104 protein-coding genes and 3 tRNA genes (1 of these 107 running past the window's edge) are annotated in these 115,343 nt (G+C 55.7%); 71 read left to right on the top strand and 36 right to left on the bottom strand.

Annotated features, from left to right (window positions below; all coding sequences use genetic code 11):
* The 3 genes from FCL49_RS22770 to FCL49_RS22760 all read left to right on the top strand — a co-directional run.
* Nucleotides 1-287, top strand: partial view of a multidrug ABC transporter permease/ATP-binding protein gene (locus FCL49_RS22770; protein ID WP_174355240.1) — the final stretch only. The gene continues 1,366 nt to the left of window position 1, outside the view; only the last 287 of its 1,653 coding nucleotides appear in the window; its start codon lies beyond the left edge, outside the window; its stop codon occupies nucleotides 285-287.
* Between the two features lie 402 nt (nucleotides 288-689).
* A complete protein-coding gene (locus tag FCL49_RS24600; RefSeq protein WP_135317795.1) occupies nucleotides 690-803 on the top strand; it encodes a YmiA family putative membrane protein in 114 nt (37 codons plus the stop codon).
* Between the two features lie 11 nt (nucleotides 804-814).
* On the top strand, nucleotides 815-988 hold the full coding sequence (locus tag FCL49_RS22760) for a hypothetical protein (RefSeq protein ID WP_174355239.1): 174 nt from the start codon (nucleotides 815-817) through the stop codon (nucleotides 986-988).
* Here the strand turns inward: FCL49_RS22760 and FCL49_RS22755 are convergent.
* The gene (locus FCL49_RS22755) at nucleotides 978-2,198 is read right to left on the bottom strand and encodes a CynX/NimT family MFS transporter (protein WP_174355238.1); all 1,221 of its coding nucleotides are present in this window, start codon (nucleotides 2,196-2,198) and stop codon (nucleotides 978-980) included. The genes FCL49_RS22760 and FCL49_RS22755 overlap by 11 nt on opposite strands.
* 514 nt (nucleotides 2,199-2,712) lie before the next feature.
* On the opposite strand from FCL49_RS22755, the gene agaR reads away from it, so the two are divergent.
* Genes agaR through agaF form a run of 6 tightly spaced genes read left to right on the top strand, consistent with a single transcriptional unit; the run spans nucleotide 2,713 to nucleotide 7,392 of the window.
* Complete coding sequence (agaR, locus tag FCL49_RS22750; protein ID WP_085118645.1) at nucleotides 2,713-3,486, top strand: transcriptional repressor AgaR; 774 nt, start codon at nucleotides 2,713-2,715, stop codon at nucleotides 3,484-3,486.
* A 23-nt stretch (nucleotides 3,487-3,509) separates the two neighbouring features.
* Nucleotides 3,510-4,793, top strand: coding sequence for a D-tagatose-bisphosphate aldolase, class II, non-catalytic subunit (locus tag FCL49_RS22745; protein ID WP_174355237.1), 1,284 nt, complete (start codon nucleotides 3,510-3,512; stop codon nucleotides 4,791-4,793).
* A gap of 1 nt (nucleotide 4,794) precedes the next feature.
* Entirely contained in the window at nucleotides 4,795-5,271 is a 477-nt protein-coding gene (gene agaV, locus FCL49_RS22740; RefSeq protein ID WP_174355236.1) for a PTS N-acetylgalactosamine transporter subunit IIB, read from the top strand.
* Nucleotides 5,272-5,284: 13 nt separating this feature from the next.
* Nucleotides 5,285-6,064, top strand: coding sequence for a PTS N-acetylgalactosamine transporter subunit IIC (gene agaW / locus FCL49_RS22735; RefSeq protein ID WP_174355235.1), 780 nt, complete (start codon nucleotides 5,285-5,287; stop codon nucleotides 6,062-6,064).
* On the top strand, nucleotides 6,054-6,947 hold the full coding sequence (locus FCL49_RS22730) for a PTS system mannose/fructose/sorbose family transporter subunit IID (RefSeq protein WP_174355234.1): 894 nt from the start codon (nucleotides 6,054-6,056) through the stop codon (nucleotides 6,945-6,947). Before agaW ends, FCL49_RS22730 begins: the two co-directional genes overlap by 11 nt.
* 10 nt (nucleotides 6,948-6,957) lie before the next feature.
* On the top strand, nucleotides 6,958-7,392 hold the full coding sequence (gene agaF / locus FCL49_RS22725; RefSeq protein ID WP_174355233.1) for a PTS galactosamine/N-acetylgalactosamine transporter subunit IIA: 435 nt from the start codon (nucleotides 6,958-6,960) through the stop codon (nucleotides 7,390-7,392).
* Nucleotides 7,393-7,432: 40 nt separating this feature from the next.
* Here agaF and FCL49_RS22720 read toward each other — a convergent pair whose 3' ends face one another.
* Nucleotides 7,433-9,169 carry an ABC transporter ATP-binding protein/permease gene (locus FCL49_RS22720; protein ID WP_174355232.1) on the bottom strand — a complete coding sequence of 579 codons (1,737 nt, stop codon included), beginning with the start codon at nucleotides 9,167-9,169 and terminating at the stop codon, nucleotides 7,433-7,435.
* Nucleotides 9,170-9,359: 190 nt separating this feature from the next.
* Between FCL49_RS22720 and FCL49_RS22715 the strand changes: the two genes are divergently transcribed.
* A complete protein-coding gene (locus FCL49_RS22715; protein ID WP_174355231.1) occupies nucleotides 9,360-10,067 on the top strand; it encodes a tetratricopeptide repeat protein in 708 nt (235 codons plus the stop codon).
* Nucleotides 10,068-10,115: 48 nt separating this feature from the next.
* On the opposite strand, the gene FCL49_RS22710 is transcribed toward FCL49_RS22715, so the two are convergent.
* Together FCL49_RS22710 and FCL49_RS22705 are read right to left on the bottom strand one after the other, a co-directional pair.
* Entirely contained in the window at nucleotides 10,116-10,766 is a 651-nt protein-coding gene (locus FCL49_RS22710; RefSeq protein WP_017893828.1) for a DsbA family protein, read from the bottom strand.
* A 74-nt stretch (nucleotides 10,767-10,840) separates the two neighbouring features.
* Entirely contained in the window at nucleotides 10,841-11,725 is an 885-nt protein-coding gene (locus tag FCL49_RS22705) for an MBL fold metallo-hydrolase (RefSeq protein WP_174355230.1), read from the bottom strand.
* Nucleotides 11,726-11,834: 109 nt separating this feature from the next.
* Between FCL49_RS22705 and FCL49_RS22700 the strand changes: the two genes are divergently transcribed.
* Together FCL49_RS22700 and FCL49_RS22695 are read left to right on the top strand one after the other, a co-directional pair.
* Complete coding sequence (locus tag FCL49_RS22700; protein ID WP_174355229.1) at nucleotides 11,835-12,743, top strand: LysR family transcriptional regulator; 909 nt, start codon at nucleotides 11,835-11,837, stop codon at nucleotides 12,741-12,743.
* A 315-nt stretch (nucleotides 12,744-13,058) separates the two neighbouring features.
* Nucleotides 13,059-14,213 (top strand): MFS transporter, encoded by a 1,155-nt coding sequence (locus tag FCL49_RS22695; protein ID WP_174355228.1) that lies wholly within the window; start codon nucleotides 13,059-13,061, stop codon nucleotides 14,211-14,213.
* Here the strand turns inward: FCL49_RS22695 and FCL49_RS22690 are convergent.
* Nucleotides 14,203-15,126, bottom strand: coding sequence for a LysR family transcriptional regulator (locus FCL49_RS22690; protein WP_135317784.1), 924 nt, complete (start codon nucleotides 15,124-15,126; stop codon nucleotides 14,203-14,205). The two genes, FCL49_RS22695 and FCL49_RS22690, sit on opposite strands and share 11 nt — an antisense overlap.
* Before the next feature lie 256 nt (nucleotides 15,127-15,382).
* Here FCL49_RS22690 and lysA point away from each other — a divergent pair, with 256 nt between their 5' ends.
* On the top strand, nucleotides 15,383-16,645 hold the full coding sequence (lysA, locus tag FCL49_RS22685) for a diaminopimelate decarboxylase (protein WP_174355227.1): 1,263 nt from the start codon (nucleotides 15,383-15,385) through the stop codon (nucleotides 16,643-16,645).
* 32 nt (nucleotides 16,646-16,677) lie between these two features.
* Here the strand turns inward: lysA and FCL49_RS22680 are convergent, their stop codons facing one another.
* The 3 genes from FCL49_RS22680 to FCL49_RS22670 all read right to left on the bottom strand — a co-directional run bounded on the left by FCL49_RS22680 (nucleotide 16,678) and on the right by FCL49_RS22670 (nucleotide 18,480).
* Nucleotides 16,678-16,980 carry a helix-turn-helix domain-containing protein gene (locus FCL49_RS22680; protein WP_135317878.1) on the bottom strand — a complete coding sequence of 101 codons (303 nt, stop codon included), beginning with the start codon at nucleotides 16,978-16,980 and terminating at the stop codon, nucleotides 16,678-16,680.
* A 5-nt stretch (nucleotides 16,981-16,985) separates the two neighbouring features.
* A complete protein-coding gene (locus FCL49_RS22675; RefSeq protein ID WP_174355226.1) occupies nucleotides 16,986-17,330 on the bottom strand; it encodes a type II toxin-antitoxin system RelE/ParE family toxin in 345 nt (114 codons plus the stop codon).
* Between the two features lie 139 nt (nucleotides 17,331-17,469).
* Nucleotides 17,470-18,480, bottom strand: coding sequence for a LacI family DNA-binding transcriptional regulator (locus FCL49_RS22670; RefSeq protein WP_174355225.1), 1,011 nt, complete (start codon nucleotides 18,478-18,480; stop codon nucleotides 17,470-17,472).
* Nucleotides 18,481-18,633: 153 nt separating this feature from the next.
* On the opposite strand from FCL49_RS22670, the gene FCL49_RS22665 reads away from it, so the two are divergent.
* Nucleotides 18,634-19,089 carry a GNAT family N-acetyltransferase gene (locus FCL49_RS22665; RefSeq protein WP_174355224.1) on the top strand — a complete coding sequence of 152 codons (456 nt, stop codon included), beginning with the start codon at nucleotides 18,634-18,636 and terminating at the stop codon, nucleotides 19,087-19,089.
* On the opposite strand, the gene galR is transcribed toward FCL49_RS22665, so the two are convergent.
* Nucleotides 19,086-20,105 (bottom strand): HTH-type transcriptional regulator GalR, encoded by a 1,020-nt coding sequence (gene galR / locus FCL49_RS22660; protein WP_174355223.1) that lies wholly within the window; start codon nucleotides 20,103-20,105, stop codon nucleotides 19,086-19,088. The two genes, FCL49_RS22665 and galR, sit on opposite strands and share 4 nt — an antisense overlap.
* 219 nt (nucleotides 20,106-20,324) lie before the next feature.
* Here galR and FCL49_RS22655 point away from each other — a divergent pair, with 219 nt between their 5' ends.
* From FCL49_RS22655 to lplT, 3 genes are all read left to right on the top strand, one after another.
* On the top strand, nucleotides 20,325-22,583 hold the full coding sequence (locus FCL49_RS22655) for a molybdopterin guanine dinucleotide-containing S/N-oxide reductase (protein WP_174355222.1): 2,259 nt from the start codon (nucleotides 20,325-20,327) through the stop codon (nucleotides 22,581-22,583).
* Nucleotides 22,584-23,277: 694 nt separating this feature from the next.
* Complete coding sequence (gene aas / locus FCL49_RS22650; RefSeq protein ID WP_174355221.1) at nucleotides 23,278-25,431, top strand: bifunctional acyl-ACP--phospholipid O-acyltransferase/long-chain-fatty-acid--ACP ligase; 2,154 nt, start codon at nucleotides 23,278-23,280, stop codon at nucleotides 25,429-25,431.
* Nucleotides 25,431-26,627: a lysophospholipid transporter LplT gene (lplT, locus tag FCL49_RS22645; protein WP_174355220.1), complete on the top strand. Its 1,197-nt coding sequence runs from the start codon at nucleotides 25,431-25,433 to the stop codon at nucleotides 26,625-26,627. Before aas ends, lplT begins: the two co-directional genes overlap by 1 nt.
* A gap of 52 nt (nucleotides 26,628-26,679) precedes the next feature.
* On the opposite strand, the gene FCL49_RS22640 is transcribed toward lplT, so the two are convergent.
* From FCL49_RS22640 to mutH, 4 genes are all read right to left on the bottom strand, one after another.
* On the bottom strand, nucleotides 26,680-27,720 hold the full coding sequence (locus FCL49_RS22640; protein WP_135317777.1) for an NADP(H)-dependent aldo-keto reductase: 1,041 nt from the start codon (nucleotides 27,718-27,720) through the stop codon (nucleotides 26,680-26,682).
* A 198-nt stretch (nucleotides 27,721-27,918) separates the two neighbouring features.
* Nucleotides 27,919-28,137 (bottom strand): YgdI/YgdR family lipoprotein, encoded by a 219-nt coding sequence (locus FCL49_RS22635; protein WP_135317776.1) that lies wholly within the window; start codon nucleotides 28,135-28,137, stop codon nucleotides 27,919-27,921.
* A 170-nt stretch (nucleotides 28,138-28,307) separates the two neighbouring features.
* The gene (locus FCL49_RS22630; protein WP_135317775.1) at nucleotides 28,308-29,024 is read right to left on the bottom strand and encodes a TerC family protein; all 717 of its coding nucleotides are present in this window, start codon (nucleotides 29,022-29,024) and stop codon (nucleotides 28,308-28,310) included.
* A 95-nt stretch (nucleotides 29,025-29,119) separates the two neighbouring features.
* Nucleotides 29,120-29,806 (bottom strand): DNA mismatch repair endonuclease MutH, encoded by a 687-nt coding sequence (gene mutH, locus FCL49_RS22625; RefSeq protein WP_174355219.1) that lies wholly within the window; start codon nucleotides 29,804-29,806, stop codon nucleotides 29,120-29,122.
* Nucleotides 29,807-30,502: 696 nt separating this feature from the next.
* Between mutH and rppH the strand changes: the two genes are divergently transcribed.
* From rppH to recD, 12 genes are all read left to right on the top strand, one after another.
* Nucleotides 30,503-31,030, top strand: coding sequence for an RNA pyrophosphohydrolase (gene rppH / locus FCL49_RS22620; protein WP_012146527.1), 528 nt, complete (start codon nucleotides 30,503-30,505; stop codon nucleotides 31,028-31,030).
* A 12-nt stretch (nucleotides 31,031-31,042) separates the two neighbouring features.
* Entirely contained in the window at nucleotides 31,043-33,289 is a 2,247-nt protein-coding gene (ptsP, locus tag FCL49_RS22615) for a phosphoenolpyruvate--protein phosphotransferase (RefSeq protein ID WP_135317773.1), read from the top strand.
* Nucleotides 33,290-33,482: 193 nt separating this feature from the next.
* The gene (gene lgt, locus FCL49_RS22610; RefSeq protein ID WP_135317772.1) at nucleotides 33,483-34,355 is read left to right on the top strand and encodes a prolipoprotein diacylglyceryl transferase; all 873 of its coding nucleotides are present in this window, start codon (nucleotides 33,483-33,485) and stop codon (nucleotides 34,353-34,355) included.
* Between the two features lie 7 nt (nucleotides 34,356-34,362).
* Nucleotides 34,363-35,157: a thymidylate synthase gene (gene thyA / locus FCL49_RS22605; protein WP_135317771.1), complete on the top strand. Its 795-nt coding sequence runs from the start codon at nucleotides 34,363-34,365 to the stop codon at nucleotides 35,155-35,157.
* 198 nt (nucleotides 35,158-35,355) lie between these two features.
* Nucleotides 35,356-35,862 (top strand): prepilin peptidase-dependent protein, encoded by a 507-nt coding sequence (locus tag FCL49_RS22600; protein ID WP_174355218.1) that lies wholly within the window; start codon nucleotides 35,356-35,358, stop codon nucleotides 35,860-35,862.
* Nucleotides 35,850-36,428 (top strand): prepilin peptidase-dependent protein, encoded by a 579-nt coding sequence (locus tag FCL49_RS22595; protein ID WP_174355217.1) that lies wholly within the window; start codon nucleotides 35,850-35,852, stop codon nucleotides 36,426-36,428. Before FCL49_RS22600 ends, FCL49_RS22595 begins: the two co-directional genes overlap by 13 nt.
* Nucleotides 36,425-36,871 (top strand): YgdB family protein, encoded by a 447-nt coding sequence (locus FCL49_RS22590; RefSeq protein ID WP_174355216.1) that lies wholly within the window; start codon nucleotides 36,425-36,427, stop codon nucleotides 36,869-36,871. The genes FCL49_RS22595 and FCL49_RS22590 overlap by 4 nt, the downstream gene beginning before the upstream one ends.
* Nucleotides 36,861-37,202: a prepilin-type N-terminal cleavage/methylation domain-containing protein gene (locus FCL49_RS22585; protein ID WP_174355215.1), complete on the top strand. Its 342-nt coding sequence runs from the start codon at nucleotides 36,861-36,863 to the stop codon at nucleotides 37,200-37,202. Before FCL49_RS22590 ends, FCL49_RS22585 begins: the two co-directional genes overlap by 11 nt.
* A 33-nt stretch (nucleotides 37,203-37,235) precedes the next feature.
* Entirely contained in the window at nucleotides 37,236-40,607 is a 3,372-nt protein-coding gene (recC, locus tag FCL49_RS22580) for an exodeoxyribonuclease V subunit gamma (protein WP_174355214.1), read from the top strand.
* Nucleotides 40,608-40,786: 179 nt separating this feature from the next.
* Complete coding sequence (gene ptrA / locus FCL49_RS22575; protein WP_174355213.1) at nucleotides 40,787-43,675, top strand: pitrilysin; 2,889 nt, start codon at nucleotides 40,787-40,789, stop codon at nucleotides 43,673-43,675.
* Nucleotides 43,672-47,223: an exodeoxyribonuclease V subunit beta gene (gene recB, locus FCL49_RS22570; RefSeq protein ID WP_174355212.1), complete on the top strand. Its 3,552-nt coding sequence runs from the start codon at nucleotides 43,672-43,674 to the stop codon at nucleotides 47,221-47,223. The genes ptrA and recB overlap by 4 nt, the downstream gene beginning before the upstream one ends.
* Entirely contained in the window at nucleotides 47,220-49,085 is a 1,866-nt protein-coding gene (gene recD, locus FCL49_RS22565) for an exodeoxyribonuclease V subunit alpha (protein WP_174355211.1), read from the top strand. The genes recB and recD overlap by 4 nt, the downstream gene beginning before the upstream one ends.
* A 41-nt stretch (nucleotides 49,086-49,126) precedes the next feature.
* On the opposite strand, the gene argA is transcribed toward recD, so the two are convergent.
* Nucleotides 49,127-50,452 (bottom strand): amino-acid N-acetyltransferase, encoded by a 1,326-nt coding sequence (gene argA / locus FCL49_RS22560; protein WP_135317763.1) that lies wholly within the window; start codon nucleotides 50,450-50,452, stop codon nucleotides 49,127-49,129.
* A gap of 239 nt (nucleotides 50,453-50,691) precedes the next feature.
* Here argA and amiC point away from each other — a divergent pair, with 239 nt between their 5' ends.
* On the top strand, nucleotides 50,692-51,942 hold the full coding sequence (gene amiC / locus FCL49_RS22555; protein ID WP_174355210.1) for an N-acetylmuramoyl-L-alanine amidase AmiC: 1,251 nt from the start codon (nucleotides 50,692-50,694) through the stop codon (nucleotides 51,940-51,942).
* Between the two features lie 341 nt (nucleotides 51,943-52,283).
* Nucleotides 52,284-53,627, top strand: a complete 1,344-nt coding sequence (locus FCL49_RS22550) for an MFS transporter (RefSeq protein ID WP_174355209.1) — start codon at nucleotides 52,284-52,286, stop codon at nucleotides 53,625-53,627.
* A gap of 128 nt (nucleotides 53,628-53,755) precedes the next feature.
* On the opposite strand, the gene FCL49_RS22545 is transcribed toward FCL49_RS22550, so the two are convergent.
* From FCL49_RS22545 to FCL49_RS22535, 3 genes are all read right to left on the bottom strand, one after another.
* A tRNA-Met gene (locus tag FCL49_RS22545) sits at nucleotides 53,756-53,832 on the bottom strand.
* Between the two features lie 64 nt (nucleotides 53,833-53,896).
* Nucleotides 53,897-53,973 (bottom strand) — tRNA-Met (locus FCL49_RS22540).
* Nucleotides 53,974-54,040: 67 nt separating this feature from the next.
* Nucleotides 54,041-54,117 (bottom strand) — tRNA-Met (locus FCL49_RS22535).
* 213 nt (nucleotides 54,118-54,330) lie between these two features.
* Here FCL49_RS22535 and mltA point away from each other — a divergent pair.
* Nucleotides 54,331-55,473, top strand: coding sequence for a murein transglycosylase A (gene mltA, locus FCL49_RS22530; RefSeq protein WP_153859263.1), 1,143 nt, complete (start codon nucleotides 54,331-54,333; stop codon nucleotides 55,471-55,473).
* Between the two features lie 76 nt (nucleotides 55,474-55,549).
* Nucleotides 55,550-56,356 (top strand): tRNA cyclic N6-threonylcarbamoyladenosine(37) synthase TcdA, encoded by an 807-nt coding sequence (tcdA, locus tag FCL49_RS22525; RefSeq protein WP_012146512.1) that lies wholly within the window; start codon nucleotides 55,550-55,552, stop codon nucleotides 56,354-56,356.
* Here the strand turns inward: tcdA and csdE are convergent.
* Together csdE and csdA are read right to left on the bottom strand one after the other, a co-directional pair.
* Nucleotides 56,347-56,781, bottom strand: a complete 435-nt coding sequence (gene csdE / locus FCL49_RS22520) for a cysteine desulfurase sulfur acceptor subunit CsdE (RefSeq protein ID WP_174355208.1) — start codon at nucleotides 56,779-56,781, stop codon at nucleotides 56,347-56,349. The genes tcdA and csdE overlap by 10 nt on opposite strands.
* Before the next feature lie 18 nt (nucleotides 56,782-56,799).
* Nucleotides 56,800-58,005 carry a cysteine desulfurase CsdA gene (gene csdA / locus FCL49_RS22515; RefSeq protein WP_174355308.1) on the bottom strand — a complete coding sequence of 402 codons (1,206 nt, stop codon included), beginning with the start codon at nucleotides 58,003-58,005 and terminating at the stop codon, nucleotides 56,800-56,802.
* A gap of 194 nt (nucleotides 58,006-58,199) precedes the next feature.
* Between csdA and FCL49_RS22510 the strand changes: the two genes are divergently transcribed.
* The 4 genes from FCL49_RS22510 to rlmM all read left to right on the top strand — a co-directional run bounded on the left by FCL49_RS22510 (nucleotide 58,200) and on the right by rlmM (nucleotide 61,268).
* Entirely contained in the window at nucleotides 58,200-58,424 is a 225-nt protein-coding gene (locus tag FCL49_RS22510) for a YgdI/YgdR family lipoprotein (protein WP_174355207.1), read from the top strand.
* A 382-nt stretch (nucleotides 58,425-58,806) separates the two neighbouring features.
* Nucleotides 58,807-59,724 (top strand): transcriptional regulator GcvA, encoded by a 918-nt coding sequence (locus FCL49_RS22505; RefSeq protein WP_012146508.1) that lies wholly within the window; start codon nucleotides 58,807-58,809, stop codon nucleotides 59,722-59,724.
* Nucleotides 59,725-59,776: 52 nt separating this feature from the next.
* The gene (locus FCL49_RS22500) at nucleotides 59,777-60,172 is read left to right on the top strand and encodes a DUF423 domain-containing protein (RefSeq protein WP_135317758.1); all 396 of its coding nucleotides are present in this window, start codon (nucleotides 59,777-59,779) and stop codon (nucleotides 60,170-60,172) included.
* The gene (gene rlmM, locus FCL49_RS22495; protein WP_174355206.1) at nucleotides 60,165-61,268 is read left to right on the top strand and encodes a 23S rRNA (cytidine(2498)-2'-O)-methyltransferase RlmM; all 1,104 of its coding nucleotides are present in this window, start codon (nucleotides 60,165-60,167) and stop codon (nucleotides 61,266-61,268) included. The genes FCL49_RS22500 and rlmM overlap by 8 nt, the downstream gene beginning before the upstream one ends.
* 30 nt (nucleotides 61,269-61,298) lie before the next feature.
* Here rlmM and xni read toward each other — a convergent pair whose 3' ends face one another.
* The 3 genes from xni to queF all read right to left on the bottom strand — a co-directional run bounded on the left by xni (nucleotide 61,299) and on the right by queF (nucleotide 64,520).
* Nucleotides 61,299-62,054 carry a flap endonuclease Xni gene (xni, locus tag FCL49_RS22490; protein ID WP_174355205.1) on the bottom strand — a complete coding sequence of 252 codons (756 nt, stop codon included), beginning with the start codon at nucleotides 62,052-62,054 and terminating at the stop codon, nucleotides 61,299-61,301.
* Nucleotides 62,055-62,110: 56 nt separating this feature from the next.
* Nucleotides 62,111-63,475: a nucleotide 5'-monophosphate nucleosidase PpnN gene (ppnN, locus tag FCL49_RS22485; protein ID WP_174355204.1), complete on the bottom strand. Its 1,365-nt coding sequence runs from the start codon at nucleotides 63,473-63,475 to the stop codon at nucleotides 62,111-62,113.
* Between the two features lie 199 nt (nucleotides 63,476-63,674).
* On the bottom strand, nucleotides 63,675-64,520 hold the full coding sequence (gene queF, locus FCL49_RS22480; protein WP_174355203.1) for an NADPH-dependent 7-cyano-7-deazaguanine reductase QueF: 846 nt from the start codon (nucleotides 64,518-64,520) through the stop codon (nucleotides 63,675-63,677).
* A gap of 63 nt (nucleotides 64,521-64,583) precedes the next feature.
* Here queF and syd point away from each other — a divergent pair, with 63 nt between their 5' ends.
* Nucleotides 64,584-65,135: a SecY-interacting protein gene (gene syd / locus FCL49_RS22475; protein ID WP_153859269.1), complete on the top strand. Its 552-nt coding sequence runs from the start codon at nucleotides 64,584-64,586 to the stop codon at nucleotides 65,133-65,135.
* Nucleotides 65,136-65,753: 618 nt separating this feature from the next.
* Here the strand turns inward: syd and FCL49_RS22470 are convergent.
* Nucleotides 65,754-66,992, bottom strand: a complete 1,239-nt coding sequence (locus FCL49_RS22470; RefSeq protein WP_174355202.1) for an MFS transporter — start codon at nucleotides 66,990-66,992, stop codon at nucleotides 65,754-65,756.
* Between the two features lie 183 nt (nucleotides 66,993-67,175).
* Here FCL49_RS22470 and FCL49_RS22465 point away from each other — a divergent pair, with 183 nt between their 5' ends.
* The 3 genes from FCL49_RS22465 to FCL49_RS22455 are packed head-to-tail and all read left to right on the top strand — an operon-like array spanning nucleotide 67,176 to nucleotide 68,758.
* On the top strand, nucleotides 67,176-67,505 hold the full coding sequence (locus FCL49_RS22465; RefSeq protein ID WP_167796679.1) for a YqcC family protein: 330 nt from the start codon (nucleotides 67,176-67,178) through the stop codon (nucleotides 67,503-67,505).
* On the top strand, nucleotides 67,505-68,275 hold the full coding sequence (gene truC, locus FCL49_RS22460; RefSeq protein WP_174355201.1) for a tRNA pseudouridine(65) synthase TruC: 771 nt from the start codon (nucleotides 67,505-67,507) through the stop codon (nucleotides 68,273-68,275). Before FCL49_RS22465 ends, truC begins: the two co-directional genes overlap by 1 nt.
* Before the next feature lie 33 nt (nucleotides 68,276-68,308).
* Nucleotides 68,309-68,758: a flavodoxin gene (locus FCL49_RS22455; protein ID WP_037418462.1), complete on the top strand. Its 450-nt coding sequence runs from the start codon at nucleotides 68,309-68,311 to the stop codon at nucleotides 68,756-68,758.
* Between the two features lie 98 nt (nucleotides 68,759-68,856).
* Here FCL49_RS22455 and FCL49_RS22450 read toward each other — a convergent pair whose 3' ends face one another.
* From FCL49_RS22450 to map, 4 genes are all read right to left on the bottom strand, one after another.
* On the bottom strand, nucleotides 68,857-69,246 hold the full coding sequence (locus FCL49_RS22450) for a DUF3461 family protein (RefSeq protein WP_006318690.1): 390 nt from the start codon (nucleotides 69,244-69,246) through the stop codon (nucleotides 68,857-68,859).
* 129 nt (nucleotides 69,247-69,375) lie between these two features.
* Nucleotides 69,376-70,200: a 2,3,4,5-tetrahydropyridine-2,6-dicarboxylate N-succinyltransferase gene (dapD, locus tag FCL49_RS22445; RefSeq protein WP_012146497.1), complete on the bottom strand. Its 825-nt coding sequence runs from the start codon at nucleotides 70,198-70,200 to the stop codon at nucleotides 69,376-69,378.
* Between the two features lie 43 nt (nucleotides 70,201-70,243).
* A complete protein-coding gene (gene glnD / locus FCL49_RS22440) occupies nucleotides 70,244-72,922 on the bottom strand; it encodes a bifunctional uridylyltransferase/uridylyl-removing protein GlnD (protein WP_174355200.1) in 2,679 nt (892 codons plus the stop codon).
* A gap of 74 nt (nucleotides 72,923-72,996) precedes the next feature.
* Nucleotides 72,997-73,791: a type I methionyl aminopeptidase gene (map, locus tag FCL49_RS22435; protein WP_174355199.1), complete on the bottom strand. Its 795-nt coding sequence runs from the start codon at nucleotides 73,789-73,791 to the stop codon at nucleotides 72,997-72,999.
* Nucleotides 73,792-74,147: 356 nt separating this feature from the next.
* On the opposite strand from map, the gene rpsB reads away from it, so the two are divergent.
* The 18 genes from rpsB to FCL49_RS22345 all read left to right on the top strand — a co-directional run bounded on the left by rpsB (nucleotide 74,148) and on the right by FCL49_RS22345 (nucleotide 96,138).
* Nucleotides 74,148-74,873: a 30S ribosomal protein S2 gene (gene rpsB, locus FCL49_RS22430; RefSeq protein ID WP_020828365.1), complete on the top strand. Its 726-nt coding sequence runs from the start codon at nucleotides 74,148-74,150 to the stop codon at nucleotides 74,871-74,873.
* A gap of 128 nt (nucleotides 74,874-75,001) precedes the next feature.
* A complete protein-coding gene (tsf, locus tag FCL49_RS22425) occupies nucleotides 75,002-75,853 on the top strand; it encodes a translation elongation factor Ts (protein WP_135317748.1) in 852 nt (283 codons plus the stop codon).
* A 148-nt stretch (nucleotides 75,854-76,001) separates the two neighbouring features.
* Nucleotides 76,002-76,727 carry a UMP kinase gene (pyrH, locus tag FCL49_RS22420; RefSeq protein WP_004952223.1) on the top strand — a complete coding sequence of 242 codons (726 nt, stop codon included), beginning with the start codon at nucleotides 76,002-76,004 and terminating at the stop codon, nucleotides 76,725-76,727.
* Nucleotides 76,728-76,850: 123 nt separating this feature from the next.
* Complete coding sequence (gene frr / locus FCL49_RS22415) at nucleotides 76,851-77,408, top strand: ribosome recycling factor (protein WP_174355198.1); 558 nt, start codon at nucleotides 76,851-76,853, stop codon at nucleotides 77,406-77,408.
* Between the two features lie 157 nt (nucleotides 77,409-77,565).
* Complete coding sequence (ispC, locus tag FCL49_RS22410; protein ID WP_174355197.1) at nucleotides 77,566-78,762, top strand: 1-deoxy-D-xylulose-5-phosphate reductoisomerase; 1,197 nt, start codon at nucleotides 77,566-77,568, stop codon at nucleotides 78,760-78,762.
* Between the two features lie 278 nt (nucleotides 78,763-79,040).
* A complete protein-coding gene (ispU, locus tag FCL49_RS22405; protein ID WP_012146490.1) occupies nucleotides 79,041-79,799 on the top strand; it encodes a (2E,6E)-farnesyl-diphosphate-specific ditrans,polycis-undecaprenyl-diphosphate synthase in 759 nt (252 codons plus the stop codon).
* Between the two features lie 9 nt (nucleotides 79,800-79,808).
* A complete protein-coding gene (gene cdsA, locus FCL49_RS22400) occupies nucleotides 79,809-80,657 on the top strand; it encodes a phosphatidate cytidylyltransferase (protein WP_174355196.1) in 849 nt (282 codons plus the stop codon).
* Between the two features lie 28 nt (nucleotides 80,658-80,685).
* A complete protein-coding gene (gene rseP, locus FCL49_RS22395) occupies nucleotides 80,686-82,041 on the top strand; it encodes a sigma E protease regulator RseP (RefSeq protein WP_174355195.1) in 1,356 nt (451 codons plus the stop codon).
* Between the two features lie 35 nt (nucleotides 82,042-82,076).
* Nucleotides 82,077-84,482, top strand: coding sequence for an outer membrane protein assembly factor BamA (bamA, locus tag FCL49_RS22390; RefSeq protein ID WP_135317744.1), 2,406 nt, complete (start codon nucleotides 82,077-82,079; stop codon nucleotides 84,480-84,482).
* Nucleotides 84,483-84,641: 159 nt separating this feature from the next.
* On the top strand, nucleotides 84,642-85,139 hold the full coding sequence (gene skp, locus FCL49_RS22385) for a molecular chaperone Skp (protein ID WP_112347219.1): 498 nt from the start codon (nucleotides 84,642-84,644) through the stop codon (nucleotides 85,137-85,139).
* Between the two features lie 4 nt (nucleotides 85,140-85,143).
* On the top strand, nucleotides 85,144-86,166 hold the full coding sequence (gene lpxD, locus FCL49_RS22380) for a UDP-3-O-(3-hydroxymyristoyl)glucosamine N-acyltransferase (protein ID WP_174355194.1): 1,023 nt from the start codon (nucleotides 85,144-85,146) through the stop codon (nucleotides 86,164-86,166).
* A gap of 161 nt (nucleotides 86,167-86,327) precedes the next feature.
* Entirely contained in the window at nucleotides 86,328-86,783 is a 456-nt protein-coding gene (gene fabZ, locus FCL49_RS22375; protein WP_017893789.1) for a 3-hydroxyacyl-ACP dehydratase FabZ, read from the top strand.
* Nucleotides 86,784-86,786: 3 nt separating this feature from the next.
* The gene (gene lpxA, locus FCL49_RS22370; RefSeq protein ID WP_012146483.1) at nucleotides 86,787-87,575 is read left to right on the top strand and encodes an acyl-ACP--UDP-N-acetylglucosamine O-acyltransferase; all 789 of its coding nucleotides are present in this window, start codon (nucleotides 86,787-86,789) and stop codon (nucleotides 87,573-87,575) included.
* A 3-nt stretch (nucleotides 87,576-87,578) separates the two neighbouring features.
* A complete protein-coding gene (gene lpxB / locus FCL49_RS22365; protein ID WP_174355193.1) occupies nucleotides 87,579-88,727 on the top strand; it encodes a lipid-A-disaccharide synthase in 1,149 nt (382 codons plus the stop codon).
* Entirely contained in the window at nucleotides 88,724-89,317 is a 594-nt protein-coding gene (rnhB, locus tag FCL49_RS22360; protein ID WP_012146481.1) for a ribonuclease HII, read from the top strand. Before lpxB ends, rnhB begins: the two co-directional genes overlap by 4 nt.
* An 83-nt stretch (nucleotides 89,318-89,400) precedes the next feature.
* Nucleotides 89,401-92,889 (top strand): DNA polymerase III subunit alpha, encoded by a 3,489-nt coding sequence (dnaE, locus tag FCL49_RS22355; RefSeq protein ID WP_153859278.1) that lies wholly within the window; start codon nucleotides 89,401-89,403, stop codon nucleotides 92,887-92,889.
* Between the two features lie 12 nt (nucleotides 92,890-92,901).
* Nucleotides 92,902-93,861 carry an acetyl-CoA carboxylase carboxyl transferase subunit alpha gene (gene accA / locus FCL49_RS22350; RefSeq protein WP_135317738.1) on the top strand — a complete coding sequence of 320 codons (960 nt, stop codon included), beginning with the start codon at nucleotides 92,902-92,904 and terminating at the stop codon, nucleotides 93,859-93,861.
* Between the two features lie 132 nt (nucleotides 93,862-93,993).
* A complete protein-coding gene (locus FCL49_RS22345) occupies nucleotides 93,994-96,138 on the top strand; it encodes a lysine decarboxylase LdcC (protein WP_174355192.1) in 2,145 nt (714 codons plus the stop codon).
* Here FCL49_RS22345 and FCL49_RS22340 read toward each other — a convergent pair.
* Entirely contained in the window at nucleotides 96,135-96,680 is a 546-nt protein-coding gene (locus FCL49_RS22340) for a MarR family winged helix-turn-helix transcriptional regulator (protein WP_174355191.1), read from the bottom strand. The genes FCL49_RS22345 and FCL49_RS22340 overlap by 4 nt on opposite strands.
* Before the next feature lie 148 nt (nucleotides 96,681-96,828).
* Between FCL49_RS22340 and FCL49_RS22335 the strand changes: the two genes are divergently transcribed.
* The 8 genes from FCL49_RS22335 to FCL49_RS22300 all read left to right on the top strand — a co-directional run bounded on the left by FCL49_RS22335 (nucleotide 96,829) and on the right by FCL49_RS22300 (nucleotide 106,378).
* Complete coding sequence (locus FCL49_RS22335) at nucleotides 96,829-97,062, top strand: glutaredoxin family protein (protein ID WP_174355190.1); 234 nt, start codon at nucleotides 96,829-96,831, stop codon at nucleotides 97,060-97,062.
* A gap of 121 nt (nucleotides 97,063-97,183) precedes the next feature.
* A complete protein-coding gene (locus FCL49_RS22330) occupies nucleotides 97,184-97,573 on the top strand; it encodes a VOC family protein (protein ID WP_153859282.1) in 390 nt (129 codons plus the stop codon).
* An 88-nt stretch (nucleotides 97,574-97,661) separates the two neighbouring features.
* On the top strand, nucleotides 97,662-99,218 hold the full coding sequence (gene cadC, locus FCL49_RS22325) for a lysine decarboxylation/transport transcriptional activator CadC (protein WP_174355189.1): 1,557 nt from the start codon (nucleotides 97,662-97,664) through the stop codon (nucleotides 99,216-99,218).
* Between the two features lie 359 nt (nucleotides 99,219-99,577).
* Entirely contained in the window at nucleotides 99,578-100,927 is a 1,350-nt protein-coding gene (gene cadB, locus FCL49_RS22320) for a cadaverine/lysine antiporter (protein WP_174355188.1), read from the top strand.
* A 91-nt stretch (nucleotides 100,928-101,018) separates the two neighbouring features.
* Nucleotides 101,019-103,160, top strand: a complete 2,142-nt coding sequence (gene cadA / locus FCL49_RS22315) for a lysine decarboxylase CadA (RefSeq protein ID WP_174355187.1) — start codon at nucleotides 101,019-101,021, stop codon at nucleotides 103,158-103,160.
* Nucleotides 103,161-103,227: 67 nt separating this feature from the next.
* Nucleotides 103,228-104,676, top strand: a complete 1,449-nt coding sequence (gene dtpD / locus FCL49_RS22310; protein ID WP_174355186.1) for a dipeptide permease DtpD — start codon at nucleotides 103,228-103,230, stop codon at nucleotides 104,674-104,676.
* A gap of 56 nt (nucleotides 104,677-104,732) precedes the next feature.
* Nucleotides 104,733-106,043 carry a tRNA lysidine(34) synthetase TilS gene (gene tilS / locus FCL49_RS22305; protein WP_174355185.1) on the top strand — a complete coding sequence of 437 codons (1,311 nt, stop codon included), beginning with the start codon at nucleotides 104,733-104,735 and terminating at the stop codon, nucleotides 106,041-106,043.
* 17 nt (nucleotides 106,044-106,060) lie between these two features.
* Nucleotides 106,061-106,378 (top strand): c-type cytochrome, encoded by a 318-nt coding sequence (locus FCL49_RS22300; RefSeq protein ID WP_174355184.1) that lies wholly within the window; start codon nucleotides 106,061-106,063, stop codon nucleotides 106,376-106,378.
* 86 nt (nucleotides 106,379-106,464) lie between these two features.
* Here the strand turns inward: FCL49_RS22300 and rof are convergent, their stop codons facing one another.
* Nucleotides 106,465-106,722 (bottom strand): Rho-binding antiterminator, encoded by a 258-nt coding sequence (gene rof, locus FCL49_RS22295; protein ID WP_368040125.1) that lies wholly within the window; start codon nucleotides 106,720-106,722, stop codon nucleotides 106,465-106,467.
* Nucleotides 106,715-106,915, bottom strand: a complete 201-nt coding sequence (locus tag FCL49_RS22290; protein ID WP_012146467.1) for a YaeP family protein — start codon at nucleotides 106,913-106,915, stop codon at nucleotides 106,715-106,717. Before FCL49_RS22290 ends, rof begins: the two co-directional genes overlap by 8 nt.
* A gap of 213 nt (nucleotides 106,916-107,128) precedes the next feature.
* Here FCL49_RS22290 and FCL49_RS22285 point away from each other — a divergent pair, with 213 nt between their 5' ends.
* The 3 genes from FCL49_RS22285 to nlpE are packed head-to-tail and all read left to right on the top strand — an operon-like array spanning nucleotide 107,129 to nucleotide 108,807.
* Nucleotides 107,129-107,677 (top strand): YaeQ family protein, encoded by a 549-nt coding sequence (locus FCL49_RS22285; protein ID WP_174355183.1) that lies wholly within the window; start codon nucleotides 107,129-107,131, stop codon nucleotides 107,675-107,677.
* 3 nt (nucleotides 107,678-107,680) lie between these two features.
* Entirely contained in the window at nucleotides 107,681-108,094 is a 414-nt protein-coding gene (gene arfB / locus FCL49_RS22280) for an alternative ribosome rescue aminoacyl-tRNA hydrolase ArfB (protein WP_012146465.1), read from the top strand.
* A gap of 29 nt (nucleotides 108,095-108,123) precedes the next feature.
* Nucleotides 108,124-108,807 carry an envelope stress response activation lipoprotein NlpE gene (gene nlpE / locus FCL49_RS22275; protein ID WP_174355182.1) on the top strand — a complete coding sequence of 228 codons (684 nt, stop codon included), beginning with the start codon at nucleotides 108,124-108,126 and terminating at the stop codon, nucleotides 108,805-108,807.
* Nucleotides 108,808-108,858: 51 nt separating this feature from the next.
* Here the strand turns inward: nlpE and proS are convergent, their stop codons facing one another.
* The 6 genes from proS to metN all read right to left on the bottom strand — a co-directional run bounded on the left by proS (nucleotide 108,859) and on the right by metN (nucleotide 114,483).
* A complete protein-coding gene (gene proS / locus FCL49_RS22270) occupies nucleotides 108,859-110,577 on the bottom strand; it encodes a proline--tRNA ligase (RefSeq protein ID WP_135317726.1) in 1,719 nt (572 codons plus the stop codon).
* A gap of 123 nt (nucleotides 110,578-110,700) precedes the next feature.
* Nucleotides 110,701-111,408, bottom strand: a complete 708-nt coding sequence (tsaA, locus tag FCL49_RS22265; protein WP_174355181.1) for a tRNA (N6-threonylcarbamoyladenosine(37)-N6)-methyltransferase TrmO — start codon at nucleotides 111,406-111,408, stop codon at nucleotides 110,701-110,703.
* Entirely contained in the window at nucleotides 111,405-111,809 is a 405-nt protein-coding gene (gene rcsF, locus FCL49_RS22260) for an Rcs stress response system protein RcsF (protein ID WP_153859291.1), read from the bottom strand. The genes tsaA and rcsF overlap by 4 nt, the downstream gene beginning before the upstream one ends.
* A gap of 120 nt (nucleotides 111,810-111,929) precedes the next feature.
* Nucleotides 111,930-112,745, bottom strand: coding sequence for a MetQ/NlpA family lipoprotein (locus FCL49_RS22255; RefSeq protein ID WP_004952177.1), 816 nt, complete (start codon nucleotides 112,743-112,745; stop codon nucleotides 111,930-111,932).
* Nucleotides 112,746-112,805: 60 nt separating this feature from the next.
* Nucleotides 112,806-113,459, bottom strand: a complete 654-nt coding sequence (locus FCL49_RS22250; protein WP_012146460.1) for a methionine ABC transporter permease MetI — start codon at nucleotides 113,457-113,459, stop codon at nucleotides 112,806-112,808.
* Nucleotides 113,452-114,483 carry a methionine ABC transporter ATP-binding protein MetN gene (metN, locus tag FCL49_RS22245; RefSeq protein ID WP_174355180.1) on the bottom strand — a complete coding sequence of 344 codons (1,032 nt, stop codon included), beginning with the start codon at nucleotides 114,481-114,483 and terminating at the stop codon, nucleotides 113,452-113,454. Before metN ends, FCL49_RS22250 begins: the two co-directional genes overlap by 8 nt.
* A gap of 187 nt (nucleotides 114,484-114,670) precedes the next feature.
* Here metN and gmhB point away from each other — a divergent pair, with 187 nt between their 5' ends.
* The gene (gene gmhB, locus FCL49_RS22240; RefSeq protein WP_174355179.1) at nucleotides 114,671-115,234 is read left to right on the top strand and encodes a D-glycero-beta-D-manno-heptose 1,7-bisphosphate 7-phosphatase; all 564 of its coding nucleotides are present in this window, start codon (nucleotides 114,671-114,673) and stop codon (nucleotides 115,232-115,234) included.
* Nucleotides 115,235-115,343 lie beyond the last annotated feature (109 nt).

Below are 115,343 nucleotides of genomic sequence, written 5' to 3'. Positions count from 1 at the left end.
GGCAGCGCAAGCGTCTGGCGCTGTTACTGGCGGTGGCGGAACAGCGGGATATTTTGCTATTGGACGAATGGGCGGCGGATCAGGACCCGCAATTTCGCCGTATATTCTATCGTGAGCTGCTACCGCAGTTACGCGCTTTGGGCAAAACGGTATTTGCCATCAGCCATGACGATCATTACTTCGAACATGCCGATCGGCTGCTGCAAATGCGTGACGGGCGACTCAGTGAGTTGACCGGCAGTGAACGTGAACGCGCCAGCAAGGACTCTGTTTCGCAGATTGACTGATATTAATATCACCCGGCCTGTACTAATGGGCTGGGTGATTCATTCTCCTCATATGGCACTATCCGCTAAAATCAGCATATCCCCGCGCTTCAGTGTCACTCCCCAGCCTAAATTGTTGCCAATTTAACTTAAGTAATGTTGATTAATTGTGTTTTGATTTATTGAGTAGTGGTTTAATTTTGATCTATCGGTTTGTGCCACACTGCTGCTTGTTGATTAATCCATCCCAAATCTGGCGCCAATGACCTGACTAATCCTACTGTCTTTCTGCAGTGTACCTGGCTTTAGGTACATGACTAGCAGATATTTTTTAAATATCCATAGGAAGAAACCCCTTTATTGATCGTTTAAATAGATCAATAATTTGTTTTTGATTAGTTTAATCTATTAGATGAGGCGGCTGTGATAAGCAAGGATGACGCGGATATCAAACGTAAAGCTTGGCTGTGCGTATTTATCGGCTGCGGGGTGTTTTGGCTGGCCATCGCCGCCGTGATTTATTGGCTGCTTGTTTAGGAAACAAATTGATGGAAGAAAAGCGCGTAAAGAAGAAAGGGGGCGCCCGGGATGACAGCCCGGTCAAAATCCCCCCTTCATGGCAGTTGACCCAACAACAACGGGATTTTATTAACGATCTCTGGCAGGACGATGCCACGGAACCCGTACCGAAACCGGCTACCCGCCCCGGCGTTAACGAATAACCCGATTGCGCCCGGCCAATATGCCGAACAGCATCTGCAGCAGCGTCAGGCCCAGCAGAATGGTCAGTGGCAACTGCCAGCCCTGAGTCAGGTCATGTAACAGACCGAACAGCGTTGGCCCCAGCGCGGCCAGCAAATAGCCTACCGATTGTGCCATGCCTGACAGTTGGGTGGCCTGGTGATGATGGCTGCTACGCAGGCCAAAGAACGACAGCGCCAGCACCAAAGAACTTCCCGCCCCCAGACCGGCAAAAATCAACCATATCAGAGAATAGGCCGGCAGCAGCAGCAGCCCGGCGACGCCGGTAAAAATCAGCAGTGAACTGCACAGCGCAATAGCTCGCTGATCGCGTGCGCGCGGCAGAATAAACACCATCACAAAGTTGGCGGCGATGGCCACCACCTGATAGATAAACAGCTCAAAACCCGCCTGCTGCGGCGAGGTGCCATGACTGGCGGCGAAGGCGCTAAACCAGCCGATAATGGTATAGAAGGTGATGGACTGTAAGCCCATAAACAGCGCCACCTGCCAACCGAGCGCACTGCCCCAGGGGGAACGGGACGGCGCAGACTGAACTCCGGGGGCATCAGCGCTCGCTGAAGCGGCTGGGCGGCGCAACTGCGGAAGCCAGACCATCAACGCCAGCAATGCAGGCAGGCTCCAGCACAGCAGGGAAAAACGCCAGCCGAGACCATTCAACGCCGCCAGCGGCACTGCCAGACCCGAGGCGGTAGCGGCCACCAGTGACATCACCGCCGCGTAACCGGCAATCATCGCGGCGGCCCGACCTGGAAAGTCGCGTTTCACCAGCGTTGGTAATACCACGTTGGCAAAGGCGATGGCTGCGCCTATCAAGACAGTGCCCAGCCATAACATGCCGGGTTGCGGCAGGGAACGCAGTGCGATACCCATCACCAGCAGTAACAGCGCCATACCCAGCGTGCGTTCAATCCCCATGCGTTTGGCCAGGCCGGGAGTCACCGGCGATAGCACGGCAAACAGGATCAACGGCAGCGAGTTAAGCAGACCGGCCGAGGTGGCGGACAGCAACAACTGCTGCTGGATCTGTTCCAGTAACGGCCCGACGCTGGTTAGCGCGGCGCGCAGGTTGGCCGCGACCAGCATAATGCCGGTGACCAGTAATAATGGATGGCGTAAACGGCTGCGTTTTAGGGGAGCAGACGTTGGGGATAAGGCAGATTGGGGCATCAGTTCCTCGCACCAGGGCAGGCAGTCAATCAATACTGCATGGCATGATGCGTTGATTGACGTTAACGCTTACGTACCGGCAGGGGGCCGATATCTGCGCGCAAGTGTAGGGAAGAACCCCTGACCTGACAAGGGGCAGGTTTTGCGACAAACGCGCCATTTCGGCGTCTGCGACGCAATGCCGGGAGGGGATAATTGCTGTTATGTGATCCCGATCACCTGATGAACTAAAAGTCGGCCAGCCGGCCCGTAAAGTCACCGCTTTCGTTTGCTGCTGCGCTTCGGGGGCCTCATCCCGGCAACCGCGCCCGCCCTGATATTTCACTTTGCCTTTCACTGCCGTTTAATATTTTCACTTCATTTCGATCCGAAAGGTTTTTAGCCGCTTTTTCTGCTAAAACAGCGCTGTAACCCCGATCACAATTTCATTGCTTTCGCTTTGCTGTAATGCCAGCGCAGTAGAGCGAAAGCCATCTTCTCCCCGGCCCGGCCGGAAACCTGAGGACCGCAGCTCATGCCAGTGAATACCGCAAAGCGACGTGAACACATTATCGATCTGTTATGCGAGCACGGCAGCGTGCGCGTGGAGCAGCTCAGCAAACAGTTTGCAGTATCCACGGTGACGATCCGCAACGATCTGCGCTTTCTGGAACGAAAAGGGTGTGCGCTGCGGGCTTATGGCGGCGCGATGCTCAATCAGCAATTCGCCTTCGATCGCCCGTTGCATGACAAAGGGCGGTTAAACCGCGACGTGAAGTCGCAGATCGCAAGCGTAGCGGCCAGCTATGTGCGTGATGGCGATGCGCTGATCCTCGATTCCGGTTCCACCACTACCCAGATAGTGCCGTTCCTCAAAGGGCGACGCGACCTGGTGGTGATGACCAATGCGTTGAACATTGCCTATGAGCTTTCAGGTAACGATGGGGCAGAGGTGATGGTGTTGGGCGGCAGCGTGCGCCGTAACTCCTACTCGCTCTACGGTCCGGCTGCCGAGCAGCAATTGCGCCAGTACCGCTTCGACAAACTGTTTTTGGGTGTCGACGGTTTCGATCTGGTTGCCGGTATCACCACGCCTCACCCCGGTGAGGCCCACCTCAATCGCGTGATGTGCGAGGTGGCGCGCGAGATCATCGCCGTGGCGGATGCCAGCAAGTTTGGTCGCAAGAGCTTTTGCATGATCCGCGAAGCCGGACAAATTCATCGGCTGATTACCGACAGCCTTCTTCCGGACGATTACGAGCGGGCGTTAACCGAGTTGGGCGTGGAGGTTGTCATCGCCGATCGGTAGTACGGCGCCTGCGTGGGGGTTTCATGCAGCAGTTGTTACAGCTTGTTGAGCAGCACAAGGCCGGAAAACCGGTTGGCGTATTTTCCGTTTGTTCCGCTCACCCCTGGGTGCTGAAAGCGGCCCTGCGGCAGGCCAGGGCGCGTGGCACGCCGGTGCTGGTTGAGGCCACCTCGAATCAGGTCAATCAGTTTGGTGGTTACACCGGCCAAACGGCGCAGCAGTTCCGCGATGCGCTCTGGCAACTGGCGGATGAAGTCGGGCTGTCGCGTGACCGTCTGTGGCTGGGGGGCGATCATCTCGGCCCCAATGCCTGGCAGGATCGACCGGCAGAAGAAGCCATGCAGTTGGCGGAAACGCTGATCGACGATTATGTCCGCGCCGGTTTTCGCAAAATTCACCTCGATTGTTCCATGTCCTGCGTGGGCGATCCCTTCCCACTGAATGATGAAACCGTGGCCGTTCGTGCGGCCCGGTTGTGCAGCGTCGCGGAACGAGCCTGGCAGGAAAGCGGCGGTGAGCCACCGGTGTATGTCATAGGTACCGAAGTGCCGGTGCCGGGCGGCGCGCAGGAGGCGCTGGAAGGCATGCAGGTCACCACACCGCAGGCAGTACAGCAAACGCTTGAGGTACATCGCCTGGCCTGGCAGCGAGCGGAACTGGTTGACGCCTGGAGGCGAACCATTGCGCTGGTGGTACAACCGGGCGTGGAGTTTGATCATCACAGCGTAGAACACTACCAACCTCAGCGGGCCCATGAGCTTAGCCGCTTTATCGAACGGCAGCCGGGCATGGTCTACGAGGCACATTCAACGGATTACCAACCCCCGCAGGCCTACCGGCAACTGGTGGGCGACCATTTCGCCATCCTGAAAGTCGGTCCGGCGCTGACTTTTGCCCTGCGTGAGGCGCTGTTCGCCCTGGATCATATTGAACGTGAATGGCTGGGCGAACATCAGTCGGCGCAGCTGTGTGCCACGCTGGAACAGGTGATGCGCGAGCAGCCGCAGCAGTGGAGTCGCTACTACCACGGCAATCCACATCAACAATATCTCGACCGCCATTACAGCCTGAGCGACCGGGTGCGTTACTACTGGCCGCAGCCACAGGTTCAGCAAGCGGTCGAGGGGTTGATCGACAACCTGCGTCGCAATCCGGTGCCGCTGGCGCTGTTAAGCCAATATCTGCCCGATCAGGCCCGGGCGATGAATGCTGGTGAGCTGAGCAACGATCCGCAGGACTGGGTGATGCACAAGGTCACGCAGGTGCTCGATGATTATCACGCTGCCTGTTACCCGGAGGTGCATTGAAATGCCGAATATCCTGATGACCCGCATTGATAACCGACTGGTCCATGGCCAGGTCGGCGTTACCTGGACCAACACCCTGGGAGCCAATCTGGTGGTGGTGGCCAACGATGAAGCGGCGGCCGATCCGGTGCAGCAGAACCTGATGGACATGGTGGTGGCCGAGGGGGTGCAAACGCGCTACTTCACGCTGCAGAAAACCATCGACGTGATCCACAAGGCGGCGGATCGCCAGAAGATCTTTTTGGTGTGCAAAACGCCGCAGGATGTTTTGCGGCTGGTGCAGGGCGGGGTACCGATCCATTTCGTCAACGTCGGCAACATGCATTTCGCCGAGGGCAAGCGGCAGGTGCATAAAACGGTCTCGCTGGATGAGGGTGACGTGGCCGCCTTTCGCGAACTGGCGGCGCTGGGCGTCGAATGTGAGGTGCGCCGGGTGCCGGATGAAGCGGGTGAGCCCGTCGGCAAACTGCTGTTTTGAGTTGGGGGAAATCATGTTGACTGATGCGTTATTGATTGCACTGCTGGCCGGATTGGCGGGGGTCGATCTGTTCGACGGCCTGACCCACTTCCACCGTCCGGTGGTTCTGGGGCCGCTGGTCGGCCTGATCCTGGGGGATGTCTACACCGGCCTGCTGGTCGGCGGTACGCTGGAACTGGTGTGGATGGGCATGGTGCCGCTGGCGGGGGCCCAGCCGCCGAACGTGGTGATCGGCGGGGTGATTGGCACGGCATTCGCCATTCTTACCAAAGCCGATCCCAAGGTGGCGATTGGCGTTGCGGTGCCATTTTCGATTGCGGTGCAGGGGGGTATCACGCTGCTGTTCACCCTGTTTTCACCGATGATGCATCGCTGCGATCGCATGGTGAAAGAACTGAACTGGCGCGGTATTGAACGGGTGAACTATCTCGGTATCAGCATCCTGTTCGCGTTCTATTTTGTGGTGGCGTTTCTGCCGATTTATTTCGGTGCCGACGCGGCCAGTGCCATGGTGCAAAAGGCGCCGGTCTGGCTGTTGGATGGCCTGGCAGTGGCGGGTGGCATGATGCCGGCGATTGGTTTCTCGCTGCTGATGAAAGTGATGATGAAAAAAACCTATGTGGCCTATTTCATCCTCGGCTTTATTTCCGTCACCTTCCTGAAATTGCCGATCCTGGCGGTGGCGCTGGGCGCGCTGGCGATCGCCCTGATCGACTTCTTTAACAGTCAACGGGCCGCTGCCGACCCGCTCAAACAACCTGTCCCCCAGGAGGATGCTGAAGATGGCATTTAACGATACCGACGATCTGCTGGCGCAAAAAGCGGAAAAACGTATGGCGCAGGCGCTGGCCACCAGTCAGGTGGAGCAGGACGACTACGTCGATAACCAGCCCGCCGAGGCTCTGACTCGCGGTGATATCAACCGCATGGCCTGGCGCTCGTTGCTGCTGCAGGCGTCGTTCAACTATGAGCGTATGCAGGCCGGTGGCTGGCTGTATCAGTTGATCCCGGCGTTACGCAAGATCCACCGCAATCCGCAGGATCTGTCCAACTCGATGAAAATGCACATGGAGTTTATCAATGTGCATCCGTTTGACGTCACCTTCCTTTCCGGGTTGGTGCTGGCGATGGAGCAAAATAAAGAGAAGATCTCCACCATTCGCGCGGTAAAAGTGGCGCTGATGGGGCCGCTGGGCGGGATTGGCGATGCGCTGTTCTGGTTGACGCTGCTGCCGATCTGCGCCGGGATTGGTGCCTCGCTGGCGCTGGAAGGCAGCCTGTTTGGGCCGATCGTCTTTCTGCTGCTGTTTAACGTATTTCACTTTGGGCTGCGCTTCGGGCTGGCTCACTATGGTTATCAGGCCGGTACCAGCGCGCTGGCGCTGCTGAAAACCCATACCCGGCGAATATCCCACGCCGCCTCGATTGTCGGCATGACGGTGATCGGTGCACTGGTGGCTTCTTATGTTCATCTTTCTACCCCGCTGGTGATGCATGCCGGCAAAGCCAGCGTAGCGCTACAGACCGATGTGCTGGACAAGCTGATGCCAAATCTGTTGCCACTGTGCTTTACGCTGCTGATTTTCTTCCTGATGAAGCGCGGCTTCTCACCGGTGAAGCTGATTGGCGTGACGGTGGTGATTGGGGTGGTGGGCAAGTTTATCGGTTTATTGTGAGGAGCGGTTTATGCCAGGCATTGTAATTACCGGCCACGGTGGCTTCGCCAGTGGGCTGTTGCAGGCGGTTGAACAGGTGGTGGGGCCGCAGCCGTACTGTGTTGCGGTCAATTTTCCCGAACAGATGAGTACCGCCGAGTTAAAGGCTGCGTTGATCTCGGCATTGTCCGAAGTGGCGCAGCCGGACGGCGTGGTATTTCTCACCGATATGCTCGGTGGTTCGCCTTTTCGCTGTGCCAGCGAACTGGCGGATGCGCACGGAGATTGTGAGGTGCTGACCGGGGTGAATATGCAGTTGGCGGCGGAAATGATGCTGGAAAGGGATGGCCTGAGCCTGGACGAGTTCCGCGAAGTGGCATTGGAGTGCGGTAAGCGTGGGTTGACCAGCCTGTGGCACGAAAGACGTCGGGTAAAATGCGAGGATGTACAGACCGACGGCATTTGAGGCAAGCCGGGTGACGCTGCGATGAGCGTCACCCGGTTGATTAACCGGCGATAGGCAGGGGGCTTAGTGCCATACGGGCCGGCTGGTTCTCTTCTGCGCGGCTAAAGCGCCAGCAGCTCTGGTGGTATTTCGCTACGCTGTTGCGGTGCGCCACGCTGACCAACGTCACCTGCGGTAGCTCATCGACCAACAGGCAATACATCAACTGCTCGGTTTCATCGTCCAGCGCGCTGGTGGCCTCGTCGAGGAACAAAATGTCCGGGCGGGTCAGAATGGCGCGGGCGAACGCCAGCCGCTGTTGTTCCCCCGGCGACAGACGGTGGCTCCAGTTGGCGCTGGTGTCCAGCCAGCGTTGCAGATGCTTCAGACGGCAATTTTCCAGCACTCTCAGCAGTTGTTCATCACTGTATTCGGCTGCGAGATGCGGATAACTGAGCGCCTCGCGCAGCGTGCCGATGGGAATATAGCTGCGTTGTGGCAGGAATAGGGCGCTGCTGGCCTCGTCGCGGCCAATGCTGCCGGAGCCGTAGGGCCAGATCCCGGCGATAGCACGCAGCAGCGTGGATTTACCGCAGCCCGAAGGGCCGACGACCAGCACTTTCTCACCGCGTTTCAGCGTCACCGACGTTGAACCCAACAAACTTTGACCGTCCGGCAGTTGCAGACTGAGGCGGTCGAGGATCAGCGGTTGGTCGTTCTCCGCTTGCAGTTGAATGCCACGTTGCTGATGGTGAACCTGATCCACGGCGGCGTTAAAACCGGCCAGACGGTTAACGCAGGCTTTCCAGGTTGCCAGATCGCTGAAGGCATCGATAAACCATGACAGCGCGCCCTGCACCTGACCAAAGGCGGAGGCGATCTGCATCATGCCTCCCATCTGGATAGCGCCCGAGAAGTAACGCGGTGCCGCCACCAACAATGGGAAAACAATGGCAAACTGGCTGTAAAAGTTGGAGGCGATATTAAGCCGGCGGGTAATGCGCATGATGGACCACCAGTTGGTACGGATACTGTCAAAGCGGTCACCCAACTGTTGCGCCTCACGCGGTTCGCCGTGATAAAGCGCGATGGCATCGTTGTTTTCCCGGATACGGATCAGCCCAAAACGGAAGTTTGCCTCATAGCGCTCCTGATTAAAGCCGAGCTGGACCAGCGGTTTGCCGACCCACCAGATCAGCAGCGAACCCAGCACCGCGTACAGCAGGGCGAACCACACCATATAGCCGGGCAGGGTGATGGCATGCTGATGGATAACAAAAGTCATTGGCCCGCTGACGTGCCAGAGAATGGTGATAAAGGAAAACAGCGTCACCAGGCTGGAGAGCAACCCGAGCGACAGCGACAGCGTGTACTGGGTCAGTACATTGAGATCTTCGGCAATACGCTGGTCCGGGTTATCGACGATCTGTTGCTGTTCGGTATGGTAATAGGCCTGATGCGCCAGCCATTTACCCATAAACTTTTCCGTCATCCAGCGCCGCCAGCGCATCTGCAGGCCCTGCGTCAGGTAAATTTTATAAACCGCCAGCACGATGAAGATCAGCGCCAGATAGGTAAAGCGCCACAGCTGTGCCTTGAATACCGGATAGTTTTTGTTTTGCAGCGCGTCGTAAAACACCTGGTTCCACTGATTGATCAGCACGCTGATGTACACCAGCCCGAGAGACAAAGCGACAATGGCGATCAGCATCGACCAGGCCCGCAGTTTCTCTTCCGAGACCCAGAAGGGCTTGATCAGTTGCCAGACGGCGTGTTTGGGGGTTGGGGTCGTGTTCATGGGCTCTCGTCGATTCTGTATTTTCTTCAGCATGAGCCGCGGACCAGTAACAAACAAACCTGGACTGTAAGCAGTTCTAACGCAGCTAACCGTTTGAAATATTAAGCCTGGTTCGTCAGAGGTGCCGCCGGGAGCAATGGCGGTTATACTGGCGCCGAATTTGGGGTGTTTACTGCGGAAAGGAAAAGTAATGAAGGCGTTGGTTCCCTTGCTGTTGACCTGTGGTGCGTTTGCCAGCGCTCAGGCCAGGGCACATATTGATGAGCCGGATATTGATGCCGATTGCCACAAGGTGGCGAGCTATGCCGAGCTGGGGAAAAGTGCCTACCAGCGCGGTGATTACCCACGCGCTGCCGATGTTTTCCGCGATCAGGCCGCCTGGAGCGAGTTCTGTGGTCTCGACAGTCAGGCAACCGCCACCGCTTACAACAACGTGGCGCTGGCGCTGATGCATGCCGGTGAACTGCTCAAGGCACGCGCCTATCTGGAACTGGCACCGCAGGACAGTAAATCCCAACATAATTTAAAACTGCTGCAGCAACGCCTGGCGAAGCAACCGCCGTCGAATGGACCGGGCGGCGTCTACTGGCAGTATGCCGGGCGCGGCGTATGGAGCGAAGTGGTGGTCAAGCCGCAGGACGGTCGCTGGCTGATCGACTATTCCGGTTATTACATGCCGCAGATGGGGTTGTATTACGGCCCGAATATGGGTGAGTTCGCCGAGGTGTTGCCGATTGAACAGGGCAAGGCGCTGTACCGTCAGCGGGAGCCGGAGGACGCGATAGCCTGTGATGTGGCGATACAATTCACGGCGGATGCGCTGCAAATGCATACCAAAGGCGACTGTGGGTTTGGTTTTAACGTACGGGCGGAAGGGCGCTTTGTGCGGGTTGAGTAAATAGCCCAGGCAGCCAACAGAGTGGATGCCCGGACAGGGTAAACAGATTTATGCCCAGGTAGCGGCACCGCTCAGCAACTCTTTCCAGGCTTCAACATTCCCCAGATAGTTGCCCGCCGGGATCTGGCGTAGCTGGCCTTCGCTGTCTTCGAGCGCAAAGGTCGGGAACCCTTGTCCCTGAACTTTGGCCAACAATGCCCGACTTTGCGCAATGTGTTGCGCGGTCGGGGCACCGGCATTAAAGCGCATCTCGGCGATGAACGGGGCTGAAGCCAGGCCCAGCTCTTTCGCCAGAGCTTCCAGCACCGGGGTATCGGCGATGCGTCGACCTTCCTGATAATGCGCTTCCTGAATGCGATGCAGCATATCCAGCCCACGTCCCGCCAGCGCCTGCGCCGCCAGTATCGCGGTAATCGGCGGCTCTGAGTCCATAACTGCGCTGGTATCACGCAGCAAGCCATTGAAATAGGCTTCACCAAAGGTTTGTCCGGTTAACTCCGCAATACGTTTGTCGTGCGGGATAACATAATTACGCCATTCGTCCGTGATTTGGCGGCGATTGTTGCCGGTCATCATGCCACCGGCATGCAGGGCAATGTTCAGCCCTGGAATGGTTTTGGCCGCCTTCACCAGTGGGGCTGCGCCATAACACCAGCCACACAGCGGATCGAAAATGTAATGCAGAGTCGTGCCGGTCATAAGTCTTCCTCGTTATTCCCGCCCCCTTTCAAGGGCGGGTGCAGTAACGCTTTGCTCAGTTTATTTTGGCGGGCTTATTGCGGCCACTTCATCTCGCCTTTCAGCACCTTGGCGCTCAGTTCCAGGCTGGATTCATCTTTCAGGTTCGGATAATGCTTTTTCATTGCCGCCACCAGTGCCGCAGAATCCTTGGCTTTCGGCAGTTCAGCTTCCAGCGTGGTCAGGTAGTTCTGGGTAAAGGTAACGGATTTCAGCGTCTGGTCGGCACCCGGCAGGAAATGGCCAGGGACAACGACTTTCGGTTTCAATGCCTTGATGCCTTCCAGCGTTTGCTGCCAGTGTGCGCGGGATTCAACGGTCTGGTTATCGGCGATCCACGGATGGATGTTGTCGCCCGCGACCGGAACACCGCCCACTACTGCTTTCAGCGCCGGGATCCACACGTAGGTGCGCTCCGGCGTTGGGCCGGTCAGGCCTTTCACTTCGACTTTCTGGCCGTCAACGGTGAAGCTGTCACCCTGCAACGCCTGTGGAACCACGACCGCTTTCGGCGCGTTGTCTTTCAGAATTGGGCCCCAGTAGGCTACTTTGCCGTCTTTGGTGGCGTTGATTTCTTCGATGGTGCCCGGTGAAGCGATGATTTTCGCCTGTGGGAACGCTGCTTTAATCACGTCCAGGCCAAAATAGAAATCCGGATCTGAATGGCTGATGTAGACGGTGGTCAGCTTCTTGCCGGTGGCCTTGATCTTTTTCACCAGTTCTTCTGCGTCGTTGCGCTGGAACTGGGCGTCGATCAGCGCCACTTCGTGCTTGCCGCTGATGATTTCAGAAGACACCGGGAACACGCTTTTCTCACCCGGGTTGTACACTTCCATGGTCAGAGTGTCAGCGGCGCTGGCGTAGGCGCTAAAGGTGGTGATGCCGGCGAAGGCCAGGGTCAGTAATGATTTGTTAAACATGGTCAGAGGTCCTTGGGTAGCGATTAAATGTTGAGTAGATGTTAGGTTGCATAAAGCGATAGAAAAACCGGATAATGAGCAATTATTCATTGCGTAAATCGGACGAATCATGGATCGCATCACTGCAGCTGAGGTTTTTATCACCATTGTTGACCGTGGCAGCATGGTTGCGGCGGCGGAAACGCTGGAAATGTCGCGCGCCATGGTGACGCGTTATCTGGCTCAGATGGAGCAATGGGCCGGGGCACGTTTGCTGCACCGTACTACCCGTAAGCTTAGTCTGACGGACGCCGGTGAGCGCACATTAGAGCGTTGCCGACAGATGCTGGCGCTGGCGGGGGAAATAGACCTGGTCGAAGGGGAACAGAGTGATGAACTGCGCGGCCTGCTGCGGATCACCTGCTCGCAGTCGCTGGGCCAGACGGCGTTGGTGGGTGCGGTAGCGCAATACCTGAAGCGTCATCCGCAGGTGGCGGTGGATCTGCAAATGAATAATCGCACGGTGAATCTGGTCGAAGAGCGTATCGATTTGGCACTGCGAATTACCAATGAGCTGGATCCCAATCTGATCGCCCGCCCGCTGTCTACCTGCGCCTCGGTGGTCTGCGCTGCTCCGGGCTATCTGGCGGCGCATGGCACGCCGCGTCATCCGCAGGATCTGGCGCTGCACAACTGCCTGACTTACTCCTACTTCGGTAAAAGCCTGTGGCATTTTGACCACCAGGGGGTGAAGTCGGCAGTCGCGGTCAGCGGTAATCTGAGCGCCAACGAGTCGGTGGTATTGATGGCGGGAACGGTGCAGGGGGCAGGGATTTCCATGCAGCCTTACTATTCGGCGGCACCGCTGCTGGGCAGCGGCGAACTGATTGAGCTGATGCCGGATTATCGGCCCCAGTCGATGGGCATTTACGGCATTTATACTTCCCGTCGACAGATGCCGGCGACGCTGAGGACCATGTTGGACTTTTTAGTGGAGTGGTTTGCCACCGATGCCGGCTGGCGGGCGACGCTGCGCTGATATCGTTAACGCCGCAGTAACATTTTCACACATTTTTCATCATCAGCGCATTCAAGCGGTTAGCGAGTTTACCGGGGCATTTTGTGCGCTGTCGCGGCTCTGTCACTGGTTAACTGATGGGGCGACGTGTAGTTTTTGTAGCGTGAGAAGAGTGAATAAGACTTAATAATTATAGGGTTAAATAGATAACCCGGCTCTTTGAACATCCTCTCTGACCTTTCCACGGGCAGCCTGCCAGGCTGGCCGATAATTTTGTGTTTTTTTACCAGCCTCGCGCGCCTGACGCCGGGGCTTTGTTGATTGGGAGCGTTACGCATGCCTGTTTCTCTGCTCGCACTGGCATTAAGTGCATTTGCTATCGGCACCACCGAGTTCGTGATTATGGGGTTGCTGCCGGAGGTCGCGAGGGATCTGCAGGTCTCTATTCCTTCCGCTGGCTGGTTGATCAGCGGCTATGCCCTTGGCGTGGCTATCGGTGCACCGATCATGGCGCTGCTAACGGCGAAGCTGCCGCGCAAAAAGACGCTGTTACTGCTGATGGTGATTTTCATCTTCGGCAATATTATGTGTGCGCTGAGTTACAGCTACGATTTCCTGATGCTGGCGCGCATTATCACCGCCCTGTGCCACGGTGCGTTCTTCGGCATTGGCGCTGTAGTAGCAGCTAACCTGGTGGTGCCAAACCGTCGGGCTTCCGCCGTGGCGTTGATGTTCACCGGTCTGACATTGGCCAACGTGTTGGGGGTGCCGCTCGGCACCGCGCTGGGGCAAGCATTGGGCTGGCGCTCAACCTTCTGGGCGGTGACGGTGATCGGCGTGTTATCCCTGTTGGCGCTGTATAGCAAGCTGCCGACGGTGAAGGATGAACAGCCGACTGACCTGAAAAAAGAGCTGACGGCACTGCGAGGCGGCGGCATCTGGCTTTCGCTGCTGATGACCGTGGCCTTTGCCGCATCGATGTTCGCGCTGTTTACCTATATTGCCCCGTTGCTGACCGAAGTGACCGGGGTTTCCTCACATGGCGTGAGTTGGACGCTGCTGTTGATGGGGGTTGGCCTGACGCTGGGCAATATCCTTGGCGGCCGTCTGGCTGACTGGCGTTTGCCGCTCACTCTGACCTGTACTTTCCTGGTGATCGCCTGTTTCGCGGCGCTGTTCAGTTGGACCAGTCACTCAATGGTACCGGCGGAAATCACCCTGTTCCTGTGGGCCGCTGCGGCGTTTGCCGCGGTGCCTGCATTGCAGATCAACGTGGTGACCTACGGTAAAAAGGCACCGAATCTGGTGTCTACGCTAAATATTGCTGCGTTTAACGTCGGCAATGCGATTGGTGCCTGGGTTGGTGGCGTGGTGATTGCGCAGGGGTTGGGCCTGACCAGCGTACCGCTGGCGGCCGCGGGGATCGCGCTGCTGGGACTGGTACTTTGTCTGGTGACCTTCAGTCGCGCCAAGCGTCCGGCTAGCGTGTAATTACCGCTGCCAGACGGGCGGGGAGTGTCTGCGCCTGCTGTTGCAAATGCTGAGTAAAGGCCGTGACCAGCGCCGACGATGGGCGGTGCAGCGGCCGGATCAGGCTAACGGTAAAGGGCACTTCAACGCTGAATGGCCGCACGTGGACACCGCTGCCAGCGTAATCGAGCGCCGTCAGCGGGTTAACGATTGACACTCCCACTCCCGCTTTCACCATGGCGCAGACCGATGCGGCGCTGTGGGTTTCCATCACCAGTCGGCGGTTGACCCCTTCCTCACTGAACAACGAATCCAGTAGTTGGCGATAGCTGTCGGTGTTCGACAGGCTGATAAAGTTTTGTCCGGCAAAGTCCTGCGGCGTCAACACCGTTTTCGCCAACAGGGGATGCCCCGCCGGTAGCACGCACACCTCGTTCAGAGTCATCAGCGTCATGCGCTCGGTCCCTGCCGGGGTCAGGGTATTTTCTGTCAGTCCCAAATCGTGGCGCTGCGCTGACAGCCACTCTTCCAGCAGCGGTGATTCCTGCGGTATGACGCTGAAACTCACTTCCGGATAGCGATCGATAAAAGGTTTGCACACCGCGGGCAGCAGTGATTGCGAGAACACCGGCAGGCAGGCAATCGACAGCTGAGCCTGCTGGAACTGGCGGATACTGGCGGCGGCGGCGGTGATACGATCCAGACCGTAGTAGGAGCGCTGCACCTCTTCCAATAGCCGCAGGCCTTGCACCGTTGGGGATAATCGGCCGCGTACCCGTTCGAACAATTGCAGCTGGATGAGCTTCTCAAAGCGCGCCAGCTCACGGCTGACGGTGGGCTGCGAGGTTTGCAGCAGCGCGGCGGCTTCGGTCAGGTTGCCGGTGGTCATCACCGCATAGAAGATTTCAATCTGGCGTAGCGTTATCGCGTGCATCGGCAGCTCTTTTAATCAGCAAAGCCATATCATAAATGAATAGACTCTGGCTAAATAGATATTTTCCATCCAGGAAAGCGTGCGGCAATATTGGGGTATTCAACCATACCCTATGGATTTCAAGTTGCAGCTAGGCGACCAGCTCGCTCATCCCCAGGCGCTTACTTAAGTAAGTAACTGCGGTGAGCGAGTGCAGGTAACAACGCTGCGGCTTGAAAGGCGACGGGTAAGCAAATTTTGATTCGGGAACACTACTATGCCACGTGCTTTACACGATACGACGACTGCCCTCAATGCCGCTAACCTGTTGACCTTGCCTGAGCGCTTTGGTTGCCCGGTCTGGGCCTATGACGCCGCTATCATTAGCGAGCGCATCAGCCAACTGCGTCATTTTGATGTTGTCCGTTTTGCCCAGAAGGCCTGCTCGAATATCCATATTCTGCGCCTGATGCGTGAGCAGGGCGTCAAGGTGGACTCGGTGTCGCTGGGGGAAATTGAGCGTGCGCTGCAGGCCGGGTTCCAGCCGGGTGGTGAGCCAAGTGAGATCGTGTTTACCGCCGATGTGCTGGATCACGCGACCCTGGCACGCGTCAGCGAATTGAAAATTCCGGTTAACGTCGGTTCAGTCGACATGCTGGAGCAACTGGGCCAGGTTTCTGCTGAGCACCCGGTATGGCTGCGCATCAACCCAGGTTTTGGCCACGGCCACAGTCAGAAAACCAATACCGGCGGCGAAAACAGCAAGCACGGCATTTGGTATGCCGATTTGCCGCAGGCGGTGGAGAAAATTCAACAGTACGGCCTGAAACTGATTGGCGTGCATATGCATATCGGTTCGGGCGTGGATTACCAGCATCTGGAGCGGGTGTGTGATGCCATGGTGCAGCAGGTGATCGATCTCGGTCAGGATGTCAGCGCCATCTCCGCCGGTGGCGGCCTGTCTATCCCTTATCAGTACGGTGAAGAGGCGATTGATACCGAACACTATTTTGGCCTGTGGAACAGTGCCCGTGAGCGCATTGCCGCCCACCTGGGTCATCCGGTCAGCCTGGAGATTGAACCTGGGCGCTTCCTGATGGCGGAGGCTGGGGTGCTGGTGGCCGAGGTGCGCGCGGTGAAAGACATGGGCAGCCGTCACTTTGTGCTGGTGGATGCCGGTTTTAACGATTTGATGCGTCCGGCGATGTACGGCAGTTACCACCATATTTCTCTGCTGCCGGCCGATGGCCGCGATACTGCCCACCAGCCGCTGCGCGATACCGTGATTGCCGGGCCGCTGTGCGAATCCGGTGATGTCTTTACCCAACAGGCCGGTGGTGGCATTGAAACCCGCGAACTGCCGCCGGTGCAGGTCGGCGATTATCTGGTGTTCCATGACACCGGTGCCTATGGCGCGTCAATGTCATCGAACTACAACAGCCGTCCGCTGCTGCCGGAAGTGCTGTTTGAAAACGGCGAAGCGCGCTTGATCCGCCGCCGCCAGACCATTGAAGAGCTGATTGCACTGGAATTGATCTGATGATTTGGGCGCAGTTCGGTGCTGCGCCCGTTTTACAACGTCATTCGCCTATGCTGACCGTTGGGAAGCTGGACTTCCAGCGACAAGGTACCGCCCATGGCTTCAATATAGCGTTTCAGCGATGAAAGCTTGATTTCGCTGCCGCGCTTTTCCAGATTGGCGACCGAAGGCTGGCTGATACCCAGCCGTTTCGCCAGTTCCACCTGAGAAACCGCCAGTTCTTCCCGCAGCATCGCCAGCCGCAGCTCAAAAATTTCCTTGTCCGCTTTTTGTCTCGCTGCCTCAACCACGGCGGGGTCAAGTTTATCGATCAGGTTTGCTAAAGGCTTGGCCATTTGCTTTACCTCTGGGTTGCCAAATAATGTGAAAACTCTCTGGCAGCGATGGGCAACAGCCGCTGATAGAAGCGTTTATCGCCGGTTTTGTCGCCGCCGCACAGTAGCACCGCTTGTCGTTGTGGGTCGAATGCGAAGAAAACCCGAAACGGGCGACCGCGATGTTGAATGCGTAATTCTTTCAGATGCTGTATCTGACCTTTGTGATGCAGCGTGTCGGCATGCGGACGCGCCAGCAAGGGGCCAAATTCCTGCAGTTTAAAGATGCCCACCAACAGGCTTTTTTGCTCATCGTCGTTTAATGATAAAAACCAGTCGTCGAATCGTTCGACGGTCACGACCTGCCACATGCGACGCTCCGAATATAGCTCCTATGCTATATAGTGTAAAGGCTATTGTGGCAACAATATGCAGCTAACCGGCAGGGAAAGAAAATCGAAGCGGAGGAAATGCGGCGCGGCACGCAATCGGTGGCAGCGCCCAAACAAGTCAGATGGCGTAGGGGCCGGGTACCACGGATTCCCGCAGCCGAAGTTCACCGGTGAAAGGAGTGAGTGGCTGTATATCCTCCCCTTTAATCAGGCGGAAAGCCTGGCTGATGGCGGCTTCGATCATCACGTCGATCGGCAGATAAACGGTAGACAGCGCCGGTTGCAAATAGGCGGCGCTGGGTTCGTCGTCAAAGCCGAACAGTGAGACATCCTGTGGCAGGCGTTTGCCCGCATCGTGCAATGCCTTCATTGCGCCGACCGCCATGTCGTCGTTACAGGCGAACAGGGCACTAAAGCCGCTACCTTTGGTCAGTAAATTACGCACGGCCTGATGGCCGCTTTGTACGCTGCTGTCACCATAGGCTACGCGGGCGTCGTCGAAGGCAATGGCGTGATGCTCAAGCGCCTGCCGATAACCGGCTAACCGAGCCTGGGCGGTCGGCGTGGCAATCGGCCCGGTAATACAGGCTATCTCGCGGTGCCCTTGCTGAATCAAATAATTCACCGCATGGAAGGCGGCTTCCTGCTGTTCGAAGGACACACAGCGCGCGCGGGCTTGTGGAAGATCGCGGTTGATCACCATGATCGGCACCGGCAGGCTGTCCAACAGCTTCATCAGCGTGGGTTCGGACATAAAACGGGTATACAGGATGATGGCGTCACAGCGGCGATCGGCCAGCAGTTGCACCGCCTGCAGCTCGTCTTCCGGCGTGTCGTGGCCGTCGGTAACAATCAGATGCTTGCCGCTGGCCTCGATCAGCTTGGCGGCTTTGCGCAGCAGACGGCCGAAGTAGGGGCCATCGAAGTTGGAAACCACCAGCCCGATGCTGTTGGAGCTTTTATTCGCCAGCGATTGGGCCAGGAAATTCGGGCGGTAGCCCAGATCGTCCATGGCCTTGAACACCGCGTCGCGGGTGCTCTTTTTCACCTGGCCGGTGCCATTCAACACGCGTGAAACCGTGGCTTTAGATACCCCCGCGCGAATGGAAACATCCAACATGGTGATCATCAATGGCTTACCCCTTCAACATCCGCTGTGGCAAATAATGCTCAGTTTAGCATAGGGTTAGCCCTTGGCTGCGCGGCTTTTTATCGCGGTGATTGCGTTGTGATGAAACGCCCGTAGACTGCTTTCAGGCAACGAGAATAAAGGGACGGCGGGATGACTAATATTGCGCTTCTGGCGGACTATCCGCAGCACCGGCAACAGGTGATCGACTGGCTATGGCGGGCGTTCGGCAGTGAAAGCAGCAGGGCATTTTTCGCCAGCGTGGTGGACAGTGGGCTGCGTGGAGCAGATTTGCCCATCACTTTTATCGCCTTGCAGGGGGACAAACTGGTCGGCACCGTCGGTCTATGGCGCTGCGATTTGATCAGCCGCCAGGATCTGACGCCCTGGCTGGCGGCGCTGTATGTCGATGAAAGCCAGCGCGGTAGCGGTCTGGGTTTGCGGCTGCAGCAGCATGTGCAGGACTACAGCCGCCAGGCCGGCTTCAACGAGCTGTATCTCTACAGTGACTTCAGCGGCTATTACGAACGACACGGCTGGCACTATATCGGCGACGCGCTGGACTACCCTGACCGCCCGGTGCGGCTCTATCACCGCGAACTGAACTAGTTCTGCTCGTACACGTTATTGATGCTGGCCACTGAGTGGCGACGTACCAGCGTCGGGCTGAACATATTGGTGATCTCCGGCAGCGGCTGGTTATTGGCCAGCGCCAGTGCCAGTTCAGCCGCCTGGGTCGCCATGGCCACCACCGGGTAGCGGATGGTAGTCAGGCGGGGGCGCAGATAGCGTGAAATCAGCACGTCATCAAAGCCAATCAACGACATTTGGCCCGGCACATCCACGCTGTTGTCGCTCAGCACCGAGAGCGCACCGGCGGCCATCGAATCGTTATAACAGGTCACTGCGGTGAAGTTTTTGCCGCGCCCGAGCAACTCGGTCATCGCTTGTTCACCGCCGATTTCGTCCGGCTCGCCGTAGGCAATCAGCCTTTCATCTACCGCGATGCCATGCTCCTGCAACGCATCGAGATAACCCTGCAGACGGTCTGCGGCGTCGGAGATTTGGTGGGTGGAGCAGACGATGGCAATGCGCTGATGCCCCTGCTGAATCAGATGGCGAGTCGCCAGCCAGGCGCCATAGCGGTCGTCCAGCGCCACACAGCGCGATTCAAAGCCCGGCAGCGTGCGGTTAATCAGCACCATGCCCGGGATCTGCTGCATCCAGCCGCCCAACTCGCGATCGGTCAGCTTTTTGGCATGGACCACCAGTGCGGCACAGCGGTGACGTACCAATTGTTCAATCGCCTGGCGCTCTTTTTCCGCCTCATGGTAACCGTTGCCAATCAGCAAGAAATTGTGGGTCGCGTAGGCCACCTGTTCGACCGCTTTGACCATAGCGCCAAAAAAGGGATCGGACACGTCGGAGACAATCAGCCCCAGCGTTTCGGTCGATTGCTGCGCCAGCGCGCGGGCGTTGGCGTTTGGGTGGTACTGCAGTTGTTCCATCGCGGCCTGCACGGCGGTGCGTGAGCTTTCGCTGGCCTTCGGGGAATGGTTTATTACGCGGGATACCGTGGCCACGGAAACACCCGCCAGCCTGGCAACATCCTTTATGGTAGCCATATCTGTCATACATCCTGGGTAATCGCTTACATTCCTCAGTCTTGCGGAAAAAACCCGGGGCTGCAAGCGCTGGCGATCGCAACTTGTGGCGGCTGTTGCAGATATGGGCGATTTATTCTGTGCTTAGACTTGGGTAGCTCAGTAATAGAGCCATTTGTGCTTTGGTGGCGCACGGCAGCTAATGTTACTTTTGTGCATCCAATTTTGTTTGAGAACCACATGTCGATTAAACGTTACCCGCAACTCGCTCACTGGGGGGCGTATACCGCCGTGGTTGAAGACGGCAGGCTTATCCGCTGTGAGCCTTTCGCAGACGATCCGGATCCTTCCCCGATGCTCGACTCCATCGCGCCGATGGCCTATTCCGACAAACGGATCCGCAAGCCGGCGGTACGCCGTTCCTGGCTGCAAAAGCGTGAGGGCAGCGATCGCACGCTGCGTGGCCGCGAGGATTTTGTTGAAGTCGACTGGGATCTGGCGCTCGATCTGGTGGCGGAAGAAAACCGCCGCGTGCGCGATCGCTACGGCCCCTCGGGCCTGTTTACCGGCTCCTATGGTTGGTCATCCGCCGGGCGTTTGCATCATGCGCGCTCGCTGGTGCGGCGCTTTTATTTCGGCGGCGGCGGTGGCGTTGATCAGTTAGGCAACTACAGCTGGGGTGCAGCGCAGTTTTTCCTGCCGTATGTGATCGGTACCTTCACCCCATTGACCGGGCGCGTCACCAGTTGGCCGAGCGTGGTTGAGCACTGTGAGCTGTTTGTCGCCTTTGGTGGCCTGGCGCTGAAAAATGCCCAGGTATCGTCCGGTGGCGCGGCGGAACACTCGCTCAAACCCTGGCTGCAAAAGCTGGTGCAGAAAGGCACCCCGGTGATCAACATCAGCCCGATGCGGGATGACTGCCCGGCATTTGTGAATGCCGAGTGGATCCCGATCCGCCCGAATACCGATGTGGCGTTGATGCTGGCGCTGGCGTATGAAATTCAGCGGCGGGGCGCGCAGGACGAAGCATTTCTTTATAGCCACTGTGCCGGTTATGACCAACTGGCGAGTTATCTGCGCGGCACCGATGACGGCGTGGCGAAAACGCCTGAATGGGCCAGTGCAATCACCGGTATCCCGGCGGCGCGCATCGGCTTGCTGGCGCAGCAATTGATCGGCGTGCGCAGTTTTATCACCTGTTCCTATTCCGTCCAGCGAGCTCACCGTGGCGAACAGCCCTATTGGATGATGATTGCCCTGTCGGCGATGCTCGGGCAGGTCGGGCTGCCGGGCGGTGGCTTCTCGTTCGGACACGGTTCCATGAACGGCGTTGGCAACCCGCGCGTGGATACGCCAGGGCCAATGATGCCGGTGGGCCCTAATCCTTGCGGGTTGGCGATCCCGGTGGCACGCATTTGCGACATGTTGCTGCAACCGGGCGAACCCTACCCGTTCCGTGGCGAGACGCTGCATTACCCGGACATCCATCTGGTGCATTGGGCCGGTGGTAACCCGTTCCATCATCACCAGCAGTTAAACCGGCTGGTGGAAGGCTGGCAGAAGCCGGATACGGTAATTGTGCAGGATATCTGGTGGACTCCGGCCGCCAAAATGGCAGATATCGTGCTGCCGGTAACCACTTCACTGGAACGTAACGATATCGGCGGCTCATCGCGCGATCGCTACGTGTTGGCGATGCATCAGGCCATTGCGCCGCAGCATCAGGCGCGAAATGATTTTGATATTTTTGCCGATCTGGCAGAGCGGCTCGGGTACCGCGAACAGTTCACCGAAAATCGCGATGAACGAGCCTGGATCGAATCTATTTATCAGCAGTGCGGACAGGCGCAGGCCGGTACCGGTGTGGAATGGCCCGAGTTCGAAGATTTTTGGCGTAAGGGCTATGTCGAGCTGCCGGCACCGGCGAAAGAATTCGTGTTCTTTGACGACTTCCGCGCTGACCCACAGGCCAACCCGCTGCAAACCCCGAGCGGCAAGATTGAGCTGTTCAGCGAGAAAATCGCCGGTTACCGCTACGCCGATTTTGCACCGCACCCGCAGTGGCAGCCGCCGGTCGAATGGCTGGGGGCGCCGCAGGCCAAAGAGTGGCCGCTGCATCTGATTTCCGTCCAACCGAGCGATCGTTTACACAGTCAGATGGATCCGGCCCCTCTGGCGCAGGGCAATAAAACCGCCGGGCGCGAAACGCTGTATATGCACCCGCAGGATGCGACAAAACGCGCTATTACCGATGGGGCGGAGGTGTTGGTCAGCAATGCGCGTGGCAGTTGTCTGGCGGGCGTCTCTATTACCGACGGCGTCACTCCGGGCGTGGTCGTGATGGCCACCGGTGCCTGGTTTGATCCGGGCTTCGGCAGCCAGCGGCTGCAGGTGGAACAGTCTGGCAATCCGAACGTATTAACGCTGGATATCGGCACCTCGCCGCTCACCCAGGGGCCGAACGCCATGAGCTGCCTGGTCGAGGTGAGCGTCCGATAGGTAATATACCCTATGAATTTCAAGTTGGCCGCTTTAGCGCGTCCATGCGCTCGCGGCATTTGTACATCCCTGTACAGCACAGCTAGGTGACCAACTCGCTCATCCCCAGGCGCTTACTTTAGTAAGTAACTGGGGTGAGCGAGTGCAGATAACAACGCTGCGGCTTGAAAGGCGACGGGTATAAACAGCTGGTTACACTTTGCGCCCCAATGTTGCGATTGCCTGCTGGCTGGCTTTTGCCGGCTCGGGGTAAATTGAACGTCCCAGAGGTATTGATTGGTGAGTTTCAGCAACTTGTTGTTGAACCCATATTAATTTGCACCAACCTACGCAGATGCGTAGGTTTTTTTTTGCCAAAAACCCAGCCAACCCGCCTGCACAAAATCCTATTTTGTATTTTTCTGTACCAGGACTGTTTAAGTTTCATTGAGTTATTTCCGAAAATTGCGGGAAATTTACAGCTGGTTGCATTTAGAGCAAAACTCTTGCGATTGGTCGGTAGTTTCTTAATCGCTACCTCTCTAGAGTAGGTGATCCCAGAGGTATTGATTGGTGAGAAATCAGCATACTCTGTATGTTGAAGCCATTTTCAATTGCACCAACCTACGCGGATGCGTAGGTTTTTTTTTGCCTGCCATATAGTATTCTTTTCCCTACAACCATTTACGCTCATCTTGGCCAAGGGGAGAAGGGCATGATCTTTTCTATACTGCGGGTGCTGTTCCGCCTGCTGTACCGGGTACGTGTCGAGGGCGATATCCGGCATTTCGACCAGCAAAAGCTGCTGATTACGCCCAATCATATCTCCTTCCTCGACGGCGTTTTGCTGGCGTTGTTTTTGCCGATCAAACCGGTGTTTGCCGTTTACGCCAGCATTGGCGATCGCTGGTTTATGCGCTGGCTGCGGCCCTATATCGACTTTGTCTCACTCGATCCGACCAAACCCATGGCCATTAAGCAGCTGGTGCGCACGGTGGAACAGGGCAGGCCGGTAGTGGTGTTTCCCGAAGGGCGCATTACCGTTACCGGTTCGCTGATGAAGGTATATGACGGTGCCGCGTTTATCGCCGCCAAATCGGGGGCGACCCTGGTGCCGATACGGCTCGATGGCGCCGAGTTCAGCCCCTTTGGCCGCATGGCCGGGGTGTTCAAGATCCGCTGGTTCCCGCAGATCAGCATCCGTATTTTACCGCCGACCTCGTTGCCGATGCCGGTAGCGCCACGCGCCCGCGATCGCCGTGCGTTGGCCGGGGATCGGCTGCACCAAATCATGATGCAGGCGCGGATGGATACCCGTGAGCCGCAGACCCTGTTTCAGGCTCTGTTGTCGGCGCAGCACCGTTATGGTCGTAGCAAGCCGTGCATCGAGGATATTAACTTCAAGGAGGACAGTTACCGGACGCTGACCAAGAAAGCGCTGGGCGTTAGCCGTATCCTGCAACGCTTTACCGCTGAGGGCGAACATGTCGGCATGTTATTGCCGAACGCGACCATCACCGTAGCGGCTATTTTTGGCGCTTCACTGCGCAACCGCATTCCGGCGATGCTCAACTACACCGCCGGTTCCAAAGGCCTGAAAAGCGCCATGACCGCCGCCAGTCTCAAAACTATCGTCACGTCGCGCCAGTTTCTGGAAAAGGGCAAGCTGACCCATTTGCCCGAGCAGGTGCCGGAGGCCAACTGGGTGTACCTGGAGGATCTGAAAGATACGGTGACTCTGGCGGACAAGCTGTGGATCCTGCGTCATCTGTTGCAACCGGCACGGGCCATGCTGCCGCAACAGCCTGACGATGCGGCGCTGATCCTGTTCACCTCGGGTTCGGAGGGCAATCCGAAAGGCGTGGTGCATTCTCACGCCAGCCTGTTGGCCAACGTAGAACAGATCCGGACCATCGCTGATTTCACCCCGCGTGACCGCTTTATGTCATCGCTGCCGTTATTCCACTCGTTCGGCCTGACGGTCGGCCTGCTGACCCCCCTGATGACCGGCAGCCGTATTTTCCTTTACCCCAGCCCGCTGCATTACCGTGTGGTACCGGAGCTGGTGTACGACCGTAACTGCACCGTACTGTTCGGCACAGCGACCTTCCTCAATAACTATGCGCGTTTCGCTCACCCCTATGATTTTGCCCGTTTGCGCTATGTGGTTGCCGGTGCGGAAAAGCTGGCGGACAGTACCAAACAGATTTATCAGGACAAATACGGTATCCGTATTCTGGAAGGCTATGGCGTGACCGAATGCGCGCCGGTGGTGTCGATCAACGTGCCGCTGGCGGCCAAAGTGGGTACCGTCGGCCGTATTATGCCGAACATGGAGGCACGGCTGATGAAGGTGCCGGGCATCGATAACGGCGGGCGTCTGCAGTTGAAGGGGCCTAATATCATGAAAGGCTATCTGCGGGTGGAACGTCCGGGCGAACTGGAGCCACCGGCGGCGGAAGATGAACACGGCAACCTGCAGCCGGGTTGGTACGATACCGGCGATATTGTCAGCCTGGACGAGCAGGGGTACTGCGTGATCCGCGGCCGGGTGAAGCGCTTTGCCAAACTGGCGGGTGAAATGGTCTCGCTGGAAAGCGTTGAACTGCTGGCGCAGCGTATCGCGCCGGAAGCGCAGCATGCCGCCACGGTAAAAAGCGACAGCAGCAAGGGGGAGGCGTTGGTGCTGTTTACCACCGACACCGGCATCACCCGTGAAGCCTTGTTGAAGGTGGCGCGTGAATTGGGCAGCCCTGAGCTGACGGTGCCGCGTGATATCCGTATTTTGAAAACCTTACCGGTGCTGGGCAGCGGTAAGCCGGACTTTGTGACTCTGCGTAACATGGCTGAACAGCCGGAGATTGCCTGATGAACCCGACGTTGCCTACTGATTCACCTTTGCTTTCACGCAGTATGATCGCCGTGATTTGCGCCCAGTTTCTGTCCGCATTCGGTGATAATGCGCTGCTGTTTGCCACGCTGGCGTTGATTAAGCAGCAGCTCTACCCCGACTGGAGCCAACCGATTTTGCAGATGGCGTTTGTCGCCACTTATATCATTCTCGCGCCCTTTGTCGGCCAGATCGCCGACAGCTTCGCCAAGGGCCGGGTGATGATGGTGGCCAATGGCCTGAAGCTGGCCGGTGCGTTGGTGATCTGTTTCGGGCTTAATCCGTTCCTTGGCTATACGCTGGTCGGCGTAGGGGCAGCAGCCTATTCACCAGCCAAATACGGCATTCTGGGGGAAATCACCAGCGGCGAAAAGCTGGTCAAGGCCAACGGCCTGATGGAGGCTTCCACCATCGCCGCGATCCTGATTGGCTCGGTGGCCGGCGGCGTATTGGCTGACTGGCACATTGTGGCGGCGCTGGCGGTGTGTGCGGTGGTCTACGCGGCGGCGGTGATCGCTAATCTGTATATTCCACGCTTGCCGGCGGCACATCCTGCCGTTTCCTGGACGCCGCGTGCCATGACGCGGGCTTTCTTCAACGCCTGTGTGGTGCTGTGGCGCGATGGCCAGACGCGTTTCTCATTGATCGGTACCAGCCTGTTCTGGGGAGCCGGGGTCACGCTGCGCTTCCTGTTGGTGCTGTGGGTGCCGGTGGCTCTCGGTATCGCCGACAACGCCACGCCGACGTTGCTCAATGCCATGGTGGCGGTCGGGATTGTGATAGGCGCCGGGGCCGCCGCGCGCTTCGTCACGCTGGAGACGGTGAAACGTTGCATGCCCGCCGGGATCCTGATCGGCGTGGCGGTGGCGATATTCGCGCTGCAAACCACTCTGTTTAACGCTTATGCGCTGCTGTTGATTATCGGCGTATTGGGCGGCTTTTTTGTGGTACCGCTGAATGCGCTGTTGCAGGAACGGGGCAAAAATTCGGTGGGGGCGGGCAATGCGATCGCGGTACAGAACCTGGGGGAAAACACCGCCATGTTGCTGATGCTCGGGTTGTATTCGCTGGCCGTTAAAGTCAGCGTGCCGGTGGTCGGCGTGGGGATTGGCTTTGGCGTAGTGTTTGCGCTGGCGATTAGCGCGCTGTGGCTGTCGCAGCGGCGGGCAAAATAACGGATGGGGCGCTGATGAGGCGCCCCATCTTATTATGGTGCCGGACGTGTTTTTATGGTGCCGGAATAGTAAAGCGGGTGTGGATCTCTTCCAGCCCCTGCAGTACGTCTTCATTCAATACCACATCGAAACTGTCGATGTTGGTTTTCAGCTGTTCCAGCGTGGTTGCCCCCAGCAGAGTGCTGGCAACGAACGGCTGCTGGCGCACAAACGCCAGTGCCATCTGCGATGGATCCAACCCATGCTTTTTGGCTAACGCGACATACTCGGCAATCGCCAGCTGCGTTTGTGGCGCAGAGTAGCGGTTAAAGCGCGTGAATAACGTGTTGCGCGCACCGGCTGGTTTGGCACCGTTCAGATACTTGCCGCTCAGGGTGCCGAATGCCAGGCTGGAATAGGCCAACAGTTCGACCCCTTCGTGCTGGCTGATCTCCGCCAGGGCAATCTCAAAACTGCGGTTCAGCAGGCTATAGGGGTTCTGAATCGAAACGATACGCGGCAGCTCATGTTTTTCAGCCAGTTGCAGGTAACGCATTACGCCCCATGGCGTTTCGTTAGACACCCCGATATAGCGGATTTTACCGGCACGCACCTGTTCGGTCAGTGCTTCCAGCGTTTCCAGCAGCGTGACGGTGGCTTTATCGTCGGTGTATTGATAATTGAGCTGGCCGAAGTAGTTGGTTGGGCGCTGTGGCCAGTGCAGTTGGTAGAGATCGAGATAATCGGTGTTGAGTCGTTTCAGGCTGGCATCCAGCGCGACACGAATATTTTTGCGATCCAGCGCCTGCTGTGGGCGGATGCTGCTGTCGGTGCCGCGCACCGGCCCGGCAATCTTGCTGGCCAGCACTATCTTCTCACGGTTGCCGCGTGCCTTGATCCAACTGCCGATGTATTGCTCGGTCAGCCCCTGGGTTTCAGGACGGGGCGGGACCGGGTACATCTCTGCGGTGTCGATCAGGTTGACGCCAGCGGCTAATGCATAGTCGAGTTGCGCATGGGCATCGGCTTCACTGTTCTGTTCGCCAAAGGTCATGGTGCCCAGTCCCAGCACGCTCACTTCTAAAGAACTGTGGGGAATACGGTGGTATTGCATTAACGGCCTTCCTTTCATGTTAGCGCTTACGGGCTGAACCGCCCGGTGAAACAGGAGCCAAATGGCAGGCTGTGGCAAACAACCCGCAGGGCGGTGATATCGCCTTTGCCGACTATAACCAAGCCGGGAAGATGGGGGAAGTGGATTAAGTGCGGGGAAGGCTATCACGCAGTACGAGAGCGATAGCCGACGGGGAGTTTAACGTTCGATAACCTGTGAAACCTGATCGCCGTTGATTTGGCGGCTGTTGCCTTTTTCATCTTTATAGCTGATCAGCCCGGTATCTTTATCAATCTCCGGCTTGCCCTGAGTCAGGATCATATTGCCGTCTTTGGTTGCCATCACGTAATCGCTGGAACATCCCGCCAAACCGGCGGCGATGACCAACGCAGACACTGCCATTACCCACTTTTTCATCCTGCGGATCCTCAGTTATATATGCAAAAAAGAAGCTTCTTTTAAGATTAGCAAAATATGTATGCGCCGTGTTTCGGATAAGTCTTTATCTTGATAAGGGAAAGTGACGCTGAAACGGTAAGGCGAGCAAAATAATAACGGGAGTGGCTGGCGCGCACTCCCGTGGGGAATTACTCAGAGACGGTTTTTTTCTTGCTGCGCATCAGGTTGAGCGCTTCGACCGACATTGAGAAGAACATCGCAAAGTAGATATAACCTTTCGGTACATGTACCTGGAAGCTTTCCAGCATCAGGGTGAAGCCCACCAGGATCAGGAACGCCAACGCCAGCATTTTCACCGAAGGGTGACGGTTAACGAACTCGCCAATAGGTCGGGCGGCAAACATCATGACGCCAACGGCAATCACCACCGCCGCCATCATAATAAACAGATGGTCGGACAGGCCTACCGCGGTAATCACCGAGTCCAGGCTGAAAATAATATCCAGCAGCATAATCTGCACGATGGCGCCAAAGAAGCCGTGCACTTTAGTGTTGTGCTCTTCCTCTGAACCTTCGATGGTTTCATGGATCTCTTTACTGGCTTTCCAAATCAGGAACAGCCCACCCAGCAGCAGGATCAGATCGCGTGCCGAGATACTGTGGTCCATAACGCTAAACAGCGGGTGGGTCAGACGGATCACCCAGGCAATAGAGGCCAGCAGCCCCAGACGCATTAACATTGCGCCGGCCAGCCCGATGCGGCGAGCCTTGTTCTGCTGCGCTTTCGGCAGCTTGGACACCACCAGCGAAAGGAAAATGATGTTATCAATACCCAGAATGATCTCAAGAATGGTCAGCGTACCTAACGCTAACCAGGCATTGGGATCCATAATCCACTCAAACATTGTCGAGCCACACCTTAATAAAAAACAAAGGCTGAATTATACGCGTTTATTGATACAGCGACACTGTTAGCTAAACGCGACCTAAACAAAAAGGATCAGACCAAGAAATGTCTTGCCAATAAGGCGCCGGTGAAGCTTTTTTTCAGATAAAAGCCGCGCGGCAATGTGAGGATCGGCTGACCCTGTTCGCCGATAGCTTCGGTCAGGGCCTTACTGTTGGCCGCTTTGGGACGCAGTTGCAGCACCTCACCGTGGCGGGCGGTGATCCGCTCTACGTGGCCGAGCACAATCAAATCCATCAGTTCCTCCCAGTCGCGGCGCAGCATCTCTTCTTCTTCGGCGTTTGGGCTCCACAACAGCGGTGAACCGATACGGCGCTGCGCCAACGGGATTTGCCGCTCGCCTTCTACCGGGATCCACAGCACCCGCGCCAGCTTATGGCGTACATGGCTGCTGGCCCAGGTGACACCGCTGTTGCCGGTTAAGGGGGCTACGCAGACGAAGGTGGTTTCCAGCGGTTTGCCGGCGGCGTCTATCGGGATGGTTTTCAGCTCGATGCCCAGCTCGGGGAAATCCTGTTCCGGTTTGCTGCCCGCCATGGCGCCAAGATACTGCTCCAGCAGCATGCCAACCCAGCCTTTATCACGTTTCAGATCCCTGGGGATAGCCAATCGCGCACCTTCGGCCAGTTCGCCCAGGTGACAGCCGGCAAGCCGCTGTGCCCTTTCAAACAGCTGTTGTTCGTTTTCTGGAGGAGGGGGCAAAGGAGATAAAAACGCCATAATACAAGCCTGTTAGATTTGGTTGAAAAACGTACTGTATTTGTCCACAGAGAACTTTGACCGGAAAGGACTGGGGAAAAGAATAATAGTAGCATGATTTTCCATGACTTTTTCTCTCTCCCCCGACAGAGGAAAAATTCCGGCTGACGCTTGTGCACCTGTAGCCACCGACAATAAACAGGATCTTACACCTATTTATCCACAGATTTATGGGATAACCCAAATTTTTACCGATCACTGGTTCGATTTACAGCCTTGACGCAGGCACTTTTTTGCGAAATTGTCCGTTTTGTGCGTAACTCATACGGATAATCTGTGGATAAAAACGACGTTGGTGGATCTTTCGCCAGGGTAAGATCCTTAACGGACATAGATCACATTTTTGCTCTGTATAGGGCTGTTGATAATTACATATGTATATGTTTTTAAGTAATTAATGTGATTTTTATATTTCCGGGGTTTTTAGGCTCACCAGAGTTTTACCGGCTTATCCCTTGAGTTCTTCACATACCTATCCACAGAAAAAGTGAATAAAACCCGGTGTAAATCCTTCTGCATGTTTATAACTTTGCCATTATCTGTGAGTTATCCCAATGTTATCCGGTTTGCAGCGCCGCAAAGCAGTGGTTTACCGCCTGTAGCTTGTGTGAAACAATCAGGGTATCTATGCGAATTTAAGCTTATCGAGGTAGTCCGGTGATCGATGATGATGGCTACCGCCCGAATGTTGGTATCGTAATCTGTAATCGTCAGGGGCAAGTCCTGTGGGCTCGCCGTTACGGTCAACACTCCTGGCAGTTTCCCCAAGGTGGGATTAACCCTGGTGAAACCGCAGAACAGGCAATGTACCGTGAGCTGTTCGAAGAAGTGGGGCTGAGTAAAAAGGATGTGCGTATCCTGGCCTCAACCCGCAACTGGTTGCGCTATAAATTGCCAAAACGTTTGGTGCGTTGGGACACAAAGCCGGTTTGTATCGGCCAAAAGCAGAAATGGTTTCTGTTGCAGTTAATGTGCAATGACGCTGATATCAATATGCAACGCAGCAGCACGCCGGAGTTTGACGGCTGGCGCTGGGTGAGTTTTTGGTATCCGGTGCGCCAGGTGGTGTCGTTCAAACGCGACGTTTACCGCCGGGTGATGAAAGAATTCGCCGTCACCGTGATGCCGATGCAGGAGCAGGCAGCACAGCGGCAGACCCCCGCTTATCGCCGGAAGAGAGGTTAAGTTAAGCCGACTATGCTCACGCGCTTGCGAGAAATTGTTGAGAAGGTGGCCGCGGCGGCCAGCCTGACAGATGCGCTGGATCTTTTGGTCAATGAAACCTGTCTGGCAATGGATACAGAAGTCTGTTCCATCTACCTGGCGGACAACGACCGCCGCTGCTATTACCTGATGGCGACACGCGGGTTAAAAAAACCGCGTGGGCGCGCTATCGCACTGGCATTTGATGAAGGTATTGTCGGATTGGTCGGACGCCGTGCGGAGCCGATTAACCTGGCAGACGCGCAGAGCCACCCCAGCTTCAAATACATTCCCCAGGTGAAAGAGGATCGTTTCCGATCCTTCCTCGGCGTGCCGATCATTCATCGCCGCCAGCTGCTGGGTGTATTGGTGGTGCAGCAGCGTGAGCTGCGCCAGTTTGACGAAAGCGAAGAATCCTTCATGGTGACCCTGGCCACGCAAATGGCCGGGATCCTCTCGCAGTCACAGCTTAACGCCATTTTTGGTCAGTATCGTCAGACGCGCATTCGTGCACTGGCGGCATCGCCGGGCGTCGCGGTAGCGGAAGGCTGGCAGGACAGCAGCCAGCCGTCTCTCGACCAGGTTTACAAAGCCTCGACGCTCGATACCGCCAGCGAGCGCGAACGCCTGACTCAGGCACTTGAAGAAGCCGGTGCGGAATTCCGCCGTTTCAGCAAGCGCTTTGCCGCCAGCTCGCAAAAAGAGAGCGCGGCGATCTTCGATCTTTACTCTCACCTGCTCAACGACGCTCGCCTCAAGCGCGAACTCTTTGCCGAGATTGATGCCGGCTCCGTAGCGGAATGGGCGGTTAAACAGGTGATCGAAGTCTTTGCCGCCCAGTTTGCCAGCCTGCAGGACACCTATATGCGTGAGCGCGCCAGCGATCTGCGCGCGCTCGGCCAGCGTCTGCTATTCCATCTCGATGACACCACCCAGGGCGCTACCCAGTGGCCGGCACGTTTTGTGCTGGTGGCCGATGAGCTGACCGCGACACTGCTGGCTGAAATGCCGCAGGACAGGCTGGTCGGCGTGGTGGTGCGCGACGGTGCCGCCAACTCCCATGCAGCCATATTGGTGCGGGCAATGGGCGTACCGACGGTGATGGGCGCGGATATTCAGCCTGCGCTGCTCAGCCAGCGGCTGCTGATTGTCGACGGTTATCGCGGCGAACTTTTGGTCGACCCCGAACCGGTGCTGGTGCAGGAATACCAACGGCTGATCAGCGAAGAGCTGGAATTAAGCAGGTTGGCGGAAGATGACGTTGAGCAACCGGCCCAGCTCAAAAGCGGCGAGCGAGTTCAGGTAATGCTTAATGCCGGCCTCAGCCCGGAACATGAAAAGCTGCTGGGCGGGCGGGTTGATGGCGTTGGTCTGTACCGTACCGAAATTCCTTTTATGCTACAGAGCGGCTTCCCTTCCGAAGAGGAGCAGGTCGCCCAGTATCAGGGCATGTTGCAGATGTACCCGAATAAGCCAGTGACGCTACGCACGCTGGATATCGGTGCCGATAAACAACTGCCCTATATGCCGATCAGCGAAGAAAACCCGTGCCTGGGCTGGCGTGGTATCCGCATTACCCTGGATCAACCGGAGATCTTCCTGATCCAGGTGCGAGCCATGCTGCGCGCCAATGCCGGTACCGGCAATCTGGGCATACTGCTGCCGATGATCACCAGCCTGGAGGAGATCGACGAGGCACGCAGGTTGATCGACCGCGCAGGGCGGGAAGTGGAAGAGGTACTGGGTTATGAAATCCCCAAACCCAAATTGGGCATCATGCTGGAAGTCCCTTCGATGATCTTCATGATCCCGCATCTGGCCGGGCGCGTTGAGTTTATTTCGGTGGGGACCAACGACCTGACCCAATACCTGCTGGCGGTAGATCGCAACAATACCCGGGTGGCTTCACTGTACGACAGCCTTCATCCTTCCATGTTGCAGGTGCTGAAGCTGATAGCCGTTCAGTCCAGGGCCGTCGGGCTGCAGGTCAGCCTGTGTGGTGAACTGGCCGGTGACCCTATGGGTGCTCTGCTGCTGGTGGGGATGGGCTACCGCAACCTGAGCATGAATGGCCGCAGCGTGGCGCGGATAAAATATCTGCTGCGACACATTGAGCTGTCCGACGCCGAAGTGCTGACCCAGCGGGTGCTTAACGCCCAAATGACCACCGAAGTGCGCCATCAGGTGGCGGCATTTATGGAACGTCGTGGTATGGGCGGTTTGATCCGCGGCGGCAAGTAAGGCCGCGGGCTGACTGATTTTTTTACAGAACTTTTCCCGGCGTGCCAGTCCGAAGGCGGTTAAGCTTATGCTATTATCCGCTTCCTCAACTGCGTTGAAAGCCACGGAAAAATAGTGTTCCCGCTGAGTTTCACCGCGTTTGGCACCTGCCGCCCCCGGATGGGGAAGAATAATAGACATGTTGTGGTGATAGATGACCAATAGCTATCTGGCGTTTCCTAAATTTGATCCGGTGATTTTCTCGATCGGCCCGGTTTCTCTGCATTGGTACGGTCTGATGTACCTGGTTGGCTTTGTTTTTGCCATGTGGCTGGCGGTACGCCGGGCTAACAAACCCGGCAGCGGCTGGACCAAGGATGAAGTAGAGAACCTGCTGTACGCCGGTTTCCTCGGTGTGTTCATCGGTGGGCGCGTGGGTTATGTGTTGTTCTACAACCTGCCGCTGTTCATGGAAAACCCGCTCTATCTGTTCAAAGTCTGGGATGGCGGCATGTCATTCCATGGCGGTTTGATGGGGGTGATCCTGGTGATGTTCTGGTTCGCTCGCCGCACCAAACGTACCTTCTTCCAGGTTTCTGATTTTATCGCCCCGCTGATCCCATTCGGCCTGGGCGCCGGTCGCCTGGGCAACTTTATCAACGGTGAACTCTGGGGCCGTGTGACTACCGATACCCCATGGGCGATGCTGTTCCCAAGCTCGCGTGCAGAAGACGTGGCGCTTGCCGCCGCCGACCCGAAATTGTTGCCTATCCTGAACCAATACGGCGTGTTGCCGCGTCACCCGTCCCAGCTGTATGAACTGCTGTTGGAAGGCGTGGTGCTGTTTATCATTCTGAACCTGTTTATCCGCAAGCCGCGGCCGATGGGCGCCGTCTCCGGCCTGTTCCTGATTGGCTATGGTGCATTCCGTATTATTGTCGAAGCTTTCCGCCAGCCGGATGCCCAGCTCGGCCTGTTCGACGGCGTAATCAGCATGGGGCAGATCCTGTCCGTTCCTATGGTGGTGGCCGGTATTATTATGATGATTTGGGCGTATCGCCGCCGCCCGCAGCAACAACTGTCGTGAGGAACAAATGAAACAGTATCTGGATTTGATGAACAAAGTGCTCGCCGAGGGCACCCCTAAAGCCGACCGTACCGGCACTGGCACCTTGTCGATATTCGGCCACCAGATGCGTTTCAATTTGCAGGAAGGGTTTCCGCTGGTCACCACCAAAAAGTGTCACCTGCGTTCGATCATCCATGAACTGCTGTGGTTCCTGAATGGCGATACCAACGTGGCTTATCTGCGGGAAAACAACGTCAGCATTTGGGACGAATGGGCCGACGAAAACGGCAGTCTTGGGCCGGTATATGGCAAACAGTGGCGTGCCTGGGGCACGGCGGATGGTCGTCAGATCGATCAATTGACCACCGTGCTGAACCAGTTGAAACAGGATCCGGATTCACGCCGTATCATTGTTTCAGCCTGGAACGTGGGGGAGTTGGATCAGATGGCGTTGGCACCGTGCCACGCGTTCTTCCAGTTCTACGTGGCGGATGGCAAATTGTCTTGCCAACTGTACCAGCGTTCCTGCGATGTGTTCCTCGGCCTGCCGTTCAACATTGCCAGCTATGCGCTGTTGGTACATATGATGGCGCAGCAATGTGACCTGGAAGTGGGTGATTTCGTCTGGACCGGCGGCGACACTCACCTGTACAGCAACCATATGGAACAAACCCGGCTGCAACTTACCCGTGAACCGCGTGCCTTGCCGAAGCTGGTGATTAAGCGCAAGCCGGCATCGCTGTTCGATTACCGTTTCGAAGACTTTGAAATCGAAGGTTACGATCCGCACCCAGCCATCAAGGCACCGGTTGCCATCTGATTTTTACCCGATGATTGATCCCCAAGGGCGCACTGGTTGCGCCCTTGTTTATTTCTGCCGATCCGCCCTGATTGTTTCTGCGTTCCGCTTCGCATTTTGTTGGTTTCTCCCGCCAGTTTCATAGAAAGGTTGCGCGGCGCGCTTCAGGCCGGATAACGCCGTCTTTATCTTGTGGTGCCCCTGGTTACACTGGCCGCCATGAACGACAAGATGATTTTCAACATTGATGGCCAGCGCGGGATGACGCTGATTGAGCTGCTGGTGGTGATAACCCTGGCAGGCCTGCTGACCGGCTGGGGGGTTAGCCACTGGCGTCATTATCAACAGGCTTTGCGGCTGGAACATACCGCGCAGCAACTACTGGCATTTCTCACCCGGTTACAGGCTGACGCCAACTGGCGCAACCGCACGGCACTGCTGGGGTTTAAAACCGGCGATCCCTGGTGTATCGGCAGTGGTGAAGCGCCAGTGGATTGTGCAGCGCTCGGCGATGATGTGTTCAGCCCCGGCTATCGGGACGTGCAACTGGCGGGTTTTACTCAAAAGGATATGGGATTTTATGGTCTGCGTAACAATGCGCAGGCCGGGCACATCTTGCTCAGCAATGGCGCAGGCCGCCTGCGGTTGGTGCTGTCTGCCAAGGGGCGGCTACGGCTATGCAGTGAAGGCGTGAGCATGAGAGGGATCGCGACATGCCAGCCCTAGAGCGTGGTTTTACCTTGCCGGAGGTGATGCTGGCGCTGACGTTTGGCAGCCTGATTGCGTTGGCGGCGGCTAAAACTTATCCGGTCTTGCGTCAGCACAGTGTCGATGTGGGTCGGCATTATCGGCTGGAATCGGTGCTGCGGCAGTTAGCCTTTGGCATTGAGAAAGATCTGCGCCGCGCCGGTTTCTGTGCCGGTCAGTGCCAGGGGCAACCCTTGTTGATTGGCCGGGTGGGCGGGGAGGCCGTGGGCAGTTGTGTGATAGTCGCCTATGACATCACCCGCAGTGGGCGCTGGGAAACTTTCGGCGCTGACGCCGGATACTTCGGTTACCGCTTACGGCAAGGTCGGCTGGAAGGGCAACGTGGGGTGAGACACTGCCATGGCGCTGGCTGGGAGCGTCTGCTGGATAACGACGAAGTGCGTATTGAAGCCTTCAGCGTCAAGGTGAAGGCGGGCGACAGTGGTAAACGCTGGGTTGTCTTGACCTTGAGTGGCCGTTCAAAAGCGGATGGCGGTATACGGCGCAGTCTGCAGTGGGCGGTTAATATGGCCTCGCTGCCATGAGCGCTGGCGGGCAGCAGGGAGGCAGCACTCTGGCGGCGGTGATGATGCTGCTGGTGATGGGGCTGATGCTATTGAATGCCCAGCATCGCCAACTGGACAGTGCTTTGCTGCTGGCTGCCGACGAGAAGCAATATTTACAGGCTTACAATCAGGCCGCTTCGGCGCTTAGTTGGGGTGTTGCGCAGCCCTGGCCAAGCGGCAGGCTCGCCGCCAACGGCTGGTGGTGCCAGCAAACCGGCGAGCTGCGGGCCTGTGCAAAGTTATCCTCTCAGGCAGGCATGGTGCTGGTACGTGGTGATGCGCAGATGAGCCGTGGGGAACCGTTGCGGTTATATCAACGAACCCAGCCTGATGGTTCAGGGGGCGCCATTGCGCTGAGAGCGGAGACCGGCGGCTGGTTGGATTTTTGCCCTGAAAAAAAGCAGGCTGACTGTGCGGAGTAACCAACGGGGATTCAGCCTGCCGGAGGTACTGATTGCCGCGTTGCTGTTCGCGGTGTCGCTGCTGGGATTGTTACAGTATCATCAGGTGCTGTTGCAGTCGTTCCAGCGTCAGTGGCAGTATCGACAGGCCTGGTCGTTGGCGCATCAGCAATTGGAAGTTTTCGCCGCTACCGGGCGGGTGGATGTCGGGCTACCGCTACCGACACCCGGATGGCAGCGTCAGACCGGGTTAAGCACCCCGCAAGCCGACTGCCAACGGCTGACGGTAAGAATACAAACGCCCCAACGGCAGTGGGCGGAACTCAGTCGTTGGTACTGCATACGTCAGTGATCCGGCAGATATTTTGTTTTAAGGGAGCTCCCAATGTTTAGGGTTTATCATTCCAATCAGTTGGATTTGCTGAAAACGTTAACCAGCGCGTTGATAGCCAGAGAGCCATTGGCCGATCCTTTTCAACAGGAAGTGGTGCTGGTGCAGAGCCCCGGTATGGCGCAGTGGCTACAGATGCAACTGGCGGAACAGTTTGGCATTGCTGCCAACATCGCTTTCCCGCTGCCGGCTACCTTCATCTGGGACATGTTTACCCGGGTGTTACCGGGGATCCCGAAAGAGAGTGCCTTCAGCAAAGATGCTATGACCTGGAAGCTGATGTGGCTGCTGCCCGATCTGCTCACTCAGCCTGAATTCGCCCCGCTGCAGCATTACCTCACTGACGACGGCGACAAGCGGAAGATCCACCAGCTTGCCGGCCGGGTAGCCGACCTGTTTGACCAATATCTGGTGTATCGCCCGCAATGGCTGGAAAGCTGGCAGAAAGGCGAACGCATTGACGGACTGGCGGAGGCACAGCAGTGGCAGGCCCCCCTGTGGGCACGACTGGTCGAATACACCCAGGAGCTGGGGCAACCGGAATGGCATCGTGCCAACCTGTATCGCCGTTTTATCAGCGCGTTAGATAAAGCTGAATCCCCACCTGCGGGGTTGCCGCCTCGGGTGTTTATCTGCGGCATCTCGGCCTTGCCGCCGGTATATCTGGAAGCGCTGCAGGCGCTGGGCAAGCATATCGATATTCATCTGATGTTCACCAACCCCTGCCGCTACTATTGGGGGGACATTCAGAGCCAGTCCTTCCTGGCGAAATTACAGAGCCGCAAAAGGCAGCATTATCGCGATAAAACGGAATATTCGTTATTCAGGGATCCGGATAACGCCTCGGCATTGTTTAATGACGCCGGCGAGCAAGACCTGCCGAACCCGCTGTTGGCCTCATGGGGCAAGCTGGGGCGCGACCACCATTTTTTACTTTCGCAGATTGAATCTTCAGAAGAGGTTTTTGCCTTTGTGGATATCCCTGCGGACAATCTGTTGCATGGCATTCAGCACGATATGCTGGAGCTGAAGAATAGCGCGGTGATAGGCACCACCCCGGAAACGCTGGAGAGCAGCGACACCAAACGTCGACTGGATCCGGCCGACAGGTCTATCAGCCTGCACGCCTGCCATAGCCCGCAGCGTGAGGTAGAGGTGCTGCATGACCAACTGTTGAGCATGCTGGCAGGTGATCCTGAGCTGACGCCGCGGGACATCATCGTGATGGTGGCGGATATCGACAGTTACACCCCTTATATTCAGGCGGTGTTCGGTAACGCCTCGCCCGAACGTTATCTGCCGTTTGCCATCTCTGACCGAAAAGCCAGCCAGGCGCACCCGGCGCTACAGGCGTTTATTTCGTTATTGGATCTGCCGCAGAGCCGTTTTACCTCAGAACAGGTACTGGCTTTGCTGGAGGTTCCAGCACTGGCGGCGCGTTTCTCCATTCGGGAGGAAGGCTTGCGCCTGCTGCGCCACTGGGTTGGTGAGTCTGGCGTGCGCTGGGGGCTGGATGATGACAACGTGCGTGAATTGGATCTGCCCGCTACCGGCCAGCATACCTGGCAATTTGGCATTACGCGCATGCTGCTGGGCTACGCGATGGACAGCAATGCCGGTGATTGGCAGGGCGTTTTGCCTTATGACGAGTCGAGCGGGCTGGTCGCCGAACTGGCCGGGCAACTGGCGGAACTGCTGGCGGCGCTGAGTCGTTGGCGGCAACGGCTGGGGCAGGCACGCTCTTTGCCGGAGTGGCAGCCACTGTGTCGCCAGTTGCTTGAGACCTTCTTTGAGCAGGACGGCGAAACGGAAGTGGTGTTGGCACTGATAGAGCGGGAGTGGAACAAGCTGTTTGAATTCGGGCTGGCGGCGCGCTATCCCGATGAGGTCCCGCTGTCTATCCTGCGGGATGAGTTGGCTGCACGCCTCGATCAGGAACGCATCAGCCAGCGTTTCCTGGCCGGGCAAATCAACTTCTGTACGCTGATGCCCATGCGTTCTATCCCATTCAAAGTGGTTTGCCTGTTGGGCATGAACGACGGGGTTTATCCGCGCACTCTGCCGCCGCTAGGCTTTGATCTGATGGCGCAACAGGTCAAACGTGGTGACCGCAGCCGCCGGGATGATGACCGTTACCTGTTCCTGGAAGCGATTTTGTCGGCGCAGCAACGGCTGTATATCAGCTTTATCGGCCGCTCCATTCAGGATAACAGCGAGCGTTATCCTTCTGTGTTAGTGACCGAACTGCTGGAGTACCTTGAGCAAAGTTATTGTCTGCCGGGCGATGAACATCTGGACGCTGATGGCAGCGCACGTCGGGTGGGTAAACACTTGCTTAACTGGCATTCACGCATGCCGTTCGCTGCTGAGAATTTTCTGCCCGACACCGAGGAGCAAAGCTATGCGGCAGAATGGTTGCCTGCCGCCGATCGGCGCGGTGCGGCGCATCCGCCGTTTAATCAGCCCCTGTTGCCGGATGAGAAAACTCAGATCTCGCTGGACGATTTGTTGCGCTTCTACCGCCACCCGATCCGCGCCTTCTTCCAATTGCGGCTGGGGGTCAGTTTCATCCTGGAAGAAACCGAACTGCCGGATGAAGAACCCTTCACCCTGGATAATCTCAGCCGTTATCAGTTCAACAGCCAACTGCTGAACACCCTGATTGAGGGTGAGGACGCCAGCCGCCTGTTTCAGCGGGTACGAGCTGCCGGCGGGTTGCCTTTTGGCCCCTTCGGCGAAATTTACTGGCAGAAACAGCAAGAGGAGATGAGCGAGCTGGCCGAACAGATACGCGCCGAACGTAGCGAAGGGCACAGCCTGGAACTGGATATCGACATTGCCGGTGTGCACATCAGCGGCTGGTTACATCAGGTACAAGGCGATGGACTGCTGCGTTGGCGGCCATCAACCTTATCGGCCGTCGACGGTATATTGCTGTGGCTGGAACATCTGGTGTACTGCTGCGTCGGGGGCAGCGGCGAAAGCCGCATTTACGGGCGCAAAGGGGCTGTCTGGCGTTTTGCTGCATTAAGCGTGGAAGAGGCCCGCGAGCAATTGGCCGAACTGGTGGCGGGTTATCAGCGCGGCCTGTGTCAGCCGTTACTGTTGCTGAATAAAAGTGGCTGGGCGTGGCTGAGCCAGTGTTACCAGTCGCAAACGCAGCAGATTGACTGGGATGAAGAGGTGCAAGTCAAGGCCCGGGGCAAGCTGCTACAAACCTGGCAGGGCGACCAGCGTATTCCGGGTGAGGGTGAAGACCCTTATGTGCAGCGGGTATTCCGCCAGTTGGATAATATTTATTTAGCGCAAATTCTGGACGAAACAGAGCGTTATCTGTTGCCGGTGGCACGGCATAACCTTGGGTAACAATCCCCCGGTGGTACTGATTGCCCTGAGGTGGTAAAAATAATCAGGGTTATATTCAACTATCGGGGTTAGTCCCGGTCTTACATAACGTACAGGCATATAGCTTTTGTTGTTTTGATGTACGCCGTCAACGTCAGGGATGTGACGCGACGGCGTCTGAATAGGGGTTTATTTTGGATATGCGCAGACAATTGGCCCGCATCACCGGGTTAGTATTAGTGGTTATGTTTTGGGCGCCGTTGAGCTGGGCCGCACAGGGATGGCAACCGCTGGCGGAGAAGATCAATAAAAGCGATCACGATCCGCGCCAATATCAGGCGATCAAGCTGACCAACGGCATGACCGTGCTGTTGGTTTCCGATGCTCAGGCGCCGAAATCACTGGCGGCGCTGGCGCTGCCGGTCGGCTCGCTGGAAGATCCGAACAGTCAGCTTGGGTTAGCGCACTACCTGGAGCACATGGTGCTGATGGGATCCAAGCGCTATCCGCAACCGGAAAACCTGTCGGAGTTCCTGAAGAAGCACGGTGGCAGCCATAACGCCAGCACCGCGTCTTACCGCACTGCGTTCTATCTGGAAGTGGAAAACGACGCGCTGGCCCCTGCGGTAGACCGCATGGCGGACGCCATCGCCGAGCCGCTGCTGGATCCGGGCAACGCCGATCGTGAACGTAATGCGGTCAACGCCGAACTGACGATGGCACGCTCACGCGACGGTATGCGCATGGCGCAGGTCGGGGCGGAAACGCTGAACCCGGCTCACCCGAGCGCGCGTTTCTCTGGCGGTAACCTCGATACCTTAAAAGACAAGCCGGGCAGCAAACTGCACGATGAACTGACGGCATTCTACCAACGTTATTATTCTGCCAATCTGATGATGGGGGTGCTGTACAGCAACCAGCCATTGCCGGAACTGGCTGAACTGGCGGCCAAAACCTTTGGCAAGGTCCCTAACCGAGACGCCAGCGTACCGCCGATCAAAGTCCCGGCGGTCACCCCTGAACAGCAGGGCATCATTATTCATTATGTGCCGGCCCAGCCGCGCAAACAGTTGAAAGTAGAATTCCGCATCGACAACAACAGTGCCGAATTCCGCAGCAAGACCGATACCTATATCAGTTACCTGATTGGCAACCGCAGCCAAAATACCCTGTCTGACTGGCTGCAAAAGCAGGGATTGGCGGATGCCATCAATGCCGGGGCCGATCCTATGGTCGATCGCAACGGCGGCGTATTCTCGATCAGCGTCTCGCTGACCGATAAAGGCCTGGCCAAGCGTGACGAAGTGGTCGCGGCCATCTTCAATTACCTGAAAATGTTGCGTAGCGAAGGCATCAAGCAAAGCTATTTTGATGAGATTTCCCACGTACTGAATCTGGATTTCCGCTATCCGTCGATCACCCGTGATATGGACTACATCGAATGGCTGGTGGATACCATGCTGCGCGTACCGGTCGAACATACGCTGGATTCGCCTTACCTGGCCGACCGCTATGACGCCAAGGCCATTGCCGAGCGTCTGGACGCCATGACGCCGCAAAATGCGCGTATCTGGTTCGTCAGCCCGAATGAGCCGCACAACAAGATGGCCTACTTCGTCAATGCGCCGTATCAGGTCGATAAAATCACCCCGCAGCGCTTTGAGCAGTGGCAGCAACTGGGTAAAGGGATCAGCCTGTCGTTACCCACGCTGAACCCGTATATTCCTGATGATTTCAGCCTGACCAAACCTTCGCACGAGTTTAAAAAGCCGGAGATGGTGGTCGACCAACCGGGCCTGCGCGTGTTGTATATGCCGAGCCGTTACTTTGCCGACGAGCCTAAGGCTGACGTCACGGTGGCGTTCCGCAATGCGAAAACCATGGATTCTGCACGCAACCAGGTCTTATTCTCTTTGACTGACTATCTGGCAGGGATTTCACTGGATCAACTGAGTTATCAGGCTTCGGTTGGCGGGCTGAGTTTCTCAACCTCGCCGAACAACGGTCTGGAGTTCAGCGCCAATGGCTTTACCCAGCGTCTGCCGCAACTGTTGACCTCACTGATCGAGGGCTACTCCAGCTTCACACCGACCGAAGATCAGCTGACGCAGGCCAAATCCTGGTATCTGGAACAGTTGGATTCCGCCGAGAAGGGCAAAGCGTTTGAACTGGCTATCCAGCCGGTGCAGATGGTGTCCCGCGTGCCTTACTCCGAACGCAGCGAGCGCCGTGAGGTGCTGAAAACCCTGACGCTGAAAGACGTGCTGGCCTACCGTGACAGCCTGCTGGCCGAGGCGACACCGGAGTTGTTGGTGGTGGGCAATATGAGTAAGCAGCAGGTGGATACCCTGGCCTCCACGCTGAAACACCGTCTGGGTTGTACCGGTGTTGAATGGTGGCACGGCGAAGACGTTGAAGTGACTAAAAGCCAGTTGGCCAATTTGCAGCGGGCAGGCAGCAGCACCGACTCGGCGCTGGCGGCAGTGTATGTGCCGACCGGCTACGACGAAGTGACCGGCATGGCTTACAGCTCGCTGCTGGGCCAAATTATCCAGCCATGGTTCTACAGCCAACTGCGTACCCAGGAACAGCTGGGCTACGCGGTGTTTGCTTTCCCGATGTCCGTCGGCCGTCAGTGGGGGATTGGTTTCCTGCTGCAAAGTAACAGCAAGCAACCGGCGTACCTGTATCAGCGCTATCAGGATTTCTACCCGAAAACCGAGAAGCGCCTGCGAGAGATGAAAGAAGCGGACTTCGAGCAGTATAAGCAGGCGATGATCAACGAACTGAAACAGCGTCCGCAAACCCTGAGCGAAGAAGCCGGCCGCTTCTCCAATGACTTCGACCGTGGCAACTTCGCATTTGATACTCGTCATAAGCTGATTGAGCAGATCAAGCAGTTGACGCCGAGCAAACTGGCGGATTATTTCCACCAGGCGGTGATTAAGCCGCAGGGGCTGGCGGTGCTGTCGCAGGTGAGTGGCAGTGGGCAAGAGAAGGCGGATTACGCCGTGCAGCCGAGCTGGGTAACTTATCCAAACGCCTCTGCGCTGCAGAAAACCCTGCCGCGTAAGGTGGCGACGCCATGACAGAGACCACCCCGCAGCGACTTGATCCGCTAACGTTGCCGCTGTTTGGCGAGCGGTTGATAGAAGCGTCGGCGGGGACCGGTAAAACCTTTACCATCGGTGCGCTGTATCTGCGCCTGCTGCTTGGCCTGGGCCAGGCGGCGGCCTTTCCCCGGCCGCTGACGGTAGAGGAGATCCTGGTGGTGACCTTTACCGAGGCCGCCACCGAGGAGCTGCGTGGACGTATCCGTAGCAATATCCATGGCTTACGCATTGCTTGTGTGCGTGGCAGCAGTAAAGATCCGTTATTTAACGCGTTAATGGCGGAAATTGACGATCTGCCCGATGCCGCTGCACAGTTGCTGGCCGCCGAACGGCAGATGGACGAAGCGGCAATTTACACCATCCACGGTTTTTGCCAGCGTATGCTGACCCACAACGCCTTCGAGTCCGGCATTCTGTTTGAGCAAACGCTGGTGCAGGATGAACTGCCGCTGCGCCGTCAGGCCTGTGCGGACTTTTGGCGTCGTCATTGTTATCCGTTGCCGATCGGTGTTGCCAGGGCGGTGAGCCAGGAGTGGAGCGGCCCGGAAGCGCTGCTGGCCGATCTTTCCGGCTATCTGCATGGTGAAGCTCCCATGCTGCGTCGGCCGCCGAAGGATGAAGAAACGGTGCTGATGCGCCATGAGCAAATAGTGGCGCGTATTGACGCCATTAAAGCGCAGTGGCTGGCAGCTGCGGGCGATCTGGAAGCGTTGATCAACCAGTCTGGCGTTGATAAGCGCAGTTACAGCAGCAAAAACCTGCCTAACTGGCTGCACAAAGTCGGTGAATGGGTCGTGCTGGAAACTCAGGACTATCAGCTGCCGAAAGAGCTGGATAAATTCCGTCAGTCGGTACTGCTGGAGAAAACCAAAAAAGGCGAACCGCCGCGCCATGCATTGTTTGTGGCGATCGACGACCTGTTCGATGAACCGCTGACACTGCGTGATTTGATCATGGCGCGGGCGCTGAGCGAGATACGTTTGTCCATTCAGCAGGAGAAACGCCAGCGGGCTGAGCTGGGGTTTGACGACCTGTTAAGTCGGCTGGACAGTGCGTTGCAGAGTGACGGTGGTGAACGTTTGGCACAGGCGATCCGCCAGCGTTACCCGGTGGCGATGATCGATGAGTTCCAGGATACCGATCCACAGCAATACCGCATCTTCCAAAAACTCTATGTCGGCAGGCCTGAATGCGGCCTGTTGCTGATCGGCGATCCCAAGCAGGCAATTTACGCTTTCCGTGGTGCCGATATCTTTACCTATATGCGCGCCCGTTCAGAGGTAAGCGCCCACTACACGCTCGAAACCAACTGGCGCTCCTCACCGGCGATGGTGGAAAGCGTTAACCATCTGTTTGCGCAGGTGGAAAAACCTTTCCTGTTCGGCCAAATTCCCTTTATTGAGGTGGCCGCCGCCGAGAAAAATCGGGGGCTGGCGTTTGAGCTGCACAACCAGCCGCAGCCGGCGATGCAGTTCTGGCTGCAGCAGGGGGAAGGTGTTGGCGTTAGTGAGTACCAACAATTGATGGCACGCCTGTGCGCCACGCAAATCCGCGACTGGCTCAGCGCCGGGCAAGACCAACAGGCCTGGCTGGTAGACGGCAAAAAACGGCGGGTGGTAGAGGCGTCAAACATTACCGTGCTGGTGCGCAGCCGCAATGAGGCGGCATTAGTGCGCGACGCCCTGAGTGCGCTGGCGATACCTTCGGTTTATCTGTCCAACCGCGACAGCGTATTCGATACGCCAGAAGCCAAGGATTTGCTGTGGCTGCTGCAGGCAGTGCTGGCGCCGGAGCAGGAACGTACGCTGCGCAGTGCCATGGCGACCGGGCTGATGGGGCTGGACGCTCCGACGCTGGACGGCTTGAACCGGGATGAGCGTGCCTGGGATGCCCTGGTCAATGAGTTCGATAAATATCGCACGCTGTGGCTGCGCCGCGGCGTGTTGCCGATGCTGCGTGAGGTGATGAATCAGCGCCATCTGGCAGAGAACCTGTTGGCCAGCCTCGGCGGTGAGCGCCGGTTGACCGACGTGATGCATCTGGGCGAGCTATTGCAGGAAGCCTCCGCACAGCTCGACAGCGAGCATGCGCTGGTGCGTTGGCTGGCGCAGCAGATTGCTCAGCCCAATCGGCAGTCCGACAACCAGCAGCTACGGCTGGAAAGTGACCGCCATTTGGTGCAGGTGATCACCATCCATAAATCCAAAGGGCTGGAGTTCGATCTGGTATGGCTGCCGTTCGTTGGTAATTTCCGTCAGCAGCAGCAGGTGCTTTACCACGATCGCCACAGCTTCCAGGCCCTGCTGGATCTCAACGCCGATGAGCAAAGTATCGAATGGGCGGAGGAGGAGCGGCTGGCGGAAGATCTGCGCCTGTTGTATGTCGCGCTGACCCGTTCGGTCTACCACTGCAGCATCGGCATTGCGCCGCTGATTCAGGGTACCCGCAAGAAACAGGGTGATAGTGATTTACACCGCAGCGCGCTGGGCTATCTGGTGCAGGCTGGCCAGGCCGGCGATGCGGCTTATCTGCAGCAACGTCTGCAAAAGTTGGCCGTCGATGGTGTTGCGCTGTCGCTGGTCGAAACCCTGGACGAGCAGCCCTGGCAGCCGCAAACGCCAGACTTGAGCGAGCTGGCGGCGAAACACTTCTCACGTCAGGTGCAGGATTTCTGGCGGGTGACCAGCTATACCGGTCTGCAACAGCACGGCACCAGCCTGATGCAGGATTTGTTGCCTCGGTTGGATGTAGATGCCGCCGGCGAGCAGGCGCAGGACAGTGAGCCAGCGCTCACACCGCATACCTTTCCGCGTGGCGCCGGTCCGGGAACCTTCCTGCACAGTCTGTTTGAAACGATCGACTTTACCCAACCGCTCGATGAGGCGTGGTTGCTGGAGCAGTTGCAACAACAAGGGTTTGCCGAACACTGGCAACCGATACTGCTGGCGTGGATGCAGGTGCTGTTGAACACCCCGCTTAATGATACCGGCGTCGCTTTGTCAGCGCTGGCCCCGCAGCATAAGCAGGCCGAGCTGCAGTTTTATCTGCCGATCGAGCAGCTGTTGCAGGCGCGTGAACTGGATAAGCTGGTGAAAAGTTACGATCCGCTTTCTGCCCGCTGCCCTGAGTTGGATTTCCAGCAGGTGCAGGGGATGCTGAAAGGATTTATTGACCTGGTGTTCTGCTGGCAGGGGAAATATTACCTGCTGGACTACAAATCCAACTGGTTGGGCGAAGACAGCAGCGCCTATACCCAACCGGCGATGGAGCAGGCGATGGCGGAACATCGTTACGACTTGCAGTACCAGCTATACACGCTGGCACTGCACCGCTATCTGCGCCATCGATTGCCGGATTATGATTATCAGCGGCACTTCGGTGGGGTGATTTATCTTTTCCTGCGCGGTGTGGATGCACAGCATCCGGGCAACGGCATTTTCGCCTGCCGCCCGCAGGAGCCATTGGTGGAAGGCATGGATTTGTTATTCAGCGGTAAAACCGCTGCGGTGGAGGATGCATCATGATCGCTCTACTGGAACAGGCGCAGGCGCTTGGCGTGTTACGCCCACTGGATTTGCAGTTCGCTCGCGTAGTCGCTGGAGCGGATGAGCCTGAGATGCTGCTGGCTGCTGCCTGCCTCAGCGCGGAGGCTGGTGCGGGGCACGTTTGCCTGATGCTGGAGCAGCTGCTGCCGGAAAACCTTTTTGACGGACGTCAGCCGGAGCTGGCTCAGGCTGCGTGGTTGGCGGCAGGGCAGTTGGATGTGGCCGGTTGGCAACGGCGGCTGTCGGCCAGTGCGGCGGTGGGCGACGGCAGCACCGCGATGCCGATGGTGTTACAACAACAGCGCTTGTATCTGCAGCGCATGTGGCAGAACGAGGGTGAGGTTGCCGCCTTTATCAGTGATGGCAGCATCAGCAGCGACAGCCTGACTCAGACGGTTGAAGAGGCCGACCTGCGTGCCATTCTCGACCAATTATTTGGTGAGGCGACCGATGAACCCGACTGGCAGAAAATTGCTGCCGCGGTGGCCGCTACGCGACGTATTGCGGTGATTTCGGGTGGGCCGGGCACCGGTAAGACCACCACGGTCGCCAAATTGCTGGCGGCGCTGGTGCAGCTCGACGAAGGGAGGCGTTTGCGCATCCAGTTGGCGGCGCCTACCGGCAAAGCGGCGGCGCGTTTAACCGAATCCCTGGGCAGCGCCGGCAAACAACTGGCGTTAACCCCGGAGCAGCGTGCGCTGTTCCCTACCGAGGCCTCCACGTTGCATCGCCTGCTGGGCGCTCAGCCCAACAGTCAGCGTATGCGCTATCACAGTGGCAACCGGCTGCATCTGGACGTGCTGGTGGTCGATGAGGCCTCCATGGTCGACCTGCCTATGATGGCGCGTTTGATTGCCGCCTTGCCAGCTCAGGCACGGGTGATTTTCCTGGGCGACCGCGATCAACTGGCGTCGGTAGAAGCTGGGGCGGTACTGGGAGATATTTGCCGCTTTGCCGAGCAAGGTTACAGTGTGGCGCGTGCGGAGCAACTTTCGCGGCTGACCGGCTGCCTGTTGCAGGGGCAAACTGCCCAGGCGGAAGCTGCGGTACGCGACAGTCTGTGCCTGCTGCGCAGAAGCTACCGGTTTGATGCCAATTCGGGCATTGGTCAATTGGCCTTTGCCGTGAACGCCGGTGATGGCAAGCGGGCAATGGCGGCGCTCAGCGGCAGTTTCGCTGACGTTAGCGGTTATCCACTGGCGGAAACGCAAGACTATCAGGCGCTGTTGGATGCCTGCGTGGCGGGTTATCGTGATTATCTGCGATTGGTGGGCGAAGGGGCGGACGCCGCGGCGGTATTGGCGGCGTTCGGTCATTTCCAGGTGCTGTGCGCGCTGCGCGAGGGGCCTTTCGGCATCGCCGGATTAAATGAACGCATTGAGACGGGGCTGCAACGTGCCGGGCTGATCCAGCGTAAGCCGGGAGCCGCTGGGCGTTGGTATTCCGGCCGTCCGGTGATGATTGGTCGCAATGACAGCGCTCTGGGGCTGTTTAATGGCGATATTGGCATTGCCTTGCGGGATGAGAGCGGTGAACTGCGTGTTCACTTTCAATTGCCGGACGGCAGCATCAAGTCGGTGCAGCCGAGCCGGTTACCGGCGCATGAAACCGCTTATGCGATGACGGTGCACAAGTCACAGGGCTCGGAGTTTGACCATACGGTACTGGTGCTGCCCAATCATTTCCTGCCGGTGCTGACCCGTGAACTGGTGTATACCGCAATCACCCGCGCTCGCAGGCAGCTTTCGCTGTATGCCATCGATGCAGTTTTGATGCGGGCGATCCGTACCCCGACCCAGCGCCGTAGCGGGTTGGCGGAGCGATTGCAGATCAAGGCTTAAGCGATGATGGACAGGGCGCAGCACGCTGCGCCCGCCAACAATTACAGATCCGCCAGCAGGATCTTGGAACGGCGTTGATAGTTGTACAGCGCCTGTTTTTCAACCGGTAGCACGTCGACTTCCGCCGGCGTGAAGCCACGCTCCTGGAACCAGTGGATGCTGCGGGTAGTCAGCACAAACAGTTTACTCAGGCCCATCTGGCGTGCCTGACTTTCCACCCGTTGAAGCAGCATTTCACCCCGTGACGAACTGCGGTAGTCAGGATGAACCGCAACGCAGGCCATCTCGCCAATCTTCTCTTCCGGGAACGGATACAGCGCTGCGCAAGCGATGGTCAGGTTATCGCGCTCAATAATGGTGAATTTGTCGATCTCCATCTCCAGTTGCTCACGTGAGCGGCGTACCAAAATACCCTGCTGCTCAAGCGGACGGATCAGCTCGAGGATGCCGCCGATATCGTTAATCGTCGCCCGGCGCACTTGTTCAGCGCTCTCCATCACTATCTGGGTGCCGATACCATCACGGGAGAACAGCTCCTGCACCAGCGCACCGTCTTCCTGATAACTGATCAGGTGGCTGCGGCGCACGCCGCTACGGCAGGCCTTCACCGCACCACGCAGGAAGCGCACGGTGCCGGAATGATAGTCGCCATGCTCCTCCAGCTCTTCAATGCGTTTTTGCGCGTCGTTGGGGAACAGTTCGGAAATGATGGTGCCTTCCTGATTGGTGACCCCCTGTGACGAACAAAAGCCGATCATTTTCTCGGCCTTCAGCTTGACTGCCAACTGGGTTGCCACTTCTTCCGAGGTCAGGTTGAAGCTTTCGCCGGTGACGGAAACGGCCACCGGGCCAATCAGCACGATGGCATTGCTGTCGAGCTGACGGTGAATGGCTTCTTCATCAATACGGCGGATGCGGCCGCTGTGGCAGTAGTCCACACCGTCATCAATCCCCAGCGGCTGGGCGATGATAAAGTTACCGCTGACCACGTTGATATGCGCGCCCTGCAATGGCGTGTTGTTGAGGCTCATTGACAGCCGGGCGGTGATATCCAGTTGCAGCAGACCCGCCGCCTGTTTAACCAGCTCCAGCGTATGGGCATCGGTGACGCGGGTGTGCTTGTGATAAATCGGTTCGAGATTATGCTGCGCCAGATTGACGTCGATCTGAGGCCGCGCGCCATAAACCACCACCAAACGAATACCCAGACTATGCAGCAACCCGATGTCGTTAACGATGTTGGCAAAGTTCTCATGTTCTATGGCTTCGCCACCAAGCATAACGACAAACGTCTTGCCACGGTGGGCGTTGATATAGGGAACTGAGTGACGGAATCCTTGGACCAGCTCTGTACTACGTTCCTTCACGGCCAAACCTCATTTGCATATTTATACGATATTTTTGTATTTTTATTCTTTTATCGCCCTAATGGCAAGTGAGAAATTATCTCTATTTCCTTGTCGGGGGCGCTGAATCGTTAATAAATTGAAAAACCATAAAAAGATTTTCTGATGACAGCACCGGAATGATTGGTTAAAGTTTTCGGCATTCCTGTTAACTGGTGTTTTTTTCATCTGTTTTAATCTGTTACCACTGCTGGAGCCGCATGCCAAACTCAAATCACAATCTGGGCCGCCGTCGTTTATTGCAGGGGGTTGCCGCAAGCTGGTTGCTGAGTGTGAGTCGCACAGGTTTCGCTGCCTCATCGCATGTCATTGCCGTACGCGTTTGGCCTTCCTCCACCTATACCCGGGTGACGCTCGAATCTAACGTTGAACTGAAATATAAGCAGTTTGCGCTGACCAATCCCGATCGTGTGGTGGTGGATATTGAAGGCGTGCAGCTCAACAGCGTGCTGAAGGGCATTGTGGGCCAGGTACGTGACGACGATCCCTACCTGAAACAGGCGCGCGTTGGTCAGTTTGATCAAAACACCGTCCGGTTGGTGCTGGAGCTTAAGCGCAGCGTCAGCCCGCACATGTTCACTCTGGCGCCGGTGCCGGAATACCGCAATCGTCTGGTGATGGACTTGTACCCGAGCAAGGGCGGCAGCGGCGAAGACTATGATCCGCTGCTGGCGTTACTGGAAGATTACAACAAGGGCGATCTTGAGCGTACGTTGCCGGCGGAAGCGCCACAGGCCGGTAAGGCGGGGCGTGACCGACCGATTGTTATCATGCTGGATCCCGGTCACGGCGGTGAAGATCCAGGAGCGATTGGTAAATTCAAAACCCGTGAAAAAGACATCGTATTGCAGATTGCGCGCCGGCTAAGCACGCTAATCAAGCGTGAGCCGAATATGAAGGTGTTTATGACGCGCAATGAAGACGTCTTCATTCCGCTGAAGGTGAGGGTGGCGAAGGCGCGTAAGCAGCGTGCTGACCTGTTTGTGTCCATCCACGCCGATGCCTTTACCAGCCGGGCCGCACGTGGATCATCGGTATTTGCGCTGTCGACCAAAGGTGCCACCAGTTCGGCGGCGAAGTTCCTGGCGCAGACCCAAAATGAATCCGACCAAATCGGCGGCGTAAGCAAAAGCGGTGACCGCTACCTGGATCACACCATGTTTGATCTGATACAAACCGCGACCATCAATGACAGCCTGAAATTCGGTAAGGAAGTGCTGAACCGAATGGGTAAAATAAACCGTTTGCATAAGAATCGTGTCGATCAGGCCGGTTTTGCGGTATTGAAAGCGCCGGACATCCCTTCAATTCTGGTTGAGACGGCGTTTATCAGCAACATCGAAGAAGAACGCAAGCTGCGTACCACACATTTCCAGCAGCAGGTGGCGGAATCTATTCTGGCGGGTATCAAGGCGTACTTTGCCAACGGTGGTGCGGTAGCGCGCAGATAAATTAGGGAGATGTACTGAGGCTTTTCTGTCTATTGGAAGTAAAAATATTTCATTTTTCAAATTCTTAGTGAGAAAGTGGCTTCGCGCACCTTCCTGTTAAACCCGTTTAGTTACCCGCTTATTGGCCGTGTCCGAGACAGTGAGCGGCCACAACAGTCGTTATCCCCCATCTAAATCCCTATGCAAACTGCGACTTCGATTGCCGCCTGGTCGGCGAAACCGCAAATATTCGTTTGTCGATAAGCTCATGCGCTCAAAAATCAGCCTCGAACATTGACAGTGATTAAAAAATATATTTTATTAAAAAATATATTTTTGTGTCATGTCGAAAAGGATCTCCCATGTCAGCGTCTGTAAATGAAGGAAAACAGAGTATCCAGGATATGGTAGACAGAGTGGGGACGCGTCGCGGCCAGCTCTTTTTGCTGACTTTATGTGCGCTTTGTCTGATGTGTGATGGTTTCGATATCCAGGCTATGGGGTATGCCGCACCAGCAATTCGAGATGCATGGTCGCTCGAAACGGCATTGCTGGGTCCGGTATTTAGCGCCGGTTTGGCCGGCATTGCTATTGGGGGTTTTGCACTTGGGTGGCTGGCCGACAGGATCGGCCGAAGGCCGTCTATCATTTCTGCCACGTTGGTTTTCGGCGTGTTCACACTTTGTTCGGCCTTTGCGCAGAATATTAATCAACTCACGGTATTTCGTTTCCTTGCCGGCATAGCCTTAGGTGGCGTCATGCCAAACTGCATTGCGCTGGTGGTCGAATATAGCCCCTTGCGTCAGCGTGCGACCTATATCACCACCATAAGCTGCTTTTTTGCTATTGGCGGCGGGCTTGGCGGCATTGCCGCTGCCTTACTGATCCCCCAATTCGGCTGGCGAGCTGTTTTTATGCTCGGTGGTCTTGTGCCTATTATCTTGGCGATTTCTATGTGGGTGTACCTGCCGGAATCGGCACAATGGATGTTGAGGTGTGGAAAAGGGAAAAAGGCGATTCGTTCAACCCTGCGTAAAGTGTTTTCCGAGCAGCAAGTACTTAGTGTTGACCTTTCCGTCGGTCATGTTGGTACGGTGCGAGCCAAGGCAACGGTGGTTGATCTCTTTAGCGACAATCGAGCCACCTTCACACTGCTACTTTGGCTGGTGAACTTTATGAATCTTATCGATCTCTACTTTTTGGCCAACTGGTTGCCAACCCTTATCAAAGACGCCGGTCTGTCGCTGGAAATAGCCAATTTGGCAACGGGGGCATTACAGTTTGGCGGAGTTTTGGGCACCCTGGCGCTTGGCCGTCTCATTGACAAATTGGGTGCTTACACGGTACTCATCACCGGTTTTTCGATCGCAGCCCTTTCAATAGCCGCCATCGGTTTTGATCCGAAAAACCTGCTTATGCTTTTCAGCTCCGTCTTCGTCACGGGAATTTTCGTCGTCGGGGGCATGCCGGGTGTGAATACGCTTTCGGCAAACGGGTATCCAACATTTTTGCGCTCAACCGGCGTGGGCTGGGGATTGGGGATCGGACGGGGGGCTTCTATGCTCGGCCCATTATTGGGTGCTGCGTTGATTGCCCGGCATTGGATAGCTTCTGACTTGTTGTTGCTTGCGGCCGTGCCCGCGGTGATATCTGCATTGGCTGTATGGGGGATGTGGCTGCAAAAACGCGAAAGCCATTATGATTGATAAGCGGGACTCTGGTTTGGTGTCATTTACGTGTGGGATGGTTCTGTCCGATCGCGGTGAATCAGCTTTTGGCGGATTTCAGATACAAAAAAACACCCGTTAAGGTGCTTATTTGTAGTCATCAAGATTGGTTGCGGAGGCCGGATTTGAACCGACGACCTTCGGGTTATGAGCCCGACGAGCTACCAGGCTGCTCCACCCCGCGTCCGTCTTAATGCTTGTATTATCGAAACCAACAATTCATGTGATACCGCTGGTACAGTATCTGTTGGTTGCGGAGGCCGGATTTGAACCGACGACCTTCGGGTTATGAGCCCGACGAGCTACCAGGCTGCTCCACCCCGCGTCCGTATAATACTTTCTTTTTCATCGAATCCAACACTTTATTTGATACTGCCTCTGGCAATATCGGTTGGTTGCGGAGGCCGGATTTGAACCGACGACCTTCGGGTTATGAGCCCGACGAGCTACCAGGCTGCTCCACCCCGCGTCCGATGGAAGCGCACTATACTCTCCGTGCATTTTGTTGCAACCCTTTTTGCATTTAATTGAACTAAAACAGTCTTTCTGCTGGATTAGTCCGCAATCTGCGTTCTTTTTCATCGTTATTGCCCCTGGGGCTTTTTTTATTGGCGGCGATTCCTTTATCTATGGGCGTTTGTTATCGTTCGCCGGTAGATCATATATGTAGAGAGTGTGCGCGATGAAAGGACGTTGGGGCAAATACCTGCTGGGCGGGTTAATGGTAGCGGTACTGGCGGGCTGTTCTTCCAAGCCGACCGACCGGGGACAACAATATAAGGATGGTCACCTGGATCAGTCGCTGGAGTTGGTGAACCAACCCAACGCCAGGGGCGTACCGGTTAATGCCAAGGATTACTCGGATCAGCTGATGGAGATTAAATATGCCTCTCCTTCACTTTTTAATCGCAACAATACTACCTTCCAGGCGGTACAAAGCTGGATGGCATCCGGTGCCGACACTCGCACTCTGAACCAATACGGCCTCAGCGCTTACCAAATGGAAGGCGTGGACAGCTATGGCAACGTGCAGTTTACCGGTTACTACACGCCGGTGCTGCAGGCACGTTATACCCAGCAGGGCGAGTTCCGTTACCCGCTGTACCGCATGCCGCCAAAAGGTAAAGGCCGTCTGCCCGATCGCGCGGGCATTTACTCGGGCGCACTGGATGACCGCTATATTGTGGCGTACACCAACTCGCTGATGGACAACTTTATGATGGAAGTCCAGGGCAGTGGTTATGTGGATTATGGTAACGGCCAGCCGTTGGTGTTCTTCGGCTACGGCGGCAAGAACGGCCATGCGTATCGCAGCATTGGTAAAGTGCTGATCGATCGCGGTGAAGTGGCCAAAGCGGATATGTCGATGCAGGCTATCCGCCAATGGGCGGACACCCACAGCGCCGCCGAAGTGCGCGAGTTGCTGGAGCAGAACCCTTCCTTTGTCTTCTTCCGTCCTGAAGCCTTTGCGCCGGTACGGGGTGCCAGCGCCGTGCCGCTGGTTGCCAAGGCGTCGGTGGCTTCCGACCGCTCACTGATCCCGGCGGGTACCACGCTGCTGGCAGAGGTGCCGCTGCTGGACAACAAGGGTAAATTCACGGGAAAATATGAGATGCGCCTGATGGTGGCTCTGGACGTGGGTGGGGCGATCAAAGGCCAGCACTTCGATATGTACCAGGGTATCGGGCCGGATGCCGGTCACTCGGCCGGTTTTTACAATCACTACGGCCGCGTTTGGGTGCTGAAAGGCGCCAACGTTAACGCGCCGTTGTTCACCAGCCAGAACGGTTCCGCTTCCGGTGGTTCGCTGTTGGTTACCCGTTAACGGTTAATGGGTTAGATCCGCAAGGGCCGGGCTTTCCGGCCCTTATCATTTGCAATGTTAAGGTATTTAAAGCGTTATGAGCACAGCCTATTCTGAAGCCTATCTGCAGCGTTTTGGCGGCACGGCACGTTTGTACGGTCAGCAGGCCCTGGCGCTGTTTGCCCAGGCGCACATTTGCGTGATTGGCATCGGTGGCGTGGGCTCCTGGGCGGCAGAGGCGTTGGCGCGCACCGGTATCGGCGCTATTACGCTGATTGATATGGATGATGTCTGCGTCACCAACACCAACCGCCAAATTCACGCGCTGCGTCAGCATGTGGGCCAGTCAAAAACGGAAGTGATGGCGGAGCGTATTCTGGCGATCAACCCGGAGTGCCGGGTGACTTGCATTGACGACTTTATTACTGCGGACAACGTTGCAGAGCTGCTGAATAACAATTTTAGCTATGTCATCGATGCGATTGACAGCGTGAGGCCGAAGGCGGCACTGCTGGCCTATTGTCGCCGTTACAAGATCCCGGTGGTCACTACCGGCGGTGCAGGTGGTCAGATAGATCCGACCCAGATTGCAGTGGTCGATCTGGCCAAAACCATTCAGGATCCGCTGGCGGCCAAGCTGCGTGAGCGGTTGAAAAATGATTTCAACGTGGTGAAGAACAGCAAGGGCAAACTGGGCATCGACTGCGTATTTTCCAGCGAACCGCTAGTTTATCCGCAGCCGGATGGCAGCGTTTGCGCATCGCGCAGTACCGCGGAAGGGCCAAAACGAATGGATTGCAGTGCGGGATTTGGCGCGGCAACCATGGTTACCGCTACCTTTGGTTTTGTTGCCGTTTCCCATGCGCTGAAGAAGATGGTGGCGAAAGCCGCACGTCAGGCGTAGCGAGCGGCCATTTCCTTCACGGCAGCAGCCAGTGCTGCCAGCCCGCTGGCTCGGGTGGCGCTGAGTTGAGCGCGTAACGCCAGTTGTTCAAACAGTGCCAGGGGATCCATCGCTGCTATCTGCTGCGGCGTTTTTCCTTCTACCGCCGTTAGCAGTATCGCCAACAGGCCGCGCACGATGCGGCCTTCGCTGTCGCCATAAAAGTGCAGCGTGCCGTCCGCCAGTAACTGATGCCCCAGCCAGACCCGATTCTCACAGCCGCTCAACTCCATTTCCGCTGCGCGTAATGCCTCTGGCAGCGGCGGCAATTGTTTCGCCAGCATGATCAGTTGGCGATAGCGATCTTCCCACTGTTTCAGAGCGGTAAATTTTTCGACCAGCGCTTCGGCGGTGATTTCGCGGCCAAAAGGATGGGGGGCAAGCATAGTGTCTCCGGGATTCAATTAATCGGCCAGCAGGTCGATGGCGCTCTGCAGTGCGGCTACCAGGGTATCGACGTCTTCCCGCGTGTTGTATGGCGCAAAGGAGGCGCGCAGCGTCCCACTGACACCCAGCGCTGCCATCAGTGGCTGAGCGCAGTGCTGACCGGCCCGCAGCGCGATCCCTTGTTCTGCCAGCAGGGTGACGATATCGCTGTGATGGATACCGGCAATATCAAACGCCAGTAAGCTGGAACCGGAACAACGGAAGCTGCGGAACCCCGGCAATTGCGCCAATAGTTGCTCGGCGAGATCGGCCAGTTCGCGGCTGTATTGTTCGGCTGCTGCCAGATCCTGCGTACCAAGCCATTCCAATGCGGCGGCCAATCCCAACACACCGGCGATATTCGGCGTACCGGCTTCAAAACAGTGCGGCGGTTTTTGCGGCGTGAAGCCGTCGAAGGACGCCTGAGTCAGCATCTTGCCGCCACCTTGCCAGGGGGCCATCTGCGCCAGCAATTCGCTTTTACCGTATAGCGCACCGATACCGGTGGGACCATAAAGTTTATGCCCGGAGAAAGCGTAGAAATCGATGTTAAGCCGCTGAACGTCAGCCGGACAGTGGACTATGCCCTGCGCGCCGTCGATCATCACCAGAGCACCGGCACTATGGGCAAGCCGGATGGCCAACTCCAGATCCGGACAACCGCCGGTGACGTTGGACATTTGGCCCAGTGCCAGCAGGCGGGTTTTATCGCTCAGCAGTTTTGGTAATTGGGACAGATCCGGCAGGCGGTCTGCACCCAGCGGCAGTTTCACCACCCGAGCGCCAGTTTGTTCCGCCACCATCAGCCAGGGGATCAGGTTGGCGTGGTGTTCGGCCTCGCTCACCAGGATTTCGTCGCCGGGCTGCAGTCGGGGGCGGGCATAGCTCTGCGCCACCAGATTGATGGCCTCTGTGGTGCCGCGGGTCCAGATAATGTCGTCGGCTGAAGGAGCATGGACCAGCGTAGCGACCTGTTGGCGAGCCTGCTCGAAGCGTGCGGTCAGATCCTGCGCCGCTCGATGCTGGCTGCGGTGCACGGTAGCGGCATCGTCACGGTAAAACTGCTGTGTGGCATTGATGACCGCCAGCGGTTTCAGCGCGGTGGCGGCGCTGTCGAGATAAATGCCCGCTTGCTGCAAGGCAGGAAACTGATTACGAAAGGCGATGGGATTAAAAGGTGTCATAACCTGATTGTCACTGGCTTGAGTCAATGGCCGATCCTGTCTTATTTTACCGCCAGAGACAAGCTATCCCGCATATTAGGATTCATCGGCTGGAAATTATAGGTAAGTTTGTTATGCTGTTAAGTGCGCACTAAGTCATGGCGTTAAATAACATAAAAGGTTTTTACAGCATTTAAAACTACAAGGAGTCCACAATGAAGAAAACAGCCGCAGTTATCTCTGCCCTGATGCTAACGTTTACCCTGGCCGCCTGCTCCAGCAACTACGTGATGCAGACCAATGATGGACGCACCATTGTCGCTAAAGGAAAACCCGCGTTGGATAACGACACCGGGATGATCAGCTATAAAGACGCCAACGGCGTTGAGCAGCAGATCAACCGTTCAGACGTGAAGGAAATGGTTGAAAACGACCAATAACGCCGGGCAAAAAAAAAGCACCGCAAAGATTGCGGTGCTGCATAAAATCACTATGGACAGACAGGGTAAATGTACAGGAAGTGAAAAACAGTAGCTTAGCTACCACGTCTGGATTGCCAGACAATTTGCAAACACAACATCACAACCACAAGCCAAAAGTTCATCGGCGTCCTCGACACCCACTCCCTTTTCGTTCCGGCCCGGGAAGTGCCGCCACTATAGGTATTTACTGGCGCATGCTCAACGGACAATTTATAATGGCTCGGATTAAAAAAACTAATGGTAGCGCTTTGCTGTCTGGTGCCTATCGCACGGCAGACAACGCCGCCTGATTTTTTATGCCGAATCACTCGGATTATTGTTACACAAAAGTAGCTAATAAATGTCTAAACGCTTACCACCTCTTAATGCACTGCGGGTCTTTGACGCGGCTGCCCGTCACCTGAGTTTTACCAAAGCGGCAGAAGAACTGTTTGTCACCCAGGCCGCGGTGAGCCACCAGATCAAGTCGCTGGAGGACTTCCTCGGCCTGAAGCTGTTTCGGCGCCGCAACCGCTCGTTGTTGCTGACGGAAGAAGGGCAAAGTTATTACCTGGATATCAAAGAAATTTTCACCTCAATCAATGAGGCCACCCGCAAGCTGCAGGCACGTAGCGCCAAGGGGGCATTAACCGTCAGTTTGCCGCCGAGTTTTGCTATTCAGTGGCTGGTGCCACGCCTGTCCGGCTTTAACTCAGCTTATCCGGGAATCGACGTGCGTATCCAGGCCGTGGACCGCGAAGAAGACAAGCTGGCGGATGATGTCGACGTGGCGATTTTCTATGGCCGCGGCAACTGGACCGGATTGCGAGCCGAACGTTTATACGCGGAATATCTGTTGCCTGTGTGCTCCCCGAGCCTGCTGACCGGGGAACATGCGTTAAAAATGACGAGCGATCTGGCTTATCACACGCTACTGCATGATACTTCACGCCGCGATTGGCTGGCCTATACCCGTCAGTTGGGGTTGCAGCACATTAATGTGCAGCAGGGGCCTATTTTCAGCCATAGCGCGATGGTGGTTCAGGCGGCGGTGCATGGGCAGGGGATTGCGCTGGTGAATAACGTGATGGCGCAGACCGAGATTGAAGCCGGGCGTTTGGTTTGTCCGTTTAACGAGGTTTTGGTCAGTAAAAATGCTTTTTATCTGGTATGTCATGACAGTCAGGCAGAACTGGGTAAAATAGCCGCCTTTCGTCAGTGGATCCTGGCTCGGGCAGCCAGCGAACAAGAAAAGTTCCGCTTTCGCTACGAACAATGAGGCCGGTCGCCACTTTGCCGCAGCCGGTTTTCTTCAATAAAGGTAAATAACGATGAGCAGTCGTTCAATGCTGATTTTTGCCGCTATCAGTGGCTTTGTATTTGTTGCTCTGGGCGCGTTTGGCGCACACGTTTTAAGTGGCACCCTGGGTGCCAACGAGATGGTCTGGATCCGTACCGGACTGGACTATCAGGGGTTTCATACCCTGGCGATCCTGGCGCTGGCGGTGGCAATGCAACGCCGCGTCAGCCTGTGGTTTTACTGGAGCGGAGCGTTATTGGCGCTCGGTACCGTATTGTTCAGCGGCAGTCTGTACTGTCTGGCGCTGTCACACCTGAAGTTCTGGGTTTATATCACGCCGATTGGCGGCGTGTGTTTCCTGAGCGGTTGGGTATTGATGTTGATTGGCGCTTTGCGTCTGAGGAAAAAGGCCGAGCGCCATGAATAGACTTGCGTTGTATTGCCGTCAAGGCTTTGAAAAAGAGTGTGCGGCAGAAATTACCGCCAAGGCTGCCGAACTGGAAGTGTTCGGTTTCGCCAGAGTAAAGGATAACAGCGGCTACGTGCTGTTCGAGTGCTACCAGCCGGATGACGCCGATCGCCTGGCGAAGGAAATCCCGTTCCGTGAGCTGATTTTTGCCCGTCAGATATTGGTGGTTGGCGAGTTGCTGCGCGATTTACCACCGGAAGATCGGGTTTCTCCAATTGTTGGCATGCTGATTGGCGTAGTCGATCGTGGCGGTGAGCTGCGCGTGGAAGTGCCGGATACCAACGAAAGCAAAGAACTGCTGAAGTTCTGTCGCAAACTGACGGTACCGTTGCGTACTGCGATGCGTGAGCAGAAGGTGTTGATGGCGCGTGAGAACAAGACCCGCCCAGTGGTGCATGTGTTCTTTATCGCTCCGGGGTGTTGCTATGTGGGTTACTCCTTCAGCAACAACAACTCACCGTTCTATATGGGCATTCCGCGTCTTAAGTTCCCATCCGATGCGCCGAGCCGTTCTACCCTGAAGCTGGAAGAGGCGTTCCACGTGTTCATTCCTGCCGATGAGTGGGAAGAGCGTTTGGCCAGCGGTATGCACGCGGTCGATCTGGGCGCCTGCCCGGGTGGCTGGACCTATCAACTGGTGCAACGCAGCATGATGGTGCACGCGGTGGATAATGGCACCATGGCACAGAGCCTGATGGATACCGGCCAGGTGACGCATCACCGCGCCGACGGTTTTAAATATGAACCCTCCAGCAGCAAGATTTACTGGCTGGTGTGCGACATGGTTGAGAAGCCGGCGAAGGTGACCAGCCTGATGATCCAGTGGTTGGTGAAAGGCTGGTGCCGTGAGGCGATCTTCAACCTGAAACTGCCGATGAAAAAACGTTACGAAGAGGTTTCGCAGAATCTGCTGGCCATCAAGGAAGCGTTGGATTCGGCGGGCATCAGTTCAGAAATTCATGCCAAACAGCTGTATCACGATCGTGAAGAAGTTACCGTGCACGTTCGCCGTATGTGGTCGGCCGTGGCAGGCCGTCGCGACGAGCGCGATTAAATGACAGGGCGCTGTTTACAGCGCCCGTGATTAAACCGGTAACCGCAGTTGCTGCAGGTTGCCGGTTAACGTCAGATCGGTGCGCAAGGTAGCGACTCTTTTGCTGACATAGGCCATCTCGCGATGCTGTTCCAGCTTGCCGCGCCATTTTTCCGGCACCTGTTCCAGACTTTGATATAACCCATCCAGCGACCCTGCCTGCTGTAACAGCAATACCGCCGTCTTCGGCCCAATACCCGTCACGCCGGGGATTTTGCTGCTGCTTATTCCCGCCAGCCCCCAGTAATCCGCCAACTGCTGTGGTGATACGCCGAACTCTTGCTGCACAAACGGCATATCCAGCCAACGTTTTTGGAAATAATCGCGGATCTGCACGCTGGGTGCCAACAGTTGGCAATAGCCTTTGTCGGTGGACACTATGGTCACCTGATGGCCGCCGCCTGCAACCTTGGCGGTCAGCGTTGCCGCCAGATCGTCGGCCTCATTGCCAGGAGAGTGCCAACAGGCAACGCCAAGCGCTTCAAATGCTTGCCGTAACTGCGGCATTTCCTGCTGCAAATTGTCCGGCATTGGCGAACGTCCTGCCTTGTAGTCGGGCAGGATTTGGTGGCGCCAGCTTTCGCTGCGGTCGTCCTCATCGAACACCGCCACGGCGTGCGTTGGCCGACTGTGCTGGATCAACTGCTGCAGTGCGTGCTGGCAAGCATTCACACAGGGGGACCCTTGCACGGCATGTATGCGGCGGATCAGGTTGAGGGCATCGACAATCAGTAGGTGTATCATCATGGGCTTACAAGGTCAGAAAAAAGAAGGGCGGTTATTAGGCCGCCCCGGATTGCTCATTACGCGACTATTTCGTAACAGGGCACATAAGCGGTGCCTGGCAATTTCATCCGGTGCTGGGCGACAAAGCCCTGCAGCAGACTGTCCATTTGCTTCATCATCTGTGGTTCGCCGTGCAGCTTGTACGGACCGAACTGTTCGATGGCATGAATGCCATTTTCCTTCACGTTACCGGCGACGATGCCGGAAAACGCGCGGCGCAGCGCGGCAGCCAACTGTTCGGCCGGCTGGTCGGGATACAGGTTGAGATTGGCCATATTTTCATGGCTTGGCTCAAACGGCAGTTGCAGATCCGGCGCAATGCGGATCGACCAGTTAAAGCTGTAGGCATCGCCGGTATTACGGCGGTTCTCTTTCACCAGCGGCATGGCTTTTTTCATCTGACGCGCCACTTCGGCCGGATCGTCGATGATGATGGTGTAGTGACGGCGCGCTTCGTCTCCCAGCGTGTTCATGATGAACTCATCCAACACCTGGAAGTAGTTGGCGCTCTCTTTTGGCCCGGTGAGGATCAGCGGCAACACCTGTTCGCTGTTCTCCGGGTTCATCAGGATACCCAGCAGATAAAGCAGCTCTTCTGCCGTGCCGACACCGCCCGGGAAGATGATGATGCCATGGGCGATACGGACGAAGGCTTCCAGACGCTTTTCAATGTCCGGCATGATCACCAGCTCATTGACCAATGGGTTTGGTGGCTCAGCGGCGATGATTGACGGCTCGGTCATGCCGATAAAGCGGCTGTTGTGGTAGCGCTGTTGGGCATGGCCTACGGCCGCGCCTTTCATCGGCGCCTCCATGGCGCCCGGCCCGCAGCCGGTACAGATATTCAGCTCGCGCAGGCCCAGTTGGCTACCGACCGTACGTGCGTACAGGTATTCGTTTTCGTTGATCGAGTGACCACCCCAGCACACCACCAGATTAGGATCTTCATCAAGGTGCAACGCACGGGCGTTGCGCAGGATAGAAAACACCAGGTTGGTAATGTGGGTCGAGTTTTCCAGATTCAGATGCTGGAAACGGCCGGCGCTGTCGATCTGCCCGTGAACGAACAGGATATCGCGCAGCACGGCAAACAGGTTGGCCTGCAGCGAACGGATGATTCGCCCGTCAACGAAGGCGTCTTCCGGCGGATTCACCAGTTCAAGTTTGACCCCACGCTCACGGCGCAGGACGTTAATATCAAAGGTTTCGTAGCGTGACAGCAGCTGTTTGCTGTTGTCGGTCTGGCTGCCGGAGTTCAGGACGGCCAGCGAACAGTTGCGGAACAAACGGTATAGATCGCTGCTGGCGGTACGCTTCAGCATGTCTACTTCCAGCTGCGACAGCAAATCCATAGAGCCAAGCGGGCTGATGTGTGTAATCAAGGTAACTCCTTTGCACCCGGAAAGGGGCAGTAGTAATCCATACGCAGCAGAACAGCATCTCGTTATAGTTAGCGCACGGCAGCAACATCATCGTTTGCCTGCCGGAATGCCCAGCGCTCCTGATTTAACCTTACCGCCGTCCCCTGTTTTTTACCAATACAAACCGCTCGTTAGCTCAGTTGTTGAGCACTGTTTCGCACTATTGGCGTGCCAGACGGCCATGTGACGGGACAAAGTCAGTGTTGCTGCGCCATGGATTGATGTCCAACCCGCCGCGACGGGTGTAGCGTGCATACACCGTCAGGCTTTGCGGCTGGCAGTAACGCATCAGGTCGTTAAAGATGCGCTCGACACATTGTTCGTGGAATTCATTGTGATGACGGAAGGACACCAGATAACGCAGCAGCGCCTCGCGATCGATCTGCGCACCACGATAATCTATTTGCACCGAACCCCAGTCCGGCTGGTTGGTGATCAGGCAATTGGACTTCAACAGATGGCTGACCAACTGCTCTTCTACCTGCAGGGGACCGGTGGCATTTTGCAGATAATCGGCATTGAACTCGTAGTTATCGATACGGATGTCCTGGTTATCGATGCATTCGCCATCTAACCGGGCGATCGGGCTGCCTTCCAGTTGAGCTACGCGGAACAATGAGACGCTGACCTCGCCCTGAGCGCAGGCAGACAGATCGCGCTGCAAGGTATTGCGCACCGTCTCCCAGTCGCTGAAAGGCGTTTGGTTAAAGCTGTTGAGGTAAAGTTTGAAGCTCTTGGACTCAATCAGGTTGATGCTGTCAGCAGTCAGGCTGATCTCTCCGACGGCCACCTGCGGCAAGCCGTTGTCGTTCAGCCAGGAGAGTTCGTACAGCGTCCAGATATCGGCCCCGTGGAACGGCAGGTTATCCGGATACAATCCCAGCGGCTCACGGTTCATACTGCGCGGTACCGCCTGCAACAGCGTGGCGTCGTAATGGTCGCGGTACGCGGTGGCTTTGCCCAGTGTCAGTGCCGACAGGGCGTGATGGTCTTGGTAGGAGGACATCTGCTGTCACCTTGGTAATAGATAGGTACAATGGTTGCCAGTTTACCGTATGCGAGAAAAAATATGGACCATGATGTACCGCACGCCCTGCGTGAATTTACCCAGCGCTATGTTGACCTTTGGCAGCAACAGCGCGGTCATGCCCCAGCCAGCCAGGATCTGTACGGTGTGCCGTCGCCTTGCCTGGTAGAAAATCGTGATGACGAAGTGCTGTGGTTGCCCCAGCCGTTTACCCCGGCGGCGACGCTGGAAAAGGTAGAGACCGCGCTCGAGCTGCGCTTGCAGCCGGATATCAACCTGTTTTATACCCAGCAGTATGCCGGTGACATGAGCGCCCAGTTTGGTGAGCACCATGTGACTCTGTTGCAGGTGTGGAGCGAGGACGACTTTATTCGTCTGCAGGAAAACCTGATCGGTCATCTGGTGACGCAAAAGCGCCTGAAACTGTCGCCAACGCTGTTCCTGGCAACCACCGAATCAGAAATGACCATGGTCTCGTTGTGTAACGTCAGCGGCAATGTGGTTTTGGAGCAGTTTGGCAGTGATAAACGCACTTTGCTGGCGGCTTCGTTGGGCAATTTCCTCGATGCATTGCGCCCGACGTTGGGGGTTTGAGCCTTTTTGCCCCGAAGTCCGTGTGCGAGATCTCTCACACGGGCTGTGAGAGATCGCTTTTAATTTTTCCCTCGCGGCAGCTTAGGTACGGTTTATTGTTATCCAGATCAATTGGTTAGATTTTCTTTAGGATAACTCTTAGCATTAATTTCCTGTCAGCCAGCCAGTAAGCTCTTGTGAACCCGGGATAATTAAGCGATCTTATGTTCACCGAAAGGGATACGGTGGAGCAGGAAGCATCAGGATGATGCAGCTTCAGGATGAAGAAGTGGATGCGCTCAGTGAAGAGCGGAGGACGGCGTCAGGAGATGCCAGGATGTTTCAGGATTGAAACCAGGGACACCTCCAGGATGGAGATTGAGAGCCGGCACAGGATGGTTGGCGGGTCATGAAGACTGAGGAACCGCGTCAGGATGATGCTACAGGATAGAGCCAGGATGGTTTTGGTCAGGATGGCCGCAGGAAAAGTTTTCAAGGATTGAGCAGGGAGCACACTGTGTAGCGGGACTGCTATAAAACGAACCGAGGGCACTGTTAGCGCAGTGCCCTCAACTTTTTATAGGGGTTCATGCTTTAAGTATCAAGAATACTTAACCCTGCTTGCATTCATCTCAGTTATTAACCAATCGCACCCAGCGTATCGCCATCGCCCTGTCTTTTCGGTAACAGGAACAGCGTGGCGTAGATATCCAGCAAATAAATTGCCGCCAGCAGGCTGATCGCCGCAGTGAACGAAACCTGCGTCACCAACGCGCCGATGACCAATGGCCCCAGTCCGCCGACGCCTCGCCCCAGGTTAAACAGAATATTTTGTGCCGTGGCACGCGCCTGAACCGGGTAGGTATCGGAGATCAATGCGCCGTAGCCCCCAATCATGCCATTAACGAATAACCCCATCAGCGCTCCGGCAAACAACATCAGCGTGGGGTCACTAAGCTGTGCGTAGACCACCACCATCACCACCGCGCCAATCTGATAGCAGATAAAAATCTTCCAGCGGCTGAAGCGGTCGGCCAACACGCCAAATAGCCAGATGCCAAAGGTCATCCCGATCACCGTGACGCCTGTCCACAGGCCGGATTTGGTCAGTGAGAATCCGAAGTTTTTTGCCAGGTAGGTCGGCATCCAAATCATCAGCCCGTAATATCCGAAGTTCTGCACCGAGCACAGAATGAAAATGCCGATACTGGCCTTGCTGGTCGCACGATCCTTGAATAGCAGCTTTATGCGCTGGGCGAATGACAGTTGCTGGCCGGTATTTTGCTGACGGACGAACTCTTCCGGCTCACCCAGAGTGCGGCGGATCAGGAACGACACCAGCGCCGGTAACAGCCCAACCAGGAACATGCCACGCCAGCCGATATGGGGCAGCAGCAGTGGGGTAAGGAACGCCGCCGCCAAGACGCCTAGCTGCCAGCCCATACCCACATAGGCCGAAGCGCGATTGCGTTTCTCTGCCGGCCAGGCTTCGGCGATCAGCGCCATGCCGATACCGAACTCACCGCCGAGTCCGATGCCCGCCAGCGTGCGGTAGGCGAGCAAATCCCAGTAGCCTTGCGCCAGCGCGCACAGACCGGTAAACAGTGAGAACATCAAAATTGTAATGGTCAGCACCCGGATACGGCCAAAGCGATCGCTGAGGTGGCCGAAGATCACGCCGCCCAGTACCGCGCCGATCAGCGTCCAGGTGACCAGTGAACCGGCGGCGGAGGAGCTTAGCCCCATTTCAATACTGATGGCCGGCAGCATAAAGCCGAGGATCAGCAGGTCAAAGCCGTCCATGGCGTAGCCGGTGACCGAAGCCACCATGGCTTTGCCGGGCGTGGCGTGATTTTTTGTCGGAGTGATTGCAGGCATCTGTCTAATCTGTGTGGTTTATTTGGTGAACATATTGTGCCGTGTGAGCGTGCCGGCCACCAGTTCAAATCTATCTTGGCCATCAACTCAGCTGGATTTGGGCTATAAAAAGTAAAATGCTATGCTTTGCCGCCTTTCAGCCGCGCCGCTGAATATCATGGTTTAAACAGATCGGGAATGCAGATGAGTATACAAAATCAGGTTCGCCTTAGTTTGCAGGCGATTGAACAATCAATGCGAGAGCTGGCGCTGTGGCAAGCTACGCCGCCCGAGCCTGAAGCCTTCGCCAGCCCCGAGCCATTTTGCATTGACAGCATGTCGGCCGAAGCCTGGTTGCAATGGGTCTTTCTGCCACGCATGTACGCGTTGCTGGATGCGGGAGCGCCGCTGCCGACACGTTTTGCCATCACGCCTTATTTCGAAGAGGCGTTGAAAGATAACGATCCCAACTGCATGCCGCTATTGGTGTTGTTGCAGCGCCTGGATAACATGCTGAATAAAGAGCTGCAATAATGCTTGAGATTCTCTATCAGGATGAGCATTTGGTGGCAGTGAACAAGCCTTCCGGCTGGTTGGTACACCGCAGTTGGCTGGATCGCCATGAAACCCGGTTTGTGATGCAAACCGTACGCGATCAGATTGGCCAGCACGTGTTTACCGTGCATCGCCTCGATCGGCCTACCTCTGGGGTGCTGTTGATGGCGCTGTCCAGTGAGGTGGCACGGTTGCTGTCGCAGCAGTTTGAACAGCATCAGATGCAGAAAACCTATCACGCGGTGGTGCGTGGTTACGTGCTGGAAGGCGCGACCATTGATTACCCGCTGACGGAAGAGCTGGACAAGATCGCCGACAAGTTTGCCTCGAAAGACAAAGGCCCGCAGCCGGCGGTCACTCATTATCGGCCGCTGGCGCAGGTAGAAATGCCGGTGGCGATTGGTCGTTATGAAACCGCGCGCTACAGCCTGGTTGAGCTGAAGCCGGAAAATGGCCGTAAGCACCAGTTGCGCCGCCATATGGTGCATATCCGCCATCCGATTATTGGCGACAGCAAACACGGTGACCTGAACCAGAACCGGGGTATGGCCCAGCATTTTGGCTGTCCACGCCTGATGCTGCACGCCAGTCATCTGCAACTGAATCATCCGGTGACCGGTGAACCGCTGCATATTTCCGCGCGCTGGGATGAACCCTGGCAGGGAGTCATGTCACAGTTTGGCTGGACAGAGAGTCTCCCTGAGCTTGCCAGGGTTGAGTTTCCTTCGGCTAGCGGTCAGGATAACTGATCATTTTCAAAGATATTTAAGGGAGTAGGGGCAATGGCTCAGGTTGGAATCTTCGTGGGAACGGTCTACGGCAACTCGTTATTGGTGGCGGAAGAGGCTGAAACTATCCTCAGCGAGCAGGGCCATGAGGTCAAACTGTTTGAAGAAGGCACGCTTGAGGCCTGGCAGTTTTACCGTCAGCACTACGCGCTGGTGATTACTTCAACGACCGGCCAGGGGGATTTGCCGGACAGCATTGCACCGCTGTTTCACGCTATCCGAGACCAGGTTGGCTACCAGCCGGAGCTGCGCTATGGGCTGATCGCGCTGGGTGACAGCAGCTACGACAATTTCTGCGGTGCCGGACGTGCGTTTGATGCGCTGCTGCAGGAGCAAGGGGCCACCCGCGTGGGTGAGGTGCTGGAAATCGATGCGATGGAACAGCCTGAACCGGAAGTGGTTTCTTGCCCGTGGGTTGAGAAGTGGGGCACGTTGCTGAAATAGAATTACCCGTCGTCTGTAGGGGCGAATATATTCGCCCCGATTAATACGGGCGCAGTATGCTGCGCCCCTGCAATCTGTAGTATCAGTTCGCTGAACTCTTACTTACCGCGAGTCAGTTTTTCCAGATCGGATTCGATCTCGGCAATCTTGTGGGAGACCACGCCTTCCAGATGACGCAGGTCATCAAGAATTTTGCGCTTCAGATCGACTTCCACCTGATCGCGCTGGCATAGCTGATCCAGTTCATCAATGACGTAGCGAAGGTTCGGGTTAATTTCGTGGATTTCTTTATAACCCTGGCCGGCATTGTCCGCCACCACCGTTTTGCGCTGGCGCGGATATTTGAATTTCACGCTCTTGGCAAAGAATTCGCCTTTATCCTTGCGGAAATAAATCTTAAGAATGTCGTTATTGGCCTCCTGACGCAGGCTATAGCGATCGACATCTTCCGGTTGATTGATTCCTAAGCTTTTCAGGTTGTCATACATAATAGCGCCACCTTATAAATAGACTATATTCCACGGTCTGGGATTATGGCGAATAACCGCGCCAGAGACTGTGACAGCTCACGTAATGAAGATAAAAAAATGGCGGGTGATTAACCCGCCATGTCTATTTTAGTCGATGGTACGTAATAACTCATTAATGCCGACTTTACCACGCGTCTTGGCATCGACTTTCTTGACGATCACCGCGCAATACAGGCTGTAAGAGCCATCTTTGGACGGCAGGTTACCGGAAACCACTACCGAACCGGCCGGTACGCGGCCGTAGTGCACTTCGCCGGTTTCACGGTCGTAAATGCGGGTGCTCTGACCCAGGTAGACGCCCATGGAAATCACTGAGCCTTCTTCCACGATCACGCCTTCAACCACTTCTGAACGCGCACCGATAAAGCAGTTGTCTTCAATGATGGTCGGGTTGGCCTGCAGTGGCTCCAGTACGCCACCGATGCCGACGCCGCCGGACAGGTGAACGTTTTTGCCGATCTGCGCGCAAGAGCCGACGGTTGCCCAGGTATCCACCATGCTGCCTTCGTCAACGTAGGCACCGATGTTCACGTAGGACGGCATCAGTACGGTATTGCGAGCGATGAATGCACCCTGGCGAACGGTGGCTGGTGGCACCACGCGGAAACCTTCTTTCTGGAAGCGTGCTTCGTCGTAATCGGCGAATTTCATTGGCACTTTGTCGTAATAACGGGTTTCGGCACCGTCCATCACTTTGTTGTCATTGATGCGGAAAGAAAGCAGCACGGCCTTTTTCAGCCACTGATGCGTTACCCACTGACCGTCAATCTTCTCGGCAACGCGCAGGGCGCCGCTGTCCAGCAGGGCGATCACCTGGTTTACCGCTTCGCGCGTTACGGTGTCTGCGTTCGCCGGGGTGATTTCCGCACGGCGTTCGAAGGCGTTTTCAATAACGTTTTGTAATTGCTGCATGCTGTTCTCTGTCCTGATGTTGTCTACGAAAAAGTTACTTGTATCACATTTTATCGTTTGGATTGAGGGCCTCTGTCAACCGTTGTTCCAACTTTCTGCGCGTTTCCGTGTTAAGGGCGCGTCGATCGCTGTCGGCCAGAATAAATAAATCCTCAACCCGCTCGCCGATAGTGGAGATGCGAGCGCCGTGCAGCGACAGGCCGAGATCGGCGAACACTTCGCCCACCCGAGCCAACAGACCTGGCTGGTCGAGCGCGGTCAGTTCCAGATAGCTGCGGCGGTCGGTATGGGTCGGCAGGAAGCTGACTTCGGTCGGCACGCTAAAATGGCGTAGCTTGGAAGACGGCCGGCGCACGCGCGGTGGCTGATATTCCCGCTGGGTAATGGCCTGTAACAGTGCGTGGCGGATCGCCGTGTGGCGGTCCTGTGCCAGCGGGCTGCCGTCCGGCTCCAGCACGATAAAGGTATCCATTGCCATGCCGTCGCGGTTAGTGAAGATCTGCGCGTCATGTACGCTCAGGTTACGGCGATCCATCTCACCGGCCACGGCGGCAAACAGGTAAGGGCGATCCGGACTCCAGATGAAAATTTCCGTGCCGCCACGTGTTGCCTGTCGGCTGACCAGCACCAGCGGCTTGGTGGAATCATGGGCCAGCAAATGGCGGGCATGCCAGGCCAACTGGTTGGGTGAATGACGCAGGAAGTAATCGGCGCGGCAGCGGCTCCAGATACGGTGCAGCGCCTCCTCGTCGATATTGTCCATGCGCAGCAACGCCAAAGCCTGCAGGCGATGATGGCGCACGCGCTCGCGCAGGTCCGGGCTGTTTTGCATGCCGCGGCGCAGCTGTTTTTCGGTGGCAAAATACAACTCGCGCAACAGGCTCTGTTTCCAACTGTTCCACAGGGTTTCGTTGGTGGCGCAGATATCCGCCACCGTCAGGCAGACCAGATAACGCAGGCGGGTTTCGCTCTGCACTTCGGCGCTGAACTGCTGAATAACGGTCGGATCCTGAATGTCGCGGCGTTGGGCGGTCACCGACATCAGCAGATGACAGCGCACCAGCCAGGCGACCAGTTGGGCCTCGCGGGAATTGAGTCCATGGACTTCGGCAAACTCCAGCACGTCCTGCGCGCCGAGGATTGAATGGTCGCCGCCGCGCCCCTTGGCGATATCGTGGAACAGTGCGGCCAGCAGCAGCAGTTCCGGGTTTGGCAGGCGCGGGTACAGTTCGACACACAACGGATGACGCGGCCGGGTTTCGGCATCGGCAAAGCTTTCCAGCTTTTGCAGGACGCGAATGGTGTGTTCGTCGACGGTGTAGGCATGGAACAGATCGAACTGCATTTGCCCGACGATTTTGCCCCACTGCGGCATATAGGCCCATAGCACGCTGTGGCGATGCATCGGCACCAACGCACGGGAGACCGCACCCGGATGGCGCAGTATGGCCATAAACAGTTCGCGCGCCTCAGGAATGGTGCACAGCGGCTGTTTCAAATGGCGGCGCGCATGACGCAGCTGGCGCACGGTGGTGGAATAAATGCCTTTGATCTCGCGGTTGCGTACCATCAGGTAGAACATCCGCATGATGGATTCCGGCTGGCGGATAAACAGCGTTTCATCACGCAGGTCGATAAGATCGCCGCGCAGTTGGAAATCGTCGTTCAGCGGGCGCGGTTTTTCCGTTGCGTCCAACGCCAGAATGGCCTCGTCGAACAGCTGCAGCAGCATATGATTCAGCTCGCCGACGCGGCGCGTCATGCGATAAAAATCCTTCATCATGCGTTCAACCGGTTCGTTGCCTTCCCCCTCATAACGTAGCAACTGTGCCACGTTGAGCTGGCGATCAAACAGCAAACGGTTGTCGTAGCGCGGCAGCACCAGGTGCAGTGCAAAGCGGATACGCCACAGGAAGCTCTGGCATTCGTTCAGCTCGTTGCGTTCGGCCTGGGTAAGAAAACCGAAGCCGACCATTTCGTCCAGCGAGGTGGCGCCAAAGTGACGACGCGCCACCCACAGCAAGGTGTGAATATCGCGCAGGCCGCCGGGGCTGCTCTTGATATCCGGTTCAAGGTTGTAGCTGGTGCCGTGGTATCGCTGATGGCGTTCCTGCTGCTCAACCACCTTGGCGTGGAAAAATTGCGGGGAGGGCCAGAAACCATCGCTGAAGATATGCTTTTGCATTTGCAGAAACAGCGCGACATCGCCGCAGATCATCCGCGATTCAATCAGGTTGGTGGCGACGGTCAGGTCCGCCAGCCCTTCCAGCAGGCATTCTTCCAGCGTTCGCACACTGTGGCCGACTTCCAGCTTCAGGTCCCACAGCAGGGTGATAAATTCCCCCACGCGTTGGGATTGCTGTTCATTCAGGCGGCGCTGGCTGAGCACCAGTACGTCGATGTCCGAGAGCGGGTGTAGCTCGCCACGGCCATAGCCGCCAACGGCAACCAGCGCGGTTTCCGGAATATCCTCGAATCCGTGGAAGACCCACAGGCGGCGCAGCAGGCGGTCGATAAAGTCGCTGCGGGCCGCCACCAGGCTTTCGGCGCTGGAACCGGCGTTGAACGCGGCCGCCAGCCATAATTGGAACTGCTCCAGGCGTTGTTTCAGCGCAATGCAGTTAATTTCCTCATCGCCATAGGCGTTGGGATATTCAGGCTGCAGCGGTACGGCCTGAGGCGAAATGACCGAGGTGTCTTGTTGGCGAAAGTTTTCAGACATAATACGCAGCCCATAAAAAAGGCCGGCAAAAGCCGGCCTGTGACATCATGCATCGCGGCAAAATGCCGCGGCGCTTACATCTCGTGCGTAATGATGTTGGGGATGGTCTCATCCTTGCGCAACGTCATTATCTCGCAGCCGTTATCCGTGACCACAATAGTATGCTCATACTGCGCCGACAAGCTGCGATCCTTGGTTTTTACCGTCCAGCCGTCTTTCATGGTGCGAATGCGGTAATCACCGGCATTGACCATGGGCTCGATGGTGAAGGCCATACCTGCCTGCAACACCACACCGCCGTCGTCAGCGTCATAGTGCAACACCTGCGGTTCCTCGTGGAACACTTCGCCAATGCCGTGGCCGCAGTATTCGCGCACCACCGAGAAATTCTCGGCCTCGACGAATTTCTGGATCTCTTTGCCCAGCGTGCGCAGGCGGATACCCGGCTTCACCATTTTCAGCGACAGATACAGGCTTTCCTGAGTGATGCGGCACAGGCGCTCGCCCAGAATGGTCGGTTTACCGGCGATGAACATTTTGGAAGTGTCACCGTGGAAACCGTCTTTGATGACGGTTACATCAATATTAACGATGTCGCCGTCTTTCAGGACTTTGTCATCGCTCGGGATGCCGTGGCAGACCACTTCATTCACCGAGATACACACGGATTTCGGGAAGCCGTGGTAGCCCAGACAGGCAGAGATCGCCTGCTGCTGGTTGGTAATGTGATCGTGACAGATACGATCGAGTTCGCCGGTGGTCACGCCAGGTTTGACGTGCGGCTCAATGATTTCCAGCACTTCGGCAGCCAGTCGGCCGGCCACGCGCATTTTTTGGATGTCATCAGGTGTTTTAATTGAGATTGCCATGAAATTCGTCCGCAGGTGTCGTGCTCGCCGACAACAGAAAGAAATAAGAAGCAGTCTCTTATGGTATCAGCCCGGCCAGAGGCTGCCAAATTTGATTTCTCGCCGGCCTTTTCACGGCAACAAAAGTTGGTGTCTGGGGTGGGTTTATGGTATAAAGCGCGCCGGCAGATCCGCACATCTTCCTTGTGATAATGGCGGAATAGGCCGAAAATACTTTAACTGCACTCACTTTGTGTAAATAACACACACGTATCGGCACATCCGCCGGGGTGCCCTGAGGTGATTTATCACCGCCAGGGTCGGCGTTATGGGATACGTGGAGGCATAACCCCAACTAACTCTATAGAGGTTTAATCATGGCAACTGTTTCCATGCGCGACATGCTCCAGGCCGGTGTACACTTTGGTCACCAGACCCGTTACTGGAACCCGAAAATGAAGCCTTTCATCTTCGGCGCACGTAACAAGGTTCACATCATCAACCTGGAAAAAACCGTACCAATGGCCAACGCAGCACTGGCTGAACTGACCAAGATCTCTTCCCGTAAAGGTAAGATCCTGTTCGTTGGTACCAAGCGCGCAGCAAGCGAAGCGGTAAAAGAATATGCTAACACCTGCGACCAGTTCTTCGTGAACCATCGCTGGTTGGGCGGCATGCTGACTAACTGGAAAACCGTTCGTCAGTCAATCAAGCGTTTGAAAGATCTGGAAATCCAGTCTCAAGATGGCACCTTTGACAAGCTGACCAAGAAAGAGGCGCTGATGCGTACTCGCGAACTGGCCAAGCTGGAAAACTCCCTGGGTGGTATCAAGGACATGGGTGGTCTGCCTGACGCTCTGTTCGTAATCGATGCTGATCACGAACACATCGCGATCAAAGAAGCCAACAACCTGGGTATCCCGGTATTCTCTATCGTTGATACCAACTCCGATCCAGACGGCGTTGACTTCATCATCCCTGGTAACGACGATGCAATCCGTGCAATCAAATTGTACCTGACTGCCGTTGCTGCCGCCGTCCGTGAAGGTCGTTCTCAAGATCTGGCCGTTCAAGCGGAAGAAAGCTTCGTAGAAGCTGAATAATAAGGCAAGCTCGTCACTGAGCCCTTATTAACCAGGTATTGAATATGTTGGTTAGGGGGGCCTTTATAGGCCCCCTTTGCTTATCTGAATGAGAACTGTCTCCACGAGAGATAACCGAGGAAAAAGAAATGGCTGATATTACCGCTGCTCTGGTAAAAGAACTGCGCGAGCGTACTGGCGCTGGCATGATGGATTGTAAAAAAGCTCTGGTTGAGTCTAACGGCGACATCGAGCTGGCAATTGAAAACATGCGTAAATCTGGTGCGATCAAAGCGGCGAAAAAAGCAGGCAACGTAGCTGCTGACGGCGTGATCAAAACCAAGATTGAAGGCAACTACGGCCTGATCCTGGAAGTTAACTGCCAGACTGACTTCGTAGCTAAAGATGCTGGTTTCCAGGCATTCGCTGACAAAGTGCTGGATGCTGCTTTTGCCGGCAAAATCACTGACGTTGAAGTGTTGAAAGCACAGTTCGAAGAAGAACGTGTAGCGCTGGTTGCAAAAATCGGTGAGAACATCAACATCCGTCGCGTTGCTTCCCTGGAAGGCGAAGTGCTGGGTAGCTACCTGCACGGTGCGCGTATCGGCGTTCTGATCGCCGCTACCGGTGCTGACGAAGAGCTGGTTAAGCAAATTGCCATGCACGTTGCGGCAAGCAAGCCTGAATTCGTTAAGCCTGAAGACGTGTCTGCTGACGTGGTAGAAAAAGAGTACCAGGTTCAGCTGGACATCGCCATGCAGTCTGGCAAGCCGAAAGAAATCGCTGAGAAAATGGTTGAAGGCCGCATGAAGAAATTCACCGGCGAAGTTTCCCTGACCGGTCAGCCTTTCGTTATCGAACCAAGCAAAACCGTTGGCCAGGCTCTGAAAGAGCACAACGCTGACGTGGTTAACTTCATCCGCTTCGAAGTGGGCGAAGGCATCGCTAAAGTTGAGAATGACTTTGCTGCTGAAGTTGCAGCAATGAGCAAGCAGTCTTAATGACTGTTAATGGGGCCGCCGTCTGGCGGTTCCATTTTATCCAGCCAGAATTACACCGGTGGCAAGCCCTGTGGCATGATACACAGCATAGGCGCGTTTCATCGGCTGAAATCCCCAATACTAATACTGCTTCTTAGGACAGATCACCATGGCAACCAATGCAAAACCCGTATATCAGCGTATTCTGCTTAAACTGAGTGGCGAAGCCCTGCAAGGTGCAGAAGGTTTTGGTATCGACGCTAGCGTTTTGGATCGCATGGCTCAGGAAGTTAAAGAGCTGGTCGAACTGGGAATTCAGGTCGGTGTAGTTATTGGCGGCGGTAACCTGTTCCGCGGCGCGGGCCTGGCACAAGCCGGCATGAACCGCGTAGTGGGCGACCACATGGGAATGCTGGCCACCGTGATGAACGGCCTGGCTATGCGTGATGCACTGCACCGTGCCTATGTGAACGCTCGCCTGATGTCGGCAATTCCGTTGAACGGCGTGTGCGACAACTACAGCTGGGCCGAGGCGATCAGCCTGCTGCGTAATAATCGCGTGGTGATCTTCTCCGCCGGTACCGGCAACCCGTTCTTCACTACCGATTCTGCGGCGTGCCTGCGCGGGATCGAGATTGAAGCGGATGTGGTATTGAAAGCGACTAAAGTGGATGGTGTATACTCCGCTGACCCGGTTAAAAACCCGGATGCCACACTGTACGAACATATAACCTATCAGGACGTGTTGGAACGTGAGCTGAAAGTGATGGATCTGGCGGCGTTTACGCTGGCTCGCGATCACGGTCTGCCAATCCGCGTATTCAACATGAACAAGCCGGGTGCGCTGCGCCGGGTGGTGATGGGTGAAAACGAAGGCACGCTGATCAGCAAATAAGGCTGTTCTGTCAAATTTAGCGGGAGCGGGTAACGCCAGGCGTAGCGCGCTTCCCTTGAGTAAAATTCACGGGCTATACTGTGGTATGGCCTGCCAAGTATCCAGCTTTCAAGGGTTCGCAACGTGATTAATGAAATCAGAAAAGATGCTGATTCACGCATGGAAAAAAGCGTAGAAGCATTCAAAAACCAAATCAGTAAAATCCGTACCGGCCGTGCTTCTCCAAGCATCCTGGACGGCATCATGGTCGAATACTATGGTTCCGCCACGCCGCTGCGTCAGTTGGCCAGCGTGACCGTTGAAGACTCCCGTACTCTGGCCATCAACCTGTTTGATCGCTCCCTGGGTTCAGCGGTAGAAAAAGCCATCATGTCCTCAGATCTCGGCCTGAATCCAAGTTCAGCCGGCAGCGTGATCCGCGTTCCACTGCCTCCGTTGACTGAAGAACGTCGTAAAGATCTGATCAAAGTCGTCCGTAACGAAGCAGAGCAGGGCCGTGTGGCGGTACGTAACGTGCGCCGCGATGCCAACGACAAAGTTAAGGCGCTGCTGAAAGACAAGGAAATCAGTGAAGATGAAGATCGTCGTTCACAGGACGACGTTCAGAAACTGACCGATGCCTATATTAAACTGCTGGATGCCGCTCTGGCAGAAAAAGAAAAAGAGCTGATGGATTTCTAATCAGCATCGCGCAGAAAAAAAGCGTCGCCTGGGCGGCGCTTTGTTTTTTGTGGCGCAGATCCCGTTTCATCGTACTGATTGATCATGGACAAGTGGTGGCCAAGGTTACACACTGGAGCACCTCCGATCTCATCAGACAGTTATTCAGAGTGAGCTCATGAAGCAACTGACTATTCTTGGTTCCACCGGCTCTGTGGGGACCAGTACCCTGGCCGTGGTCAGGGAAAATCCCGACCGTTTTGCGATTAAAGCGCTGGTTGCCGGCCGCAATGTCGCAGTCATGGCACAACAGTGCATCGAGTTTCGCCCGGCCTACGCCGCGATGGCGGATGAAGGCGCTGCGCGTGAACTGCGTATTCTGCTGGCGGAAAACGGTATTGCCACCGAGGTGATGGCGGGCGAGCAGGCGGCCTGTGAGCTGGCGGCATTGGACGACGTCGACCAGGTCACGGCAGCCATTGTGGGTGCTGCCGGACTGCTGCCAACGCTGGCGGCAATTCGTGCCAGCAAGCAGGTACTGCTGGCGAACAAAGAGTCGCTGGTCACCTGCGGGCGTCTGTTTATGGACGCGGTGCAACAGAGCAAGACGCAGTTACTGCCGCTCGATAGCGAACATAACGCCATTTTTCAGAGTTTGCCTGAGAGCATTCAGCGTCAGTTGGGATACTCTTCATTAGAGAGTCATGGTGTGTCACGCATTGTGCTTACCGGCTCTGGCGGCCCGTTCCGTACCACGCCGTTGGAGCAGTTCGCCGCGATGACGCCGGATCAAGCCTGCGCCCATCCCAATTGGTCAATGGGGCGCAAGATCTCGGTGGACTCCGCTACCATGATGAACAAAGGACTGGAATATATTGAGGCCCGCTGGCTGTTTAACGCCTCGGCCGAACAAATGGAAGTGATTCTGCATCCGCAGTCGGTGATCCACTCGATGGTTCGTTACACCGATGGCAGCGTGCTGGCCCAGTTGGGCACGCCGGATATGCGCACGCCAATCGCCCATGCGATGGCTTATCCTCAGCGGGTTAATTCCGGTGTGGAAGCGCTGGATTTCTGCCGTATCGGCTCGCTGACCTTTGCCGAACCTGAACGGGAGCGTTATCCCTGCCTGTATCTGGCCATTGAGGCCTTTGATGCCGGTCAGGCGGCGACTACCGCACTGAATGCGGCAAATGAAGTGGCCGTGGCGGCTTTCCTGCAGGAGCAGATTCGCTTTACCGATATTGCGGCAGTGAACCAAAAAGTACTCGAACGGCTGTCACTGCAGGAACCGTCCTGCATTGATGCGGTCTTAGAAATAGATCGCCAGGCGCGTGAGGTTGCGGTTGGATTGGTTAAATCACTGCATAACTGATACCGGCAATTATCCTATTTTGTTCGCAAATTACGCGTGCCGCAGTGGGGCCGTTTGTTCAGGCCCTGCTGAGGTGATATAGTCTGCGCCACCTTTCAGCGGTTATACCGTTGAATTATGGCCTGATTGACATCTCGAATGCCGATAGCGCAGCGCAGATTACCGGCTGTCGCAAGGCAGACAGAAAAGCCGTGTCGGGCACACGGCTTTTTTTGCGCGTAAGGGCCTGATGTTCCGGAAGGGCAGTTGTATTTCTATTGAGGAAATAAGTACGAGTTATGTCGTCCGCAAATCAACAAGAGGCTAATCTGTCCACTCTGGGGCCACGACATGTCGCCATTATTATGGACGGCAACGGGCGCTGGGCTAAACGTCAGGGTAAGTTACGTGTCTTCGGTCATAAAGCAGGGGTGAAATCGGTGCGTCGCGCGGTCAGTTTTGCCGCCAACAACCATTTAGATGCACTCACGCTTTATGCCTTCAGCAGCGAGAACTGGAATCGTCCGGTGCAGGAAGTTTCCGCTTTGATGGAGCTTTTCGTCCGCGCCTTGGACAGTGAAGTAAAAAGCCTGCATAAACATAACGTCAGACTGCGAGTGATCGGTGATATCAGCCGTTTCAGCACGCGCTTGCAGGAGCGGATCCGTCGCTCCGAGCAGCTGACAGAAAATAACGATGGCCTGACGCTCAACATTGCTGCCAACTACGGCGGCCGTTGGGATATTATTCAGGGAGTAAGGGAACTGGCTGAGCAGGTGAAGGACGGTTCACTGCGTCCGGATCAAATCAGCGAAGAGTTACTGGGTGAGCGGATCTGCATGAACGATCTGTCGCCGGTGGATTTGGTGATCCGTACCGGTGGCGAACATCGCATCAGTAACTTCTTGCTGTGGCAAATTGCTTATGCCGAACTTTACTTTACTGATGTACTCTGGCCAGATTTTGATGAACTTGTCTTTGAAGGTGCGCTGAATGCATTTGCACAACGCGAGCGTCGCTTCGGGGGAACAACACCTATCGGCGCCAATGCGTCCTAGGGGGAACTTTTGCTGAAGTATCGCCTCATAACTGCTCTGATCTTAATTCCGATTGTTATCGCGGCGCTGTTTTTGCTGCCGCCGGTGGGCTTTGCCCTGGTAACACTCGTGGTGTGCATGTTAGCTGCCTGGGAGTGGGGCCAACTGGCCGGATTTACCTCCCGCTCGCAGCGTATCTGGTTGGCGATATTGTGCGGCTTCCTGCTGGCGTTGATGATGCTCAGTATTCCGGCCTATCATCAGTCGGTCCATTTACCTCAGGTAGGTGGGGCGCTGTGGCTGTCACTGGCCTGGTGGCTGGCGGCGCTGTTGCTGGTGCTGTTCTATCCCGGCTCGGCCTCACTGTGGCGTAACTCGCGCCCGATACGTCTGGTTTTCGGTCTGCTGACCATAGTGCCGTTCTTCTGGGGTATGCTATCGCTGCGCCAGTTCGGCTATGAACAAAACCACTTCACCGGTGCCTGGTGGCTACTGTATGTGATGTTGCTGGTTTGGGGCGCGGATTCCGGTGCCTATATGTTCGGCAAACTGTTTGGCAAGCATAAACTGGCGCCGAAAGTTTCTCCGGGGAAAACCTGGGAAGGGCTGGTCGGTGGCCTGATTACTTCGGCCCTGATATCCTGGTTGTTTGGTCGTTATGCCCCGCTCAATGTGGTGCCGACAACCTTACTGATTTGTTCGGTGATTGCCGTGCTGGCCTCCGTGCTGGGCGATCTTACCGAGAGCATGTTCAAACGCGAAGCGGGTATCAAAGACAGTGGTCATTTGATACCGGGTCATGGCGGCATACTGGATCGTATCGATAGCCTGACCGCAGCAGTGCCTGTATTTGCCTGCCTGATGCTGTTAGTGTTTTAATCCGTCAATGGCGGGGAGTGAAGGGATTATGGTTAGCGTGCTCTGGAACTTAGTCGCATTTCTTGTTGCGCTCGGTGTATTGATCACCGTGCACGAGTTCGGGCACTTTTGGGTTGCCCGTCGCTGCGGCGTCCGTGTAGAACGCTTCTCCATCGGTTTTGGCCGTGCCTTATGGCGTCGTACCGACCGTCAGGGTACGGAATACGTTGTTGCCCTGATCCCGCTTGGCGGTTACGTGAAGATGCTCGATGAGCGGGTTGATTCGGTCGCACCGGAACTCCGCCATCAGGCGTTTAACAACAAAACCGTTTGGCAGCGTGCCGCTATCATCAGTGCCGGTCCTATCGCCAATTTCCTGTTTGCTATCCTTGCTTACTGGCTGGTATTCATTATCGGCGTGCCCAGTTTCCGCCCGGTAATCGGTGAAATCGCTCCCCAATCGATTGCAGCCCACGCTGAAATTTCGCCTGGAATGGAACTTAAGTCCGTAGATGGCATCGAAACGCCTGATTGGGAATCAGTTCGTCTGGCGCTGGTGGCGAAGATTGGCGACGCAGAAACCGAGGTGGGTATCGCGCCGTTTGGTTCTTCCAGTGTGGTGACCAAAACCCTGGATTTGCGCCAGTGGAATTTTGAGCCGGACAAACAGGATCCCGTGGTGGCGTTGGGTATCATTCCACGCGGCCCGCAGATAGAATCTGTCCTTGCCGAAGTGCAGCCGGGGTCGGCAGCGCAAAAGGCGGGTTTACAAGCGGGGGACAGGATCGTTAAAGTCGATGGTCAGCTATTGGGTCGTTGGCAAACGTTGGTGAAACGGATACACAACGGTCCAGGGCAACCGCTGGCTTTAGAGATCGAAAGAAACGGCGCCCCCTTGTCTTTGACGCTGATACCGGATACAAAGCCGGTGGGAAAAGACAAATCGGTGGGTTTTGCCGGCATCATTCCGAAAGTGTTGCCGCTGCCGGACGAGTATAAGACGATTCGCCAGTATGGACCTTTCCCGGCGCTGTATCAGGCCGGGGACAAGACCTGGCAGCTTATGAGCCTTACGGTCAAAATGCTGGGTAAATTAATAACCGGTGATGTAAAGCTGAACAACCTGAGTGGCCCGATTTCGATTGCACAGGGAGCAGGGGCGTCAGCTGGGGTCGGGTTTGTGTATTATCTGATGTTCCTGGCGTTGATCAGTGTCAACCTGGGTATCATCAACCTGTTCCCATTACCGGTGTTAGATGGTGGGCATCTCCTCTTCCTGGCGATAGAAAAGCTGAAGGGTGGGCCGGTTTCCGAGCGAGTACAGGACTACAGTTACCGCATAGGTTCGATCGTGTTGGTGCTTTTAATGGGTCTTGCACTTTTCAATGATTTTTCTCGTCTTTAGGGGCGGGGATAGGTTAGGAAGAACGCATAACAACGATGGCGATGAAAAAGTTGCTCATAGCGTCGCTGCTGTTTGGCAGCGCCACCGTATACGGTGCAGACGGGTTCGTAGTGAAGGATATTCATTTCGAAGGCCTGCAGCGAGTCGCCGTCGGTGCGGCGTTACTCAACATGCCGGTTCGCGTAGGCGATACCGTCTCTGACGATGATATCAGTAATACCATCCGTGCCTTGTTTGCCACTGGCAACTTCGAGGACGTTCGCGTGCTGCGCGATGGTAATACGCTGATTGTTCAGGTTAAGGAACGCCCTACCATTGCCAGCATCACTTTCTCCGGCAACAAGTCGGTGAAAGATGACATGCTCAAGCAAAACCTGGAGGCCTCTGGCGTCCGGGTTGGCGAAGCGCTCGACCGCACCACGATATCCAGCATTGAAAAAGGGCTGGAAGACTTCTACTACAGCGTCGGTAAATACAGTGCCTCGGTGAAAGCCATTGTCACGCCATTGCCGCGTAACCGTGTTGACCTGAAACTGGTGTTCACGGAAGGGGTTTCCGCCAAGATTCAACAAATCAACATTGTCGGCAATCATGCCTTCACCAATGATGAACTGATTTCACGCTTCCAACTGCGTGATGAAGTGCCGTGGTGGAACGTGGTTGGCGATCGCAAATACCAGAAGCAAAAGCTGGCGGGTGACCTTGAAACCCTGCGCAGTTTCTATCTGGACCGCGGCTACGCGCGCTTTAATATTGATTCGACTCAGGTCAGCCTGACGCCGGACAAAAAAGGCATCTACATCACCATCAATATCACCGAAGGCGAGCAATACAAGCTCACTGACGTGGTGGTGAACGGCAATCTGGCCGGTCACTCGGCGGAAGTTGCCCAGTTGACCAAGATTGAGCCAGGTGAGCTGTATAACGGCAGTAAAGTGACCAAAATGGAAGACAACATCAAAACGATGTTGGGCCGTTATGGTTACGCTTACCCGCGTGTTTCTACCCAGCCTGAAATCAACGACGCGGATAAAACCGTGAAGCTGCACGTGAATATTGATGCGGGTAACCGTTTCTATGTCCGTCGCATCAAGTTCGAAGGCAACGACACCAGTAAAGATTCCGTACTGCGCCGTGAAATGCGTCAGATGGAAGGTGCGTGGCTGGGTAATGCTCAGGTAGAGCAGGGCAAAGAACGTCTGAACCGTTTGGGCTATTTTGAAACGGTAGATGTGGAAACCCAACGCGTGCCAGGCACTGCGGATCAGGTTGATGTCACCTACAAGGTGAAAGAGCGTAACACCGGTACCTTCAACTTCGGCGTCGGCTACGGCACCGAGAGTGGCGTGAGCTTCCAGGCAGGCGTTCAGCAGGACAACTGGCTGGGGACCGGCTATTCCGTCGGCATCAGCGGTACCAAGAACGATTACCAGACTTACACCGAGCTGTCGGTAACCAACCCGTACTTCACCGTTGACGGTGTGAGTTTGGGTGGCCGTATCTTCTACAACGACTTTAAAGCCGATGACGCGGACCTGTCCGACTATACCAACAAGAGTTACGGTATAGACGGTACCCTGGGCTTCCCGATCAACGAAAACAACTCGTTGCGTACCGGTCTGGGTTATGTGCATAACGGCTTGTCCAACATGCAGCCGCAGATTGCCATGTGGCGTTATCTGGACTCGATGGGTCTGAACCCTAACACCACCGATCGCGCCAGCTATTCTGCCGATGACTTCACGCTGAACCTGGGTTGGACCTATAACAACCTTGACCGTGGTTATTTCCCAACTTCGGGTAACCGCACTACGCTCAATGGTAAAGTCACCATTCCAGGCTCGGATAACGAATACTACAAGCTGACGCTGGACAGTGTGCAATACGTTCCGATCAACGACGATCGCACCTGGGTGCTGTTGGGTCGTGGCCGTCTGGGTTATGCAGATGGTCTGGGCGGCAAAGAAATGCCGTTCTATGAGAACTTCTATGCCGGTGGTTCCAGCACCGTGCGTGGTTTCGGCTCCAACACCATTGGTCCAAAAGCTGCGTACTACAACTCCAACTCGTACAGCTGTACCAATGGTGCCGCTGTGTGTAGTTCAGACGATGCGGTGGGCGGTAACGCCATGGCAGTCGCCAGTATGGAGCTGATCACGCCAACGCCATTTATCAGCGAGAAATACGCCAACTCGGTGCGTACTTCCCTGTTCGTGGATGCGGGTACCGTGTGGGATACCAACTGGCAGAATACTGCGCAGACCAGCATGTACGATATTCCGGACTACAGTAAGGCGAGCAATATCCGCGTTTCTGCCGGTATCGCCTTGCAGTGGATGTCACCTTTGGGTCCGTTGGTGTTCTCCTATGCCAACCCGATCAAGAAATACGAAGGCGACAAGTCCGAACAGTTCCAGTTTAACATTGGCAAGACCTGGTAACAGGTCCGGCTTCTGGGCATAGCAGTTATTAAGAATCGCAAATGCCAGGCGCCCGTCAGAGCACAGAGAGATGATTCTCATTGTTTTGCGGGATAAGTCTGGCAGATTGTGTACTTCAAGTGTCATATGACACAAATGGGTGATGGTAAGGAGTTTATAGTGAAAAAGTGGTTGTGTGCCGCAGGCCTCGGTTTAGCAATGGCTGCTTCAGCTGGCGTTCAGGCAGCAGATAAGATCGCTGTAGTTAACGTCTCCAGCATTTTCCAACAGTTGCCGGCTCGTGAAACCGTAGCTAAACAGCTGGAAAACGAGTTTAAAGGCCGTGCGGGTGAGCTTCAGAACATGGAGCGTAGCCTTCAGACCAAAATGCAACGTTTGCAGCGTGATGGCGCTACCATGAAAGCCAGCGATCGCAGCAAGATGGAAAAAGACGTGATGGCACAGCGCGAGCAGTTCTCTCAGAAAGCACAGGCTTTTGAGCAGGACAACCGTCGCCGTCAGATGGAAGAGCGTAACAAAATCCTGAGCCGTATTCAGGACGCTGTGAAATCTGTTGCCAGCAAAGAAGGCTACGACGTAGTTATCGATGCTAACGCTGTTGCCTACGCAGGGACTTCTAAAGACATCACTGCTGACGTGCTGAAACAGGTTAAATAACAACATGCCTTCAATTCGACTGGCTGATCTAGCGCAGCAGTTGGATGCACAATTGCACGGTGATGGCGATCTCGTCATCACCGGCATTGCTTCTATGCATTCGGCACAGGCTGGCCAAATCACGTTTTTGTCAAACAGCCGCTATCAAGAGCAGCTGACTTCCTGCCAGGCAAGCGCAGTAGTGCTTACCGAGGCGGATTTACCACACTGCCGTTCTGCGGCGCTGGTGGTTAAAAACCCTTACCTGACTTACGCGCGCATGGCGCAACTGATGGATACCACGCCGTCCCCGGCTCAGGATATCGCGCCAAGCGCGGTTATCTCACCTGAAGCCTCTCTGGGTCAGCATGTTGCCATTGGGGCCAATGCGGTGATCGAGTCGGGCGCAGTGCTTGGCGATAACGTGGTTATCGGCCCTGGCTGCTTCATCGGCAAACGTGCGCGCATTGGCGCGGGTACACGTCTGTGGGCGAACGTAACGATTTATCATGAAGTCGAGATCGGTCAACGCTGCCTGATCCAATCAGGTACTGTGATTGGTGCTGATGGTTTCGGCTATGCCAACGAACGTGGCGAGTGGATAAAAATTCCTCAATTGGGCACGGTAATTATCGGCGATCGCGTCGAGATTGGCGCTTGCACCACCATTGACCGCGGCGCGCTGGATAACACTCAGATCGGGAATGGTGTTATCATCGACAACCAATGTCAGATTGCACATAACGTGGTGATTGGCGACAATACTGCCGTCGCCGGCGGTGTGATCATGGCAGGTAGCCTGAAAATCGGCCGCTACTGCCAGATCGGCGGAGCCAGCGTGATCAACGGTCACATGGAGATCGCCGACAAGGTTGTTGTCACCGGAATGGGAATGGTTATGCGACCAATCACCGAACCTGGGGTATACTCTTCGGGCATTCCGTTACAACCCAACAAAGTTTGGCGTAAAACCGCTGCGTTGGTGATGAATATCGATGAGATTAGCAAGCGCTTAAAAGCTGTCGAACGAAAAGTCGGAAAAGACTAATCACTACCGCCCGCCTCGCTGGGTACAAAACGAAACGCGTTGGTCATGAGACCAAAAGCGCAAAGAGTTGTTAATTTGCGGCCTGCATGACTTCCTCCTTATTGGGGGCAGCGCAGGCCGTGTTGTTGATGCCATCAGTTTTTAGAGACAGGAAGAGTATTTTGACTACTGACACTCATACTCTGGATATTGCAGAAATTTTAGAGTTGCTTCCTCACCGTTACCCGTTCTTGCTGGTCGATCGCGTCCTCGAGTTTGAGGAGCACAAATTCCTGCGTGCGGTGAAGAACGTATCTGTAAATGAGCCGTTTTTCCAGGGACACTTCCCTGGTAAGCCGATTTTCCCAGGCGTATTGATTCTGGAAGCCATGGCGCAGGCCACCGGTATTCTGGCGTTTAAAAGCGTCGGCAAACTGGAGCCGGGCGAGTTGTATTACTTTGCCGGTATCGACGAAGCTCGCTTCAAACGTCCGGTAGTGCCTGGTGATCAAATGATCATGGAAGTCACCTTTGAGAAAACTCGTCGTGGTTTGACGCGCTTTAAAGGCGTGGCGACCGTCGACGGCAAAATTGTCTGCGAAGCAACCATGATGTGTGCGCGCAGCCGGGAGGCTTAATCCGTGATCGACAAAACCGCCTTTATCCATCCTAGCGCGATTATTGAAGAAGGCGCCGTTATCGGCGCTGGTGCGCACATCGGTCCCTTCTGTTACGTCGGCTCCCAGGTGGAAATCGGCGAAGGCACGGTACTGAAGTCCCACATAGTGGTGAATGGCTTGACCAAAATCGGCCGCGATAATCAGATCTATCAGTTTGCCTCTATTGGCGAAGTGAATCAGGATCTGAAATATGCGGGTGAACCGACGCGTGTCGAGATTGGCGATCGCAACCGCATCCGCGAAAGCGTCACCATTCACCGCGGTACCGCGCAGGGCACCGGTTTGACCAAAGTAGGTAATGACAACCTGCTGATGGTTAACGTGCATGTCGCGCACGACTGTGTGGTGGGTAACTCCTGTATCCTGGCAAACAACGCTACGCTGGCCGGCCATGTGGAAATTGACGATCATGCCATTATCGGTGGTATGACGGCGATTCATCAGTTCTGCATTATCGGGACTCACGTGATGGTTGGCGGTTGTTCCGGCGTTGCCCAGGACGTGCCTCCTTTTGTCATTGCGCAGGGTAACCACGCCACGCCATTCGGTGTTAACGCCGTTGGCCTGAAGCGTCGTGGTTTTGATAAAGATGAAATGCAGGCCATTCGTAACGCCTACAAAATTCTTTATCGCAGCGAGAAAACGCTGGATGAAGCGAAAACAGAAATCGAAGCCCTGGCGAAAGAACAGCCGGTGGTGCAGCAGTTCCTTGATTTCTTTGGTCGTTCCACCCGCGGAATTATTCGCTGACCTATGCAAAATCGTCCATTGACCATCGGATTGGTCGCCGGAGAAACTTCCGGTGACATTCTTGGCGCCGGTTTAATTCGCGCGCTCAAGGCGCAGATCCCAGACGCGCGTTTTGTTGGCGTCGCCGGCCCGCTGATGCAGGCTGAAGGCTGCGAAACCTGGTACGAAATGGAAGAACTGGCGGTAATGGGCGTGGTCGAGGTGCTTGAGCGCCTGCCACGCCTGTTAAAGATCCGTAAGGATCTTACCCGCCGGTTCAGCGAATTGAAGCCTGACGTGTTTGTGGGTATCGACGCGCCGGACTTCAATATCACCCTGGAAGGTCGCCTGAAACAGCGCGGCATCCGCACTATTCACTATGTCAGCCCGTCCGTTTGGGCCTGGCGTCAAAAGCGCGTTTTCAAAATAGGCAAAGCCACCGATCTGGTGTTGGCGTTTCTCCCTTTCGAAAAAGCGTTTTACGATCGTTTCAACGTTCCCTGTCGGTTTATTGGCCATACCATGGCCGACGCCATGCCGTTGCAACCGGACAAACTGGCTGCGCGCGCTACGCTGGGCATTGCCCCTGATGCGCGTTGTCTGGCCCTGCTGCCGGGCAGCCGCGGTGCTGAAGTCGAGATGCTTAGCGCTGACTTCCTGAAGACGGCACAGTTGCTGCGCACCCGCTATCCGGAGCTGGAACTGGTAGTGCCCTTGGTTAACGCCAAGCGACGCGAGCAGTTCGAACGCATCAAGGCGGAAGTGGCACCTGAGTTAAGGGTCCATTTGCTCAATGGCCAGGGCCGTGAGGCGATGATCGCCAGCGACGCGGCTTTACTGGCCTCCGGCACTGCGGCACTGGAGTGCATGCTGGCTAAATGCCCGATGGTGGTGGGTTACCGCATGAAGCCGTTTACCTTCTGGATAGCGCAGCGGTTGGTGAAGACCCCCTATGTCTCACTGCCCAACCTGCTGGCCGGTCGTGAGATCGTCACCGAGCTGTTGCAGCACGATTGCGTGCCGGACAAGCTGGCGGCGTCTATCATGCCGTTGCTGGAAGACAGCCCGCAAACCGACGAATTGAAACAGACTTTCCTTAACTTGCACCAAAGCATCCGTTGTGGTGCCGATGAACAGGCCGCTCAGGCTGTGTTGGAGCTGGCAAAAGCATGATTGAACCTTTCATTTATCCTGTCGCCACGCTGATTGCAGGCGTGGACGAAGTCGGCCGTGGCCCTTTGGTCGGGGCGGTAGTGACCGCCGCAGTGATCCTCGATCCTGCGCGACCGATAGTTGGGCTGGCGGACTCGAAAAAACTCAGTGAAAAGCGCCGCCTGGCGCTGTATGACGAAATCGTCGAGAAGGCACTCTCCTGGAGTCTGGGGCGAGCCGAGCCGGACGAGATCGATCAACTGAACATTCTGCATGCCACCATGCTGGCGATGCAGCGAGCGGTTGCCGGATTGCATATCGCGCCTGACATGGTATTGATCGACGGTAACCGTTGTCCTAAATTACCGATGCGTTCGCAGGCGGTGGTGAAGGGCGATAGCCGCGTGGCAGAAATCAGCGCCGCGTCCATTTTGGCGAAGGTCACGCGTGACCGCGAAATGACCGAGTTGGATCGGGAATTCCCGGACTACGGTTTTGCGCAGCATAAAGGCTACCCAACCGCTTTCCATCTGGAGCGGCTGGCCGCGCTGGGTGCGACCGAGCATCATCGCCGCAGCTTTGCCCCGGTTAGAAGGGTGCTGGCGCTGTAATCTGCCGGCCCTAGCCGGGCCAGGCACGCGATAGAGTTAACCCGGGTTCAGTTCGCTGAGCCCCTAGATTCAGGTATCTGGATATGGCCGAACCTCGTTTTATTCACCTGCGCGTTCATAGTGACTACTCCATGATTGATGGATTAGCCAAGATCGGACCGTTGGTGAAAAGAGCCGCCGCGTTAGCCATGCCCGCTTTGGCAATTACCGACTTTACCAACCTGTGTGGCCTGGTGAAGTTCTATGGCAGCGCGCACGGCGCCGGGATCAAACCGATCATCGGCGCGGATTTTCATGTGCAAAGCGAAGTGCTGGGCGACGAGCTGGCGCAGCTCACCGTACTGGCCGCCAATAATGAAGGTTACCAAAACCTGACGCTGCTGATTTCCCGCGCCTATCAGCGTGGTTACGGCGCCGCCGGTCCGATCATCGACCGCGACTGGCTGATTGAGCATCGTGAAGGGCTTATCCTGCTCTCAGGTGCCCGTCAGGGCGACGTCGGCAAGTTTCTGCTGCGCGGCAACCAGCCGCAGGTGGAGCAGTGCCTGGAGTTTTATCAGCAGTATTTCCCCGACAGTTATTATCTCGAACTGATCCGTACCGGTCGGCCGGACGAAGAAAACTATCTGCATGCGGCAGTAGCCCTGGCGACCGAGCGTGGGCTGCCGGTAGTGGCCACCAACGATGTGCGTTTTCTGGTAGCGGATGACTTTGACGCCCACGAGATCCGCGTTGCTATCCACGACGGCTTTACGTTGGATGATCCCAAGCGCCCGCGTAACTATACCTCGCAGCAATACATGCGTGACGAAGACGAGATGTGTGAGCTGTTTGCCGACATCCCAGAGGCGTTGCTCAACAGCGTAGAGATCGCCAAGCGTTGTAACGTGACAATTCGCCTTGGCGAATACTTCCTGCCGCAGTTCCCAACCGGTGATATGACCACCGAGGACTTCCTGGTCCTTAAGTCGAAGGAAGGGCTGGAAGATCGACTGGAGTTCCTGTTCCCGGATCCGGAGGTGCGTGCTCAGCGCCGCCCTGAATACGACGAACGTCTGGACATTGAGCTGAAAGTCATCAACCAGATGGGCTTCCCGGGTTACTTCCTGATCGTGATGGAGTTTATCCAGTGGTCGAAAGACAACGACGTGCCGGTAGGGCCAGGCCGTGGTTCTGGTGCCGGTTCACTGGTGGCCTATGCGCTGAAAATCACCGATCTTGATCCGCTGGAATTTGACCTGCTGTTCGAACGTTTCCTTAACCCGGAACGTGTTTCGATGCCCGACTTCGACGTCGACTTCTGCATGGAAAAACGCGATCTGGTGATTGATCACGTGGCAGAGATGTACGGCCGTGAGGCGGTATCCCAGATCATTACCTTCGGTACCATGGCGGCGAAGGCGGTTATTCGCGACGTGGGCCGCGTATTGGGTCACCCGTATGGCTTCGTCGATCGTATCTCCAAGTTGGTGCCACCCGATCCGGGTATGACGCTGGAGAAAGCCTTTGCCGCCGAGCCGCAGTTACCGGAAATTTACGAGGCCGATGAGGAAGTCAAAGCGCTGATCGATATGGCGCGAAAACTGGAAGGGGTGACGCGTAACGCCGGTAAGCACGCCGGTGGTGTGGTGATCGCACCGACCAAAATCACTGACTTCGCTCCCTTGTACTGCGACGCAGAAGGTCAGCACCCGGTCACCCAGTTTGACAAGAACGACGTGGAATACGCCGGGCTGGTGAAGTTCGACTTCCTGGGCCTGCGTACCCTGACCATCATCGACTGGGCGTTGGCGATGATCAACGCCCGCCGCGCGAAGACCGGGCTGGAACCGATCGATATCGCCGCTATCCCGCTCGAAGACAAGAAAAGTTTCGACATGCTGCAGCGTTCGGAGACCACCGCGGTCTTCCAGCTTGAATCGCGCGGCATGAAAGATCTGATCAAACGCCTGAAGCCCGACTGCTTCGAAGATATGATCGCACTGGTGGCGCTGTTCCGCCCTGGGCCACTGCAGTCAGGCATGGTAGATAACTTTATCGACCGTAAGCACGGCCGTGAAGAGATCTCCTACCCGGATATTCAGTGGCAGCATGAGTCGCTCAAGCCGGTACTGGAACCGACCTACGGCATCATCCTGTACCAGGAACAGGTCATGCAGATTGCCCAGGTGCTGGCCGGCTATTCGCTGGGCGGCGCGGACATGTTGCGTCGTGCGATGGGTAAAAAGAACCCGGTCGAGATGGCCAAGCAGCGTGGCGGTTTCGAAGATGGGGCAAAATCACGCGGTATCGACGGCGAGCTGTCGGTAAAAATCTTTGACCTGGTGGAGAAATTCGCCGGTTACGGCTTCAACAAATCGCACTCCGCCGCCTATGCGCTGGTGTCATACCAGACGTTGTGGCTGAAGGCGCACTATCCAGCCGAGTTTATGGCGGCGGTAATGACCGCCGATATGGACAATACCGATAAGGTGGTGGGCCTGGTGGATGAATGCTGGCGTATGGGGTTGAAAATCCTGCCGCCGGACATCAACAGCGGCCAGTACCATTTCCACGTTAACGATGAAGGCGAGATCGTTTACGGCATCGGCGCGATCAAGGGCGTCGGGGAAGGGCCGATTGAAGCTATTCTTGAAGCGCGTAACAGTGGCGAGCAGGGCTATTTCAAAGACCTGTTTGACCTGTGCGCACGTTCTGATATCAAGAAACTGAACCGCCGCATTCTGGAAAAGCTGATCATGTCCGGGGCATTCGACCGCCTTGGGCCGCATCGCGCCGCGCTGATGAACTCATTGGGTGACGCGTTGAAAGCGGCCGATCAGCATGCCAAAGCCGAAGCGATCGGCCAGGTGGACATGTTTGGCGTACTGGCCGAAGCGCCGGAGCAGGTGGAGCAATCCTACGCCAACGTGCCCCGCTGGCAGGAGCAGGTGGTACTGGACGGTGAGCGGGAAACGTTGGGGTTGTACCTCACCGGGCACCCGATCACCCAGTACCTGAAGGAAATCGAACGCTATGCCGGTGGCCAGCGTTTGAAAGATATGCATCCGACGGATCGGGGCAAAATGACGACCGCTGTTGGGCTGGTGATTGCCTCAAGGGTTATGGTCACCAAGCGTGGTAATCGCATCGGAATTTGTACGCTGGATGACCGTTCAGGCCGTCTGGAAGTGATGTTATTCACCGATGCGTTAGAAAAATACCAGCATTTATTGGAAAAAGACCGTATCCTGATCGCCAGTGGACAGGTCAGCTTTGATGACTTTAGCGGTGGGCTTAAAATGACCGCCCGCGAGCTAATGGACATCAGTGAAGCCCGTGAAAAATACGCTCGCGGACTTGCTATCTCGCTGACGGACAGGCAAATTGATGACCAGCTTTTGAACCGTCTCCGTCAGTCTTTGGAACCCCATCGCTCGGGGACGATTCCAGTGCATCTTTACTATCAACGGGAAGATGCGCGGGCCAAGCTGCGTTTTGGCGCAACCTGGCGCGTGACGCCCACCGACCGCTTATTGATAGATTTGCGGACTTTGGTAGGTAATGAGCAGGTGGAACTGGAATTTGACTAAAATAGGAATGCTATGAGTCTGAATTTTCTTGATTTTGAACAGCCGATTGCAGAGCTGGAAGCGAAAATTGACTCGCTGACTGCAGTCAGCCGTCAAGACGAAAAATTAGATATTAATCTGGACGAAGAGGTTCAGCGCCTTCGTGAAAAGAGCGTTGAGCTGACGCGCAAGATTTTTTCCGATCTTGGGGCTTGGCAAGTTGCTCAATTGGCACGCCACCCACGCCGTCCTTATACCCTGGATTATATCAAACACATCTTCACCGACTTCGAAGAACTGGCTGGCGATCGCGCCTATGCCGATGACAAAGCGATTGTCGGTGGTATTGCGCGTCTGGATGGTCGCCCGGTGATGATCATCGGTCATCAGAAAGGCCGCGAAACCAAAGAGAAAATCCGCCGTAACTTCGGCATGCCGGCACCTGAAGGCTATCGCAAAGCGTTGCGCCTGATGGAAATGGCTTCTCGCTTCAAGATGCCGTTGATCACTTTCATCGACACTCCAGGGGCATACCCGGGTGTGGGCGCGGAAGAACGCGGCCAGTCTGAAGCGATTGCCCATAACCTGCGTGAAATGTCTCGCCTGAACATCCCGGTGATCTGCACCGTGATTGGCGAAGGCGGTTCTGGCGGTGCATTGGCTATCGGCGTGGGCGACAAAGTGAATATGCTTCAGTACAGCACCTATTCGGTTATTTCACCGGAAGGCTGTGCATCCATTCTGTGGAAGAGTGCTGATAAGGCACCTCTGGCTGCAGAAGCGATGGGCATTACTGCTCCACGTCTGAAAGAGCTGAAGCTGATCGATTCGGTGATCCCGGAGCCTTTGGGTTCTGCTCACCGCGACGTGCCGGCAATGGCAGCCGCGCTGAAAGCGCAACTGTTGGCTGACCTGAAAGATCTCGATGGCCTGAACAACGAAGAGTTGCTCAACCGTCGTTACCAGCGCCTGATGAACTACGGCTACTGCTGAGTTTTGTCATGCGTTGCAAGAAACCGCCTTCGGGCGGTTTTTTTTGGCTGATGAAAAGGGGGGGTTGGGGTACACAGCACGGTTTTTTCATGTTGTTATAGACGATTGGTGGTTAACTGACAGGAGCAGCCGTTGAATATCATCGCGATCATGAGCCCAGCGGGCGTTTATTACAAAGACGAGCCGATCCGCGAGCTTCACACCGCACTGACTGCAATGGATTTCCAACTGGTGTATCCGAAAAACAGCGGTGATTTGTTAAAACTGGTCGAGGCCAACGCGCGCATTTGTGGGGTGATTTTTGACTGGGACGATTACAGCCTGGAGCTGTGCAGCGACATCAATGAGCTGAATGAATATCTGCCGTTGTATGCTTTCATCAATACCCATTCCACCTTCGACGTCAGCCTGCATGAAATGCGCATGGCGCTGTATTTCTTTGAGTACGCTCTGAATGCGGCGGATGATATTGCGCAGCGTATTCAGCAGTACACCGCCGAATACATAGATACCATTACGCCCCCGTTGACCAAGGCGCTGTTCAACTATGTGCGCGAAGGAAAATACACTTTCTGTACTCCTGGCCACATGGCCGGCACTGCCTTTCAGAAAAGCCCGGTCGGCTGCCTGTTTTACGACTTTTTCGGTGCCAACACGCTAAAAGCAGATGTCTCAATCTCGGTGACTGAACTGGGATCGCTGCTGGATCACACCGGCCCACATCTGGAAGCCGAAGAGTATATTGCCCGTACCTTCAACGCCGAGCAGAGCTATCTGGTAACCAACGGCACCTCCACCGCCAACAAGATTGTCGGCATGTATTCGGCGCCGACCGGCAGCACGGTATTGATTGACCGCAACTGCCATAAATCCTTATGCCATTTGCTGATGATGAGCGATATCGTGCCTATCTACCTGCGTCCGCTGCGTAATGCCTATGGCATTCTCGGTGGTATTCCGCAGCATGAATTTACTCGCGAGAGCATTGCCGGCCGGGTCGCGGCAACGGCTAACGCCAGCTGGCCGGTACATGCGGTGATCACCAACTCCACTTATGACGGTTTGTTGTACAACACCGACTACATCAAACAGACGTTGGACGTACCCTCAATTCACTTTGATTCGGCCTGGGTGCCCTATACCAACTTCCATCCCATCTACGACGGCAAGAGCGGTATGAGCGGCGAGCGCACGCCCGGCAAGGTTATCTACGAAACCCAGTCTACGCACAAGCTGCTGGCGGCGTTTTCGCAGGCCTCAATGATTCACATCAAGGGTGACTACGACGAAAGCACCTTTAACGAAGCCTATATGATGCATACCACCACCTCACCGAATTACGGCATCGTGGCGTCGATGGAGACTGCCGCAGCGATGCTGCGCGGCAATCCGGGGCGGCGATTGATAAATCGCTCGGTGGAGCGCGCACTGCATTTCCGCCGTGAGGTGCAGCGGCTGCGGGAGGAGAGCGATAGCTGGTTCTTCGACATCTGGCAGCCGGAGGAGATCGACGAGGCGCAGTGTTGGCCGCTGAACCCGGATGATAATTGGCACGGTTTCGGCAACACCGATAGCAACCACATGTACCTCGATCCGATCAAGGTCACTATCCTGACACCGGGTATGAATGAGTTGGGCATGCTGGAAGAGAGCGGGATACCTGCGGCGCTGGTGGCGAAGTATCTGGACGAACGCGGTATCGTGGTGGAAAAAACCGGGCCTTATAACCTGTTATTCCTGTTCAGCATCGGTATCGATAAAACCAAGGCGATGAGTTTGCTGCGCGGTTTGACCGATTTCAAACGCGCTTACGATCTTAACCTGCGGGTGAAGAACATGCTGCCGGATCTGTTCGCGGAAGACCCGGATTTCTACCGCAATATGCGCATTCAGGATCTGGCTGCCGGGATCCACCGTTTAATCTGTCGGCACGATCTGCCGGGGCTGATGCAGCGGGCGTTTGACGTGCTGCCTGAAATGAAACTGACGCCGCACCAGATGTTCCAGCAACAGGTGCGCGGCAACGTAGAAACCTGCGAGCTGGATCAGTTGGTCGGCAAGGTGGCGGCCAACATGATCCTGCCTTATCCGCCAGGGGTACCGCTGGTGATGCCGGGCGAGATGATCACCGAAGAGAGCCGTGCAGTGCTCGATTTCCTGCTGATGCTGTGCTCGATCGGCGAGCGTTATCCGGGCTTTGAAACCGATATCCACGGCGCGAAACTCACCGAGGATGGACGTTATCTGGTGAAGGTGCTGAAAATGCCGTTGGCTTAAGCAAATTCCCGGCAAATCAGGTTCACGCTGCTTACCGGCAGCGGTTCCTGCGTCAGACCGCAAAAGGGTTGGCCATCCTGCCGTTGGTGATAGCGGCAGCGATGGCATTCGCCGAATAACGCCACGTTGTCATCCTGCTTTTGCAACTGGCGTAACAACTGCGTCAGCAACTCCACTAACTGCCCGCCATCCTGCTGCATGGCATCTTGCGCATCCTGTAAATAGGCCGGTGGGAACAGGGCATCCATCAATACGCGTGATTTGTCGGTCAGCTTTAGCCTGACGCTGCGGCGGTCCTTCTCGTCCGCAGTGCGGGCGATCATCCCGTTGCTTTCCAGCTTTTTCAGTGATTGCGATACCGTACCCTTGGTCAGGCCAAGATATTCCGCCACCGCCATCGGGGTGTTGGAGTAATGGTTGCAGCGTGCCAGATAGTACAACGCACTCAACTGTACCGGGGGCAGGCTCTCCAATTCTTCATGGCTGCGCAACCAGCTGCGTTGCAGGCTATTCAGCCGCTCCAATAAATCAAACAGTCTCAAGATGGGATCCTCGTTAGTGTGGGAAAATAGTATCGATTAAAAACTATATTGACAAGTCGTGATGGAGGATTTATTGTGCATTTGGTTTCGAATCGAAACTAAATAAGTGAATTCATTTCACACACAGTCAGAACCAAGGAGAATTATCATGACCAAAGCCGTTTTCTATCATGCCGGTTGTTCGGTTTGCGTCAGCGCAGAGCAGCAGTTGTTGGGCCTGTTGAGCCAGGATGTACAGGTGGATGTGGTGCATCTGGGTGAAAAACCGGCGCGTCTCGCCGAAGCAGAAAAAGCCGGGGTACAGAGCGTACCGGCGCTGGTGGTGGATGGGCAGGTGCTGCACATCAACTACGGTGCTGCACTGGCCGATCTTAAAGCCTGATCTGCCGGTTGCGTTGCTGATTTCTGAATGACGGCCCCGTCTTATATACGGGGCTTTTTGTCGTTGACGTCGCCACTGCCGCCGGATACCGTGCCTCATCACACCGATAATGAGACACACTATGTTGGCACTCCGTCAGATACACCACATTGCCGTCATTGGTTCGGACTATGCGGCCAGTAAGCATTTTTATTGCGATATCCTGGGTTTCACCTTACTCGGCGAGTTTTACCGCGAGGAGCGTGACTCCTGGAAGGCCGATCTGGCACTCAATGGCCAATACAGCATCGAACTGTTTTCCTTCCCGTCCCCCCCGGCTCGTGTCAGTCGTCCGGAAGCCTGTGGCCTGCGCCATCTGGCATTCAGCGTCGAGGACATTGAGCAGGCCATAGAGCATTTGCAGGCTGCTGGCGTAGTTTGCGAGCCGGTACGCATCGATCCTTATACCCAGTCACGCTTCACTTTTTTCAGCGATCCCGATGGCTTGCCTCTAGAATTATATGAGGTATGAATGCTTAATCGGGGCATATCGACGCAGGTCGGGCGCTCATATGGTATTATCCCGCGCTTGCCGCACCCCCTTTTGAGTTATTTTCACTATGCAAGAACCCGTTTTTCGCGTTGGTGAGTGGTTGGTTACTCCCGCAGACAACAAAATAAGCCGTGATGGGCGCCAGTTGGCGTTGGAACCGCGCTTAATTGATATGCTGCAATATTTCGCCCGACACCCGGATGTGGTGCTGAGTCGCGATGAGCTGATCGATAACGTTTGGAAGCGCAACATCGTCACCAATCATGTGGTGACTCAGAGTATTTCCGAACTGCGCAAATACCTGAAGGACGGTGACAGCAACAGCCCGGAATACATCATTACCGTGCCCAAGCGTGGCTATAAACTGGCTGCGCCAGTGATGTGGTGTGAAGGGGAAGAGACAAGCCTGCCTGCGGCACCGCGGGTGGCGGTCATCACTCATGAGCCGGAAGATGGCAGTGAAGACGATGGCGCTGAGTACGAGCCGCCAAAACCCAGTCAGAAAAAAACACCCCCGGCAAAGGCGAAGGTGGCTTTTTATCGTCAATCACCGTTTTGGGTGTGGCTGGCTTTCCTGGCGGCGTTGAGCGCCTGCGTGGTGTTCGTGGCCATCGCAACTCTGTCGCGCCGCATACCGGAATCCACCATGCCGGTGCTGATGAACCCGCGGGATATTGATATCCGCATTCAGGGGGGCAACAGCTGCAGTAACTGGACGCCGCAACTTTCCTATGTCGTCGGCCTGAGCGAAGTCGTCACGGACTCGCTAAACACCTATTCGACTTTCCTGGTGCACGATCAGACCAACTATAACTACACCGGGCCAAGCAGTTCGGGTAAATCGCTGACCATTGAGTTCGTCAACCAGCGCCATTATCGTGCGCAGCAATGTTTCCTGTCGGTACGGCTGGTGGACAATGCGGACAGCTCGATCATGTTGGATAAGCGCTATTTTGTGACTACAGACAATCAACTGAAAATTCAGGAGGACTTCCTGAGCAGTCTGTCTGTGGCCCTCAATCAGCCGTGGCCAGCCCCTTTGCAGCAGCGGTTGATGAAACTCTTGCCCAATTCAGGCCCAGAACTGCAGCAGTATTACCAGGCGCATCAGTTATTGATCCAGGGGGATATCGACTCGTTGACCCATGCCAGTAGCATGTTGGGTGAAATGATAAAATCGACACCGGACTTTATTTATGTCGCGGCGGAAAAAGCGCTGGCAGACTTACTGCGTAACTCTTATCAACCTTTTGATAGCGGACAGTTGGCGCAACTGGATACCGAGATAGCTCGCCTGGATGCGCTGCCCGCTTTAAAAGACAGCCCGATAATTCAGCAGATCCATACGATACGGGCGTTGGGGGAGGGGAAAACCGATGAGGCTTATCAGGCGATAAATAAAGGCATTGAGCTGCAGATGTCCTGGATGAATTATGTGTTACTAGGCAAAGTTTATGAAATGCAGGGCTACAATCGCTTGGCTGCTGACTCCTATATCACGGCATTTAACCTGCGTCCGGGCGAGAATACCTTGCACTGGATCCGTAATGCCGTCTTCCATACCTCAATAAACACCGTCGTTCCCTACCTCGAAAACTACAATCCGGATAAACAACCCAATTAAGCCACGCCGCCGAGTCAGTTTTTTTGACCGGCGGTGTTATTTATTGGGTTTTATTTGTTAAAACCCATTAACTCATTGGTTGATTTATTTCTCTCTTTTATTTTCATTTGTTAGTGAAAATAACATGGCTATCTTAATGTTTTTATTGGTTGTTTATCTTTTCTTGAGCCCGTATTTATCTCTTGATGTGTTAATGAAAAACCTCAGTTTATCATTTGTATGATCATGAGCGTAATATCACTTTATCTTTAGGACTTTATTCCCGCCGATCATTAGCATCCTGACTATCAAGTCCGGTCATTAGCAAATTTGCATAACGGCCGAGACTTATAAGAAATCAAAATCAGGAGAAACTGACCATGGCTTCATCCAAGAAAATAGGGCTTATTGCCTGTACCGGTGTGGTTGCCGGTAATATGATGGGGAGCGGTATTGCCTTATTACCCGCGAACCTGGCAAGTCTCGGTTCTATCGCGATCTGGGGATGGGTAATCTCTATTATTGGCGCGATGTCACTGGCTTATGTCTATGCGCGTCTGGCCACCAAAAATCCCCAACAGGGTGGCCCTATTGCTTACGCGGGTGAAATTTCACCGGCGTTTGGTTTCCAGACCGGCGTGCTTTATTACCATGCGAACTGGATCGGTAATTTGGCTATCGGTATTACCGCAGTTTCTTACCTTTCTACCTTCTTCCCTGCACTGAATAACCCGGTACCGGCGGGTATTGCCTGTATTGCTATCGTCTGGGTATTCACCTTTATTAACCTGCTCGGCGGGACCTGGGTCAGCCGTTTGACCACCCTCGGCCTGGTGTTGGTGCTAATCCCGGTGATTGTCACCGCGACTGCCGGCTGGCATTGGTTCGACGCTGCAACCTACCACGCTAACTGGAATACTTCCGGTACCACCGACAGCCATGCGGTAATCAAAAGTATCCTGCTGTGCCTGTGGGCGTTCATCGGCGTAGAGTCTGCCGCTGTGAGTACCGGCATGGTGAAAAACCCGAAACGCACCGTACCGCTGGCAACCATGCTGGGTACCGCGCTGGCCGGGATTATCTACATTGCGGCCACTCAGGTGATGAGCGGTATGTTCCCGGCTAGCCAAATGGCTGCCAGCGGTGCACCGTTCGCCGTCAGCGCCTCCGCCATTATGGGGAACTGGGCTGCACCTCTGGTCTCTGCCTTCACCGCCTTTGCCTGTCTGACTTCACTCGGTTCGTGGATGATGCTGGTTGGCCAGGCTGGGGTCCGTGCCGCCAACGACGGTAACTTCCCGAAAGTGTACGGCGAACTCGATAAGAACGGCATTCCTAGAAAAGGCCTGCTGCTGGCCAGCTGCAAAATGACCGCGCTGATGGTGCTGATTACCGCCATGAGCTCCGGCGGTGGTAAAGCTTCCGACCTGTTCGGGATGCTGACCGGTATTGCAGTACTGCTGACCATGTTGCCTTACTTCTACTCTTGCGTAGACCTGATCCGCTTTGAAGGCGTCAATATACGTAACCTGTTGAGCCTGATTGCCTCGGTTCTGGGTTGTGGCTTCTGCTTCATCGCACTGATGGGCGCCGAATCGTTCGAACTGGCCGGCACCTTCATCATCAGCCTGATCATCCTGATGTTCTACGCCCGCAAAATGAATACCCGTCAGACAGCGAAAGCCAATGCTGTAGCCATCGACAACAGCACGACGGCCAAAGCGCACTAAGCACGTACTGACCCACTTCTTAATTCAGCCCCTTGCAACAACAATTGTCATCCGTGATGGCAAGGGGCTCGCATTACCTGGAGAAATGATTATGAACGTTATTGCTATCATGAACCACATGGGTGTCTACTTCAAAGAAGAGCCCATCCGCGAACTGCACAACGCGTTGGAAAAACTGAACTTCCGCATTGTTTACCCGAACGACCGCGAAGACCTGCTCAAATTGATCGAGAATAATGCCCGTCTGTGCGGTGTGATTTTCGACTGGGATAAATACAACCTTGAGCTGTGCCAGGAAATCAGCGAATTGAATGAGTACATGCCGCTGTATGCCTTTGCCAATACTTATTCAACCCTGGACGTCAGCCTTAACGATCTGCGTATGCAGGTACGTTTCTTTGAATATGCGCTCGGTGCGGCCAACGACATTGCCGACAAGATCAAACAGAACACCGATGAGTACGTGGACACCATCCTGCCACCGCTGACCAAAGCGCTGTTCAAATATGTACGTGAAGGTAAATACACCTTCTGTACTCCCGGGCACATGGGTGGTACCGCCTTCCAGAAAAGCCCGGTCGGTAGCCTGTTCTACGATTTCTTTGGCCCGAACGCGATGAAATCCGACGTGTCAATTTCGGTCTCTGAGCTGGGTTCACTGCTGGATCACTCCGGCCCGCACAAAGAAGCCGAAGAATACATTGCCCGCGTGTTCAACGCTGAACGCAGCTATATGGTGACTAACGGCACTTCTACCGCCAACAAAATTGTTGGTATGTACTCTGCGCCTGCCGGCAGCACGGTGCTGATTGACCGTAACTGCCACAAATCGCTGACCCATCTGATGATGATGAGCGACATTACGCCGATCTACTTCCGCCCGACCCGTAACGCTTACGGCATCCTCGGCGGTATTCCACAGAGCGAATTTGCCCGCGCCACCATCGCCAAACGCGTGAAAGATACTCCTAACGCTACCTGGCCGGTACACGCGGTGATCACCAACTCGACCTACGACGGTCTGTTGTATAACACCGATTTCATCAAGAGCACGCTGGATGTGAAATCCATCCACTTTGACTCTGCCTGGGTGCCTTACACCAACTTCCACCCGATCTACAAAGGCAAGTGCGGCATGAGCGGCGGCCGCGTGGAAGGGAAAGTGATCTATGAAACCCAATCCACCCATAAACTGCTGGCGGCGTTCTCACAGGCTTCAATGATCCACGTGAAAGGGGACATCAACGAAGAAACCTTCAATGAAGCCTACATGATGCATACCACCACTTCACCGCACTACGGCATCGTGGCCTCTACCGAAACCGCAGCGGCGATGATGAAAGGTAATGCCGGTAAGCGTCTGATTAACGGTTCAATTGAACGAGCTATCAAGTTCCGTAAAGAAATCAAACGTCTGAATGTCGAATCTGAAGGTTGGTTCTTTGACGTTTGGCAGCCGGAACATATCGATGAAGCCGAGTGTTGGCCGCTGCGTTCCGACAGTGCATGGCATGGTTTCAAAGGTATTGATAACGAACATATGTACCTTGACCCGATCAAGGTCACCATGTTGACACCAGGGATGAGCAAAGATGGTGAAATGGAGTCGTTTGGTATCCCGGCCAGCCTGGTTGCCAAATATCTTGATGAGCACGGCATCATTGTTGAGAAAACCGGTCCGTATAACCTGCTGTTCCTGTTCAGCATCGGCATCGATAAAACCAAAGCTCTTAGCCTGCTGCGCGGCCTGACTGACTTTAAACGCTCGTTCGACCTGAACCTGCGGGTGAAAAACATGCTGCCTTCGCTGTACAAAGAGGCACCAGAGTTTTATGAAGACATGCGCATCCAGGAACTGGCCCAGAACATTCACAACCTGGTGAAACACCATAACCTGCCGGATCTGATGTATCGCGCCTTTGAAGTGCTGCCGGCGATGGTCATGAACCCGTTCCAGGCCTTCCAGAAAGAACTGCACGGTGAAGTGGAAGAGGTTTATTTGGAAGACATGGTGGGCAAAGTGAATGCCAACATGATCCTGCCATATCCTCCGGGTGTTCCGCTGGTGATGCCGGGTGAAATGCTCACCGAAGAAAGCCGTCCGGTACTGGAATTCCTGCAAATGCTGTGCGAAATCGGCGCGCATTATCCAGGCTTCGAAACTGATATCCACGGCGCTTATCGCCAGGCGGATGGACGTTACACCGTGAAGGTGTTGAAAAACGATAAATAAGTGAAATAACAAGGGGGAGGCGCTTGCGCTTCCCCTTTTGTCGTTCCCCGACTGATGGGAGAAAACCATGAAAACACCCTCACAGCCGCGCGCAATCTACTATGTCGTAGCCATACAAATTTGGGAATATTTCAGCTTTTACGGCATGCGTGCGTTACTTATTCTCTATCTTACCCACCAACTTGGTTATTCCGATAGCCGCGCCATTAGCCTCTATAGCGCCTACGCTTCTCTGGTCTACGTCACGCCGATCCTCGGCGGCCTGCTTGCCGATCGCCTGCTGGGCAACCGCGTTGCGGTCATTGCTGGCGCAGTATTGATGACTTTGGGCCATATCGTGCTCGGCCTGAGCGCCGTATCTGCCAATTCACTCTACCTGGCGCTGTCGATCATCATCTGTGGCTACGGCCTGTTTAAATCCAATATCAGCTGCCTGCTGGGCGAGTTGTATCAACCGCAAGATTCGCGCCGGGAAGGGGGCTTTTCACTGTTGTATGCCGCCGGTAATGTGGGCTCGATCCTGGCGCCCATAGCCTGTGGGCTGGCGGCAGAACGCTACGGCTGGCACGTCGGCTTTGCGCTGGCGGGGATCGGCATGCTGGCCGGGTTGACTATTTTCCTGTTTGGCAGCCGTCATTTCAGCCACACACGCGGTGTGGATCGGGCGCAGATGTGCGTCACCACGCTGCGGGTCCCTAACTGGGTATGGCTGAGCGCCATGCTGCTACTAGCCCCTCTGTTCTTCACTTCACTGTTCATTTACGACCTGGCCGGTCAATTACTGATGCTGGTGTGTGCCGCCGCCGTCGTGATGGTGATCCGTATTATGGCCCGGGCGACAACAGTGCAGCGCCGTGGGCTGTGGCAGATAGTGATGTTGATGCTGTTGGGCACCTTGTTCTGGGCCTTTGCCCAGCAGGGCGGTAGTTCGATCAGCCTGTTTATCGATCACTTTGTCGACCGCCAATGGTTTTCCTGGACGGTGCCAACGGCATTGTTCCAGTCGGTTAACGCTTTTGCCGTGATGTTTGGCGGTGTGATGCTGGCCTGGCTGGTGCGAGGCAATGGCAATGGCAGCCGTACTCTGCGTATCTGGGGAAAGTTCGCCTTTGGTTTACTGCTGATTGGCGTGGGTTTTACCCTGATGGCGCTTAACGCCCGTTACGGCCAGGGCTCGATGAGTCTGATGATCGCCGGGCTGTCGGTGATGGGGCTTGCTGAACTGTTTATCGATCCGGTCGCCATGGCACAGATTACCCGACTGAATATCCCTGGTGCTACCGGGGTGCTGACCGGCATCTATATGTTGACCACCGGCTCGATAGCCAATTATCTGGCCGGTATTATCGCCGGTCAAACCGCTGATGACCCGGCTACAGGGGCGACGGCGCAGGCCTATGTCCACCTGTTTGCCCAAATTGGCTGGTGGGCGATGGGGTGCACGGCGGCAGTGGTGGCGGTGTTGGCCATGTGGTGGTTGCTGGCCGGCCGTCATATCCGTGCGGTTAATGCTTGATTGATGGTATGACGGGGGTTAACGTGCAGCTATCTGGACGTCATTAAGCCTAATCAATGAATAACAATCAATTATCCGCACAGCTTGCCCGGCAATTGGGTGCACACCGGCACTTGCTGGTGGCATTCAGCGGCGGGCTGGATTCCAGCGTGCTGTTGCACCTGCTGGTGGGTTTACGGCAGCAATTGCCGGACTTGCAGCTTCGCGCGGTGCACGTGCATCATGGCCTGAGTGCTTTTGCCGACCAGTGGGTAACACACTGTCAGCAACAATGCGTTGCCTGGCAGTTACCCCTGGTGGTTCAGCACGTGCAGGTTGATAGCCAGCAGGGTGGTATCGAAGCCGCAGCCCGGGCGGCGCGCTACTCGGCTTTTGCCAGCACGCTGGCGGCCGGTGAAACCTTGCTTACTGCGCAGCACCTTGACGACCAATGTGAAACCTTCCTGCTGGCACTAAAGCGTGGCAGCGGCCCGGCGGGTCTGTCGGCCATGGCTGCACAGACGTCGCTGGGGAATAATCATTTGCTGCGCCCACTGCTGGGTCACTCTCGTCAGCAGTTGGAGGCCTATGCGCAGCAACATCAGCTCAGTTGGATTGACGACGACAGTAATCAGGACCCACGTTTCGATCGCAACTTTCTGCGTCTGCAGGTGTTGCCGCTGCTGAATCAGCGCTGGCCGCACTTTGCTGCGGCGACGGCACGTAGTGCCAGCCTGTGTGCCGAGCAAGAGCAATTGCTGGATGAGTTGCTGGCCGAGCAACTGCACAAGCTACTCGACAAAGACCGTGCGCTGGCGATTGATGGTCTGCTGACGTGCTCACCGGCCCGGCGTTTCGCCTTGTTACGCCGTTGGATCGCGCTATTTGGCGTCACCATGCCTTCTCGCGAACAGTTGCAACGGTTATGGGAAGAAGTGGCGCTCAGCCGCGAGGACGCCGAACCCCAGCTGCAATTGGGACAATATCAGTTCCGCCGCTTCCGCCGTCGCTTGTATCTGTTGCCGTTGATGGTCGATCTGCGTGAAATCAGTCTAAGCTGGTCATTGGGCGATCCGTTGACGCTGCCAGATGGATTGGGTGAACTGGTCAGTGGGGAAGGCGACATCTGTTTGCGTGCGCCACAATCACAGCAAAAAGTGAGCATTCGTTTTACCGCTCAGGGCAAACACCGCATCCTGGGTCGTGCGCATTCTCGTCCGATCAAAAAATTGTGGCAGGAGTTGGGTATTCCTCCGTGGCAGCGTGAGCGTACCCCGTTGATCTATTATGATGACCAGCTGATTGCGGCGCTGGAGATTTTTGTCTGTGAGGCCGGACAAACGCCCGAGGGGCAGCAACCCTGGCGGCTGCAGTGGCGTAAAAAATAATAATAGACTGAGGAACCATGATGAAATTTGTAAGCGCAATGGCGGTAGTGTTGGGTCTGTTCAGCCTGCCTGCAATGGCGGCGGGCGATGCGGCTGCGGGGAAGGATAAGTCTGCCAGTTGTATGGCGTGCCATGGGGCTGAAGGGAAGGTGTCGATGCCGATGTACCCGAATTTGGCGGGGCAAAACGCCATGTATCTCGAGCATGCGTTGCAGGCTTATAAGAAAGGCGAGCGTAACGGGGGGCAGGCGGAAGTGATGAAAGCCTATGTTTCACCGTTGTCTGATGCGGATATTGCCGATCTGGCGGCCTACTATTCCAGTCTCAAACCCTAGGCCAGTCTCAAACCCTAGCCAGTTTAAAACCATAAATGACGAGGGCAGCCGTTGGGCTGCCCTGTTGGGATGGCGTTACCGCTAAATCAATCAGACAGGCTGACGACCACGGTACCGATTTCCGGATGACTGAAACTGAGGATGTGATCCAGACGCAAGCTGAGAGCGTCGCCGGCCCGATCGATAATCAGGTACTCAACGCCCTTGGTAAACTTCAGCTCGGTGGCTTTGCCTTCGAATTTTTCTCCGTCGCGTAACTCCAGCTTCAGAATGTAGTTATGCTGACAGGCGAGTTCCAGGCTTTCATAGTCATCGCAATTGATGGATTGGTACTCATCATTCATCAACATAGTCGCTCACCAATAAGTTAGCGGCGGCAAAGGCCGCCTGTTCCCTAACGGAGGACGGTAGCGTGCTATTCGCAGCAACTTCGTCCAATGCCTTTAATACACATGCTAACGCATCAGGCACGTAGCCGAGATCACCACTGCCGATCTCGGCGTAAAAACGGCGTACTAACTCACAGTATTGTTGCACAGTTTCCTCCCTTAAGAACCTCTGCGTCATCGAAGCCTTATAGCGATGAGGCGCAGGCACTCGGAGCTTGACTCTATCCTAGACGACTATAGCACAGCTATTGTGGAGTTATTAGCACCTCCGCGCGGCTTTCGTACCGGGCTTTGCCCGGCCGTGCTGGCCGCGGTTGGGCCAAATCAAGTACACTGTCGCCTGATAATAATGAGGTCACCCATGGCGCTGAAAGCTACTATTTATAAAGCCACGGTCAATATCGCTGATATGGATCGTCACTTCTACCACGACGCCACGCTTACCCTGGCCCAACATCCTTCTGAAACTGAACAGCGCATGATGCTGCGTCTGCTGGCCTGGATCTGTCATGCCGATGAGCGACTGGTGTTTACCAAAGGCCTGAGCGCCGATGATGAGCCGGAAATCTGGCGACGAAACGATCATAACGGGCTGGAAATGTGGATTGAAATGGGCCTGCCGGATGAAAAACGCATCAAGAAGGCCTGCAACCAGTCACCGCGAGTGGTGCTGTATGCTTACGGCGAACGTGCCGGCCACGTGTGGTGGCAATCGATGCAAGGCAAAGTGGCAAACCACAAAAACCTAAGCATCCGCTTCCTGGATGATGAACAATTAGGCAAACTGGCGGCGTTGGCCAGCCGCAATATGACGCTGCAGGCCACGCTGCAAGAGGGAACTATCTGGCTTTCCGATGCTCAGAATAGTCTGGAAATCCAGTTTGCCGAGTGGCAACAGGCGCAGGTGTGACCGGTGCTTGAACTGTCAAGAAATGTAGCCATACCGGATAACGAAGTGGAATTGACGGCGATCCGCGCGCAGGGCGCGGGTGGTCAGCACGTGAACAAAACCTCAACGGCTATTCATTTGCGCTTTGACATCCGGGCATCCAGCCTGCCAGAGTATTATAAGGAAAGGCTGCTAGCCCTGAATAATCATTTAATTACCGCCGATGGCGTGGTGATTATCAAAGCGCAGGAATATCGCAGTCAGGAATTAAACCGCGAGGCGGCGTTGGCCAGACTGGTCACTTTGATCCAGCAGGCGATGGTGGTAGAGAAAACTCGCAGGGCGACCAAGCCCACCAAAGGGGCAAAATTACGTCGTCTGGAAGGCAAGGTACGGAAAGGCGCGACTAAAGCGCTGCGCGGCAAGATCCGCACTTAAGGACACATGAACACAGTAGGAGAATAACTGTGAAGAAAATAACACTAGCCCTGTTTTTAGCGGCAGGGGCACTTTCGTTACTGGGATGTAATAATCACTACCAGCCGAAGGAACAACCGCTTCAGGCAATGCAACAAAGTTATCAGGGCGTGCTGCCTTGCGCTGACTGCGGTGGTCTGGATACCGCATTATTCCTGGATAAAGACGGTACTTTCGTGCTGCAGGAAACCTATCGCGGCACCAAAAGTGGCGATCAAACCTTTGCCGACTACGGCAAATGGGCGCGTACCGCTGATAAGCTGGTGCTGACCGACAGCCGTGGTGACAAGCGTTATTTCCGCCCGGTGGGGAAAAGTTTGGAAATGCTCGATCAAACCGGCATGCAGATTGAGTCGAAACTGAATTACCGCCTTGATCCGGTAGAAAAAGCTTTGCCTAAAACGCCGATGTCGCTGAAAGGCAGCTACACCTACATGGCGGATGCGGCGGTGTTTAAAGATTGCGCCACCGGCAAAACTTTCCCGGTCGACAATACTATCGCGCTGGAGCAGGGTTATGCCAAGGCGTACAAAACGCCGGGCGAACCGGTGTTCCTGACCCTGAATGGTCACTTTAGCGTTCAGCCGTCAATGGAAGAGGGGTTAACCGAGAAGGCGCTGGTGCCGGACGGTAAAATAGCCTTCGACCGCAGTAAAAATTGCGATAGCAAATAACAGCCATAAAAAAACCCGCCTAGGCGGGTTTTTAGTTTCTGCGATAGCGGATTAGCGCTTGATCTGCCCCAGCAGGAAATCAATGACTTCGCCGGTTTTAATCATTCGCTTCTCGCCGACACGGCGGTTTTTGTACTCAATTTCTTCGCTATCGAGGTTACGATCGCCGATCACGATAGAGTGCGGTACGCCAATCAGTTCCATATCTGCGAACATCACGCCAGGACGTTCTTTACGGTCGTCGAGGATCACGTCGATACCGTGGGAACGCAGAGTGTTGTACAACTCCTCCGCCAGCGCCTGCACGCGGAAGGATTTGTGCATGTTCATTGGCAGAATAGCCACCTGGAATGGCGCGATAGCGTCCGGCCAGATGATGCCGCGCTCGTCATGGTTCTGCTCGATAGCGGCAGCGACCACGCGGGTGACCCCGATACCGTAACAACCCATGGTCAGCACCTGATTACGGCCGTCTTCGCCCTGTACGGTGGCTTTCATCGCTTCCGAGTATTTGGTGCCGAGCTGGAAGATATGGCCCACTTCAATACCGCGTTTGATCAGCAATGTGCCTTTACCGTCCGGGCTGGCATCGCCTTCAACAACGTTACGGATATCGGCAACCTGTGGCAGCGGCAGATCGCGCTCCCAGTTGATGCCGAAGTAGTGTTTGCCGTCGATGTTGGCACCGGCGCCAAAATCACTCATCGCCGCTACGCTGCGATCGGCAACCACGGGAACCTGCAAATTGACCGGGCCGAGTGAACCAGGGCCTGCACCCACGATAGCGCGGATCTCTTCTTCGGTAGCAAAGACCAGAGGAGCTGCAACCTGCGGCAGCTTCTCGGCTTTGATTTCGTTCAGTTCGTGATCGCCACGCACCAACAGGGCAACCAGCTTGTGGCCGCTCTCTTCTTTAGCACGCACCAGCAGCGTCTTGACGGTTTTCGTCACCGGCAGCTGGAATTGCTCTACCAGTTCAGCAATGGTCTTGGCGTTCGGGGTGTCTACAATGCGCAGTTCTTCACTGGCTGCCGCACGCGGTTCAGCCGGTGCAACCGCTTCTGCCAGTTCGATATTGGCGGCAAAGTCGGAGCCGGTGGAAAACACGATATCGTCTTCACCGCTGTCGGCCAGTACCTGGAACTCGTGTGATGCACTACCGCCGATCGAGCCGGTATCGGCATGTACCGGACGGAAGTCCAGGCCCATACGGCTGAAGATTTTGCTGTAGGCTTCGTACATTGCTTCGTAGGTTGCCTGCAGCGACTCCTGCGAGGTATGGAACGAGTAAGCATCCTTCATCAGGAATTCGCGCGAGCGCATAACGCCGAAACGTGGGCGGACTTCATCACGGAACTTGGTCTGAATCTGGAAGAAGTTCAGCGGCAGCTGCTTGTAAGAGCTGATCTCGTTACGGATCAGGTCGGTGATCACTTCTTCGTGAGTTGGCCCCAGTACGAATGGACGATCGCCGCGATCGACAAAGCGCAGCAGCTCAGGGCCATACTGTTCCCAACGGCCGCTTTCCTGCCACAGATCGGCAGGCTGTACTACCGGCATGCAGACTTCGATCGCGTTAGCATTGTTCATTTCTTCGCGAACGATGTTTTCAACCTTTTTCAGAACGCGCAGGCCGGTAGGCAACCAGGTATAAAGACCGGAGGCCAGCTTGCGGATCATCCCGGCGCGCAGCATCAACTGGTGGCTGATCACTTCGGCATCGGCAGGTGTCTCCTTCAGGGTGGAGAGCAGATATTGGCTAGTACGCATGGTGTTTTGGTTCCGTTAGAACTGCAAATTGCAACCGGCTGCCAGTAGTAGGGCAGCCAAAATTTTCGAAAGTAATTTAGTTTACCAGTGCGAGCGGGTTGTCAAAAGAGAGACGGTGGAATTTTAACGCAGGTCGAGAGACAGCACCTCGGTTTGTTGACCCACCACTCGCCAGCGCACGTTGAAATCCAGTAGCCAGACGGCATAATCCCGTTCTGCTGCTTGCCCCTTGCGGTAGGCTGGTCGCGGATCCTGAGCCAGCACCTGGCTGATAAAGCGCCGCAGGTGCGGATAACGCCGCTGATGTTGCAGCAGCTGTTGTTCCGCCTCTGGAGCAAAGCATACCGGCATATCCCCGGAAGGTGCGGCCTGAGCAAAGCCGGCGCGGGCCTGCGGCTGGCTTTCGGCAAACGGCAGATAAGGTTTGATGTCTACTACCGGCGTGCCGTCAACCAGATCGAGACTGCCCAACTCCAGCACCACTTCACCGCCCTGCACCCGTACGCCTTTTAATTCGATCAGTGACATACCGAGCGGATTGGGGCGGAAGGTTGAGCGGGTGGCAAATACCCCCATCCGCGCATTACCGCCGAGGCGGGGTGGCCGGACGGTGGGGCGCCAGCCACCTTCCATGGTTTGATGGAAAATAAACATCACCCACAGATGGCTGAATTCGCTGAGTCCGCGTACCGCTTCCGCCTGATTATAGGGCGGCAGCAGCACTAACTCACTGCCACCGTCTTCGACTAACCCCGGTTGGCGGGGGACGGCGAACTTTTCTTTATACGGTGAACGGATGGTACCGATCTGGTTGAAAACAAATTCGGTCATTTGGACGAAACGTTAAGCGCTGAACCCTGGCAAATGGCCTGTTGGTAACAGCCGGCAACACCGCTGACTATCTGGCAGTCATGCAACAGCACGGCATTGGCCTTCATATAAGAGGCGCGGATTTGCATGCGCTTACGGGCGGTCGCCAGATTCGGTGGTGAGTCCTGAACGGTTGTCTGGCAGGATTCGCCAGAGACTTCACCCAGATCGCGGAATGGTTTGCCCACTAATTCTTCTGCACTTTTGTACAGTTTAACCGGAGCCGGACGCGCTGCTGGCGTGGTTTTGGTCGGAGTGGTTACTGCCGGTTTGCTGGTGCTGTTTGTTGACGGGGGCGCGAAACGCTGCGACGAACACCCGGCCAGCGCAAGCGCTAACAAACAGAGAGGTAAAGCACGCATTGAGATTCCTCTGCCTTGATGGAATAGTTAAGTGGCGCTATTGAAGCAATCTATGGTGGAAATAACAAGACGGGCCGTAGCCCGTCTTACAATTATAGGAATAAATTCGGTAATTAATGATTACCAGCCTTTAACTGCGCCACCGTTAAAGATCTTGTTGGCCGCTTCATTGACTTCGTCAGACTGATAAGCCTGAACGAACTTCTTCACGTTTTCCGCGTCTTTGTTATCTTCGCGGGCAACCAGCAGGTTAACGTACGGTGAGTCTTTATCTTCAACAAACAGGCCGTCTTTTGCCGGCGTCAGGCCAATCTGGCTGGCGTAAGTGGTGTTGATCACCGCCAGAGCGATTTGTTGGTCGTCCAGGGAGCGTGGCAGCTGTGGTGCTTCCAGTTCAACCAGCTTCAGGTTTTTCGGGTTTTCAGTCACGTCCAATACGGTCGGCAGCAGGCCAACACCGTCTTTCAGTTTGATCAGGTTAACCTTCTGCAGCAGCAGCAGGGAACGGCCCAGATTGGTTGGGTCGTTAGGCAGAGCAACCTGAGAACCGTCTTTCAGTTCGTCCAGAGATTTGATTTTCTTGGAGTAACCGGCAATCGGGTAAACGAAGGAGTTGCCGACCGACACCAGCTTGTAGCCGCGATCCTTGATCTGCTGATCCAGGTAAGGTTTGTGCTGGAAGGCGTTCAGATCGATGTCACCTTTGCTCAGCGCTTCGTTTGGCAGCACGTAGTCATTGAAGGTCACCAGTTCGACGTCCAGACCGTATTTCTCTTTTGCCACTTTTTGCGCGATTTCAGCGACCTGCTGTTCGGCACCGACAATGACGCCGACTTTGATATGGTTCGGATCTTTTTCTTCCTGACCGCAGCCTGCCAGAGCCAGAGTACCGATCAGTGCGCCGATTGCCGCGATGGATTTAAATTTTAACGACATATCCCTTCCTCATTAGACTCGCATTTGAAATACGCTGTGTGAGCGCAGTTGCTGTAAAAACTACTTATGGGTAACGGCCTTGACGATCCGGTCACCGAAGAACTGAATCAAATAGACCAGCACCACCAGTAATACTAATACGGTATTCATTACTGTGGCGTTATAACCGATATAACCGTATTGATAGCCAATCTGTCCCAGACCGCCTGCGCCGACTGCGCCACCCATGGCGGAATAACCCACCAAAGTGATCAGGGTGATAGTGGCGGCGTTAACCAGGCCCGGCAGGGCTTCCGGCAGCAGCACCTTCTTGATGATTTGCATCGGGGTAGCCCCCATCGCGCGGGCGGCTTCCACCAGACCGGAAGGTATCTCCAGCAGGGCGTTTTCCACCATACGAGCAATAAAGGGTGCCGCGCCGACGGTCAGCGGTACGATAGCCGCCTGCAGACCGATCGAGGTACCGACGATCAAACGAGTAAATGGAATCATCCACACCAACAGAATAATGAACGGAATGGAACGGAAAACGTTCACCAGTCCGGACAGCGTTCTATAGAGCGTGTTGTTGGCGGCGATTTGCCCCGGGCGGGTGACATACAGCAGCACGCCAACCGGCAGGCCAAGCACGAAACCGAAAAAGCCGGAGACAAAGGTCATCATGACGGTTTCCCACACGCCACGAGCCATTAACCACATCATTGCCTCAGACATAACCCAGAACCTCTACTTTTACCTGATTTTCCTGCAGGAACTTAATCGTTGCCAGCGCGTCTTCATCACTGCCATGCAGCTCTGCCAACATCACGCCGAATTTAACACCGCCGGCATAATCCATCTGTGCACTGATAATGTTGTTATTAACGTTGAAACGACGGGCGGCTTCTGACAGCAGCGGCGCATCAACGGATTGACCGGTGAACTCCAGACGCAACAGGGGCTGACGGCCGCCACTGCGTTCCGGCACCAGACGCTTGGCATAGTCGTCCGGGATATCCAAATGCAGCGTGGCTTGAATAAACTGCTGGGCCAGCGGGGTTTTCGGGTGCGAGAACACTTCGCTGACGCTGTCTTTTTCAATCAACTGACCCTGGCTGATAACCGCAACCTGATCGCAGATGCGTTTCACTACATCCATTTCATGGGTGATCAGCAGGATGGTCAAACCGAGACGACGGTTAATGTCTTTCAGCAGTTCCAGAATGGAGCGGGTGGTTGCTGGGTCCAGCGCGCTGGTGGCTTCATCACACAGCAGGACTTTGGGTTGGCTTGCCAGCGCACGGGCAATTGCCACGCGTTGCTTTTGGCCGCCCGACAGGTTGGCCGGGTAGGCGTCATGTTTGTCTGACAGCCCGACCAGTTCCAGCAATTCGGTTACGCGTTTTTTGATTTCAGCGCGTGGCGTGTTGTCCAGCTCCAGCGGCAATGAAACATTGCCAAACACCGTGCGGGAAGACAACAGGTTAAAGTGCTGGAATATCATACCGATCTGACGGCGAGCGCGCGTCAGTTCGCCTTCGGACAGCGAGGTCAGATCCTGTCCATCAACCAGTACCTGGCCGGAGGTAGGACGCTCAAGCATGTTGGCGCAGCGGATTAACGTACTTTTACCGGCGCCTGATGCACCGATAACGCCATAAATTTGCCCGGCAGGGACGTGAAGAGTCACGTCAGAGAGCGCGGTAATGGTGCGCGAACCCTGCTGGAACACTTTGGTGATGTTAGAAAGTTTAATCATATTCTTCTTATTTTAGCGTGGTTGCCCGTGGCTAGATAAAAGTAAACCCTGGCGTGGACCAAGGTATGAGTCAGATGTTAAGGCGTCTAGACGTCCAAGTCAACGATCAACGCTGTTCTCTGCCGTTCTCAGTGCCGGGTAAAACATGCGATACTGTCGGCGTTTTCAGGCCCTCAGGAGCAAACCGGTGACACAAAGCGTTCCAGCAATTTTTCTCGATCGTGATGGCACGATTAATGTCGATCATGGCTACGTTCATGAAATCGATAATTTCCACTTTATAGATGGCGTGATTGACGCCTGTCGCGAGCTCAAAAAGATGGGCTTTGCTCTGGTATTGGTGACCAACCAGTCCGGCATCGCGCGCGGCATGTTCAGCGAAGACCAATTTATGTACCTGACCGAGTGGATGGACTGGTCGCTGGCCGATCGCGATGTTGACCTGGACGGTATCTATTTCTGTCCACATCTTCCTGATGCAGTAGTAGAAGAGTTCCGTCAGGTGTGCGACTGCCGTAAACCTCAGCCGGGCATGTTGCTGCAAGCGCAGCAGGAATTGAACATTGATATGGCTGCTTCTTATATGGTTGGCGACAAACCGGAAGATATGCAGGCAGCAATAGCGGCAGGCGTCGGGACTAAAGTACTGGTGCGTACCGGCAAACCTGTCACTGAACAAGGTGAGAAACTGGCGGATTGGGTGATAAACAGCCTGGCAGACCTGCCGGCAGCCATCAAAAAGCGGGTTTAGTAGGCGTTGTGCGTGAATAGTGAGCGGTCAGATGGAAAGTGAATATAAACCCTTGTCATTCTGAACCAGCTCCCTATAATGCGCCTCCATCGACACGGAACATGTGAAT

Origin of the sequence: Serratia proteamaculans, assembly GCF_013337185.1 — a bacterium.
Classification (GTDB): domain Bacteria; phylum Pseudomonadota; class Gammaproteobacteria; order Enterobacterales; family Enterobacteriaceae; genus Serratia; species Serratia proteamaculans_D.
Note: the sequence above shows the minus strand (reverse complement) of the source record. Positions and strands in the feature narration are given on the sequence as shown.

Coding starts and splice junctions, on each gene's coding strand:
- csdA (WP_174355308.1), bottom strand. CDS start 58,005: ATGACACCTTTTAATCCCATCGCCTTTCGTAATCAGTTTCCTGCCTTG.
- FCL49_RS22500 (WP_135317758.1), top strand. CDS start 59,777: ATGAGCAGTCGTTCAATGCTGATTTTTGCCGCTATCAGTGGCTTTGTA.
- csdE (WP_174355208.1), bottom strand. CDS start 56,781: ATGCTTGCCCCCCATCCTTTTGGCCGCGAAATCACCGCCGAAGCGCTG.
- FCL49_RS22640 (WP_135317777.1), bottom strand. CDS start 27,720: ATGCAATACCACCGTATTCCCCACAGTTCTTTAGAAGTGAGCGTGCTG.
- FCL49_RS22710 (WP_017893828.1), bottom strand. CDS start 10,766: ATGACCGGCACGACTCTGCATTACATTTTCGATCCGCTGTGTGGCTGG.
- FCL49_RS22505 (WP_012146508.1), top strand. CDS start 58,807: ATGTCTAAACGCTTACCACCTCTTAATGCACTGCGGGTCTTTGACGCG.
- FCL49_RS22730 (WP_174355234.1), top strand. CDS start 6,054: ATGGCATTTAACGATACCGACGATCTGCTGGCGCAAAAAGCGGAAAAA.
- FCL49_RS22680 (WP_135317878.1), bottom strand. CDS start 16,980: ATGGCCAAGCCTTTAGCAAACCTGATCGATAAACTTGACCCCGCCGTG.
- dnaE (WP_153859278.1), top strand. CDS start 89,401: ATGGCCGAACCTCGTTTTATTCACCTGCGCGTTCATAGTGACTACTCC.
- lpxD (WP_174355194.1), top strand. CDS start 85,144: ATGCCTTCAATTCGACTGGCTGATCTAGCGCAGCAGTTGGATGCACAA.
- FCL49_RS22720 (WP_174355232.1), bottom strand. CDS start 9,169: ATGAACACGACCCCAACCCCCAAACACGCCGTCTGGCAACTGATCAAG.
- ptrA (WP_174355213.1), top strand. CDS start 40,787: ATGCGCAGACAATTGGCCCGCATCACCGGGTTAGTATTAGTGGTTATG.
- rlmM (WP_174355206.1), top strand. CDS start 60,165: ATGAATAGACTTGCGTTGTATTGCCGTCAAGGCTTTGAAAAAGAGTGT.
- FCL49_RS22550 (WP_174355209.1), top strand. CDS start 52,284: ATGTCAGCGTCTGTAAATGAAGGAAAACAGAGTATCCAGGATATGGTA.
- syd (WP_153859269.1), top strand. CDS start 64,584: ATGGACCATGATGTACCGCACGCCCTGCGTGAATTTACCCAGCGCTAT.
- queF (WP_174355203.1), bottom strand. CDS start 64,520: ATGTCCTCCTACCAAGACCATCACGCCCTGTCGGCACTGACACTGGGC.
- FCL49_RS22635 (WP_135317776.1), bottom strand. CDS start 28,137: ATGAAAAAGTGGGTAATGGCAGTGTCTGCGTTGGTCATCGCCGCCGGT.
- FCL49_RS22705 (WP_174355230.1), bottom strand. CDS start 11,725: ATGTTTAACAAATCATTACTGACCCTGGCCTTCGCCGGCATCACCACC.
- FCL49_RS22595 (WP_174355217.1), top strand. CDS start 35,850: ATGCCAGCCCTAGAGCGTGGTTTTACCTTGCCGGAGGTGATGCTGGCG.
- thyA (WP_135317771.1), top strand. CDS start 34,363: ATGAAACAGTATCTGGATTTGATGAACAAAGTGCTCGCCGAGGGCACC.
- ptsP (WP_135317773.1), top strand. CDS start 31,043: ATGCTCACGCGCTTGCGAGAAATTGTTGAGAAGGTGGCCGCGGCGGCC.
- recD (WP_174355211.1), top strand. CDS start 47,220: ATGATCGCTCTACTGGAACAGGCGCAGGCGCTTGGCGTGTTACGCCCA.
- mltA (WP_153859263.1), top strand. CDS start 54,331: ATGAAAGGACGTTGGGGCAAATACCTGCTGGGCGGGTTAATGGTAGCG.
- FCL49_RS22690 (WP_135317784.1), bottom strand. CDS start 15,126: ATGCACGCGATAACGCTACGCCAGATTGAAATCTTCTATGCGGTGATG.
- rseP (WP_174355195.1), top strand. CDS start 80,686: ATGGTTAGCGTGCTCTGGAACTTAGTCGCATTTCTTGTTGCGCTCGGT.
- FCL49_RS22760 (WP_174355239.1), top strand. CDS start 815: ATGGAAGAAAAGCGCGTAAAGAAGAAAGGGGGCGCCCGGGATGACAGC.
- glnD (WP_174355200.1), bottom strand. CDS start 72,922: ATGTCTGAAAACTTTCGCCAACAAGACACCTCGGTCATTTCGCCTCAG.
- tcdA (WP_012146512.1), top strand. CDS start 55,550: ATGAGCACAGCCTATTCTGAAGCCTATCTGCAGCGTTTTGGCGGCACG.
- FCL49_RS22455 (WP_037418462.1), top strand. CDS start 68,309: ATGGCTCAGGTTGGAATCTTCGTGGGAACGGTCTACGGCAACTCGTTA.
- metN (WP_174355180.1), bottom strand. CDS start 114,483: ATGATTAAACTTTCTAACATCACCAAAGTGTTCCAGCAGGGTTCGCGC.
- rof (WP_368040125.1), bottom strand. CDS start 106,722: ATGAATGATGAGTACCAATCCATCAATTGCGATGACTATGAAAGCCTG.
- FCL49_RS22450 (WP_006318690.1), bottom strand. CDS start 69,246: ATGTATGACAACCTGAAAAGCTTAGGAATCAATCAACCGGAAGATGTC.
- FCL49_RS22755 (WP_174355238.1), bottom strand. CDS start 2,198: ATGCCCCAATCTGCCTTATCCCCAACGTCTGCTCCCCTAAAACGCAGC.
- map (WP_174355199.1), bottom strand. CDS start 73,791: ATGGCAATCTCAATTAAAACACCTGATGACATCCAAAAAATGCGCGTG.
- rnhB (WP_012146481.1), top strand. CDS start 88,724: ATGATTGAACCTTTCATTTATCCTGTCGCCACGCTGATTGCAGGCGTG.
- agaR (WP_085118645.1), top strand. CDS start 2,713: ATGCCAGTGAATACCGCAAAGCGACGTGAACACATTATCGATCTGTTA.
- FCL49_RS22695 (WP_174355228.1), top strand. CDS start 13,059: ATGCCTGTTTCTCTGCTCGCACTGGCATTAAGTGCATTTGCTATCGGC.
- rcsF (WP_153859291.1), bottom strand. CDS start 111,809: ATGCGTGCTTTACCTCTCTGTTTGTTAGCGCTTGCGCTGGCCGGGTGT.
- amiC (WP_174355210.1), top strand. CDS start 50,692: ATGCCAAACTCAAATCACAATCTGGGCCGCCGTCGTTTATTGCAGGGG.
- FCL49_RS22250 (WP_012146460.1), bottom strand. CDS start 113,459: ATGTCTGAGGCAATGATGTGGTTAATGGCTCGTGGCGTGTGGGAAACC.
- lysA (WP_174355227.1), top strand. CDS start 15,383: ATGCCACGTGCTTTACACGATACGACGACTGCCCTCAATGCCGCTAAC.
- dapD (WP_012146497.1), bottom strand. CDS start 70,200: ATGCAGCAATTACAAAACGTTATTGAAAACGCCTTCGAACGCCGTGCG.
- pyrH (WP_004952223.1), top strand. CDS start 76,002: ATGGCAACCAATGCAAAACCCGTATATCAGCGTATTCTGCTTAAACTG.
- FCL49_RS22600 (WP_174355218.1), top strand. CDS start 35,356: ATGAACGACAAGATGATTTTCAACATTGATGGCCAGCGCGGGATGACG.
- tilS (WP_174355185.1), top strand. CDS start 104,733: ATGAATAACAATCAATTATCCGCACAGCTTGCCCGGCAATTGGGTGCA.
- cadB (WP_174355188.1), top strand. CDS start 99,578: ATGGCTTCATCCAAGAAAATAGGGCTTATTGCCTGTACCGGTGTGGTT.
- agaV (WP_174355236.1), top strand. CDS start 4,795: ATGCCGAATATCCTGATGACCCGCATTGATAACCGACTGGTCCATGGC.
- FCL49_RS22510 (WP_174355207.1), top strand. CDS start 58,200: ATGAAGAAAACAGCCGCAGTTATCTCTGCCCTGATGCTAACGTTTACC.
- FCL49_RS22590 (WP_174355216.1), top strand. CDS start 36,425: ATGAGCGCTGGCGGGCAGCAGGGAGGCAGCACTCTGGCGGCGGTGATG.
- lplT (WP_174355220.1), top strand. CDS start 25,431: ATGAACCCGACGTTGCCTACTGATTCACCTTTGCTTTCACGCAGTATG.
- bamA (WP_135317744.1), top strand. CDS start 82,077: ATGGCGATGAAAAAGTTGCTCATAGCGTCGCTGCTGTTTGGCAGCGCC.
- FCL49_RS22470 (WP_174355202.1), bottom strand. CDS start 66,992: ATGCCTGCAATCACTCCGACAAAAAATCACGCCACGCCCGGCAAAGCC.
- FCL49_RS22715 (WP_174355231.1), top strand. CDS start 9,360: ATGAAGGCGTTGGTTCCCTTGCTGTTGACCTGTGGTGCGTTTGCCAGC.
- agaW (WP_174355235.1), top strand. CDS start 5,285: ATGTTGACTGATGCGTTATTGATTGCACTGCTGGCCGGATTGGCGGGG.
- cadC (WP_174355189.1), top strand. CDS start 97,662: ATGCAAGAACCCGTTTTTCGCGTTGGTGAGTGGTTGGTTACTCCCGCA.
- FCL49_RS22300 (WP_174355184.1), top strand. CDS start 106,061: ATGATGAAATTTGTAAGCGCAATGGCGGTAGTGTTGGGTCTGTTCAGC.
- agaF (WP_174355233.1), top strand. CDS start 6,958: ATGCCAGGCATTGTAATTACCGGCCACGGTGGCTTCGCCAGTGGGCTG.
- FCL49_RS22335 (WP_174355190.1), top strand. CDS start 96,829: ATGACCAAAGCCGTTTTCTATCATGCCGGTTGTTCGGTTTGCGTCAGC.
- ispU (WP_012146490.1), top strand. CDS start 79,041: ATGTCGTCCGCAAATCAACAAGAGGCTAATCTGTCCACTCTGGGGCCA.
- rpsB (WP_020828365.1), top strand. CDS start 74,148: ATGGCAACTGTTTCCATGCGCGACATGCTCCAGGCCGGTGTACACTTT.
- FCL49_RS22630 (WP_135317775.1), bottom strand. CDS start 29,024: ATGTTTGAGTGGATTATGGATCCCAATGCCTGGTTAGCGTTAGGTACG.
- FCL49_RS22675 (WP_174355226.1), bottom strand. CDS start 17,330: ATGTGGCAGGTCGTGACCGTCGAACGATTCGACGACTGGTTTTTATCA.
- accA (WP_135317738.1), top strand. CDS start 92,902: ATGAGTCTGAATTTTCTTGATTTTGAACAGCCGATTGCAGAGCTGGAA.
- tsf (WP_135317748.1), top strand. CDS start 75,002: ATGGCTGATATTACCGCTGCTCTGGTAAAAGAACTGCGCGAGCGTACT.
- FCL49_RS22655 (WP_174355222.1), top strand. CDS start 20,325: ATGTCGATTAAACGTTACCCGCAACTCGCTCACTGGGGGGCGTATACC.
- xni (WP_174355205.1), bottom strand. CDS start 62,054: ATGATGATACACCTACTGATTGTCGATGCCCTCAACCTGATCCGCCGC.
- recB (WP_174355212.1), top strand. CDS start 43,672: ATGACAGAGACCACCCCGCAGCGACTTGATCCGCTAACGTTGCCGCTG.
- recC (WP_174355214.1), top strand. CDS start 37,236: ATGTTTAGGGTTTATCATTCCAATCAGTTGGATTTGCTGAAAACGTTA.
- mutH (WP_174355219.1), bottom strand. CDS start 29,806: ATGGCGTTTTTATCTCCTTTGCCCCCTCCTCCAGAAAACGAACAACAG.
- cadA (WP_174355187.1), top strand. CDS start 101,019: ATGAACGTTATTGCTATCATGAACCACATGGGTGTCTACTTCAAAGAA.
- lpxB (WP_174355193.1), top strand. CDS start 87,579: ATGCAAAATCGTCCATTGACCATCGGATTGGTCGCCGGAGAAACTTCC.
- truC (WP_174355201.1), top strand. CDS start 67,505: ATGCTTGAGATTCTCTATCAGGATGAGCATTTGGTGGCAGTGAACAAG.
- ispC (WP_174355197.1), top strand. CDS start 77,566: ATGAAGCAACTGACTATTCTTGGTTCCACCGGCTCTGTGGGGACCAGT.
- tsaA (WP_174355181.1), bottom strand. CDS start 111,408: ATGACCGAATTTGTTTTCAACCAGATCGGTACCATCCGTTCACCGTAT.
- galR (WP_174355223.1), bottom strand. CDS start 20,105: ATGGCTACCATAAAGGATGTTGCCAGGCTGGCGGGTGTTTCCGTGGCC.
- FCL49_RS22285 (WP_174355183.1), top strand. CDS start 107,129: ATGGCGCTGAAAGCTACTATTTATAAAGCCACGGTCAATATCGCTGAT.
- FCL49_RS22465 (WP_167796679.1), top strand. CDS start 67,176: ATGAGTATACAAAATCAGGTTCGCCTTAGTTTGCAGGCGATTGAACAA.
- FCL49_RS22670 (WP_174355225.1), bottom strand. CDS start 18,480: ATGATCACCATGTTGGATGTTTCCATTCGCGCGGGGGTATCTAAAGCC.
- FCL49_RS22330 (WP_153859282.1), top strand. CDS start 97,184: ATGTTGGCACTCCGTCAGATACACCACATTGCCGTCATTGGTTCGGAC.
- proS (WP_135317726.1), bottom strand. CDS start 110,577: ATGCGTACTAGCCAATATCTGCTCTCCACCCTGAAGGAGACACCTGCC.
- FCL49_RS22255 (WP_004952177.1), bottom strand. CDS start 112,745: ATGTCGTTAAAATTTAAATCCATCGCGGCAATCGGCGCACTGATCGGT.
- FCL49_RS22745 (WP_174355237.1), top strand. CDS start 3,510: ATGCAGCAGTTGTTACAGCTTGTTGAGCAGCACAAGGCCGGAAAACCG.
- lgt (WP_135317772.1), top strand. CDS start 33,483: ATGACCAATAGCTATCTGGCGTTTCCTAAATTTGATCCGGTGATTTTC.
- aas (WP_174355221.1), top strand. CDS start 23,278: ATGATCTTTTCTATACTGCGGGTGCTGTTCCGCCTGCTGTACCGGGTA.
- FCL49_RS22665 (WP_174355224.1), top strand. CDS start 18,634: ATGACTAATATTGCGCTTCTGGCGGACTATCCGCAGCACCGGCAACAG.
- FCL49_RS22700 (WP_174355229.1), top strand. CDS start 11,835: ATGGATCGCATCACTGCAGCTGAGGTTTTTATCACCATTGTTGACCGT.
- dtpD (WP_174355186.1), top strand. CDS start 103,228: ATGAAAACACCCTCACAGCCGCGCGCAATCTACTATGTCGTAGCCATA.